This is a genomic window from Microlunatus speluncae (assembly GCF_009299835.1).
Classification (GTDB): Bacteria; Actinomycetota; Actinomycetes; order Propionibacteriales; family Propionibacteriaceae; genus Microlunatus; species Microlunatus speluncae.
This window is the reverse complement of sequence record NZ_VKCZ01000007.1, coordinates 1-114451: the sequence shown is the minus strand read 5'-3', so window position 1 is coordinate 114451 and position 114451 is coordinate 1. Positions and strand designations below refer to the sequence as shown.

Annotated in this window: 101 protein-coding genes, 3 tRNA genes and 1 pseudogene (1 of these 105 cut by a window edge); 62 read left to right on the top strand and 43 right to left on the bottom strand. The window is 69.9% G+C overall.

Features of this window, described 5'->3' with window-relative positions:
* The 7 genes in view from FNH24_RS10190 to groL are tightly spaced (at most 37 nt apart) and all read left to right on the top strand, a layout consistent with a single transcriptional unit that may run on beyond the window.
* Window positions 1-904 carry the 3' portion of an NADH:ubiquinone reductase (Na(+)-transporting) subunit F gene (locus FNH24_RS10190; RefSeq protein WP_152362070.1) on the top strand. It extends 170 nt beyond the left edge of the window, so the window shows 904 of its 1074 coding nt (coding positions 171-1074); its start codon lies off the left edge, out of view; its stop codon occupies window positions 902-904.
* The gene (locus tag FNH24_RS10185; protein ID WP_152362069.1) at window positions 901-2088 is read left to right on the top strand and encodes a ferritin family protein; all 1188 of its coding nucleotides are present in this window, start codon (window positions 901-903) and stop codon (window positions 2086-2088) included. The genes FNH24_RS10190 and FNH24_RS10185 overlap by 4 nt, the downstream gene beginning before the upstream one ends.
* Window positions 2085-2456: a propane 2-monooxygenase effector subunit MimD gene (mimD, locus tag FNH24_RS10180; protein ID WP_152362068.1), complete on the top strand. Its 372-nt coding sequence runs from the start codon at window positions 2085-2087 to the stop codon at window positions 2454-2456. Before FNH24_RS10185 ends, mimD begins: the two co-directional genes overlap by 4 nt.
* 23 nt (window positions 2457-2479) lie before the next feature.
* Window positions 2480-3529: an amidohydrolase family protein gene (locus FNH24_RS10175; RefSeq protein WP_152362067.1), complete on the top strand. Its 1050-nt coding sequence runs from the start codon at window positions 2480-2482 to the stop codon at window positions 3527-3529.
* Window positions 3530-3566: 37 nt separating this feature from the next.
* On the top strand, window positions 3567-4271 hold the full coding sequence (locus FNH24_RS10170; protein WP_152362066.1) for an iron-sulfur cluster assembly protein: 705 nt from the start codon (window positions 3567-3569) through the stop codon (window positions 4269-4271).
* Window positions 4268-5293 carry an NAD(P)-dependent alcohol dehydrogenase gene (locus tag FNH24_RS10165; protein ID WP_152362065.1) on the top strand — a complete coding sequence of 342 codons (1026 nt, stop codon included), beginning with the start codon at window positions 4268-4270 and terminating at the stop codon, window positions 5291-5293. Before FNH24_RS10170 ends, FNH24_RS10165 begins: the two co-directional genes overlap by 4 nt.
* A 21-nt stretch (window positions 5294-5314) precedes the next feature.
* The gene (gene groL / locus FNH24_RS10160; protein ID WP_152362064.1) at window positions 5315-7006 is read left to right on the top strand and encodes a chaperonin GroEL; all 1692 of its coding nucleotides are present in this window, start codon (window positions 5315-5317) and stop codon (window positions 7004-7006) included.
* A gap of 272 nt (window positions 7007-7278) precedes the next feature.
* On the opposite strand, the gene FNH24_RS10155 is transcribed toward groL, so the two are convergent.
* The 3 genes from FNH24_RS10155 to FNH24_RS10145 form a co-directional block, all read right to left on the bottom strand.
* A complete protein-coding gene (locus FNH24_RS10155; protein WP_161606076.1) occupies window positions 7279-8289 on the bottom strand; it encodes a BadF/BadG/BcrA/BcrD ATPase family protein in 1011 nt (336 codons plus the stop codon).
* Window positions 8290-8323: 34 nt separating this feature from the next.
* On the bottom strand, window positions 8324-10045 hold the full coding sequence (locus FNH24_RS10150) for an IlvD/Edd family dehydratase (RefSeq protein ID WP_152362062.1): 1722 nt from the start codon (window positions 10043-10045) through the stop codon (window positions 8324-8326).
* Between the two features lie 62 nt (window positions 10046-10107).
* Window positions 10108-11496, bottom strand: a complete 1389-nt coding sequence (locus FNH24_RS10145; protein ID WP_152362061.1) for a DHA2 family efflux MFS transporter permease subunit — start codon at window positions 11494-11496, stop codon at window positions 10108-10110.
* A 62-nt stretch (window positions 11497-11558) separates the two neighbouring features.
* Between FNH24_RS10145 and FNH24_RS10140 the strand changes: the two genes are divergently transcribed.
* The 9 genes from FNH24_RS10140 to FNH24_RS10100 all read left to right on the top strand — a co-directional run bounded on the left by FNH24_RS10140 (window position 11559) and on the right by FNH24_RS10100 (window position 15457).
* Complete coding sequence (locus FNH24_RS10140; protein WP_152362060.1) at window positions 11559-12182, top strand: TetR/AcrR family transcriptional regulator; 624 nt, start codon at window positions 11559-11561, stop codon at window positions 12180-12182.
* 86 nt (window positions 12183-12268) lie between these two features.
* A tRNA-Thr gene (locus tag FNH24_RS10135) sits at window positions 12269-12341 on the top strand.
* 46 nt (window positions 12342-12387) lie between these two features.
* A tRNA-Met gene (locus tag FNH24_RS10130) sits at window positions 12388-12461 on the top strand.
* A gap of 55 nt (window positions 12462-12516) precedes the next feature.
* Entirely contained in the window at window positions 12517-12684 is a 168-nt protein-coding gene (gene rpmG, locus FNH24_RS10125; protein WP_152362059.1) for a 50S ribosomal protein L33, read from the top strand.
* Window positions 12639-13406, top strand: a complete 768-nt coding sequence (locus FNH24_RS10120) for a sirohydrochlorin chelatase (protein ID WP_281351030.1) — start codon at window positions 12639-12641, stop codon at window positions 13404-13406. Before rpmG ends, FNH24_RS10120 begins: the two co-directional genes overlap by 46 nt.
* 77 nt (window positions 13407-13483) lie before the next feature.
* On the top strand, window positions 13484-14176 hold the full coding sequence (locus FNH24_RS10115; protein WP_152362057.1) for a VOC family protein: 693 nt from the start codon (window positions 13484-13486) through the stop codon (window positions 14174-14176).
* Entirely contained in the window at window positions 14173-14466 is a 294-nt protein-coding gene (locus tag FNH24_RS32635) for a mycothiol transferase (protein ID WP_217428141.1), read from the top strand. Before FNH24_RS10115 ends, FNH24_RS32635 begins: the two co-directional genes overlap by 4 nt.
* Entirely contained in the window at window positions 14463-14945 is a 483-nt protein-coding gene (locus tag FNH24_RS10105; protein ID WP_152362056.1) for a peptidoglycan-binding domain-containing protein, read from the top strand. The genes FNH24_RS32635 and FNH24_RS10105 overlap by 4 nt, the downstream gene beginning before the upstream one ends.
* Before the next feature lie 20 nt (window positions 14946-14965).
* The gene (locus FNH24_RS10100) at window positions 14966-15457 is read left to right on the top strand and encodes a mycothiol transferase (RefSeq protein WP_152362055.1); all 492 of its coding nucleotides are present in this window, start codon (window positions 14966-14968) and stop codon (window positions 15455-15457) included.
* On the opposite strand, the gene FNH24_RS10095 is transcribed toward FNH24_RS10100, so the two are convergent.
* On the bottom strand, window positions 15454-16209 hold the full coding sequence (locus tag FNH24_RS10095) for a VOC family protein (protein ID WP_152362054.1): 756 nt from the start codon (window positions 16207-16209) through the stop codon (window positions 15454-15456). The two genes, FNH24_RS10100 and FNH24_RS10095, sit on opposite strands and share 4 nt — an antisense overlap.
* Before the next feature lie 37 nt (window positions 16210-16246).
* Window positions 16247-17002 (bottom strand): FadR/GntR family transcriptional regulator, encoded by a 756-nt coding sequence (locus FNH24_RS10090; RefSeq protein WP_152362053.1) that lies wholly within the window; start codon window positions 17000-17002, stop codon window positions 16247-16249.
* A 131-nt stretch (window positions 17003-17133) separates the two neighbouring features.
* Here FNH24_RS10090 and FNH24_RS10085 point away from each other — a divergent pair, with 131 nt between their 5' ends.
* From FNH24_RS10085 to treZ, 4 genes are read left to right on the top strand one after another with little or no spacing between them, the layout of a single operon-like run.
* Entirely contained in the window at window positions 17134-17556 is a 423-nt protein-coding gene (locus tag FNH24_RS10085) for an FAS1-like dehydratase domain-containing protein (protein WP_152362052.1), read from the top strand.
* Window positions 17553-17969, top strand: coding sequence for a MaoC/PaaZ C-terminal domain-containing protein (locus tag FNH24_RS10080; protein ID WP_152362051.1), 417 nt, complete (start codon window positions 17553-17555; stop codon window positions 17967-17969). The genes FNH24_RS10085 and FNH24_RS10080 overlap by 4 nt, the downstream gene beginning before the upstream one ends.
* Window positions 17959-19014 carry a UDP-N-acetylmuramate dehydrogenase gene (locus tag FNH24_RS10075; protein ID WP_217428140.1) on the top strand — a complete coding sequence of 352 codons (1056 nt, stop codon included), beginning with the start codon at window positions 17959-17961 and terminating at the stop codon, window positions 19012-19014. Before FNH24_RS10080 ends, FNH24_RS10075 begins: the two co-directional genes overlap by 11 nt.
* A complete protein-coding gene (gene treZ, locus FNH24_RS10070; protein WP_343031742.1) occupies window positions 19002-20828 on the top strand; it encodes a malto-oligosyltrehalose trehalohydrolase in 1827 nt (608 codons plus the stop codon). Before FNH24_RS10075 ends, treZ begins: the two co-directional genes overlap by 13 nt.
* A 56-nt stretch (window positions 20829-20884) precedes the next feature.
* Here the strand turns inward: treZ and FNH24_RS10065 are convergent, their stop codons facing one another.
* Window positions 20885-21649 carry an isocitrate lyase/PEP mutase family protein gene (locus FNH24_RS10065; protein ID WP_152362050.1) on the bottom strand — a complete coding sequence of 255 codons (765 nt, stop codon included), beginning with the start codon at window positions 21647-21649 and terminating at the stop codon, window positions 20885-20887.
* Between the two features lie 180 nt (window positions 21650-21829).
* Here FNH24_RS10065 and FNH24_RS10060 point away from each other — a divergent pair, with 180 nt between their 5' ends.
* The 9 genes from FNH24_RS10060 to rplA all read left to right on the top strand — a co-directional run bounded on the left by FNH24_RS10060 (window position 21830) and on the right by rplA (window position 29263).
* Complete coding sequence (locus FNH24_RS10060) at window positions 21830-22807, top strand: RNA polymerase subunit sigma-70 (RefSeq protein ID WP_152362049.1); 978 nt, start codon at window positions 21830-21832, stop codon at window positions 22805-22807.
* A complete protein-coding gene (locus FNH24_RS10055) occupies window positions 22804-23397 on the top strand; it encodes a TIGR03086 family metal-binding protein (RefSeq protein WP_152362048.1) in 594 nt (197 codons plus the stop codon). The genes FNH24_RS10060 and FNH24_RS10055 overlap by 4 nt, the downstream gene beginning before the upstream one ends.
* A gap of 268 nt (window positions 23398-23665) precedes the next feature.
* Window positions 23666-24559: a phosphotransferase gene (locus FNH24_RS10050; protein ID WP_152362047.1), complete on the top strand. Its 894-nt coding sequence runs from the start codon at window positions 23666-23668 to the stop codon at window positions 24557-24559.
* Between the two features lie 302 nt (window positions 24560-24861).
* Window positions 24862-26133: an aspartate aminotransferase type Ic gene (locus FNH24_RS10045; RefSeq protein ID WP_152362046.1), complete on the top strand. Its 1272-nt coding sequence runs from the start codon at window positions 24862-24864 to the stop codon at window positions 26131-26133.
* A gap of 136 nt (window positions 26134-26269) precedes the next feature.
* Window positions 26270-26342, top strand: a tRNA-Trp gene (locus FNH24_RS10040).
* 30 nt (window positions 26343-26372) lie between these two features.
* Window positions 26373-26948 (top strand): preprotein translocase subunit SecE, encoded by a 576-nt coding sequence (gene secE, locus FNH24_RS32630; protein ID WP_152362045.1) that lies wholly within the window; start codon window positions 26373-26375, stop codon window positions 26946-26948.
* A 115-nt stretch (window positions 26949-27063) separates the two neighbouring features.
* Window positions 27064-27957, top strand: a complete 894-nt coding sequence (gene nusG / locus FNH24_RS10030) for a transcription termination/antitermination protein NusG (protein WP_425486887.1) — start codon at window positions 27064-27066, stop codon at window positions 27955-27957.
* A 63-nt stretch (window positions 27958-28020) separates the two neighbouring features.
* The gene (gene rplK / locus FNH24_RS10025) at window positions 28021-28452 is read left to right on the top strand and encodes a 50S ribosomal protein L11 (protein ID WP_152362043.1); all 432 of its coding nucleotides are present in this window, start codon (window positions 28021-28023) and stop codon (window positions 28450-28452) included.
* Between the two features lie 109 nt (window positions 28453-28561).
* Window positions 28562-29263 carry a 50S ribosomal protein L1 gene (rplA, locus tag FNH24_RS10020; RefSeq protein ID WP_152362042.1) on the top strand — a complete coding sequence of 234 codons (702 nt, stop codon included), beginning with the start codon at window positions 28562-28564 and terminating at the stop codon, window positions 29261-29263.
* 823 nt (window positions 29264-30086) lie between these two features.
* Here rplA and ilvD read toward each other — a convergent pair.
* Window positions 30087-31925, bottom strand: coding sequence for a dihydroxy-acid dehydratase (gene ilvD / locus FNH24_RS10015; protein WP_152362041.1), 1839 nt, complete (start codon window positions 31923-31925; stop codon window positions 30087-30089).
* 106 nt (window positions 31926-32031) lie between these two features.
* On the opposite strand from ilvD, the gene FNH24_RS10010 reads away from it, so the two are divergent.
* The 3 genes from FNH24_RS10010 (at window position 32032) to FNH24_RS10000 (ending at window position 34537) form a co-directional block, all read left to right on the top strand.
* Window positions 32032-32562 (top strand): ribonuclease H family protein, encoded by a 531-nt coding sequence (locus FNH24_RS10010; RefSeq protein ID WP_246186829.1) that lies wholly within the window; start codon window positions 32032-32034, stop codon window positions 32560-32562.
* Window positions 32563-32585: 23 nt separating this feature from the next.
* A complete protein-coding gene (locus FNH24_RS10005; RefSeq protein ID WP_152362039.1) occupies window positions 32586-33437 on the top strand; it encodes a helix-turn-helix transcriptional regulator in 852 nt (283 codons plus the stop codon).
* Window positions 33438-33550: 113 nt separating this feature from the next.
* Window positions 33551-34537: a hypothetical protein gene (locus FNH24_RS10000; RefSeq protein ID WP_152362038.1), complete on the top strand. Its 987-nt coding sequence runs from the start codon at window positions 33551-33553 to the stop codon at window positions 34535-34537.
* 44 nt (window positions 34538-34581) lie between these two features.
* Here FNH24_RS10000 and FNH24_RS09995 read toward each other — a convergent pair whose 3' ends face one another.
* Window positions 34582-36075 carry an FAD-dependent monooxygenase gene (locus tag FNH24_RS09995; protein WP_152362037.1) on the bottom strand — a complete coding sequence of 498 codons (1494 nt, stop codon included), beginning with the start codon at window positions 36073-36075 and terminating at the stop codon, window positions 34582-34584.
* A gap of 137 nt (window positions 36076-36212) precedes the next feature.
* Window positions 36213-37157 carry a C40 family peptidase gene (locus tag FNH24_RS09990; protein ID WP_152362036.1) on the bottom strand — a complete coding sequence of 315 codons (945 nt, stop codon included), beginning with the start codon at window positions 37155-37157 and terminating at the stop codon, window positions 36213-36215.
* Window positions 37158-37459: 302 nt separating this feature from the next.
* On the opposite strand from FNH24_RS09990, the gene FNH24_RS09985 reads away from it, so the two are divergent.
* The 4 genes from FNH24_RS09985 to rplL all read left to right on the top strand — a co-directional run bounded on the left by FNH24_RS09985 (window position 37460) and on the right by rplL (window position 40262).
* A complete protein-coding gene (locus FNH24_RS09985; RefSeq protein WP_152362035.1) occupies window positions 37460-38350 on the top strand; it encodes an alpha/beta fold hydrolase in 891 nt (296 codons plus the stop codon).
* On the top strand, window positions 38347-38901 hold the full coding sequence (locus tag FNH24_RS09980) for a CGNR zinc finger domain-containing protein (protein ID WP_152362034.1): 555 nt from the start codon (window positions 38347-38349) through the stop codon (window positions 38899-38901). The genes FNH24_RS09985 and FNH24_RS09980 overlap by 4 nt, the downstream gene beginning before the upstream one ends.
* Window positions 38902-39209: 308 nt before the next feature.
* Entirely contained in the window at window positions 39210-39857 is a 648-nt protein-coding gene (gene rplJ / locus FNH24_RS09975) for a 50S ribosomal protein L10 (RefSeq protein ID WP_152362033.1), read from the top strand.
* A gap of 12 nt (window positions 39858-39869) precedes the next feature.
* Complete coding sequence (gene rplL / locus FNH24_RS09970; protein ID WP_152362032.1) at window positions 39870-40262, top strand: 50S ribosomal protein L7/L12; 393 nt, start codon at window positions 39870-39872, stop codon at window positions 40260-40262.
* Between the two features lie 80 nt (window positions 40263-40342).
* Here rplL and FNH24_RS09965 read toward each other — a convergent pair.
* From FNH24_RS09965 to FNH24_RS09955, 3 genes and pseudogenes are all read right to left on the bottom strand, one after another.
* A pseudogene (locus FNH24_RS09965) lies at window positions 40343-40726 on the bottom strand (DUF3566 domain-containing protein); the annotation flags it as partial.
* 163 nt (window positions 40727-40889) lie between these two features.
* A complete protein-coding gene (locus tag FNH24_RS09960) occupies window positions 40890-43223 on the bottom strand; it encodes an alpha-L-rhamnosidase-related protein (RefSeq protein WP_152362030.1) in 2334 nt (777 codons plus the stop codon).
* A 127-nt stretch (window positions 43224-43350) separates the two neighbouring features.
* Window positions 43351-44247 (bottom strand): LysR family transcriptional regulator, encoded by an 897-nt coding sequence (locus FNH24_RS09955; RefSeq protein ID WP_152362029.1) that lies wholly within the window; start codon window positions 44245-44247, stop codon window positions 43351-43353.
* 75 nt (window positions 44248-44322) lie between these two features.
* On the opposite strand from FNH24_RS09955, the gene FNH24_RS09950 reads away from it, so the two are divergent.
* Complete coding sequence (locus tag FNH24_RS09950; protein WP_152362028.1) at window positions 44323-44835, top strand: cysteine dioxygenase family protein; 513 nt, start codon at window positions 44323-44325, stop codon at window positions 44833-44835.
* A gap of 33 nt (window positions 44836-44868) precedes the next feature.
* Complete coding sequence (locus FNH24_RS09945; RefSeq protein WP_152362027.1) at window positions 44869-45507, top strand: dihydrofolate reductase family protein; 639 nt, start codon at window positions 44869-44871, stop codon at window positions 45505-45507.
* 2 nt (window positions 45508-45509) lie between these two features.
* Here the strand turns inward: FNH24_RS09945 and FNH24_RS09940 are convergent, their stop codons facing one another.
* Both FNH24_RS09940 and FNH24_RS09935 read right to left on the bottom strand, forming a co-directional pair.
* Window positions 45510-46298 (bottom strand): alpha/beta fold hydrolase, encoded by a 789-nt coding sequence (locus tag FNH24_RS09940; RefSeq protein ID WP_161606074.1) that lies wholly within the window; start codon window positions 46296-46298, stop codon window positions 45510-45512.
* 237 nt (window positions 46299-46535) lie between these two features.
* Complete coding sequence (locus FNH24_RS09935) at window positions 46536-47345, bottom strand: MmyB family transcriptional regulator (RefSeq protein ID WP_152362025.1); 810 nt, start codon at window positions 47343-47345, stop codon at window positions 46536-46538.
* Window positions 47346-47456: 111 nt separating this feature from the next.
* Here FNH24_RS09935 and FNH24_RS09930 point away from each other — a divergent pair, with 111 nt between their 5' ends.
* Entirely contained in the window at window positions 47457-47822 is a 366-nt protein-coding gene (locus tag FNH24_RS09930) for a nuclear transport factor 2 family protein (protein ID WP_152362024.1), read from the top strand.
* Window positions 47823-48306: 484 nt separating this feature from the next.
* On the opposite strand, the gene nagA is transcribed toward FNH24_RS09930, so the two are convergent.
* From nagA to FNH24_RS09895, 7 genes are all read right to left on the bottom strand, one after another.
* The gene (gene nagA, locus FNH24_RS09925) at window positions 48307-49473 is read right to left on the bottom strand and encodes an N-acetylglucosamine-6-phosphate deacetylase (RefSeq protein WP_152362023.1); all 1167 of its coding nucleotides are present in this window, start codon (window positions 49471-49473) and stop codon (window positions 48307-48309) included.
* A 2-nt stretch (window positions 49474-49475) separates the two neighbouring features.
* Window positions 49476-50810, bottom strand: coding sequence for a Gfo/Idh/MocA family protein (locus FNH24_RS09920; protein WP_152362022.1), 1335 nt, complete (start codon window positions 50808-50810; stop codon window positions 49476-49478).
* Between the two features lie 40 nt (window positions 50811-50850).
* Window positions 50851-51723 carry a carbohydrate ABC transporter permease gene (locus FNH24_RS09915; RefSeq protein ID WP_152362021.1) on the bottom strand — a complete coding sequence of 291 codons (873 nt, stop codon included), beginning with the start codon at window positions 51721-51723 and terminating at the stop codon, window positions 50851-50853.
* The gene (locus FNH24_RS09910; RefSeq protein WP_152362020.1) at window positions 51710-52693 is read right to left on the bottom strand and encodes a carbohydrate ABC transporter permease; all 984 of its coding nucleotides are present in this window, start codon (window positions 52691-52693) and stop codon (window positions 51710-51712) included. The genes FNH24_RS09915 and FNH24_RS09910 overlap by 14 nt, the downstream gene beginning before the upstream one ends.
* Window positions 52694-52696: 3 nt before the next feature.
* Window positions 52697-54046: an ABC transporter substrate-binding protein gene (locus tag FNH24_RS09905; RefSeq protein ID WP_152362019.1), complete on the bottom strand. Its 1350-nt coding sequence runs from the start codon at window positions 54044-54046 to the stop codon at window positions 52697-52699.
* Between the two features lie 160 nt (window positions 54047-54206).
* Window positions 54207-55394: an enolase C-terminal domain-like protein gene (locus tag FNH24_RS09900; RefSeq protein WP_217428138.1), complete on the bottom strand. Its 1188-nt coding sequence runs from the start codon at window positions 55392-55394 to the stop codon at window positions 54207-54209.
* Window positions 55395-55485: 91 nt separating this feature from the next.
* Window positions 55486-56787, bottom strand: coding sequence for a DUF1479 domain-containing protein (locus FNH24_RS09895; protein WP_152362018.1), 1302 nt, complete (start codon window positions 56785-56787; stop codon window positions 55486-55488).
* Window positions 56788-56891: 104 nt separating this feature from the next.
* Here FNH24_RS09895 and FNH24_RS09890 point away from each other — a divergent pair, with 104 nt between their 5' ends.
* The gene (locus FNH24_RS09890; RefSeq protein WP_152362017.1) at window positions 56892-58007 is read left to right on the top strand and encodes an ROK family transcriptional regulator; all 1116 of its coding nucleotides are present in this window, start codon (window positions 56892-56894) and stop codon (window positions 58005-58007) included.
* 251 nt (window positions 58008-58258) lie between these two features.
* On the top strand, window positions 58259-59239 hold the full coding sequence (locus FNH24_RS09885; protein WP_152362016.1) for a glycoside hydrolase family protein: 981 nt from the start codon (window positions 58259-58261) through the stop codon (window positions 59237-59239).
* Here FNH24_RS09885 and FNH24_RS09880 read toward each other — a convergent pair.
* The 3 genes from FNH24_RS09880 to FNH24_RS09870 form a co-directional block, all read right to left on the bottom strand.
* Complete coding sequence (locus FNH24_RS09880) at window positions 59179-59913, bottom strand: hypothetical protein (protein WP_152362015.1); 735 nt, start codon at window positions 59911-59913, stop codon at window positions 59179-59181. The two genes, FNH24_RS09885 and FNH24_RS09880, sit on opposite strands and share 61 nt — an antisense overlap.
* A 163-nt stretch (window positions 59914-60076) precedes the next feature.
* On the bottom strand, window positions 60077-60700 hold the full coding sequence (locus FNH24_RS09875) for a 2'-5' RNA ligase family protein (RefSeq protein ID WP_161606073.1): 624 nt from the start codon (window positions 60698-60700) through the stop codon (window positions 60077-60079).
* 10 nt (window positions 60701-60710) lie between these two features.
* Entirely contained in the window at window positions 60711-61469 is a 759-nt protein-coding gene (locus FNH24_RS09870) for a phytanoyl-CoA dioxygenase family protein (RefSeq protein ID WP_152362013.1), read from the bottom strand.
* Window positions 61470-61598: 129 nt separating this feature from the next.
* Between FNH24_RS09870 and FNH24_RS09865 the strand changes: the two genes are divergently transcribed.
* On the top strand, window positions 61599-62474 hold the full coding sequence (locus tag FNH24_RS09865) for a helix-turn-helix transcriptional regulator (RefSeq protein WP_152362012.1): 876 nt from the start codon (window positions 61599-61601) through the stop codon (window positions 62472-62474).
* Window positions 62475-62485: 11 nt separating this feature from the next.
* The gene (locus FNH24_RS09860; protein WP_152362011.1) at window positions 62486-63346 is read left to right on the top strand and encodes an amidohydrolase family protein; all 861 of its coding nucleotides are present in this window, start codon (window positions 62486-62488) and stop codon (window positions 63344-63346) included.
* A 91-nt stretch (window positions 63347-63437) separates the two neighbouring features.
* On the opposite strand, the gene FNH24_RS09855 is transcribed toward FNH24_RS09860, so the two are convergent.
* From FNH24_RS09855 to FNH24_RS09845, 3 genes are read right to left on the bottom strand one after another with little or no spacing between them, the layout of a single operon-like run.
* Window positions 63438-64517 (bottom strand): hypothetical protein, encoded by a 1080-nt coding sequence (locus FNH24_RS09855; RefSeq protein WP_152362010.1) that lies wholly within the window; start codon window positions 64515-64517, stop codon window positions 63438-63440.
* A gap of 53 nt (window positions 64518-64570) precedes the next feature.
* Window positions 64571-65731, bottom strand: coding sequence for a hypothetical protein (locus FNH24_RS09850; RefSeq protein WP_152362009.1), 1161 nt, complete (start codon window positions 65729-65731; stop codon window positions 64571-64573).
* On the bottom strand, window positions 65728-66360 hold the full coding sequence (locus tag FNH24_RS09845) for a SigE family RNA polymerase sigma factor (protein ID WP_152362008.1): 633 nt from the start codon (window positions 66358-66360) through the stop codon (window positions 65728-65730). Before FNH24_RS09845 ends, FNH24_RS09850 begins: the two co-directional genes overlap by 4 nt.
* A 94-nt stretch (window positions 66361-66454) precedes the next feature.
* Between FNH24_RS09845 and FNH24_RS09840 the strand changes: the two genes are divergently transcribed.
* From FNH24_RS09840 to FNH24_RS09825, 4 genes are all read left to right on the top strand, one after another.
* The gene (locus tag FNH24_RS09840; protein ID WP_161606072.1) at window positions 66455-68578 is read left to right on the top strand and encodes a PrsW family intramembrane metalloprotease; all 2124 of its coding nucleotides are present in this window, start codon (window positions 66455-66457) and stop codon (window positions 68576-68578) included.
* A 28-nt stretch (window positions 68579-68606) separates the two neighbouring features.
* The gene (locus FNH24_RS09835; RefSeq protein WP_161606071.1) at window positions 68607-69221 is read left to right on the top strand and encodes a pentapeptide repeat-containing protein; all 615 of its coding nucleotides are present in this window, start codon (window positions 68607-68609) and stop codon (window positions 69219-69221) included.
* Between the two features lie 95 nt (window positions 69222-69316).
* Window positions 69317-70027, top strand: coding sequence for a hypothetical protein (locus FNH24_RS09830; protein ID WP_152362005.1), 711 nt, complete (start codon window positions 69317-69319; stop codon window positions 70025-70027).
* Complete coding sequence (locus FNH24_RS09825; protein ID WP_152362004.1) at window positions 70024-70557, top strand: RNA polymerase sigma factor; 534 nt, start codon at window positions 70024-70026, stop codon at window positions 70555-70557. Before FNH24_RS09830 ends, FNH24_RS09825 begins: the two co-directional genes overlap by 4 nt.
* Before the next feature lie 8 nt (window positions 70558-70565).
* Here the strand turns inward: FNH24_RS09825 and FNH24_RS09820 are convergent, their stop codons facing one another.
* Both FNH24_RS09820 and FNH24_RS09815 read right to left on the bottom strand, forming a co-directional pair.
* On the bottom strand, window positions 70566-70907 hold the full coding sequence (locus FNH24_RS09820) for an MmcQ/YjbR family DNA-binding protein (RefSeq protein ID WP_152362003.1): 342 nt from the start codon (window positions 70905-70907) through the stop codon (window positions 70566-70568).
* On the bottom strand, window positions 70898-71707 hold the full coding sequence (locus FNH24_RS09815; RefSeq protein WP_152362002.1) for a helix-turn-helix domain-containing protein: 810 nt from the start codon (window positions 71705-71707) through the stop codon (window positions 70898-70900). Before FNH24_RS09815 ends, FNH24_RS09820 begins: the two co-directional genes overlap by 10 nt.
* Before the next feature lie 49 nt (window positions 71708-71756).
* Here FNH24_RS09815 and FNH24_RS09810 point away from each other — a divergent pair, with 49 nt between their 5' ends.
* Complete coding sequence (locus FNH24_RS09810) at window positions 71757-72098, top strand: nuclear transport factor 2 family protein (RefSeq protein WP_152362001.1); 342 nt, start codon at window positions 71757-71759, stop codon at window positions 72096-72098.
* Here FNH24_RS09810 and FNH24_RS09805 read toward each other — a convergent pair whose 3' ends face one another.
* The 4 genes from FNH24_RS09805 to FNH24_RS09790 all read right to left on the bottom strand — a co-directional run bounded on the left by FNH24_RS09805 (window position 72099) and on the right by FNH24_RS09790 (window position 79108).
* Complete coding sequence (locus FNH24_RS09805; RefSeq protein WP_152362000.1) at window positions 72099-72758, bottom strand: alpha/beta hydrolase; 660 nt, start codon at window positions 72756-72758, stop codon at window positions 72099-72101.
* Window positions 72759-72771: 13 nt separating this feature from the next.
* Window positions 72772-73827, bottom strand: coding sequence for a prenyltransferase/squalene oxidase repeat-containing protein (locus tag FNH24_RS09800; protein ID WP_152361999.1), 1056 nt, complete (start codon window positions 73825-73827; stop codon window positions 72772-72774).
* Entirely contained in the window at window positions 73824-78527 is a 4704-nt protein-coding gene (locus FNH24_RS32430; RefSeq protein WP_152361998.1) for an ATP-binding cassette domain-containing protein, read from the bottom strand. The genes FNH24_RS09800 and FNH24_RS32430 overlap by 4 nt, the downstream gene beginning before the upstream one ends.
* Before the next feature lie 101 nt (window positions 78528-78628).
* Entirely contained in the window at window positions 78629-79108 is a 480-nt protein-coding gene (locus FNH24_RS09790) for an anthrone oxygenase family protein (protein ID WP_152361997.1), read from the bottom strand.
* A gap of 451 nt (window positions 79109-79559) precedes the next feature.
* On the opposite strand from FNH24_RS09790, the gene rpoB reads away from it, so the two are divergent.
* Both rpoB and FNH24_RS09780 read left to right on the top strand, forming a co-directional pair.
* Window positions 79560-83042, top strand: a complete 3483-nt coding sequence (gene rpoB / locus FNH24_RS09785; protein WP_152361996.1) for a DNA-directed RNA polymerase subunit beta — start codon at window positions 79560-79562, stop codon at window positions 83040-83042.
* Window positions 83043-83145: 103 nt separating this feature from the next.
* Window positions 83146-87003 (top strand): DNA-directed RNA polymerase subunit beta', encoded by a 3858-nt coding sequence (locus tag FNH24_RS09780; protein ID WP_152361995.1) that lies wholly within the window; start codon window positions 83146-83148, stop codon window positions 87001-87003.
* A 171-nt stretch (window positions 87004-87174) separates the two neighbouring features.
* Here the strand turns inward: FNH24_RS09780 and FNH24_RS09775 are convergent, their stop codons facing one another.
* Window positions 87175-88236 (bottom strand): phosphotransferase family protein, encoded by a 1062-nt coding sequence (locus tag FNH24_RS09775; RefSeq protein WP_152361994.1) that lies wholly within the window; start codon window positions 88234-88236, stop codon window positions 87175-87177.
* 40 nt (window positions 88237-88276) lie between these two features.
* Here FNH24_RS09775 and FNH24_RS09770 point away from each other — a divergent pair, with 40 nt between their 5' ends.
* Both FNH24_RS09770 and FNH24_RS09765 read left to right on the top strand, forming a co-directional pair.
* Window positions 88277-88924, top strand: a complete 648-nt coding sequence (locus FNH24_RS09770) for a TetR/AcrR family transcriptional regulator (RefSeq protein WP_161606070.1) — start codon at window positions 88277-88279, stop codon at window positions 88922-88924.
* Window positions 88921-90942 carry a serine hydrolase domain-containing protein gene (locus FNH24_RS09765; protein WP_152361992.1) on the top strand — a complete coding sequence of 674 codons (2022 nt, stop codon included), beginning with the start codon at window positions 88921-88923 and terminating at the stop codon, window positions 90940-90942. The genes FNH24_RS09770 and FNH24_RS09765 overlap by 4 nt, the downstream gene beginning before the upstream one ends.
* Before the next feature lie 696 nt (window positions 90943-91638).
* Here FNH24_RS09765 and FNH24_RS32425 read toward each other — a convergent pair.
* The gene (locus FNH24_RS32425) at window positions 91639-94554 is read right to left on the bottom strand and encodes a helix-turn-helix transcriptional regulator (RefSeq protein ID WP_161606069.1); all 2916 of its coding nucleotides are present in this window, start codon (window positions 94552-94554) and stop codon (window positions 91639-91641) included.
* A 154-nt stretch (window positions 94555-94708) separates the two neighbouring features.
* Here FNH24_RS32425 and FNH24_RS09755 point away from each other — a divergent pair, with 154 nt between their 5' ends.
* On the top strand, window positions 94709-96214 hold the full coding sequence (locus FNH24_RS09755; RefSeq protein WP_152361990.1) for a sulfatase family protein: 1506 nt from the start codon (window positions 94709-94711) through the stop codon (window positions 96212-96214).
* 1 nt (window position 96215) lies between these two features.
* On the opposite strand, the gene FNH24_RS09750 is transcribed toward FNH24_RS09755, so the two are convergent.
* Complete coding sequence (locus tag FNH24_RS09750; protein WP_152361989.1) at window positions 96216-96767, bottom strand: AAA family ATPase; 552 nt, start codon at window positions 96765-96767, stop codon at window positions 96216-96218.
* 128 nt (window positions 96768-96895) lie between these two features.
* Here FNH24_RS09750 and FNH24_RS09745 point away from each other — a divergent pair, with 128 nt between their 5' ends.
* From FNH24_RS09745 to FNH24_RS09725, 5 genes are read left to right on the top strand one after another with little or no spacing between them, the layout of a single operon-like run.
* Window positions 96896-97615 (top strand): MgtC/SapB family protein, encoded by a 720-nt coding sequence (locus FNH24_RS09745; RefSeq protein ID WP_152361988.1) that lies wholly within the window; start codon window positions 96896-96898, stop codon window positions 97613-97615.
* 38 nt (window positions 97616-97653) lie between these two features.
* Window positions 97654-98049 (top strand): TOBE domain-containing protein, encoded by a 396-nt coding sequence (locus FNH24_RS09740; RefSeq protein ID WP_152361987.1) that lies wholly within the window; start codon window positions 97654-97656, stop codon window positions 98047-98049.
* The gene (gene modA / locus FNH24_RS09735) at window positions 98046-98879 is read left to right on the top strand and encodes a molybdate ABC transporter substrate-binding protein (protein WP_152361986.1); all 834 of its coding nucleotides are present in this window, start codon (window positions 98046-98048) and stop codon (window positions 98877-98879) included. Before FNH24_RS09740 ends, modA begins: the two co-directional genes overlap by 4 nt.
* Entirely contained in the window at window positions 98863-99684 is an 822-nt protein-coding gene (locus tag FNH24_RS09730) for an ABC transporter permease (protein ID WP_152361985.1), read from the top strand. The genes modA and FNH24_RS09730 overlap by 17 nt, the downstream gene beginning before the upstream one ends.
* Window positions 99678-100766 carry an ABC transporter ATP-binding protein gene (locus FNH24_RS09725; RefSeq protein WP_246186828.1) on the top strand — a complete coding sequence of 363 codons (1089 nt, stop codon included), beginning with the start codon at window positions 99678-99680 and terminating at the stop codon, window positions 100764-100766. The genes FNH24_RS09730 and FNH24_RS09725 overlap by 7 nt, the downstream gene beginning before the upstream one ends.
* 292 nt (window positions 100767-101058) lie before the next feature.
* On the opposite strand, the gene FNH24_RS09720 is transcribed toward FNH24_RS09725, so the two are convergent.
* Both FNH24_RS09720 and FNH24_RS09715 read right to left on the bottom strand, forming a co-directional pair.
* A complete protein-coding gene (locus FNH24_RS09720) occupies window positions 101059-101640 on the bottom strand; it encodes a hypothetical protein (RefSeq protein WP_152361984.1) in 582 nt (193 codons plus the stop codon).
* 70 nt (window positions 101641-101710) lie between these two features.
* The gene (locus FNH24_RS09715) at window positions 101711-102496 is read right to left on the bottom strand and encodes a helix-turn-helix domain-containing protein (RefSeq protein ID WP_152361983.1); all 786 of its coding nucleotides are present in this window, start codon (window positions 102494-102496) and stop codon (window positions 101711-101713) included.
* 123 nt (window positions 102497-102619) lie between these two features.
* Between FNH24_RS09715 and FNH24_RS09710 the strand changes: the two genes are divergently transcribed.
* Complete coding sequence (locus FNH24_RS09710; protein ID WP_152361982.1) at window positions 102620-103000, top strand: isomerase; 381 nt, start codon at window positions 102620-102622, stop codon at window positions 102998-103000.
* A 95-nt stretch (window positions 103001-103095) separates the two neighbouring features.
* A complete protein-coding gene (locus FNH24_RS09705; protein WP_152361981.1) occupies window positions 103096-103608 on the top strand; it encodes a DinB family protein in 513 nt (170 codons plus the stop codon).
* Window positions 103609-104249: 641 nt separating this feature from the next.
* Here the strand turns inward: FNH24_RS09705 and FNH24_RS09700 are convergent.
* The 5 genes from FNH24_RS09700 to FNH24_RS09680 form a co-directional block, all read right to left on the bottom strand.
* Window positions 104250-105440 carry an MFS transporter gene (locus FNH24_RS09700; RefSeq protein WP_152361980.1) on the bottom strand — a complete coding sequence of 397 codons (1191 nt, stop codon included), beginning with the start codon at window positions 105438-105440 and terminating at the stop codon, window positions 104250-104252.
* Complete coding sequence (locus FNH24_RS09695) at window positions 105433-106188, bottom strand: DeoR/GlpR family DNA-binding transcription regulator (protein ID WP_152361979.1); 756 nt, start codon at window positions 106186-106188, stop codon at window positions 105433-105435. The genes FNH24_RS09700 and FNH24_RS09695 overlap by 8 nt, the downstream gene beginning before the upstream one ends.
* 124 nt (window positions 106189-106312) lie before the next feature.
* On the bottom strand, window positions 106313-107170 hold the full coding sequence (locus tag FNH24_RS09690; RefSeq protein ID WP_152361978.1) for an SMP-30/gluconolactonase/LRE family protein: 858 nt from the start codon (window positions 107168-107170) through the stop codon (window positions 106313-106315).
* A 2-nt stretch (window positions 107171-107172) separates the two neighbouring features.
* A complete protein-coding gene (locus FNH24_RS09685) occupies window positions 107173-108213 on the bottom strand; it encodes a mannonate dehydratase (protein ID WP_152361977.1) in 1041 nt (346 codons plus the stop codon).
* Between the two features lie 5 nt (window positions 108214-108218).
* Entirely contained in the window at window positions 108219-108932 is a 714-nt protein-coding gene (locus tag FNH24_RS09680) for a GntR family transcriptional regulator (RefSeq protein WP_217428137.1), read from the bottom strand.
* A gap of 81 nt (window positions 108933-109013) precedes the next feature.
* Between FNH24_RS09680 and FNH24_RS09675 the strand changes: the two genes are divergently transcribed.
* Complete coding sequence (locus tag FNH24_RS09675; protein WP_161606068.1) at window positions 109014-112061, top strand: discoidin domain-containing protein; 3048 nt, start codon at window positions 109014-109016, stop codon at window positions 112059-112061.
* Window positions 112058-114079 (top strand): hypothetical protein, encoded by a 2022-nt coding sequence (locus tag FNH24_RS09670; RefSeq protein WP_152361975.1) that lies wholly within the window; start codon window positions 112058-112060, stop codon window positions 114077-114079. Before FNH24_RS09675 ends, FNH24_RS09670 begins: the two co-directional genes overlap by 4 nt.
* The last annotated feature ends 372 nt before the right edge of the window (window positions 114080-114451 follow it).

Here is a 114451-nt window from a genome sequence, read left to right as displayed (position 1 = left end):
CGAGCTTGATCGATATTCGACCTTCGCGCTGCCGGACTACGAGCTGGAGGAGGGCTACACGCTGCTCTGCCGGGCGCATCCGTACGAGGACGTCACGATCGAGCTGCTCAACTACGACGAGGACATGATCAAGTCCGGGCTGCCGATCCAGCAGGCGCGGGCCGAGGTGGTGGCGATCAACCCGGTGACGCATGACCTGCGGCACCTGGTGCTCCGGCTGGTCGAGCCGACCGAGCTGAAGTTCTTCCCCGGGCAATACGTCGACATCGCGGTGCCGGATTCGGAGCACGTCCGGTCGTTCTCGATGGCCAACACCAGCAGCCGCGACGGCGGCCGGCTGGAGTTCGTGATCAGGGTCTATCCCGGCGGCTTGTTCTCGGAGTTCCTTGATCAACGGCTGGCGATCGGCGACCCGCTGGACCTGACCGGGCCGTTCGGCGTGTTCACCCTGCGTGACGCCCCGGACCGGGAGTTGATCTTCCTCGGCGGCGGCGCCGGGATGGCGCCGATCCTCGCCCTGTTGCGGTCGATGGCCGAGCGCGGCATCGACCGGCCGACGACCTTCTACTACGGGGCGCGGGGCCAGCGCGACCTCTGTTTCACCGATGAGCTCGAGGAGCTGGCGGCGAAGCTGCCGCGCTTCGACTACGTGCCGGCGTTGTCCGAGCCGGGAGCCGACGAGGACTGGGCCGGCGAGGTCGGGATGATCACCGACGTCGTCGCCCGGTTCGAGCTGGACCTGTCCCGCGCCGACGCCTACGTGTGCGGTCCGCCACCGATGGTGGAGGCCGCGATCCCGCTGCTCGAACGGCTCGGGGTGCCCGAGAAGCGGGTCTTCTACGACAAATTCACCACGACCGGCAACGCCGGCGATTCGAAGGTGCTGGAGGCGGAGATCAGATGACGACCACCCAGGAAGAGACGACGGAACGCAGCGTTCCGAAACCGGTGTTCACCGACGCCGAGGCCGGCGCCAAGGAGTTCCCGGACTCGCTGTCGCGCCGCTACAACTACTACGGTCCGCAGAAACGCAAGCAGACCCACTACGAGGACGTCACGGTCGAGGTGCAGCCCGATCCGCGGCACTACCTGACCCAGGGCTGGCTGTACGGCTTCGCCGACGGCCGCGGCGGTTATCCGCTGGACTGGACCGTGCTCAAGGCCTGGGGCAGTGACAAGCCCGAGCCGGTCCGCGGCCCCGGCACCGGTGGCATCGCCAAGGACTTCTCCTGGCCGGCGCACGGCTGGCACGAGTTCCGCGATCCCAACGAGGAATGGGAACTGACCCTCTATCGCTACAACTCCAACGTCGTCCGGCAGGTCACGCAGAACGTCGAGGCGGCCCGGCAGGCCAAGGCGTTCGAGCAGTGGAATCCCAACTGGGTCAGGTTCGTCGAGCAGCACGTCGGTGCCTGGATGCATGTTGATCATGGTCTCGGCCTCTACCTGTACGCCAACGCGAACCGGCGGGCGCCGACCAACATGCACAACAACGCGATCTCGGTGAACAGCATGCACCGGATCCGGGCGGCGCAGGATCTGGCGCTCTACAACCTGACGCTGAGCGAGGAGATCGAGGGCTTCGACGGCACCGCGCACCTGGAGACCTGGAACTCCGACCCGGCCTGGCAGAAGCTGCGCGAGACCGCCGAGCAGCTGACCGCGATCGACGACTGGTGCGAGGCGATCTTCGCCGCCAACGTGATCTTCGAGCCCTTGGTCGGTGAACTGTTCCGCAGCCAGTTGGTGCAGCAGGCCGCCCCCGGCAACGGCGACTGGGTCACCCCGACCGTGATCGGCGCCGCCGAGTACGACTTCGCCGAGCGCGATCTCCGTTACACCAAAGCGATGTTCGAGCTGCTCACCAACGATCGTGAGTTCGCCGATCACAACAAGTCGATCATCCAGGGCTGGCTGTCCACCTGGGTGCCGCGGGCCATCGCGTCGGCCCGCACGCTGCAGCCGCTGTGGTCGCAGCCCGATGCCAAGCCACCGCGATTCGAGGACGGGCTCGACCGGGTGAAGAGCCGCTTCACCGGCATCCTGACCGGCCTCGGCCTCACCGAACCGAAGGAGTTGTCCCAGTGACCACGTTGAAGAACCCCGTCGAGAGTCCGTACAAGTCAGACAACACCGCGTCGAACCGGTGCGGCGTCACCCTGATGAACAACCAGGTCGGCGTCGTCGTGGCCGAGGTGATGCGGCACAAGGACAACGTCACGGTCACTCCGCTGCCGTCCATGATCAGAGTGGACGCGGTCGGCACGATGATCTTCGACTACGACGAGATCTCGGAGGCCCTGGGTGAGGAGTCCGGCTACTACGACTCCGCCCAGTTCGAGGAGAACATGTCGACCCACTACGGCCGGATGATCCACGAGGACGACCGGACGATCATGTTCGCCAATCCCGAGGACGCGGCCGAGTTCATCGGTTTCGACCTGACATCGCGCTAGCCAGCTAGAGGGAGGGAACCCCCGTGTACGAGAAGAACGGTGAGAAGTATTTCGTCGTCGACAGCCACATGCACTTCTGGAACGCGGCTCCGGACAACTGGGTGCCGGGGCACGAACAGTTCGCCAAGGGCTGGATCGAGTGCTTCCACGCCTATCAGAGCCTGGCGCCGGCCGAGACGCACTGGTCGATCGAGCACTTCCAGAAGTACTCCGAGGACGATTTGATCAAGGACGTGTTCGAGGACGGCTACGTCGACGTGGCGGTCTTCCAGCCGACGTACTTGAAGGAGTGGTACACGGAGGGCTTCAACACCACCGAGCAGAACGCCGACCTGGGCCAGAAGCATCCCGGCCGGTTCGTCCTCAACACCCGGTTCGATCCGCGCGACGGTGACGCCGGCCTGGCCGAGCTGCGCGCCAACGTGGAGCGCTACGGCTCCCGCGGAGTCAAGCTCTACACCGCCGAGTGGAACAACGGGTCGCGCGGCTACAAGCTGACCGACCCGGAGGCGTACCGCTATCTGGCCACGGCCCAGGACCTCGGGATCAAGAACATCCATGTGCACAAGGGCCCGACGATCTGGCCGCTGGACAAGGACGCGTTCGACGTCTCCGATGTCGATCATGCCGCGACCGACTTTCCCGAGCTCAACTTCATCGTCGAGCACGTGGGGCTGCCGCGGATCGAGGACTTCTGCTTCATGGCGACCCAGGAGCCCAACGTCTACGCCGGCCTGTCGGTGGTGATCGGCGGTCTGATGCACGCCCGGCCGCGGTTCTTCGCCAAGGTGATGGGCGAACTGCTGTTCTGGGTCGGCGAGGACAAGATGACCTTCGGCAGCGACTACGCGATCTGGACGCCGAAGTGGCAGGTCGAGGGATTCGTCGACTGGGACTTCCCCGACGATCCGGAGTTCGCGGACTATCCGCGGCTCGGGGTGGAGGGGAAGAAGAAGATCCTCGGGCTCAATGCCGCGAAGCTGTACGACCTCGAGGTCCCGGCCGAGCTGAAGGTCAAGATCGAGCCGGACGCCGCGCTCGCTCCCGAGCCCGACACCGTGCTGGCCCAATGATCACGATAGGTGCCGTGATCATGACGGGCCCGCGATCATGACCACCCAGGTCGCCGAGCGGTCCCGGGTCCTGGCCGCGCTCGACACGGTCCGGGACCCGGAGCTCGACGAGCCGATCACCACGCTCGGCTTCGTCGCCTCCTGTGTGACGTCGGCCGCCGGGGACGTCCAGGTCCGGCTCCGGCTGCCGACGTACTTCTGCGCGCCGAACTTCGCCTATCTGATGGTGGCCGACGCCTACGACGCCGTGTCGGCGCTGCCCGAGGTGCGCACCGCCGACATCGTGTTGGAGGACCACTTCGCGGCGGACGCGATCAACGCCGGCGTGGCCGCTCGGGCCGGGTTCGCGGTGTCGTTCGCGGGCGAGGCGCTGGGTGAGCTGGACGACCTGCGCCGCACCTTCCTGATCAAGGCGGTGCTGGCCGGCACCGATCAGGTGGTGCGGATGCTGGACCTTGATCATGAGGGGCTGGCCGGGGTGAAGCTGGGTGACCTGCCGCCGTCGGCCGAGCGGGACCGGCTCTGCCGGCGGCGGGCCGAGCTCGGGCTGCCGACCGATGACGCCGCTCCGCTGTTGCTGGATCCGGACACCGGGGCGCCGATCAGCGGCGCCGCGGTGCCGCGCCATCTCGGCCGGGCCCGACTGACTCGGGTCGGCATCGAGGCCAACACCGGCATCTGCCGGGGAATGCTGCGGCACCGCTACGACAGCGCCGGTGCCGGTGAGGAGGACGATCAATGAAGGCCGTACGGCTCCACGGATATCATCAGCAGCCGGTCGTCGAGGACGTGCCGGAACCATCGGTCAAGGGACCGCTGGACGTGGTGATCAAGATCGGCGGGGCGGGCGTCTGCCGGACCGATCTGCACATCATCGAGGGCCAGTGGGCCGCGGCGATGGACCCGCCGCTGCCGTACACGATCGGCCACGAGAACGCGGGTTGGGTGCAGGAGGTCGGATCGGCGGTCACCAACGTCGCGGTCGGCGACACCGTGATCCTGCACCCGACCCCGACCTGCGGACTGTGCCGGGCCTGCCGGGCCGGGCAGGACATGCACTGCGTCGAGAGCACCTTTCCCGGCCTGGACAGCGACGGCGGGATGGCCGAATATCTGCTCACCTCGGCCCGGGCGTGCGTGAAGCTCGACCCGGCGACCCAGCCGAAGGATGTCGCCGCCCTCGCCGACGCCGGGATCACGGCCTATCACGCGGTGCGCAAGGCGCTGCCGCTGCTCTATCCGGGGACGACCGCGGTGGTGATCGGCGCGGGCGGGCTCGGCCACATCGGCATCCAGTGCCTGGCCGCGTTGACCGCGGCCAAGATCATCGTGGTCGACCGCAACCCCGACGCGCTCTCGTTGGCCGGCGAGCTCGGCGCGGGCGAGACGGTCGTCGCCGACGGCCGCCAGGTCGACGCCGTCCTTGATCACACCGGCGGTGCCGGGGCCGAGGTGGTGCTCGACTTCGTCGCCGAGCAGGGGGCGGAGCACGACGGGTTCGCGATGACCGCGCGGGCCGGTTCGTATTTCGTGATCGGCTACGGCGGCCAGGTCGAGATCCCGACCCTGGACATCATCTCCACCGAACGCAACCTCGTCGGCAACATCGTCGGCACCTACAACGAGCTGGCCGAACTGATGATCTTGGCCCAGGCCGGCAAGGTCACCCTGCACACCAAGACCTATCCGTTGGAGGCCGCGGCCGACGCGGTCGCCGATCTGGACGCCGGCCGGGTCAGGGGCCGCGCGATCCTCGTCCCGTAACTCACTCTCTGGAGGACTGTCATGGCCAAGGAACTGCGCTTCGGCGAAGAGGCGCGCGATCTCATGCTGGTGGGCGTCGACAAGCTCGCCGAAGCGGTGAAATCCACCCTGGGCCCGAAGGGCCGCAACGTCATCCTGGAGAAGATCACCGGCTCACCGGTGGTCACCAACGACGGGGTGACGATCGCCCGGGAGATCTTCCTCAAGGACCAGTTCGAAAACATGGGCGCTCAGCTGGTCAAGGAAGCGGCGATCAAGACCAACGACATCGTCGGCGACGGCACCACCACCGCCACGGTGATCGCGCACGCGATCGTCCGGGAGGGGATGCGGGCGATCGGCTCCGGCGGCAACCCGGTGCTGGTCAAGCGCGGCATCGACCTCGCCGTCGGCCGGCTGGTCGAGCACCTGCGCTCGGTGGCCCATCCGGTCGCCACCGAGCACGAGCTGGCCCGGGTGGCGGCGATCTCGGCCAACGACGACGACGTGGTCGGCGCGGCCATCGCCAAGGCGCTGCACACGGTCGGCGACGGCGGCATCGTCAGCGTCGAGGAGTCCGCGGTGCACGGCATGAGCGTCGACTTCGTCGAGGGCTTCGAGTTCGACAACGGCTATCTGTCGCCGTACATGGTGACCAATCCGGCCGCCTTGGATGCGGTGCTGGACGACCCGTACATCCTCTTGTGCAGCGAGAAGATCACCAAGGTGCAGCAGCTGATGCCGTTGCTGGACAAGATCATGCGCGACCCGAAGCCGTTGTTGATCATCGCCGAGAGCCTCGAGGGCACGGCGCTGAGCATGCTGGTGCACAACCACGTCAACGGGATCTTCCAGTGCGTCGCGGTGAAGGCGCCGGGCTTCGGCGACCGGCGGTTGCACAAGCTGGAGGACATCGGCGCGATCACCGGCGGCACCGTGTTCAGCAAGCACTCCGGGCTGATGCTCGAGACGATGACCGTCGGCCACCTCGGCCGGGCCGACCAGGTCCGGATCACCGCGGACCGGACCGCGATCGTCGCCGCGCCCGGCCACAACGAGGAGGTCGAGTTCCGGTTGACGCAACTGCGCGCCGAGCTGGACCGGGCCTCCTTCGGGGTGGACGAGGACGTGCTGACCGAGCGGATCGGCGCGCTGTCCGGCCGGGTCGCGGTGATCCGCGTCGGCGCACCGACCAACGCCGAGCTGAAGGAACTGCAGCACCGGGTCGAGGACGCCCTGTCGGCCACCCGGGCCGCGATGGCCGAGGGGATCGTCGCCGGCGGCGGCGTCGCCCTGCTGCACGCGGCGGCGGCACTCGATGATCTTGACGTCAAGGACGACTACAAGATCGGCGTCGAGATCGTCCGCCGCGCCCTCCCCGAGCCGACCTACCTGATCGCCGCCAACGCCGGCTACAACGGCGTCGAGGTGCTGGAACGGGTCGGCGCGCTCGGCGTCGACGAGGGCTTCGACGCCCTCGACGGGCGCTACGGCAACATGCTCGAGCTGGGCATCGTCGATCCCCTGCGCGTCGCCCGGTCGGCGCTGCAGAACGGAGCCTCGGTCGCCGGTCTGCTGCTCACCACCAACACCCTGATCGCGGAAGAGCAGACCCCGTGGGGCGGCAGCCCGGCCCTGATGACCGAATACGGTGCCCTCGATGAGGGCCTGCACCAGCCCTCCCCCGACTCCAGCACCCCCCAATCCCTAGGCCTAGGCCCCTCCGTCGGCTAACCCAACAACCGCCGACCCGCCACTTGTGCACGCGCTCTTGCGGCGTGTCGGTGCACAAGTGACGGGTCGGCAGGAGGTCTGGGCACTTGGCAGCGACGGTCGGCAGGCGGTCAGGACCCTCGGCAGCGACGGTCGGGACGATCTTCCCGTTCGAGCCTTGGCGAGGAATCTAGGCCTGCGGCTTCGACAGAGGTGGCCGGCGCTCGCTCGGACGTTCGTCCCATCCGATCGAGACGTCACTTCTGCTCCGACACGCCGCAAAAACGCGTGCGTTAGTGACGGGTCGGCGGGGTTTGGGTGAGGCGGGTGATTGTGGGTGGGTCTAGGGCGAGGGTGAGGCCGGCGGCTTCGTAGGCGAGGAGGGCGGCGCCGCCGACGGCGTCCAGGGCCGGGGGTACGAGCTCGCTGTGCACCGAGCCGGGCACGCAGAGTGAGACGCCGAGCCGGTCGGCGAAGGCGGGATCGCTGGCCAGGGCGCCGGTGACGGCGACCGGGACCGGTTCGGTGCCGACCAGGGCGGCCAGCAGCAGGACGCCGTGCGCGGTCTTGTCGGTCAGCCCGCGGATCGCCTGGTCGGCCAGCGGTGACGTGTCGGCCGCCGCGGTCACCAGCGGGGCCAGCGCGCCGTAGCGGCGCTTGACGTCGTTGTGATCGACTTCGGCCAGCTCCAAGATCACCCGGCGCAGCCCGGTCAGATCATCGACTCCCCAGTGCTCCAGCACCTGCGCGACCAGGGGCGCGTCGGCCGTCGAGGTCGTACCGATCAAGATCTGGTGCATCAGGTCGAAGACCAGGTGCCGGGCGCCGCCGGCATAGTGCTGGAACTGACCGCTCTCGATCTCCCGGCCGTCCGCGGTGATGGCCAAGATCATCGAGCCGGTGCCGGCGACCACCATCACCCCGGGCTCGCCCAGCAGGGCACCGCGATGAGCGACCACCGCGTCGTTGACGAAGCGTCGCGGGCAGCGGAGCGAGGGGAGGGCGAAGTGCTCCTCGGCCCAGGCGCTGGTCCACCCGCCCTGGTTGGAGCCGGTGCGCCCGATCCCGGCGAGGCCGGCGGCGAAACCGATCGCGTCAGCCGGATCAAGATCACCCTGCGCCAGCGCGCGAGCCACCGTGTCGGCGACGTTGTCGGCCGCATCATCGTTGTGGTTCGGCGATCCGCCGCGACCGGTCGCCGCCGCGAGCAGCGACCCGTCGCTGCCGTGACACCTGACCCGGGTGTGCGTGCCGCCGGCGTCGACGGCGATCACGTATCCGGCGCGCAATGGCAACTCTGTCATGGGCGCAAACTCTAACGTCGAGCACGCCAGGTGATCAGAACTTGGGCTGATCCTCGGTGTCGATCGGGCTGTGGCCGTGCAGGAAGTCGAAGTCGCAGCCGAGGGGTGCTTGATCGACATGGGACAGATAGAGCGAGCCGTAGCCGCGGCGGTAGGCCGGCGCCGGGGGTCGCCAGGCGGCCCGGCGGCGCTCCAACTCGGCGTCGTCGACCAGCAGTCGCAGGCTGCGGCCGGGCACGTCGAGCTCGATCTGATCACCATCGACGACCAGGGCCAGCGGCCCGCCGATCGCGCTCTCCGGCGCCACGTGCAAGATCACCGTGCCGAACGCGGTGCCGCTCATCCGGGCGTCGGAGATCCGCACCATGTCCCGGACTCCCTGCCGGAGCAGCTTGGCCGGCAGCGGCAGGTTGCCGACCTCGGGCATGCCGGGGCCGCCGACCGGCCCGGTGTTCTGCAGCACCAGGATGTCCGTGGCCTCGATGTCCAGCTCCGGATCGTCGATCCGGTCCCGCAGATCGCCGACGCTGGTGAAGACCCGGGCCCGACCGCGGTGCCGGAGCAGCTCCGGGCTCGCCGCCGCGTGCTTGATCACGGCGCCGTCCGGCGCCAGGTTGCCGGTGAGCACGGCCAGCCCGCCGTGCGCGTCGAGCGGCTCGGCCAAGGTCCTGATCACCGAACCGTCCGGGGCCGGGGCGTCGGCGACGCTCTCGGCCAGGGTCTGTCCGGTCACGGTGAGCTGATCACCGTGCAACAGCGGCAACAGTTCCTTGATCACCACCGGCACGCCGCCGGCGTAGAAGAGCTCCTCCATCTGATAGCGGCCGACCGGCTTCAGGTCCACCAGGAGCGGAGTTCGGGCACTGATTTCGTCGAACAGGCGCAACGGCAGGTCAAGATCACGGCGGCCGGCGATCGCCGGCAGATGGACGACCGCGTTGGTGCTGCCGCCGAGCGCGCTGAGCAGGGTGATCGCGTTCTCGAACGCTTGTGGAGTGAGGATCGCGGACGGCCGGAGGTCCTCGGCGACCAGGCCGACGATCCGCCGGCCAGCGGCCTGCGCCAGCCGGAGCCGGCGCGAATCGACCGCCGGGATCGCCGCGTTGCCCGGCAGCGCCATTCCCAGCACCTCGGCCAGGGCGTTCATCGTCGAGGCCGTACCCATCACCATGCAGTGACCGGCGCTGCGCACGATCGCGTCCTCGTAGCCGCGGTAGGCGGCGTCGTCGAGCCGGCCGGCCCGATGCTCGGCGGTGAGCCGGCGGCAGTCCGTGCAGGCGCCGAGCACCTGGTCGCCCTGGCGGCCGTTGAGCATCGGCCCGCCGCTGACCAGGATCGCCGGCAGGTCGGCGCTGGCCGCGCCCATCAATGCCGCCGGCGTGGTCTTGTCGCAGGACGCCAGCAGCACCACTCCGTCCAGCGGTTGGCTGCGGATCATTTCCTCGGTGTCCATCGCGGCCAGGTTGCGATGCAGCATCGAGGTGGGGGAGAGGAAATTCTCGCCGAGTGAGATCGTCGGAAACTCCACCGGCGTCCCACCGGCCTGCAGCACGCCCCGCTTCACCGCCTCACACAGCTCGCGGAAGTGCTGGTGGCAGTTGTTGAGCTCGCTGAACGTGTTGCAGATGCCGATCAGCGGCCGACCAAGATCATCGTCGTCGTGCCCCATCGACTTCATGAACGAGCGGTGGATGAAGCCGGCCACACCCGGCTCGTTGAAGAACCGCTCGGCCCGGCGCTGCGTTGGCTCGCTCATTCCTGCTGCCTCCCTGAAGCTCTGAGGAACAGGGTAGGGATCGGGCTTCCCCTTCGACAGGCTCAGGGACCGTTGTGGACAGGCGGGCCGGGCAGCAGTCGGGTGGCGGCCAGGGCGATCAGCTGGCTCAGGGCCAGCAGGGCGAAGATCAGGCTGAAGCCGAGCTGGCCGAGCCCGGTGAACACGCCGACCACGGTGACCCCGGTCGAGGCCGCCAACTGCACCACGATGAACAGGGTGGCTGTCGCCTGCGCCGTCGAGGCCGCGGGCACCACCCGGAAGACGCTGGAGAACGCCGGGGCGGCGACGAAGCCGAACGACAAGCCGATGATGATCATGACGATGATCAGCACCGGTGCCGGGGCGACGGGATTGATCAAGGCGAAGGTGGCCAGGCCGATCGCGGTCACCGCGGCGCCCGCCCGGACCAGCACCTTCGGCCCGGTCCGGTCGCTGATCCGGCCGCCGTTGGACATCGAGACGATCAGTCCGACCCCGAGGGCGCAGACCAGCAGGCCGCGCGCGAGGCCGTGCCAGCCGAGGAGTTGCTCGGCGAACAGCGGCAACGAGATCACCATCGAGAACATGGTGAATCCCACGGCGGCCATGGCGATCAGGCTGCCGACGAAGCCGCGGTGCCGGAGCAGGCCGAGGTCCAGCACCGGCGCCTTGGTCGTGGTCGCGGCGTGCCGGGCGTACCAGCCGAGCAAGATCACGCCGACCGCCGCGGCCAGCAACGGGATCCAAACGGGGGTGTCCGTGCCGACCCGGTTCAGCGCGATCAGCAGCCCGACGAAGCCGAGCGGTAACAGGATCAGGCCCAGCAGGTCGATCGGTCCGCCGGGCCGGTCGGGGGCCTGATCGCGGGGCAGCAGCCGGATCGCGGCGATCAGCACGAGCAGACCGATCGGCAGATTGATCAAGAAAATGCCGCGCCACGACGGATCGGTGTCCAGCACCGCGCCGAACAGCGGTCCGACGATCGGCGCGACGTTGATGATCATGGACAGGAAGCCCATCACCCGGCCCACCAGCGCGGGCGGAGCGGCCCGGGCGCTGAGGGCGAGGGCGGCCGGCTCCAGCAGCCCGCCGCCGAAGCCCTGGAGCACCCGGAACGCGATCAGGGCGCCGATCGACCAGGCGAAGCCGGCCAGCACCGAGCCGAGCACGAAGCCGGCCAGCCCGATCAGGAAGACCCGGCGGCCGCCGTACCGGTCGGAGGCCCAGCCGGCCAGCGGTTGCGCCAGCCCGGCGCTGATCAGGTAGCCGACGGTGACCCAGACGACAGTGTCGAGACCGGTGCCGAGGGCGGTGCTCAGGGTGGTCAGCGAGGCGGCGACGGCGGTGCCGTTGAGCACGGCCATCAGCGCGGCCACCGCCATCGCGGCCACGACCAGCGTGGTGGTCCGGTCGAGCCGGACCGGCGTCGCCCGTTCGGTGTCTACTGTCATGGCAAGGAAACTAAACTAAACCGAGTAGTAAAGTCAATCAGGCAGTGCGGTATAGTTCGGGCATGACAGCGGCGGCCCCCGGCACGCGTGGCGCGACCAAGCGCCAGGCGATCCTGGACGCGGCCGCCGAGCTGTTCGCCGAGGACGGGTACGAGCGGGCCAGCATCGACGCGATCGCCGGCCGGGCCGGGGTGTCCAAGCCGACCGTCTACAGCCACTTCGGCAACAAGGAGCGGCTGTTCCGGGAGTCGCTGGCCGAGAGTTCGCGGCAGCTGAACGAGCAGTCGTACGCGGCCGCCATCGCGCTCGACGTCGGCGCGAACTGGGAGCAGAGCCTGCGCCAGGTCGCCGTCCAGCTGGTCGAGTGCCAACGCAGTCCCTGCGCCGCGTCGCTGCAGCGCCAGCTCTACGCCGAGATCAATCGCGACCCCGAGGTGTTCAGCATCGTCCGGTCCCGCGGCGCCGATCCGATGATCGAGGCGCTGGCCGGCCGACTGGCCATGCTGGCCAATGCCGGGCACCTGAAGCTCGACGATCCGCTGCGTGCCGCGAAGCAGTTCCTCGCCCTGATCGGAGCCGAGATGGCCGAGCTCACCGTGCTCGGCACCGGCCGTGGTGACGACCGCTCAGTGACCGCGGCGGTGCGGGCCGGAGTCGAGACATTCCTGCGCGCTTACCGCACCTGATTCCGCGGCTCGCAACCGATTCGCGTTGGACGCCGCCCAGTGTGTATCTTTGTGCGTCGGCGCCGGGTGATCGGCGCCGTAGACTTGCCCCTATAGCTCAGTAGGCAGAGCGTCTCCATGGTAAGGAGAAGGTCTGCGGTTCGATTCCGCATGGGGGCTCGGGAGTCACCTTCCTGCTCCGGCAGGGCAAGTGGGTGGGAACCGTGGCGGGGTAGCTCAGTTGGTGAGAGCGTACGACTCATAATCGTGAGGTCGCGGGTTCGAATCCCGCCCCCGCTACCGTAAGTCGAAGTTAGTCCGGCAAGCGCCTGGATCAGGCGAAAGTGAGGAAGTCATGGCCAAGAGCTCTGATGTGCGGCCGAAGATCACACTCGCCTGCACCGAGTGCAAGGAACGCAACTACCTGACGAAGAAGAACAAGCGGAACGATCCGGACCGGCTCGAGCTGAAGAAGTTCTGCCCGCGCTGCCGGACGCACCAGCCGCACCGCGAGACCCGCTGACCTCGTCCGGTCCCGGCGGCGGCACGACGCCGCTGATCCTGGTTGCCCACGGCAGCCGGCATCCCGGCGTGTCCGCGGCGCTGGATCAACTCGCCGCGGCCGTCGCCGACGAATCCGGGCCGGAGCGGCTCGAAGTCAGCACCGCGTTCCTCGATCTGACCGAACCCGATCTCGGGACCGCGGCCGCTTCGCTGCGGGCCGCGGGTCGGCAGCGTGCCGTCGTCCTGCCGTTGCTGTTCACCGAGGCTTTCCATGCCCGGATCGACCTGCCGGCCACCGTGGCGAAGGCCCGGCAGGACACCGGGCTGGAGTTGATCACCGCCGACGTGCTCGGCACCGGCGGCGACATCGAGAGCCTGCTCGACAGCACTCTGGCCGAGGCCGGCGTCGGCCCGGAGTCGGTAGTGATGGTGTACGGGGTCGGTTCCTCCGACGCCGAGGCCAACGCCGCCGTGATGTCCCTCGCCTCCCGCCTCGGCAGCCGTCGCGGCAGCTGGGACTTCGCGGCTTTCGCCACCTGCGATCCCCGGGCCGACGAGCAGCTCGGCCGGGTCGACCGGCTGATCGTCCTGCCCCTCTTCGTCTCGCCGGGCCTGTTGCTGACCCGGCTGGAGACCGCCGCGGCCGAACACGGCGTGACCGTCCTGCCGCCGCTCGGCACCCGGCTGGCCCCGGTGATCTACGCCCGCTATCGCTCGGCACTGACACCGCGGCACCGCTGACCGGCCCGTTTGCTCCTCGTTGCGGGGGATTTCACTTCCGGACTGAAACACCGTATAGCGTACGGTAAAATGGTCGGGTGATTCGAACCATCCCCGCCCTGCCCTGCGCCGAACTCGACCACGTGCTGCCCTTCTACCTCGCCCTCGGCTTCCGGCAGACCTACCGCCAGGACCGGCCGAATCCCTATCTCGCCCTCAGCCGGGCCGACGGCTGCGAGCTGCACTTCTTCGGCCTCCCCGGCTTCGACCCGGAGGCCAACTGGAGCAGTGTGATCATCCAGGTCGACGACACCCTGGTGTTGTTCGAGGAATTTGCCGCCGGGCTGCGTTCGCACTACGGCAAGCTGCCGCTGGCCGGCTTGCCGCGGATCACTCGACCGCGGCTGAAGCAGGGCACCGCTCGCGGCTTCTCGGTCGTCGACCCGGCCGCCAACTGGCTCCGGGTCACCGCCGGCGCCGAGGACGGCGGCGAGGGCTCGCGGCTGGAGCGGGTGCTGCTGAACGCGGCCCGGCAGGGCGACTCGCACGGCGACGTGGGGACCGGGATCTCGATCTTGGAGAACGGGCTGCGCCGCCACGCCGACGCGAGTGATCAGGAACGGCTGCCGCTGCTCAGCTATCTCGCCGAGCTGCTGGTCCGCAGCGGTGCGCCCGACCGGGCCCGATCCGTCCTGGCCGAGATCGACGGGCTGTCGGTGGACACCGCGGAGGTCGCCGCCGAACTCGCCGAACTCCGGGCTCAGCTCTCCCGGTCGACGCACAGCACGTGACCTATGTCGAGGGGGTCTGGTTCGATCAGACGTTCACCGGCCGGACGTATCGGGAGATCGGGATCGCGAGCACGCGGGACCGGTCCTTCACTCTGCGTGCGACTGACACGATCGACTCGGTCCGGGAGGCGCACCGGCTGCGCTGCGAGGCGTCGCGGGCGGCGCTGGCTGAGTTGCGGTTGAGCGATCGGGTCGACGGGCGTGGCGTGGTGATGAGAAGAATGTCAGCGGCGAGTCAGCAACGACACCTAGCGTTCGGTCAAATTGGACCTAGCCGAAGGACGCTATGAAACAAGCAACGAGACTCGCTACCGCTCTCGCCTCGATCCTTTGTCTGACCGGACTCATCAGCACGACCGCGGCGACCTCGGCGGCCGCCACCACGCTGCGATCAGGACCGGTGACCGCTACTGCACCGATCGTCGCCGCGGCCACCCCGCACTGCAACACGCGATTGGCTGTCTACATCACCAGCACCCGTCAGCTCGTCGTTCCCTCGTACAACCAAGTCACCAGGAACTGCATCATGAACACTGGTGCCCGCGGCTCGCACGTGTGGGAACTGCAGACTGCTCTCAGGGACTGCTATCACATCAACCCCGGACCCATTGACGGAAAGTACGGCCCGCTGACCAAGGCCGCCGTCGCCGTATTCCAGCAATCCGTCAAGATCAAAGACGACGGGGTCTACGGCCCTCGAACCGAAGACTTCATGCGCTTCCGCGTCTACGACAACAGAGGCGCCTGGGCGGGCTGGTGCACCCAGTAGGTCAACTAGGGTCTTGAGGCATGGAGCAGCGGGACGAGGAGTGGGTCACGGAGTTGCGGGGGCGGTTGGATGAGCTTCTTGATCATTATCGCGACGCCCTGCAGCACAGCTTGGACGAGCTGACCGAGGAGGAGGCGCGGCGGAGACTGGTGCCGTCGAAGACCACGCTGCTCGGCTTGCTCAAGCACGTGACCTATGTCGAGGGGGTCTGGTTCGATCAGGCGCTCACCGGCCGGACGTATCGGGAGATCGGGATCGCGAGCACGCCGGACCGGTCCTTCACCCTGCGGGCGACCGACACGATCGCCTCGGTCCGGGAGGCTCATCGGCTGCGCTGCGAGGCCTCGCGGGCGGCGCTGGCCGAGCTCCGACTCAGTGATCGCGTCGACGGCCGCGGCGATCGCCCGGTCTGGGCGCTGCAGCTCCAGGTGCTCCGCGAACTGGCGCAGCATGCCGGGCACGCCGACATCCTGCGCGAGCAGTTACTGGCGGCCCGCACTGGACCGTCCTAGGTACGACGCCGGCGGAGCGGGAGCCGGCCGGTGACGGGATTACGCGCGGTCAGGCAATAGCGTCGGCCGGCCGGGTCGGTGCAGGTGATCCAGTGCGCGCCGTCGCTCAGCCGCCGGGCGCCGAGGGCCTCGTGCCGGGTCGCCTCCGTCTCGCGGTCGGCGCAGGCCAGATCCAGATGGGCCCGGACCTCGGTCTCGGGCGGGTCGCCGGTGCGCTGGAACAGGATCCGCAGCGGCATGCCCTCCGGCCGGACCAGATAGCCGAACTCGGATTGCGAGCCGGGCCGGTGTTCCCACCCGGTCAGCTCGGACCAGAAGCTGGTCTCGTCGTCGTACCGCGCGGCCGGCAGGTCGAGGCAGAGCTGATCGACCAGCGACCCCGGCCTGCCGTACGGCAGCGCCCGGAACCGTTCGCCGTGATGGGTGACCAGGCAGAACGGGAAGCCGCCGGGTGAGGTCGCGACGCTCAGCCCGGGCTCGGTGAAGGTGATCGTCGCGCCCAGCCGGGCGGCCCGCTCGGTCGCCGGCGCGACGTCGGCGACGTGCAGATCCAGATGGTGCCCCGGGGTCTCGGAATCGGTCAGTTGCACCCGCAGATAGGAATCGCCGTCCGGCGGCAGCAGGGTGGCGAACTGGCCGGCGTCGCCGCGATAGGCCGACAGCGCCGATCCGGTGACCCGCTGCCAGAACCGGACGGACTCGCCGAACGTGTCGGCCGGACCGTCCAGGAAGGCGGTCAACCAGGCGATCATCGCCGAACCCCCAGCGCCGGTCGGGATCGAGCCGCGGTCAGTCGACCGGGGCGGTCGGATGGCTGTGTACGAAGTCCTCGACGGTGAGCAGGTGGTAGGCCATCTGCAGCCGCGCCCGGTCGGGATCGTGGTGGCTCAGCGCCTGCCAGATCGCCCGGTGTTCCCGGTGGGCGCGGGCGACCTGGCCCTCGCTGTGCAGCCCCATCCAGACCCGGGCCCGGGCGGTCCGGCTGGCCAGCGCCTCGATCAGTGCGGCCAGGGTCGGATTGCCCGAGCTGCGCGCGATCACGCTGTGGAAGTGGATGTCGGCCTCGACGAACGCCTCGTGTTCGCCCGAATCGACCAGCGGCTCGACCTCGTCCAGGATCTCCTGGGCCCGGCCGAGGGTCGCGTCGTCGATCAGGATCGCGGCCCGGCCGGCCGACTCGGTCTCCAGGATCCGGCGTACGGCATGGACATCGGCCCGGTGTTCGGAGGACTGCAGGTCGACCATGAAGCTCATCGGTGCCAGCAGCAGCGAGGAGTCGAGCGACGTGACGTACGTGCCGTCGCCCTGCCGGGTCTCCAGCACCCCCATGATGCAGAGCGCCCGGACGCCCTCGCGCAGCGAGCCGCGGGACACCCCGAGCCGCGCGGCCAGGTCCTTCTCGACCGGCAACCGGGCCCCGGCGGTCAGGTCTCCCGTGGTGATCATCTCTTTGATGCCGTTGAGGACGACGTCGGTCTGGGATTCCCGCGGTTGCTCCGGGGTCGCCGTCGCAACCTCCGACCCTGGAGCCGACTCGATACTCATCCGATCATTATGGCGGATTCGCCGGATCCGGAGCCGGGCGTCGGCCGGCGCCAACGACGCGAAGGCGGCCTCCGGCGTCCCGGCCGCGGGCGGATTCCGTACGGCCGGGTGCCGTCCATTAGCGTGGGTCCGTGCCCATCTCGACCGAACACGTCGGCCGGAACTACCCACCGACGACGCCGTATCAGGTGTCGGCGGCCAAGATCGGCGAGTTCGCCGCGGCCATCGGTGATCCCAACCCGGCCTACGCGGGCGACGAGGCAACGGCGCCGCCGACCTTCGCGGCCGTCGTGGTGACCCAGGCCTGGCAGGGGATGTTCGACGATCCCGAGCTCGGGCTGGCGCTGCACCGGATCGTGCATGCCGAGCAGCGCTTCAGTTATCAGCGTCCGCTCCGGGTCGGCGACCGGGTGGTCTCGACCCTGACGATCGAGAAGGTACGGGCCCGCGACACGGCCGACTTCATCACCACCAGCGCCCGGGTGGAGACCGTCGCCGGCGAGCTGGTCTGCACCGCCACGGCGACCTTCGTGCACAGCAAGGAGGCGGCGTGACGTCCCCGGTGATCGAGGTCGGGGCCGAGCTGCCGCCGCTGACCATTCGGCTGACCAGGGAGCGGCTGGTCCGCTACGCCGGCGCCGCGACCGACTTCAATCCGATCCACTACTCCGAGCGGGCGGCGACGGCGATCGGTCTGCCCGGCGTTGTCGCGCACGGGATGCTGACGATGGGGGCAGCGCTGCGGGCGGTCACCGACTGGGTCGGCGATCCGGCCCGGGTCGTCGGCTACGGCGTACGGTTCACCCGCCCGGTCGTGGTGCCCGACGACGCCGAGGGCGCGACCATGATCGTTTCCGGCCGGGTGACCGCGGTCGACGGTGATCAGGTGACGATCCAACTCGACGTGGTCTGCGGCGAGGTCAAGGTGCTCGGTGGGGCGAAGGTGGAACTCGATCTTGGGCGTTGACGCGACGACCGCCGATGCGGTGAGCACCCTGCTGGCCGATCACACGACCTTCCGGGTCGGTGGCCGGGCCCGCGATTTCGTCGTCGCCGGGAGCGAGGCCGAGCTGGTCGAGACGATCACCCGGCTGGACGCGGCCGGTGAGCCGGTGCTCGTGCTGGGTGGCGGGTCGAACCTGCTGATCGGTGATCATCCGTTCGACGGCACGGTGATCAAGATCGCCAGCCGCGGCATCGAGGTGGACGACAGCGGCTGCGGCGGCGCCGTGGTCCGGGTCGCCGCCGGTGAGAACTGGGACTCCTTCGTGGCCACCGCCGTCGATCATGAATGGTCCGGGATCGAATCCCTGGCAGGGATTCCGGGCCTGGTCGGTGCCACACCGATCCAGAACGTCGGCGCCTACGGGGCCGAGGTCGCCCAGGTGATCGCCAGTGTCGAGACGATCGACCGGAGCACCGGCCGGCGAGCCCGGTTCGCCGCCGCCGACTGCGGCTTCGGCTATCGGCATTCCCGGTTCAAGGCCGAGCCGGGTCGCTATCTGGTGCTCGCGGTCACCTTTCAGCTGCCGCCGGGATCCCTCTCCGCCCCGATCGGGTACGCCGAGCTGGGCCGGGCCCTGGGCGTGGAGCAGGGGGAGCGGGTGCCGGCGAGCGCGGTTCGCGACGCGGTGCTCGGCCTGCGGGCGGGCAAGGGCATGGTGCTCGACGCGGATGATCATGACACCTGGAGCGCCGGGTCGTTCTTCACCAATCCGGTGCTGACCGCTGAGGTGGCTGATCGGCTGCCCACTGATGCACCCCGGTGGCCGGCGGAGGGCGGCATGATCAAGACCAGTGCGGCCTGGCTGATCGATCATGCCGGCTTCGGCAGGGGCTACGGGACCCCGCCGGCGACGCTGTCCGGCAAGCACGTGCTGGCCCTGACCAACCGCGGTGGCGCGACCGCAGCCGACCTGGTCGCCCTGGCTCGGGAGGTGCGGGGCGGCGTCCAAGCCGCGTACGGGGTCGAGTTGGTGCCGGAACCCGTGCTCGTCGGGTGCTCCCTGTGACGCCGGCGGCGGGCGCGGTGTGGGCACCGCGCCCCGACCGGGTCCGACTTTGGAGAGCCGGGGAGGTCGTCGAGCTGGTTCGGGCGGGCGAGGATCATCGGGTCTGCCCTTCGACAGGCTCAGGGAACGGAACAAGCGGCGACGGCTCAGGGAACGGAACGGGCGGGTGGTGGGTGCCGCCGGCCGGAGTGACGGTCGATCATGACGTCGACTACGGGTTCCTGATCGATGACGACGAGACCGTGCTGCCCGATCCGCGGTCCCGGCGGCAGCCGGCGGGCGTCCATCGGGCCTCCCGCGGCTACGATCCCGGCCGCTACTCCTGGCAGGATCACGACTGGACCGGCCGGCAGTTGGCCGGCGCGGTGATCTACGAGCTGCACGTCGGCACCTTCACCCCGGACGGCACGCTGGTCTCGGCGATCGACCGGCTTGATCATCTCGTCGAGCTCGGCATCGACCTGGTCGAGCTGATGCCGGTCAACGCGTTCAACGGCAGCCACAACTGGGGCTATGACGGGGTGCTCTGGTCCGCTGTGCAGGAGGAGTACGGCGGCCCGGAGGCGTACCAGGGCTTCGTCGACGCCTGTCACCAGCGCGGCCTCGGCGTGATCCAGGACGTCGTCTACAACCATCTCGGGCCGAGCGGCAACTACCTGCCCCGGTTCGGACCGTACCTTGATCAAAGTCGGTCCAACACCTGGGGCGAGTCGATCAACCTGGACGGCCCGGACTCCGACGAGGTGCGCCGGTTCATCATCGACAGCGCGCTGATGTGGCTGCGCGACTACCACGTGGACGGGCTCCGGCTGGACGCCGTGCACGCGCTGCGGGACACCCGGGCGACGCACGTCCTGCAGGAGCTGGCGATCGAGGTGGACGCGCTGAGCGCCTACGTCGGCCGGCCGTTGTCGTTGATCGCCGAGTCGGATCTGAACGACCCGCGGTTGATCACCGCCCGGGAGGCCGGCGGCTACGGGCTGGACGGCCAGTGGAGCGACGACTTCCATCACGCGCTCTACGCCAACCTGACCGGCGACAGCACCGGCTACTACGCCGACTTCGACTCGGTCAGCGCGTTGGCCAAGGTGCTCACCCGAGGCTTCTTCCACGACGGCACCCCTTCGACCTTCCGCGGCCGGGCCCACGGCCGCCCGTTCGACACCCACCGCACGCCCGCCTGGCGGCTGGTGGTCTGCTCCGACAATCATGATCAGATCGGCAACCGGGCCGACGGATCGCGGCTGTCCGGCCGGCTGGATCAGCGCCAGCTGGAGCTGATGGCGATGATCACCGTGCTGGCCCCGTTCACGCCGATGATCTTCATGGGCGAGGAGTGGGGTGCCCGGACGCCGTGGCAGTTCTTCACCAGCCACCCGGAGCCGGAGCTGGCCGAGGCGGTCGCCAAGGGCCGGGTCGCCGAGTTCGCGGCCATGGGCTGGGACCTCAGCGTCGTGCCAGACCCGCAGGACCCCGAGACCTTTCGCCGGTCCAAGCTGGACTGGGCTGAGCCCGACCAGCCGGACCGGGCCGCGCTGCTTCGCCGCTACCGGGAGTTGATCATGCTCCGGCGCAGCCGGCCGGAGTTCACCGACCCGCGGCTGGACCGGGTGCAGGCCGAGGCCGACGACGAGCGCGGCCTGCTCCAGCTCCGCCGGGACCGGCTGCTGCTGGTGATCAACTTCTCCGAGCACGAGGCCGAGGTCGCGACCGGCCCGACCGGAGCCCCGCTGATCACCGTCGGTGCCGCCACCCCGGCCGACGGCACCGTGCGGCTGGGCGGGCACAGCGCCACGATCATGGAGCTCACCTGACCGCCATCCGACTTGTCAGAACTGAGTAGCCCCCGGGCACAACTCAGTTCTGACAACTAGGCAGAGGTGAGGGATGTGAGCCGGTTGCGGAAGTTGGTCAGGGCGGCGCGGTAGAAGCGGGGGCCGTACGAGACGCGGCGGACGCCGAGGTCGGCGAGATCACGCAAACCGAGGGCCTCGCCGGTGTTGCCGTTGATCGGGGCCGCGACCTGCTCGACCAGGGCCTTGATCATTTCCGGGTCGGCGAGCCCGATCGGGTAGACGCAGTCGGCACCGGCCGCGCGATAGAGCTCGGCCCGGCTCAGACACTCCGCCAGCCGGTCCGGCTCGGCCAGGCCGCTGGTCGGCAGGAAGGTGTCGACCCGGGCGTTGATCACGATCGGCACCCCGGCCTCCGTCGCGGCGGCGCGGACTCCGGCCAGATAGTCGGCCTGGGCTGCCGCGTCTCGCAATCCGCCGGCGCGGTGGTCGGTGTCCTCGAGGTTGCAGCCGACCGCTCCGGTGTCGAGCAGCCGCTCGACGAATTCGGCCGGGCCGAGGCCGTAGCCGGCCTCCGCGTCGACCGTCACCGGCACCGGCACGGTCCGCGCGATGCGCCGGGCGACCTCGAACAGGGCCGCCCAGGGCGCACCCTCGCCGTCCGGATAGCCGAGCATGGCGGCGACGGCGTTGCTCGACGTGGCCACGACCGGGAAGCCGGACTCGACGACGACCTCGGCGCTGGCCGCGTCCCAGGCGTTCGGCAGCACCAGCAGCGGGCCGTCGTGCAGCTCTCGCAGGACCTTCGCCTTGACGGCCGGATCCGTTGTTTCGTTGGACATTGCTACTCCTTGATCATCAGTTCGGTTGAGGAAGACATGGCGATCCGTCCTGGGCGGTGAGAAGGTTCGGGGCAGCGACGCGTTCGAGGCTCTGACATCGCTGCCGAGGGAAAGGAATCGGTGTGGCCCGATTCCTTTCGCCGCCGGCAGCGGTCTGAACCGGTGACCGTCGGAGAAGAAATGGAGACCGGGATGACCGCACAGCCAGTGCCCGCGCAGGCGCTCGACCAGGAGTTCGACCAGCTCCGCGGGCCGCTGCTGGCCCACTGCTATCGGATGACCGGCTCCTTCCAGGACGCCGAGGACGTCGTCCAGGAGACCTATCTGCGGGCCCGCCGGGGGATCGACCGCTTCGAGGAGCGGTCGTCGTTGAAGACCTGGCTCTATCAGATCGCCACCAACACCTGCCTCAGCGCGCTCGGCCACCGCGAGCGCCGGGTGCTGCCGTCCGGGCTGGGCGCGCCGGCCACCGATCCGTACGCGCCGATCGTGTCCGACACCGGCGTCTCCTGGCTGCAGCCGCTGCCCGACTCGGCGGTCGGTGACCCGGCGGAGATCGTCGTCACCCGGGAGTCGGTACGGCTGGCGCTCACCGTCGCCCTGCAATACCTGCCGCCGCGGCAGCGGGCCGCCTTCCTGCTGCGCGAGGTGCTGTCCTGGTCGGCCGAGGACATCGCCACCACGCTCGGGATCAGCGCGCCGGCGGTGAAGAGCCTGCTGCAGCGGGCCCGGGCCCGGTTGGGCACCGCGGCCGTCGCCGAACCGGCTCCCGGTGAGGTCGAGCACGACCTGCTGGCCCGCTACATCGCCGCCTTCGAGCAGGCCGACGTCCGCGCCCTGGAGGAGATCATCCACGCGGACTTCACCCTCGAGTCGACCACGCATCGCACCTGGTTCAAGGGGATTGCTGTCTGCCTGCCGTTCCTGGCGCGCACCATGGCGCCGGTGGGATCGGCCCGGTTGATTCCGGCCGGCTTCAACGGCCAGCCCGGCTACATCTCGTACCGCGATCGGGGTGACGGGGTGTTCGCGGCCATCGGGATCGGCATCCTCACCGTTGATCATGATCGCGTCCGGGCCCTGACCAACTTCAAGGACGACGACCTGTTGCGGGCGCTGCGGCTGCCGATGATCTTGTCGGGTGGGGCGGCGTCATGATCACCGGGATCGAGGCCCGGCCGGTCGCCCCGATCCTGTCCGGCTCCGTGCGGTACGCCCTCACGGCCGTCGCCGGGCTGTCGGCGGATGATCTTGGTCGGTCCTCGCCGTGCGCGGGTTGGACGGTCGGCGACGTCCTGCGGCACCTGCACGAATCCTTCGACGCGCTGAGCGCCGCCCTGAACTTCGGCCGGGTCGTGCTCGACGAACCCTCCGGCGCCTCGCCGCGGGAAGGCGTGATCTCGGCGCTGACCGAATCGGCCGACTGCCTCGACCGCGCCGCCCGGCGCCGCGGCCCGGCGAGCCCGATCGCGGTCGGCGGGCTGCCCCTGGCCCGCGACAAGGTGATCATCGTCGCGTCCGTCGAGGCCGCCGTGCACGGCTGGGACGTCAGCGCCGGCGCCGGCCGACCACTGCCCATCCCGGACCCGCTGGCGATCGCGTTGCACGGCCGGCTCCCCGAGCTCGGCAGCCCCGGCCCCGGTATCTTCGGCCCGGCCCTCACCATCTCGGATGCGAGCACCCCGAGCCGGCGACTGCTTGCCGACCTCGGCCGGGACTGGCGCTTCGACGCGGGTCTCGCTCCCTGAGCCCTGAAAAGTAGAGACGCACCAAAGGCGGAAGGGACGAGCAGGGCTCAAGCCTGCGCTGCCGGCCGGCCGGTTTCGCCGGCGGTTCGCTTGCCGAGTGGACGCTTTGGCCAGGCCCGAAAACTCGCGACCAAAGTGTCCACTCGCGGGCGCCCGGCGGTGCCCTCGGCCCGGTGAGGGTGGTCTTGCCGATCACCGGAGGCGCGTGACAAGCTGTGAGAGGCGCCTCCAGGGCCCCCCTTTCCACATCGAGGAAAGGGAGATTCTCATGTCACACCCGATCGAGTTCCGACTCTCGGAGAATCCGTGGGCACCGACCGCCGTGGTCGAGGAGATCAACGCGCGCACCGGCAGCGGGCTGGTGATCACCGGGCTGGCCGACCAGATCGGCGGCGTCAGCAGCGCGGCCTTCGTGGCCTGGCCGGACGGTCGCCAGTCGGCGCTGACCCGGCCGCGGACCCCACTGGCGCTGATGCGGCTGACCGCGACGGTGCTGGGCGAGGCCCGGGCGCAGGGGCTGCCGGTGCCGACGTACCAACTGGTGCTCCAGTTGGACCACGGCTATCTCGCGGTGGTGCAGGAACGGCTGCCCGGCCGTCACGTCGAGACGCTGGACCGGACCACCGTGGCGGCGTTCGTCGCGATGAACGAGCGGTTCGCCGGCCTGTTGCGTCGGCATCCGGAGGTTCCGCCACCGCCGGCCTTCCCGGCCGACGGTCCGGGCTACGGCGCGTTCGAGGACACCATCGGCGGGCACAGCCGGCGTGGCCGGCGACTACTGACCCGGCTGCTCGCGGTGGACGGCGGCCGGCCGCTGCGGCTGGCCGGCGACGACCTGGTGCACGTCGACTATTCACCGGGCAACGTGCTGTTCGACGAGTCCGGCCGGGTCAGCGGCGTGGTGGATTGGAACTTCGGCGCGGCCCGCGGCGACCGGCGCTACGCCCTGATCGGCCTGGCCTGGGGCAGCGTCGGCCGGAGAACGATCAAGGCGGGTGAGCAGGCGTGCATCGACGCGGCGCTGGCCGAGCTCCAACCGGCCACGAGGCGCAGTTACGAGGCGCACTGGGCCGCGTACAACGTGCACCGATCGATCGTCGAGGGCTTCTCGGCCGACCGGATCCTTTCCGACCTGGCCTTCGCCGAGGCCCTGATGAGTTGATCACCGGCATCGGCCGAGGCCGGTGCTTGACCGCCCGGCGGGAAGCAGGTTAGCCTTCCCTTACTCGCTCAGCGAGGGTCGACCGAGTGGTGAGTTTCGGCTCGGTGCTTCGGTGGCACATCCTCCTTCGGGAGGGGCGCGTCGGTCGGACGGCGCGGCCTGGTGCGGGGGGTCGCGCCAGGCCGCGCCAGGGCCGGATTCGCTGGAATTCGTACGGCAGAATGCGGTGTCGGAACGGGGCGGCCGAGGACTAGACTCAGCGCCGAAAACCCCCACTTCTCAAGAGACGGATGCCCGCGGCAATGACCCTTACCGAGCTCGAACCCGACGCCCTCACCCAGTTGCTTGCGGATCAGCAGGCGGCCTATGCCGAACTGAAGGCGCGCGGGCTCAAGCTCGACCTCACTCGCGGCAAGCCGTCGGCCGAACAGCTCGACCTGTCCAACGCGCTGCTCACCCTGCCCGGCGACGGCGAGTTCCGGGACTCGTCGGGCACCGACTGCCGCAACTACGGCGGCATCGAAGGGGTCGCCGACCTGCGCGCGATCTTCGGTGAGCTGTTGGGCGTGCCGGTGGACCAACTGATCGCCGGCGACAACGCGAGCCTGGCGATCATGCACGACGTGATCGTTTTCGCACTGCTCAAGGGAGTGCCCGGCGCGGCCGGTCCGTGGGCCGGCGAGAAGATCAAGTTCATCTGCCCGGTGCCCGGCTACGACCGGCACTTCTCGATCTGCCAGCAGTACGGGATCGAGATGATCAACGTCGACCTCGGCGACGAGGGTCCTGATCTTGATCAGATCCGTGAGCTGGTCAAGGATCCGGCGGTCAAGGGGATCTGGACCGTGCCGACGTACGCCAACCCGAGCGGCTCGATCTACACCGAGGAGATCACCCGGCAGCTGGTCTCGCTGGAGACCGCGGCCCCGGACTTCCGGATCTTCTGGGACAACGCGTACGCGCTGCACCACCTGACCGAGACCGAGACTCCGGTGCTCGACGTGCTCGGCCTGGCCGAGGCGGCCGGCCACCCCGACCGGGTGTTGATCTTCGCCTCCACCTCCAAGATCACCTTCGCCGGCGCCGGCGTCTCCTTCTTCGCCTCGTCGCCGGCCAACGTCGCCTGGTATCTCGGCCTGCTGGGCAAGCGCACCATCGGCCCGAACAAGATCAACCAACTGGCCCACGCCCGTTACCTGGGGTCGGCCGCGGGCGTCCGGGCGCTGATGGCCCAGCACCGGGCGATCATCGCGCCGAAGTTCGACCGGGTGGAGCAGATCCTGGCCGACCGGCTGGGCGCGTACGGTGTCGCGAGCTGGACCGAGCCGCAGGGCGGCTACTTCGTCAGCCTGGACGTCACCGACGGCACGGCGAGCCGGGTGGTGCAGCTGGCCAAGGAGGCTGGGATCGTGATGACCGGGGCCGGATCGGCGTTCCCGTACGGCAAGGATCCGCGGGATCGCAACATCCGGATCGCGCCGACCTTCCCGACGCCGGAGGACGTGGAGCTGGCGATCGACGGCCTGGCCACCTGCGTCCTGCTCGCCGCGGCCGAGCAGCGGCTGGCCGGCTGAGGGTCAGGAGTAGGCCGCCGGTTCGACTCCACTCGCTGCGCGCGGCTATACTCCTGCACTTGGTGGCAGTCGCCATTGTCTCGGCGCGCCCGTCGTTTTGTTCGGCGGACGGACCGGGCCGGTGGAGCGGCCACGAAGGGCAATAGCTCAATTGGCAGAGCATCGGTCTCCAAAACCGAAGGTTGTGGGTTCGAGTCCCTCTTGCCCTGCGGATCGAAAGAACCTGACGGAGGAAAAGCGTGGCGGACGACAAGGACAAGGGACCGGCGGACGAGCCGGACCTTTCCGCCGGCGACCCCGACGATCAGCGTCCTGAGTCCGACGCGGGATCGGAGCCCGTCAAGGGTTCCGACGCCGACGGCGAGGACGTCACGGAGCCCAGCAACGAGGAACTGGCTGCTGCGGCCGACGCGGAGTCGCCCAAGGGCGACTCCGGTGATCCCGACGGCGACCCGGAAGCCGATGACGACAGTGACGACTCCGACAAGGAACTCGTCGCCGTCGGTGCCACGGCCAAGACCCGAAGTGAGGGCGCCGCGGACCGTACGTCATCGAGCGGATCCAAGGGCCGGGAGAAGAAGTCCGAGGCAACGCCCAAGCAGCGCAAGGGCACCGACCGGCCGCGCCGCACCGGCCCGATCACCTTCATCAAGGAATCGGTCGCCGAGCTGCGGAAGGTGGTGTATCCCACCGGTCAGCAGTTGCTGAACTATTTCCTCGTCGTGTTGGTGTTCGTGCTGTTCATCATCGCCGTCGTCAGCCTGCTCGACCTCGGATTCGGTGCGCTGGTCTTCCGGATCTTCAGCACCAGCTGACCAGCTCGACGAGTGAACACCAACGGATAGACGGAGAATCGACGTGTCAGAGAACTTTTCAGCGCCTCGTTCCGCCGAGGACGAGCCGAACGGCTCGGATCCCGGCGTGGACCAGCTGGAGAGCGACGCGTCGACCCCGGCCGCCGATTCCAGCGAGGACTACGGTCTGGCGCTGGAGACCGATCAGCCGGCCAACAGCGGTGACGACATCGCCATCGACCTCGGTAGCTCGGCGGTCGAGGAGACCGAGGACGATGACGACATCAACCTCGACTTCGGCGGCGGCTCGGTCCCCGCTCCGGAGGAAGAAGAATCGGATCTCAACCTCGACTTCGGCACGGCCGAGGAAGAGGACGACGCCGAGGACGAGGACGACGATTCCGACGACGACGGACCCGATGTCGAGGGTGTCGCGCTGGAGACGTTCCGCACCGAGCTGCGGGGCAAGATCGGCGACTGGTACGTGGTGCACACCTACTCCGGGATGGAGAACCGGGTGCTGCAGAACCTCGAGAACCGGGTGTCCTCGCTCAACATGGAGGACTTCATCTTCGAGGTCGTCGTGCCGACCGAGGAGGTCACCGAGATCCGCAACGGCCAGCGCAAGCAGGTCAAGCGGACCGTGCTCCCCGGCTACGTGCTGGTCCGGATGGACCTGACCGACGAGTCCTGGTCGACCGTCCGGCACACGCCGTCGGTGACCGGCTTCGTCGGGCACTCCAACCAGCCGGTGCCGCTGAGCCTGGACGAGGTCGAGAAGATGCTCGCCCCGTCGGTGGTCGCGGCGGCCGCGGCGACGAAGGAAGGCCCGGCCCGCAAGAAGAAGAAGATCGAGGTGGCCGACTTCGAGGTCGGCGACTCCGTGATGGTGGTGGACGGCCCGTTCGCCGGTGTCCACGCCACGATCACCGAGATCAACGCCAACAGCCAGCGGCTCAAGGCCCTGGTCGAGATCCTCGGCCGGGAGACCCCGGTCGACCTGACCTTCGCCCAGATCCAGAAGGTCTGATCATGAACTTCCGGGCAAGCCTGCCCGGAGCAACAGGAAGAACAACGAAGGACCCGAGAAGTCATGCCTCCTAAGAAGAAAGTTGCGGCGCTGGTCAAGGTCGCACTGCAGGCCGGCTCCGCCACTCCGGCGCCGCCGGTCGGCACCGCGCTCGGCCCGCACGGCATCAACATCATGGAATTCTGCAAGGCGTACAACGCCGCGACGGAGTCCATGCGTGGAAACGTGATCCCGGCCGAGATCACCATCTATGAGGACCGCACCTTCAGCTTCATCACGAAGACGCCCCCGGCGGCTGAGCTGATCAAGAAGGCCGCGGGAATCCCGAAGGGCTCCGGCGTCCCGCACAAGGAGAAGGTCGGCAAGATCACGGCCGCTCAGGTGCGCGAGATCGCGACCACGAAGCTGCCGGATCTCAATGCCAACGATGTCGAGGCCGCGGCCAAGATCATCGCCGGCACCGCCCGCTCGATGGGTGTCACCGTCGAGAAGTGAGACCACCTCGGCTGGAGGAGGCTCACCCCGAAAGTCTGGGAGGACCGAGCGCGGTCCGGACCAGAACTGGTCGATCAATCATGATCACGAAACGAAGGAAACCAGCAGCATGAAGCGCAGCAAGGCTTACGCCGGCGCGGCGAAGGCCATCGATGCAGAAAAGCTCTACGCCCCGGACGATGCGATCAAGCTCGCCAAGGCGACCACGACGGTCAAGTTCGACGAGACCGTCGACGTCGCGATGCGGCTCGGCGTCGACCCGCGGAAGGCGGACCAGATGGTCCGCGGCACGGTCAACCTCCCCAACGGTACGGGCAAGACGGCACGGGTCCTCGTCTTCGCCACCGGGGACAAGGCCGAGGCCGCACTGGCCGCCGGCGCCGACGAGGTCGGCTCCGACGATCTGGTCGAGAAGGTCCAGGGCGGCTACCTGGACTTCGACTCCGTCGTCGCCACGCCGGACATGATGGGCAAGATCGGCCGCCTCGGCCGGGTCCTCGGCCCGCGCGGCCTGATGCCGAACCCGAAGACCGGCACCGTGACCGTCGATGTGGCCAAGGCCGTCACCGACATCAAGGGTGGCAAGATCGAGTTCCGGGTCGACCGGCACTCCAATCTCCACTTCATCATCGGCAAGGCCTCCTTCTCGCCGGAGATGCTGAGCCAGAACTACTTCGCCGCCCTGGACGAGGTGCTCCGCCTCAAGCCGAGCAGCGCCAAGGGCCGCTACATCCGCAAGATCACCCTCTCCACCACCATGGGCCCGGGCGTGCCCATCGATCCGAACCGGGTCAAGCCCGAAGCGGTCTGATCTCGCGCTTTAGCTGTACGGACGCCGTCCAGTGATCGTCTTTCGTGGTCACTGGGCGGCGTTTCTTCTTTGCTTCTTGAGGGATTAGGTGGCATGCCGCGGCGAGGGCTGGGGGTCTGTGCGCGGGCAACCATCCGCCCGCGGGCCAGTGTGGGTGCCGCTGCCGCGGTCTGAGCGTCCGCGTGCTCCCGCCAGGCCCGTCCACGCCCGCGCACAGACCCCCATCCCTCGCCGCTCCCTTTGGCATGGCCCCGGGTGGGGTTTCCGCCTCAGCCGAGCGGAACCCTGGTAGCTACGACTGCCAAACCGAGCGCGAAGCTGATCACGAGGTCGAAGCGGCCCACCTTTCCGAGTTGTCAGAACTGAGTTGTGCCATGACACAACTGAGTTCTGACAACTCGGGAGGGGCGGGGGTCGTGGGGTGTGGATGGCGATCACTGTTCCGAGTTGTCAGAAGTGAGGTGCGCTATGGCACAACTCAGTTCTGACAAGTCGGCAGGGGAGACCCTCCGTGGTGGAGCGGCGTGAGGTACGGGGCCTGCCCTTCGACAAGCTCAGGGAACGAAACAAGCCCTTGTGGTCGGTTTGGCGGTGCGGCCGCGAGGGCTTGGTCCGTTCCCTGAGCCTGTCGAAGGGCGAGCCAGATGTCATGATCAGAATCTGCCTTTCGACAGGCCCAGGGGAACGAAGACCTTCGTAGTCACTCCAAGCGCTCGGTTTGGCAGTCGTAGCGACCAGGGTTCCGCTCGGCTGTGGCGGTAAGAAATTTGTGCGGCATGACACTCAGACCGGTCCGAAGGCCATCCCAAAGAACAAAAGATGATCAAGGAACAAGGCGGACGGCTCCACGATCAGCCGAGGTGGTCAGGGCGGCGTAGGCACGGAGAGCCGGAGAGACCTGGCGATCGCGGTCCAGGGTCGGACGGAAGCCCTGGGATTCCAGGATGGCTCGGCGGTCCCGTAACAAGGAGTGGTCGACGTGAAGGGTCAGGGTGCGGGCGGGGATGTCGATGGTGATCAGGTCTCCGTCCTGGACCAGGGCGATCGGACCACCGGCGGCGGCCTCGGGCGAAACATGGCCGACGGAGAGGCCGGAGGTGCCGCCGGAGAAGCGGCCGTCGGTGATCAGGGCGCAGGTCTGGCCGAGGCCGCGGCCCTTGAGGAAGGCGGTCGGGTGCAGCATCTCCTGCATGCCGGGGCCACCGCGCGGGCCCTCGTAGCGGATCACGACCACGTCACCGGGACGCACCCGGCGGCCCAGGATGGCGGCGACGGCGTCCTCCTGCGATTCGGCGACCACGGCCGGGCCGGTGAAGGTCAGGATCGAGGGGTCGACTCCGGCGGTCTTGATGATGCAGCCGTCGGGGGCGAGGTCACCGGTGAGGACGGCGAGGCCCCCGTCGGCGGAATAGGCGTGGCCGACGTCGCGGATGCAGCCGCTGGCGGCGTCGAGGTCGAGGTCGTGCCAGCGGCGGGATTGGGAGCCCGCGCGGGCCGAGCGCTCGCCACCCGGAGCGGCGTGGAACAGGTCGACGGCTTCGGCGGCGGGTGACGGCCCGCGGACGTCCCAGGCGGCGAGCCAGGTCGCCAGATCGGGGGAGTGCACAGAAGCCACGTCGCGCCGCAGCAGCCCGGCCCGGTCCAGCTCGCCGAGCAGGGCCGGGACACCGCCGGCCCGGTGCACGTCCTCGACCAGATAGTCGCCGTTCGGGGCGACCTTGCACAGGCACGGCACGGTCCGGGACAGGGCATCGATGTCGGCCAGGGTGAAGTCCAGTTCGGCCTCGTGCGCCGCGGCCAGCAGATGCAGCACGGTGTTGGTCGAGCCGCCCATCGCGATGTCCAGGCTCATCGCGTTCTCGAAGGCCGCCCGACCGGCGATCCGACGCGGCAGCACCGAGTCGTCGTCCTCGTCGTAGTGGCGTCGCGCCAGGGTGACCACGGTCCGACCGGCGTCCTCGTACAACCGCCGACGGGCGGTGTGGGTGGCCAGGGTCGTGCCGTTGCCGGGGAGGGCGAGGCCTAGGGCCTCGGTCAGACAGTTCATCGAGTTGGCGGTGAACATGCCCGAGCAGGAGCCGCAGGTCGGGCAGGACTGTTCCTCCAGCCGGGTCAGGTCGGCGTCGGAGACCGAATCGGCGGCAGAGTCGGCGATCACCGAGACCAGGTTCAGGCCGGTGCGTACGGTGCCGTCGACCAGCCGGGCCCGGCCGCCCTCCATCGGCCCGCCGGACACGAACACGGTCGGCAGGTTCAGCCGGAGCGCGGCCATCAGCATTCCGGGCGTGATCTTGTCGCAGTTGGAGATGCAGACCAGGGCGTCGGCGCGGTGGGCCTGCACCATGTATTCGATCGAGTCGGCGATCAGGTCGCGGGACGGCAGCGAATAGAGCATCCCGTCGTGGCCCATCGCGATCCCGTCGTCGACGGCGATCGTGTTGAACTCCCGCGGGATCCCGCCGGCGGCGCTGACCGCCTCGCCGACGATCCGGCCGACCGGCTGCAGGTGGGTGTGGCCGGGGACGAACTCGGCGAAGCTGTTGGCGACGGCCACGATCGGCTTGCCGAAGTCGGCGGCGGCGACACCGGCGGCCCGGAGCAGGGCGCGGGCGCCGGCCGCGTTGCGGCCATGGGTGACGGTACGCGAGCGAAGCGGGGGCATGCCTCCATCTCCGCACGGGGCACGCACGACCGGGAAGACGCCGCTGCTCCTAGTAGTGACAGCACCACCGGGCCGGTCGGTCGGTGGTTTGTGCCAGGGTGGTGTCGTGCCCGTTTCGAAGCGACCGCGACGCCCGGACCTGCCCGTCCCGACCGATGCCCGGGAGGTCTACACCGACGGCGCCTGCTCCGGCAATCCCGGCCCGGGCGGCTGGGCCTGGGCCGTGGACGAGAACCAGTTCGCGTCCGGCGCCGAGCCGGTGACGACGAATCAGCGGATGGAGATCCGGGCCGCGCTCGAGGCCGTGACGTTCCTCGACGGCCCGCTGCTCGTGGTCAGCGACTCGACCTACGTCGTGAACTGCTTCCGGGACGCCTGGTGGCGCGGCTGGCTCGCCCGCGGCTGGGTCAACTCGGCCAAGAAGCCGGTCGCCAACCGCGATCTGTGGGAGCCGCTGATCGAGGCCGTACGCAGTCGCGCCGACATCGGCTTCCGCTGGGTCAAGGGTCACTCCGGCGACCGGATGAACGACTTCGTCGACCAGCTCGCGGTCGTCGCCGGCAAGGAGCAGCGCAACCTGGCTCCGGCCCCGACGGCCGCCACGTCGGCGGTCCCGGCCGACGACACCCTCTTCTAGCCGGCCGAGCCGGATCAGGGCCGATGACGACCGGTGCGGAGCGGCGGCGAGAGCTCGGCGCCTTCCTGCGCAAGCGCCGGGAGCAGATCGTCCGCGCCGACTACGCCCTGCCGCCGGTCGGCCGCGGCCGGGAGCTGGGGCTGCGGCGCGAGGAGGTCGCGTACCTCTCCGGGGTGAGCGTGACCTGGTACACCTGGCTGGAGCAGGGCCGCGACATCAACCCGTCCCGGCAGGTGCTCGACGCGGTCGCCGTCCAGTTGCGGCTCACCGGGCCCGAACACGAGTACGTACTCACCCTGGCCGGGCTGGCACCGCTGCCGGCCGCCGAGGCGGCGGCGCCCACGCCGGCCCCGCCACACCTGCACCGGCTGATCGACGCGCAGCTCCCGTCCCCGGCGTTCGCGATCACCCCGGACTGGGGCATCGCGGCCTGGAACCGGGCTTACGAGATCCTCTATCCCGCCATCGGCCGGGTCGATCCGGCCGACCGCAACCTGCTGTTGTTGATCTTCACCGATCCGTACGTGCGCCGGATGCTGCCGGACTGGGAGATCACCAGCCGGCGCTTCCTGGCCGAATACCGGGCCGAGGCCGGGCCGCTGCTCGGCCAGCCGTCGCAGCTCGCCCTGATCGACCGGCTGACGTCGCAGAGCCCCGACTTCGCCCGCGCGTGGGAGGAGCACCAGGTCGACCGATTCTCTTCTCGGGAAAGGCGTTTCGAGCATCCGGAGGCCGGCGAGTTGATCTTCGAGCAGCACCGGCTGATCCCTTCTGATCTTCCCGGCCTGCACCTCGTGATCTATCTTCCGCACCCGACTGCCGTCGCGCGCCTGGTCTCGCTCCTCGAGCGCGCTGGACGCGGAGATCTTCCATGATCGACACGGACCTTCGTGGGCCGCCGTGGACCTCGGGCCTCGCCCGTGACTGTTGACGGCCGGGCCTGACGCACCGCTAAACTCACAGCCTGCCAATACAGAGGAGTGTTGACATGTCCCGACTGCGGCGGGTCGCCTGCTGGGCCTCCCCCTTGCTGGTGGTGGCCGCTCTCTGCGCGGCCCTCGTGTCGCCGGCCAACGCGCAACCGATCGCCGACCACAACGGGCTGACCTCGGCCCAGCAGGTCAAGCTCGACCACGCCCGGGTCGAGGCTCATGCCGATCTTCGATTCGGCACCGAACCGCTGGCCGCGGTCCGCGCCGCCGCCGAAGCCGCGGTGCCCGAGGCAGCCTGCGAGATCAGCGTCGATGCCGCGGTGGCCTTGTCCATCGCCATGACCTGGCCCGAGACGTCACCCTCCGGGCAGGCGCCCTCGCCCATGACCTTGTCCCGCTACGACACCCAGCCCACCCTCGCCGATCCGGAGGGCCGCGCCGAGGGTCTGTGGTTCCACCCCGGGATCGGCATGTGGCAGATGGACTCGGCCGGCCTGGGCTCCGACTACACGGCGGCTGAGGCGATGAACGTCGAGTACACCGCGGGACGCGTCGTCCCCGGCATCGTCGCGTCCTACTGCAACTCACTGGGCGGCGGGGCGTCCGAGCCCGCGGCTCGCCGCGCCGCCTGGCAGCCGTGGGTCGCCTGCTGGCAGGGCGCCTGCGAGGACACCTATCAGCGCGCCCTGGCGGGCGTCCTCACCGATGACACCGTCACCAACCTGGGCGGCGCCGAATCCCGTGAGTGCGAGATCGGCGGCGCGACCGTCGATTGTGTCTTCGTCGACCCGGCCGCGGCGCAAGGCGCGAACTGGTGGGCGGCTCCCGGCGGCGGTCGGTCTCCCATCGCAGCTCCGTTCTACGTGTGGCGGGTGACCGACGGTGACTCGGTCACCGAGATCCGCTACTGGCTCGGCGCCGATTCCGGCGCGGCCACCGACGTACAGGCCGCGCGGCCGTTCGGCGGCAACGCCCGGGACAGCCTCACCTGGACGGCCGGCCCCGGCCTGTGCGACCAGACCGCCGGCCGCGGCGACTGCTGAACGCCGGACCCGGGCCGAGTTGCTCAGCCGGCCGACCGGTTGGGTCAGACGTGGGCGCCCCGCCGGATCGGTGCGGGGAGCTTGGCCGGGCCGCACCAGCGGGCCAGGGCGGCCCGGACCTCGCCCGCGTCGGGACGGTCGCCCGCCCAGGCGATGTAGCCGTCGGGACGGATCAGCTTGGCGGTTGTCCCCGGCTCGGTCGAAGTGCCGAGGCTGACCCGGTCCCGCCACGCCTCCATCGGCGCGTGGCTGGACTGCGGCGGCAGGATCAGCAGGAAGCGGCCGGTCCGCAGCTCGGCATAGACCCGGGTCGGCGCGGCGTGGGCGATGAGCGACACATCCGGCACCCGGGTGCCGCAGAGCCGGTGCGAGGCGAACGGCCGGGGATAGCGCAGGCCGATGCCGGAGATCTGCCGGATGATCCGATCCGGTACGTGAGCGAGCCGGCTGGCGGTCTCGATCACCCAGTTGGCCCGCTGCCAGAACGGGGTCTCGGCGACGGCCAGCCGGAGCAGCGAACCGCTGGACCGGAGCACGGCCTTGCCGACCGGATGTCGTTCGGCGTGATAGCCGTCCAGTTGGCGGGCCGGCCCGTGGCCGTGGATCGCCGCGGCCAGCCGCCAGCTGAGATTGGCCGCGTCCTGCAGGCCGACGTTCATGCCCTGCCCGCCGGCCGGGGAGTGGGTGTGGGCGGCGTCGCCGACCAGGAAGACCCGGCCGTTGCGATAGCGCGGCACCTGCCGCTCGTCGCTGTGGAACCGGGACAGCCAGCGCGCCTCGGCCAGGCCGAAGTCGGTGCCGGCGATCCGGAACAGCACGTCGCGGATCTCCTCCAGATCCACCGGGGCGTCGTCGGGCAGCGGCCGGTCCCGGTTCCAGGCGATCACCCGATACCAGCCGTCGCCGAACGGGACCACGAAGAAGAAGCCGGCCGAGCCGCGGTCGAAGGTCAGCTCGGTCTCCGGCGGCTCGGTCAGCTGGACGTCGGCCAGCATCACCGAAGAGACGACGGTCTTGCCCGGGAACGGCATCCGCAGCGCCCGTCGCACCGTGCTGTTGACCCCGTCGGCGCCGACCAGCCAGTCGGCCCGGTGATTGGTGGTCACGCCGTTGCGGTCGAGCAGGTTGACGTCGACGCTGTTCGCATCCTGCCGGACGGCGGTGACGGTGAGGCCGCGGCGGATCGTCGCCCCGAGCCGGGTGGCCCGGCGGGCGAGCAGCCGCTCGGTCTCGGACTGCGGGGTGATCAGCAGGAACGGGAACCGGCTGGGCAGGATCGACAGGTCGATCACCAGCGACTCGAACAGCACCGCCAACTCGTCGACCTCGACGCCGGTGGCGACCAGCGGATCGGCGAGCTCGCGGGCGTCGAGTAACTCCAGGGTCCGGGCCTGGACGGCGAACGCCCGGGACAGTTTCGATTCTTCGGGGCGCTGCTCGACCACCATCACATCGATGCCCTGCGCGGCGAGATCGCCGGCCAGCATCAATCCGGTTGGTCCCGCGCCGACGACGAGCACCTGATTCTGGGCCATCATCGATCCCTCCTCGCAGTTTGTTCGACATTACCTGCGATTGAATCGATATTGAGGCGCGCTACGCCGGGATATCAAAGACCGACCCGAGGAGTTGTCTCCTCGGGCCGGTCGGTGATCGATCTGGTGGGGTCGCTCGCTCAGTAGCGGCGGGCGCCCTCGTACGGCATGTACTTCATCTTGATGTAGCCGACCGGCTTGCCCGGGCGGGACGCGTGCAGCACCTTGCCGTTGCCGGCGTAGATGCCGACGTGGCTGATGCCGGAGTAGAAGAAGACCAGGTCGCCCTTCTGCAGGTTCGACTTCGACACCTTCTTGCCCTTGCGGAACTGGCCACCGGCCGAGTGCGGCAGCTTGATCCCGGCCTTGCGCCAGGCAGCCTGGGTCAGCCCGGAGCAATCCCAGCTGCTGGGGCCGTCGCCACCGTAGGAATAACGGTCACCGATCTGCTTCTTCGCGAATTCCAGCGCCTTCGCGCCCTTGCTCGAGCTCTTGCTGGACGACGACTTCTTTTTCTTCTTCGGCTTGCTGGCCTTCACCTTGACCGCGGCGCCGGCCTGCAGCGCCCGCCACACTCCGGCGGTCGCCTTGCCGGTGGCCTTCCAGCCCTGGGACCGCTGGACCGACTTCACCGCGTCGCGGGTGATCGGGCCGAAATAGCCGGTGGTCGGGACCTTGCGGCCGGACGCGGTGAGCGCCGACTGCAGTCGCTTCACCGCGGAGCCCTTCTTGCCGACCTTCAGCGTCGGCTTGGAGCCGCGGGACAGCAGGGCCACCCAGGTGCTCTTGTTGACGTGGCCGGTCTTGGACAGCTTGACCTTGCCCTGGAACTTCTTGACGGCCTTGACCTCGGTGGCCGAGAACTTGCCGTTGGTCTTGATGCCCTTGTAGCCCGCCGCCTTCAGCAGGCACTCGGCGGCCTTCGCGCTCTTGCCCTTGCTGCCCTTCTGGACGTGTCCGTACGACTTCAGGGCGGTGGTGCACTTGCTCGCGGCCTCGGCCGGCGCGGTGGCGCCGATGCCGACGGTCAGGGCGAGCGCGACGCTCGCGATCCCGGACAACAGGATCTTCGGAATTCGGTGCATGTACTGGCTCCCCTTGTACGCCTGACAGAAGTCGGCGTTTCGGGAACCAGGACAGTCCTACGTCGTCGCCCCCGAGCGACCGATTTGCCGGCCCTCCCAAGCCGGCATCCCGGACGTTATCAAAAGGAAATAAAAGAAATCAATCCGTGATCTGAAATCGGAAACCGGATTGGGCGCGATCCCGTTGGATTTCGGCTGCTGCGAGGGGCGGAAATTCATGCTGGCTCGAATCGTGCCTCGTAACCGTTAGATTGCTCTGTTACGGTTACTCGTGAGGACATCGCCGTTCGAGAGGGCATCTCATGAGACGCACAGCGAAGACGCGACACCTCACCCGCGAGGTGGACGGGCTGCAGGTGCACTACCGCGAATCGGGCGTGCCGGCATCGACGGCCGTGCTGCTGCTGCACGGATCGCCCAGCTCCTCGTACTCGTTCCGGGAGGTGCTGCCGAGCCTGGGCGAGCACGCGTACGCCATCGCACCCGACCTGCCCGGCTTCGGCTTCTCGGACGCGCCACCGCCGGCGGAGTACACGTTCGAGCGGCTGGCGGCGGCGGTCGACGCCCTGGTGGTGAGTCTCGGCGTCGAGCGGTACGTGCTCTACCTGACCGACTTCAGCACCCCGGTCGGCTATCTGCTGGCGCTGCGGCACCCGGAGCGGGTGCTGGGCCTGGTGGTGCAGAACGGCAACGCCCACGAGGCGGGGCTGGGGCAGTCGTGGGACGCGGTACGCCGCTTCTGGGCCGACCCGAGCGCGGAGAACCGGGCGGCGATGGGGGACTGGCTGGACTTCGACGGCACCCGGGCCACCTATCTCAGCGGCCTCCGGCCGGAGCTGCGGGACCTGCATCCGGCCGAGTCGTGGCACCTGGACTGGGAGCGGCTGTCCCGCCCCGGCTTCGTCGACCTGCACTTCCGGCTGTTCTGCGACTACCGCGGGCATGTCGAACGGTTCGACCGGATCGCCGACTTCCACGCGACCCACCAGCCGCCCGCGCTGCTGCTCTGGGGTCGGCACGACCCGTACTTCGACATCGCCGAGGTGTTCGCGTTCCACCGGACCCTGACCGCGGTCGAGGCGCACCTGTACGACGCGGGCCACTTCCTGTTGGAGACCCACGCCGCCGAGGTCACCCCGCTGCTCACCGCCTTCGTCGACGAGGTGCTCGACCGCGAGCCCAGCCGGCGATGAGCACGCCGACCCGCTGGACCGATGATCATTTCGTCGCCGGCGACATCGCGCTTGACTTCGCCAACACCGTCTTCCGGCGCACCCCGGAACTCGGTGCCGACCTGCTCGACAGCGGGCGGAGCCTGACCGGTTGGTTCGGGCACGCCGGGCTGCTGCCGCCGACCGACGACCCGCCGGCGGCGACCGAGGGCGCGTTGCCGGCGGCCCGGCGGCTGCGGGACCGGCTCTGGGTCGTGGTCGATTCGCAACGGGAGGGCGGCGAGGTGCCGGCCGACGCGCTGACCGGGCTGCTGGAGCAGGCCCGGTCCGGGGTGGTGACCGTGACGGCCGACGGCACGGTCAGGCCCCGCAGCCTGGCCGGCGCACTGGCCGCCGTCGCCCTGGCCGGGATCCGGCTGGTGCTGACCCCGCCGCCCCGGCCGGTCCGCAGTTGCGATCGGTGCGGCTGGTATTTCCTCGACACCTCCCGCGGTCGCCGCCGCCGCTGGTGCAGCATGAAGACCTGCGGCAATCAGGCCAAGGCCGCTCGCTTCCGGGACAGTCATTCCTGACGCCGATCCGCGGATTTGGAGCGGGCCGCCGGGCTCACGTACTCTGAACGCTGCCGAAGACCGCTGGTTCGATCCCCGGATCGATAACGAGCCCGTAGCTACGGGCGGCCCGCGCAGGTGAGACGAGATCTTCTCCGTCGGGTCGTGTGTGACCGGCGGTCGAGCCCCGGGTCGCCTGAGTGCGCCGGGGCCTTTTCATGTTCGGGCCCGCATCGTACGGGGACCGGGCCAGTCGCCTTCGGAAGTGCCGCAGGACGCGGCGCGACGATCTGCGCACCTGAGGGTGCGACGACGAAGTGGAGGAGACGATGGCGAGGCCGGACAAGGCAGCCGCGGTCGCGGAGTTGAAGGACAAGTTCACCAACTCCGTGGGTGCCGTGCTGACCGAGTACCGCGGGCTCACCGTGGCGGAGCTCAAGGAGCTGCGTCGCAATCTGGGTGAGGACGCTACCTACGCCGTGTCGAAGAACACGCTGACCAAGATCGCGGCCCGGGAAGCCGGTGTCGAGGGCGTCGAGGAACACCTCGTCGGCCCGACCGCGATCGCCTTCGTCGACGGTGACCCGGTCGCCGTCGCCAAGGGTCTGCGCAACTTCGCCAAGGCGAACCCGCTTCTGGTGATCAAGGGTGGCGTGCTGGAGGGCAAGTTCCTCAGCGTCGACGAGGTCAACAAGCTGGCTGACCTCGAGTCGCGCGAGGTTCTCCTCGCCAAGCTCGCCGGCGCGATGCAGGGAACCCTGCAGCAGGCCGTGTCCCTCTTCGCCGCACCGCTCTCGCAGGCGGCGCGCGCCGTCGCCGCGCTGGAGAAGGCAGCGACCGAGGACCCGTCCCTCATCGGTGGAGCCGGCACGCCGGCCGCCGCGCCCGAGGGAAACCAGGAGCCCAGCAACGAAGAACTGGCGGCAGCATCCGCTGCAACTGAAGATGACGCAGCGCCCGCTGCCGAAGAGAAGTAAGGAGACGCCACCATGGCGAAGCTCAGCACCGAAGAGCTCCTGGATGCGTTCAAGGAGCTGACCCTGATCGAGCTCAGCGAGTTCGTGAAGCAGTTCGAGGACACCTTCAACGTGACCGCCGCCGCGCCGGTCGCCGTGGCCCCCGCGGCCACGTCCCCCGCCGGCACCGGCGGTGGTGAGGAAGAGGCCGCGAGCGACGAGGTCGACGTGATCCTCGAGTCCGCCGGCGACAAGAAGATCCAGGTCATCAAGGAGGTGCGGACCCTCACCAGCCTCGGCCTGAAGGAGGCCAAGGATCTGGTCGAGGCCGCTCCGAAGCCCGTCCTGGAGAAGGTCAACAAGGAGACCGCGGACAAGGCCAAGGAGGCCCTCGAGGCCGCCGGCGCCACCGTGTCCTACAAGTGATCTTCAGCTGATCCGCGAACAGCGGGCGGCGGGCCTCCGGGTCCGACCGCCCGCTTTTTGCTTGTTCGCAAGGAGTCGGCTCAGGGCCGCCGAGAGTCTTCGGCGAGGCTGACTTCCAGGCCGCCGAGCACGGCGGCTGCGAGGTTGTAGACAAACGAACCGAGGGTCGCCGTCGCGGTCAGGATGATCACGTTGACGCAGGAGACCAGCGCGGCGACGCCCATCACCTTCGCGGTGTCGAGGTAGGCCTCGACCCGAAACGGGGTGGTGTCGTTCGGAGACTCGGTGATCGTGCGGACCCTTTCCTCGATCGCCGCGAACAGGCCGGAGCCCTGCAGCACGGTCCAGACCGCGTAGGCGGCGACGACGAGGACGATTCCGGCGGCGATCGAGAACAGGAACGAGGTCTTCATCACCGACCACGGATCCAGTCGGGCCAACCGCAGTCGGGCCCGTCGTGTTCGCGGACCGGTGTCCGAGAGCATGGGCAACTCCTTGCATACTCGGTATGTTCAAACCGGACCATACCGAGTATGTTGCGGTCTGTCGACTTCGGGACCCGAGGTGTCACGTGGAGCCTGACGTGACCGGTCCGCAGGGCCGTTGATCATCGGCTCTTCGACAGGCCTAAGGTACGGGAGCCGCGTCCAGGCTGATCCCGGCCGGCAGCTCGGTGTTGATCTTGGATCCGTCGACGCTGACCCGCAGCGGCCCGTGCGGGGTCTGCAGCGTCCCGTCGGCCCGGGTCAGCCGGCCGAGCCGGGGCGTGATCGACACCGTGCTCATCCCCGGCGAGGTCGGCCGGACGCCGAGCAGGGTCGCATACAGGTGGAAGATCGGGTGCGCACCCCAGGCGTGGCAGTCGCTGCGGGTCGGCTCCGGTTGCTCGATCACCGTCCGCAGACCCTGATCGAGCAGCCCGAACCAGAGGCCGAGTCGATCATGGATGACGTCGGTGCGACCGATCCGGCCGAGCGCCTCGAACAGATAGTGATCGAAATAGACGGTGGTCCGGTCCAGTCCGTCGGTGATCAAGGTCCGCTCCAGGGCGGCCGGGCCGTGCTCCGCGCCGGCCAGGACGGCCAGGCTCTGGGCGTGTTCACTCCAGTGCTGGTGCTCGGGGTCGTCGGCGTACAGGCCGCGTTCGGCCGACCAGAACGTACGCTCAGCGGCGGCACGGACCAGGTCGGCGAGGTCGGAGTGCCGGCCGGCCAGCTCCGGCTCGCCGATCCAGGACTCGAGGTCGGCGGCCAGGTCGGCGACGTGCACCAGCTGCAGGTTGGCGACGCCGGACACGCCCCACTGCGCGCCGGGCGGCGTGCCGGAGTTCCAACCGTCGACCCAGTCCATGAAGTTCCAGCCGTCGAGGGTGCTGAACACGCCGTCCGGCCCGACCTGGGTCCGGTGCGCGTCCAGCACCGCCCGCACGCCGGGCATCAGGGTCCGGACGAATTCAAGATCACCACGCCACAGCGCGAAGTCGTGCACCATCGCGATCCACCACAACGAGAACGGCGGAATGGTCTGCCGGATCCGTGACGGATAGCGACTGGTGGTCAGCCCCCGCGGTGACCGACTGCGATCGAAGGCCAGCAGCGCCTGCCGGGCCAGCCGGTCGTCGCCGGTCGCCAGATAGCCGACCAGGCACTGGATCCGGGTGTCGCCGGCATACTGCAACTGCTCGTAGAACGGGCAGTCCATGGTCGTCTCGTGCGAGCACATCTGCAGCGTCCGGAAGCCGAGTCGCTTGACCCGCTCCAGCCGGTCGTCGTCGCTGTCGAAGTGGCTCAGGTCCTGATACGGATAGAGCGTCTCGGTGAAGCCCAGCTCGGTCAGGGTCAGCTCGGTGTCGCCGGTCTGCACCAGCACCTCGACGTAGCGTCCCGCCTCCCACCACAACGTCGAGAAGCTCTCCCGCTCGCCGCCGCCGGCGATGAAGCGATCACCCACCGGATCCTGCTCCGCCGCGCGGCCCGGCGACCGGAAGAACTTGCCCTCGATCTCGTCGCGATGGCCCTTGCGGCCGTCGGGCTCGAGCAGGGCCTCCTGCCAGTTCAGGTCGACCGTGGCGTCGCGGCCGCCGCGCAGGGTCAGTCGGGGATAGGCGCAGACGTAGTTCTCCAGGTCGAGCAGCACCCGGCGGCTGGTCCGCGCCGGCACGGTGAGCGGCTCACCGGCCAACAGCCGCTGCCAGCCGTCGACCTCGTCGGCCAGGCCGTCGGCGGTCCGGACCGCGATCCCGGTGGTCGGGCCGCCGGCGTACTCGGTCACCAGTCGGACCCGGGCGCCGCCGACCTCGCTCTCGGCCTGGGCCGGCAGGATCGCCGGCACCAGCAGTCGGGTCGGTGGCACGTCGTTGGCGTAGTCGGCCGAATAGGCCCGGCCGACCTCCACCGCCGCCGCCCAGTCGAGCTGGTCCTCGCCGCGTTCCCAACCCCACGGGAAGATCCGGCCGTCGAGTTCGCACTTCAGCCCGCACCCCCAGGCCGGTCCCTTGGGCCGGGTGCCGTGACCGGGCAGCACGGCGGCCTGCCAGGCGCCGGTCCCGGTGGTCAGCTCCGGCCGCCCCTCGGCCGCGACCAGGAAGCCGTGCGCCAGTGAGAACTGGGCGTACGGTGCCTCGGCGCCGATCGACCAGACCCGGGCGGCGAGCAGATGATCACCGGCGGGCAGGTCGAGCCGATAGCTCTCGAAGTTCCAGTGATCAAGATCGCCGCGGTCCGGTCCGCGGCCGATCAACTGCCCGTCCAGATACAATTCGTAGCGCTCGTCGGCGGAGACGTGGATCAGCGCCTCGGTGGCCGCGTCGACCGCGAACGCCAGCCGGTAGCCGGCCACCACCGGGGTCGCCGGGGCGTCCGCGACGCTGATCCAGTGGGCCGGCCAGTGGCACCGATCGACCCAGGAGGTGTGATCTTCGATGAAGGGGTCTTGATCAATCAGGATCCGCGCGGCTGCCATGTGCACTCCTCGATCAAGGTTCGACGGCGACCTCGGTCCATCCCAACACACCGGACCAGTCGGCCAGAACCCCTCGCCCAGTCGGCAAGATCGAAAGGGCGGAAGCGTCAGCGACGCGGGACCATGATCACGAACCGCTGCGGGCCGGCTGCAGCTCGGGCATCGCCGCCGCCGCGTCGGTCAGCGCGGCCAGCATCGCGGCCGTCGCCGGCGGGTCGGGCGGCTCACCGTACGTCGCCGCGTAGATGTGCTGGCGCGAGGGCAGTTCCGTCGCCACGATGCCCTCGGCGCGGTGGGCGCGGATCGCCAACCCGGGGCTGGTCGTCACGCCCAGACCGGCGGCGACCAGCGCCTGCATCACGACCATGTCATCGGAGGTGTAGCCGATCTTGGGCTCGTAGCCCTCCTCGGCGCACATCGCCAGCAGATGGCCGCGGCACCGCTCGCAGCCGGCGATCCAGGTCGCGTCGCGCAGGGTGGCCAGCGGACCCTCGGGGCGGACGGACAGCAGATAGAGCGGATCGTCGAGCAGGTGGTGCAGCCGGACGTCGTCCGGATCGGGTTCGGTGTCGTCGTAGCGGAAGATCACCGCGACGTCGATCTTGCCGGCCCGCAGCAGTTGCAGCGACTGCGGCGGCTGGGTGTCGGTCAGGTCGATCTGCAGGCCGGGATGCTGCTCGGTCAACGTCGCCACCGCGCGCGGGATCAGCGAGCCGATCACCGAGGAGAAGCTGGCCACGCGGACCCGGCCGGCGGTCAGCCCGACGTGCGAGGACAACTCGAGGTCGGCGGCGTCCAGCCGGCCGAGGATCTCCGCGGCCCGCGCGGCCAGCAGCTGGCCGGCGGGGGTGAGCCGGATGCCGCGGCCGACCCGTTGCAGCAGTTGGGCGCCGGTCTCGGCCTCGAGTCGGGCGAGGTGATGGCTGACCGTCGGCTGGGTGTAGTGCAGATCCTTGGCCGCCGCGGTGACCGAGCCCAGCCGGGCGAGTGCGTCGAGGACCCGAAGGCGGGTGACGTCCAGCATGTATTGATGCTATCGATGACGCAGCATGAGCATTGGCATTAGACGTATGAGTTCATCCGTCGCATGCTCGATGACATGACCACGGCACCTCCTTCCCAGGTTGATCAACTGATCGAACTGGTCGACGGCGTCCGGGCCGCGGTCACCGTCCATGCCGACTGGGCCGACACCGCTCGGCTCGTCGCCGAGGAGTTGCGCGCCAACCTGCCCGACCCGGGGGTGCTGACCGAGCGACAGCGTCTCGGCTCACCCGACGATCACCCCGGCCACACCTTGTACGTCGAGCCGGACGGCTCGTTCTCGATCATCGGACGGGTCTGGCGGCCCGGGCAGATCACCCGGATCCATGATCACGTCGCCTGGTCCGTCTTCGGCGTCGTCCAGGGCGTCGAACGCCAGGAGCTGTTCGACGCCGAGCTCAAGCTGATCAGCGTCGAAGATCATCCGGTCGGCCACGTCAGCGGGGTCGCCCCGCCCGGCGACCTGCACCGGATGCAGAACGTCAGCAAGACGACCGCCATCTCGATCCATGTCTACGGCGCCGACCTCACCCGCCTCGGCACCGGGGTCCGTCGCTACTACGACTGACCCATTCCATCCGCACACCGAAGGAGCACAACCATGTCACTCACTCGCGTCCACAGCTTCTCCATCTCGCTCGACGGCTTCGGCACCGGCGCGGGGCAGAGCAAGGATCTCCATTTCGGCCACGCCGGGGATCGGCTGCACCAGTGGATGTTCGCCACCCAGTCGTGGCAGCAGACCAGCGGCAGCCGCGGCGTCGACAACGTCTTCGCGCAGGAGTGGGGCCCGGGGGTCGGCGCCGAGATCATGGGGGCCGGAAAGTTCGGTCACCCCGGCTGGGAGGACGACCCGGACTGGAAGGGCGCGTGGGGTCCGAACCCGCCGTTCCACACGCCGACCTTCATCCTCACCCATCACACCCGGCCGTCGATCGAGATGGAGGGCGGCACGACGTTCCACTTCCTCGACACCTCACCGGCCGAGGCGCTGGAAATCGCCCGCAAGGCCGCGGACGGCAAGGACGTCCGGATCGGTGGCGGTCCGACCGTGATCCGTGACTTCCTGGCCGCCGGGCTGATCGATCACATGAACATCGTCGTGGTGCCGATCATGCTCGGCCGTGGGGTACGGCTCTGGGACGGGCTGGAGGGCATCGAGAACACGTACGACATCGAGTCGGTCTCCTCGCCCACCGGCGTCACCCACCTCACGTTCACCAAGCGCACGAGTTCGTAGGGTCAGGCGGGCTCAGGGTCGACCGGCTGCAGGGATTCGGGCAGTTCGCCGCCGAGGACCCGGGCCTTGATCATCGCGCTGAACACGTCCGGACGCTCGCCGTTCCAGGCATGGCCGACGCCGGTGATCAGTCGGCCCTCGCCGTGCGGGAAGCCGGCGGCGATCACCGGCACCGAGCGGCGGACCAGCTCGTGCTCGTCGCCGCCGGCGACTGCCAGCACCGGGCAGTCCGAGGTCCCGGCGCCGGCCGGCAGCCGGAAGGAGGTCGCCTCGGCGGTGACCCGGCGCACGGTGCGGCCGTTCGTGGCCAGCGCCGCGGCCCGGTAGTCGGCGAAGTCCTCGGCGGGCACCCGCAGCACCTTGGCGTTGGCCCGGAGCAGGGCGCTCGACCGGAGGAACGGCGTCATGGCCGCGGTGATCAACCGGATCAAGCGCCGGTTCGGAAACGGCAGCACGCTGGAGCCACTGACGATCAGCCCGGTCGGCCAGGATGTGCCGGCGGCCAGGTGCAGGCCGACGTAGCCGCCGAGGGAGAGCCCGACGACGTGGGCCCGGCCGTCGGCGGTGCGTTCGGCGACCAGGTCCGTGACCGCCGTTGCCGTGTCGGCGATCGAAGTCCAGGGAATGCCGTTGCTGCGGCCGTGGCCGGGCAGGTCGGGGATCAGCAGGTGCAGCTCGCCGGCCAGGACCGCGGCCTGCCGGGCCCACATCCAGCCGCTCGTCCCGGCGCCGTGCAACAGCACCACCGCGGGCGCCCCGCGATCACCGGCCTCGGCCACGAAGAGGGTCACGGGATGATCCTGACACGGTGATCTTGATCGGTGAGCAAGGAGGTTCCTCCCTGGAATTCGACCGCCAGTCACGGACACCATCGGGACACGCCGCGAAAATCGAGGACTCCGGTCGCCTGGCGGTCGGATTCCAGGGCATGATCAACCGGACCCCGTGGCCGGACCGACCGACCGAGCCGTCACCTCCGCTTCGACACGCCGCAGAAATGGCCGCGGAGGTGACGGGTCGCGGGGCTGTTAGGTGGGCTCGGCCAGGCGTTGCAGGGTCGCGCGGGTCGCGGCGTCGGCCGGGAAGAAGGATTCGACGCCGAGCTCGGACAGGGTGACGTCGTGCGGGGCGCCGAAGTTGGTGATCGTGCTGATCAGCCGCAGTTCGCCGGCCGGATGATCAAGGTGCAGGGTGATCAACACGTCCCGCAGCGGGTCGGAGTCGTCGGCCGGGGTCTGCCCGGCCGGGTAGCCGCGGACCTCGTCCAGCAGGGCGGCCAGTCGCGGATCGCCGGTCTGCCGGCTCTGCCGGGCCAGCCGGTCGACCAGATGCCCGGCCCAGTCGGTCAGGTTGCGGATCCGCGGGGCCAGGCCGTGCGGGTGCAGGCTCAGCCGGTAGACGTTGATCGGCGTGCTCAGCAGCTCCTCGGCGACGCCGACCAGCAGCGGCGCGATCGCCGCGTTGGTCAGCTGGACGTCACCCCAGCGGTCGACCACCAGCGCCGGATAGGGCAGCTGGCCGGTCAGCAGGTGCTGCAGCGCGTCCCGGACCGGGCGGAGTTGATCATCGGCCAGGTCCGCCGTCGGGAAGGTCGGCGCGAACCCGGCCGCCAGCAGCATGGCGTTGCGTTCCCGCAGCGGCACCTCCAGCGACTCGGCCAGGGCCAGCAGCAGTGGCCGACTCGGCGCTGCCCGCCCGGTCTCGACGAAGCTCAGGTGCCGGGCCGACACCCCGGCGTCCAGCGACAGGTCGAGCTGGCTGCGTCGCCGCCGGGCCCGCCAGTCACGCAGCAGCGGGCCGGCGCCGGGTCGTCGGGTCGGTCCGGGCGCGGTGTTCATGGGCGCGAGCCTAGCTCCGGCGCGGAAGCCGTACGACTACCTAAGAGGTAATTGTGGCGATTACCTGGGTGATTCAGGCTGGTGCTCATCGACAACAACGAAGGAGCAACAATGACTGACCTCACCACCCTCGCCGACCGCTACCTCGCCTGCTGGAACGACACCGACCCGGTCAGCCGGCGGGCCGCGGTCGACGAACTGTGGGCGGCCGACGCCCGCTACACCGACCCGATGGTCGACGCCGAGGGCCGGGACGCGATCGACGCGACCATCGGCGCCGTGCAGCAGCAGTTCCCCGGCTTCGTGTTCCGGCTCGCCGGCCCGGTGGACGCCCACCACCAGCAGCTGCGGTTCACCTGGGAGCTCGGGCCCGAGGGCGCCGATCCGGCCCCGATCGTAGGCTTCGACGTCGCCACGGTCGATGCCGACGGCCGGCTGCACACCGTCCTCGGCTTCCTGGACCGCGTGCCCGGCTGATCCGCTCGTTCCTGCGCCCTGTCGAAGGGCAAGGATGATCCCCACCTTCGACAGGCTCGGGGAACGAACGTTCTGCACCGGGCTTGTTCCGTTCCCTGAGCCTGTCGAAGGGCAGACCAGACCGCGCCGTTCTCCCGGGAGCTTCGGCCTGACGGCCGGGAAAGACGCAGCAAAGGGCGGGCGGATTGTTGCGGTCGGTCCGTCTCGCGGCCGGGCGCCGGTTCCTGCGATGGCCGGTGCCGCCGGTAGTCCTTCTCGACCGATCCTGCACCTCGCCGAGGCGTCGAGGAGTTATGTCGATCATCGACAGTGAAGTTTCCCACCTGAAAACCGACGATCGAGGTGGAAAAGGTCACACTCGATGATCCCGAAGCACCCCCGGCGGCCGAAACCGCGGCAGAACGGTCTGGCCTGCCCTTCGACAGGCTCAGGGAACGGAACAAGCAGGGCTCCCTTCGCCAGGCCCAGGGAGAACCAGTCCCAGTCAGTCGGCGACCCAGGAGCCGGCGATCATGGTGCGCCAGGCGGTGAAATCGGGGTCGAAGACGGCGAGGTCGGCGGCCAGGCCGACCGCGATCCGGCCCTGATGATCATCGATTCCGGCGATCCGGGCCGGCACGGTCGAGGCCATGGCGACGGCCTCCGGGAGTGGGAGGCCGACGACGTCGCGGAGCACCGGGATCATCTGGTTGATCAAGGTCGTGCTGCCGGCGAAGGAGGTGCCGTCGGTCAGCATGGCGACTCCGTCGGAGACGACCCGACGGCGGTCCGGGCCGAAGACCGTGCCATCGGGCAGTCCGGCTCCGCTGGTCGCGTCCGAGACGGCACAGAGCCGGGGGCCGAGGCACTGGTGGGCGAGCCGCATCAGGGTCGGCGGCAGGTGCCGGTTGTCGGCGATGATCTCCGCGGTGATCTCGGTCGCGGCCAGCGACGCCTCGACCATCCCGGGCCGGCGCCAGGGGCCTTCCCGGATGGTCATCGACTGACCGCTCCACAGATGGATGACGTGACTGAGCCCGGCATCGATCGCCGCTCGCAGGTCGGTGTCGCGGCCGTCGCTGTGGCCGGCGGCGGCGATGATGCCGGCGTCGATGATCCGGCCGACCAGGTCGATCGCGCCGGGCAGCTCGGGCGCGATGCTGATCATGGAGACCACGTCGGCGTAGGCCAACAGCCGGTCGGCACTGCCGTCGTCCGGCGAGCGCAGGTGATCGGGATGATGGGCCCCGCGTTGCCGCTCACTGAAGTACGGGCCCTCCAGGTGCGCCCCGATCACCCGGCAGCCCGGCCGGTCGGAACCGACCCAGGACCGCAGCCGGTCCAGGCCGCGGGTCAACTGGTCCAGCGGCGCCGAACCGAAGGTCGGCTGGACCGCGGTGATGCCGCACCGGGCATAGTGGGCGAGCAGTTCGGTGAAGGCCTGCTCGGTGCCGTCGCCGAAGCTGTGCCCGAGCCCGCCGTGGACGTGCAGATCGATCAGGCCGGGGGTGACGAACCGGCCTCCCACGTCCACCGTCGGCAATGCCGGATCGAGCTCGTCGGGCGGCAGCAGGGCGGTGATCGTCGGCCCGGTGCAGACGACCGCGAGTCGATCATCGACCCGGTCGGGCAGCACCACCCGGCCGTTGATCAGCGCGATCGATCCGCTCATGATCACGCGTCGAGCAGGGCCGCGATGTCCACCGGTGCGCCACTGCGCACCGACCGCCACATCGCCTCGCCGACCGCGACCGCCAGCGCGCCCTCCCGGCTGCTGGCCCGGAGCCCGAGCGGATCGGGGGCGGCCGCGCCCTGGCGGGTGAACAGGTCCTGCCGGAGCTGCAGATCGGAGCCGTTGTGGCTGCCGGGCAGCCGCCGGGTCTCGTGCACCTGACGCTCGCCGAACAACGGCAGATAGGTGATCGGCTGCCGGTCGGTCGCCGGGAACGGGCAGCGGTCCGGCGCCGTGTAGTGGGTGGTCTCGATCCGCCCCTCGGTCCCGTTGATCGCCAGCACGTAGCCCTCCCAGGCCGCCGACAGGTTCAGCGAGTACGACATCGAGGCACCGCTGCGATACCGGACCACTGCCGAGTAGGTGTCCTCGATCTCGATGTCGTCGTCGTAGATGTACAGCGATGATCCCGGCGGATACTGCACGTCGTACGGCAGCGCGTCCCGGCCGGACAGGTGATCATCGCGGACCTCGCCGCCCGGCACGTGCCAGCGCTGGTAGTACGGATCCCGCCGCCGCTGCTCGTCGTGGTCGTAGTCGACCCCGTCCTTGATCGACGGGTTGTGGGCGCCGTTCTTGCCGTAGTAGTTCAGCGCGCCGTAGGCGAAGACCTGGTCCGGCACGTCGCCGAGCAGCCAGTTGATCAGGTCGAAGTGATGCACCGCCTTGGTGATCGTCAGCCCGCCGGACTGGTCCCGGTAGCGGTTCCAGCGGTAGAAGTAGCTGGTCCCGTGATAGGTGTCGAGGTTGTGCACGAACTCGACGTTGGTGATCCGGCCCAGCCAGCCGTCCTTGATCATTCTCCGCATCACCTGGTGCGGCTCGCGGTAGCGCGAGTTGTGGGTGACCCGCACCGTTCCCCGACTGGTCCGCTCGGCCGCCAGCACCGCCTTGGCCTGCTCGCAGTCGATCACCATCGGCTTCTCGCAGATCACGTCGAGGTCGTGTTCCAACGCCCGGACCAGATAGTCGGCATGACTGCCGTCCGGCCCGGTGACGATCACCGCATCCGGCCGGGTCTCGCTGATCATCGTGTCGAACTGGTCCGGCCCGAAGCCGGGGAGGTCCACCCGCTCCCGGTCGTTGAAGGCGGCGAGCCGGGCCTGATCGACGTCCAGCAGGGCCACGATCTCGCCGCCATCGGCGAAGTCACCCCGGCCGGCGGTGCCGTCCGGCTTCAGCAGCGGGCGGACGAACATGCCGATCGCGCGGCGACTCAGGCCGCACACCGCGTAGCGGGTCTTGCCCTCGGCTGGATTCGTCCTGCTCGGTTCCATGGTGCTCCTCAGCTCGGCGTTCGGGGTCGGGGCTCCCGGGTCAACGGATGCCGGTCGTCGCGATGCCCTTGATCAGGAACCGCTGACCGAACAGGAAGATCGCGAAGATCGGGATCAGGGACAGGATGGACATCGCGAACAGCGGTCCCCAGGACGACTGCGAGGTCGCGTCCAGGAAGCTGCGCAGCGCGACCGGGATGGTGAACATCCGCTGGTCGGTCAGATAGACCAGCGGGGAGAAGAAGTCGTTCCAGGTCCAGATGAAGGTGAAGATCGCCGTCGTGGCCAGGGCCGGCATCATCAGCGGCAGGATGATCATGGCGTAGATCCGGCCCGGGCCGGCGCCGTCGATCTTGGCCGCCTCGTCCAGGTCCCGCGGGATGCCGCGGATGAACTGCACCATCAGGAAGATGAAGAACGAGTCGGTGGCCAGGAACTTGGGCACGATCAGCGGGTTGAAGGTGTTGATCCAGTCCAGCTCGGAGAACATCACATACTGCGGGATGATCACCACGTGATACGGGATCATGATCGTCAGCAACATGATCGAGAACCAGACCGCCTTGGCCCGGTAGCGGAGCCGGGCGAAGGAGTAGGCGACCAGCGAGCAGGAGACCACGTTGCCGACCACACAGGCGACGGAGATGAGCAGCGAGTTGAGGAAATACCGGCCGAACGGCACCTGGAAGGACGACCAGCCGTCGGTGTAGTTCTCCAGCGTCACCGCCGACGGGATCAGCGACGGCTGGCTGAAGATCAGCGAGGTCGGCTTGAACGAGCTGGACAGCATCCACAACAGCGGATAGAGCATGGTGGCGCCGGCCAGCGCGATCAGCACATACAGCACGGCCTTCTTGCCGGGGGACAGCCCGTGGCCGCGCCGGATCGGCCGGCGGAGGCTACTGATCGCCATAGAACACCCACTTCCGGCCGACCAGGAAGTTGAGCCCCGTCATCGCGGCGATGATCAGCAACAAGACCCAGGCCATGGCTGAGGCGTAACCCATGTCGAAGTTGGTGAACGCCCGTTCGTACAGGTAGAGCGAGTAGAACAAGGTCGAGTCGGCCGGCCCGCCGCTGCCGCCGCTGACGATGAACGCCCCGGTGAACGACTGGAAGGCGCCGATCATCTGCAGCACCAGGTTGAAGAAGATCACCGGCGTGAGCAGCGGGATGGTGATCCGGAACAGCCGCGACCAGGTCCCGGCGCCGTCCACCCGGGCCGCCTCATACAGCTCGGTCGGGATCTGCCGCAGCCCGGCCAGGAAGATGATCATCGGCGAGCCGAAGCTCCAGATGTGCAGCACGATCAGGGTGGACAGCGAATAGTCCGGATCGGTGATCCAGGCCGGACCCTGGATGCCGACCACCCCGAGCAGGCCGTTCAGCAGTCCGTCGGCGCCGAAGACCTGGCGCCACAGGATCGCGATCGCGACGCTGCTGCCGAGCAGCGACGGCAGGTAGTAGACGGCCCGGTAGAAGGTGAGCCCGCGCAGTCCGCTGTCCAGCACCAGGGCCAGCACCAGGGCGAAGATCAGCGACAACGGCACCGAGACGACGACGTAGATCACGGTGACGGCGAGCGACTTCAGCAGCCGGGGATCGTCGAAGAACATCCGCCGGTAGTTCTCCAGCCCGATCCAGCCCGGCGGCTGGAGGATGCTGTAGTCGGTGAACGACAGGTAGAGCGAGGCGCCGAGCGGGATCAGGGTGATCAACAACAGGCCGGCGAACCACGGCAGCAGGAACAGATAACCGGCGGCGTTCTCCTGCTGCCCGCGGCTGGGCCGCGACGGGTTCGGCCGCGGGGTCAGTCGCCCCGCCAGCCGGGCGACCGGCCCGGCCGGGCCGCGGCCCGCCCATTCGGTGTCGTCGATGATCATGGATCACTTGCCGCCGCGAGCCAGCACCTGCTCGGCCTGCTCGAAGAAGCTCGCCGCGGCCTGGTCGATCGAGCTCCGGCCGTACATCAGCTCCTCGTACACCCGGAGGAAGATGCCGTCGGTGATCTCGCCGCCGCCGACCGGATAGGGCGCCGGTGCCGGGGCGAACGTGTCGGACTGGGCGGCGATGAAGTCGATCTCCTGGGTCTCGACCGGCTCCACCGTCCCCTTGATCGACTCCGCCACCTTCTCGTTCAGCGGGGTGCCGCGGTTCGAGCCGAGGATCGCGCCGGCCTCCGGATCGTTCAGCAGGAAGTCGATCAAGGTCGCGCAGGCCTCGGGATTCTTGGTCTTGGCCGAGGCGCTCAGCAGTTGGCTGGCGTGCACGTTCTGGCTCGGCGTCGGCGACTCGCCGGGCACCCGGATCAGTTGCAGCGGGACCTGCTCCGGGCCGCCGCCGACCTCGGTCAGGCCGACGATCTGGTTGGACCAATAGAAGATCAACCCGGTCTGGTTCTTGGCCATCGGATTCTGTTCCAGGGTGTCGCCGGCGGCCGAGGTGACGTCTGGCGGCGTCGAGGCGCCCGACCGGCGCATCCGGTCGGCCAGGCCCCAGAACGCGGCCAGGTCGGCCTGCTCGAAGCCGAGCCTGCGGTCCTCGGTGAACAGCGCCTTGCCCTGCTGGCGTACCCAGACCTCGAAGGTGGTCGACTGGCCGCCGAAGTCGAGGATGCCGTGCACGTCGTCCGGCGTCGCGTCGCCGAGCTGCTGCGCCAGCGCCTCGAACGACTCCCAGGTCCAGGCCTGAAGATCATCGCCGGGCGGGTCGATGCCGGCGTCCTGGAGCACCTTCTCGTTGTAGATCAAGGTCCAGACGTTGCCGACCCAGGGGATGCCGAAGACTCCGCTCCCGGTGCGGTACGGATCGAGCGAGCCCTTGGCCAGGTCCGTCGTCGGGATCGCCTGATCCAGGTGTGGCGCCAGGTCGAGCAGGGCGCCGCGATCCCCGTACTCGACGATGTAGCTGGTCGACATCTGGATCACGTCGGGGGAGTTGCCGCCGGCCGTCTGGGTCGCGATCCGGTCCCAGTAATCGTCGAAGGAACCGGTGTATTCGCGCTCGACGGTGATGTCGGAATGCTTGGTCTGAAACAGGTCGAGGGCCTGCTGGGTGATCTTCGCCCGATCCTCGTTGCCCCACCAGGTCATCCGGATGGCGCCGGGCGAACCGCCGCCCTGATCATTGCCGCAGCCGGCCGCGGCCACGGGGAGCATCGCTGCTCCCGCGACGAAGGCCCGACGAGTGATTCCGTGGCCGGCACTCCGAATGCCGCCGTCGTGAGGTCCGGGCATGTCTGCTCGCTTTCGTGCAGCGTTGCGGTGCAGGAGATAGCGTGAGCTTGCAGCAATTTTCAGCAAACGTCAACGGTTTGCAGGACCCTGGAATCCAGATGGCTGCAAACTGCAACGCCGCCGGAACCTGAGCCGGCGGCGTCGTCTCCTGCGCCGCCGGCTACTCGACGACGGTCTGCGCGGTCGCGTTCTGCCGGATGTAGTCCCAGTCGTACGTCACACCGAGGCCCGGCCCGGTCGGCACCGGGAAGGTCCCGTCGGGGCTCACGTCGTCCAGATGATCGGAATAGCCGCAGGTGTAGACCGGGGCGCTGAAGTGGGCGCCGGACGGGCCGACCATGGACAACTCGTAGAAGTTGGTGTTGCGGATCGCCGCCATGCAGTGCCGGTGCGCCGGGCCCGGCGCGTGCAGTTCGACGTCCAGGCCGAGCGCCTCGGCGAAGTGCGCGATCTTCATCGTGCCGGTGATGCCCATGTCGAAGTCGGGATCGGCCCGGACGAAGTCGGTGCCGTCGGCCAGCACCAGATTGGCCAGGGATTCCAGGCCGCGGACGTGCTCGCCGAGCAGCAGCGGGGTCTTGATCAACTCGCGCAGCCGGCGATGCGAGTGCGCCGCCAGCCCGCCGTCGCTGTACGGATCCTCGTACCAGAAGAAGCCGGCCTCGTCGCAGGCCCGGCCGACCGCGACCGCGTCGCCGAAGGTGCGGAAGCTGCAGGCCGAGTCGTGCATCAGCGCCATCCGGCCACCGACCCGGCGGCCCAGCTCGAGCACCGCCGCGATGTCGCGGTCGATGCCGCCGTCGCTCCAGCCGTGCATCTTGAACGCGCGATAGCCCTTGGCGTAGCAGGCCTCGGCGAAGTCGGCGTACGCCTCGGGGCTGGCCAGGCCGCCGGTGTCGCCGCCGAACCAGGTGCTGGCGTAGGCCTTGACCCGGTCCTGGCCGCCGCCGAGCAGGCTGGCCACTGAGGCGCCGAGCCGCTTCCCGGCCAGGTCCCAGAGGGCGATGTCGATCACCCCGGCGCCCATCCGGTCCTCCTTGCGCAGCTGCCGCCGGATCTTCTCGTACGCCAGCTCGCGGGCGAAGCCGTCCATCCCGAGGATGGTGCGGGCGCAGGCCGTGGCCTGGGCCAGCGAGTTGGCCTGGCCGCCGACGTAGCTGCCGGTCGCGCCGTCCGCGGTCTCGACGGTGATCGCCATCCGGGTCCGGTGGGTGGTCACGCCGGGCATGTCGATGCCGCCCTGGACCCCGACCATCGGATAACGGAACAAGATCAACTCGACCCGGCTGATCTTGGTCGCGGCCGATTCCGCGACGTCGCGCGGGCCGGTCTGCTCGGTCATCACCATCGGGCTCTCCTCCATCGTGTCGGCAGCCCGAGACTAGCCAGGACGGCGGTGATGATCTTGACGTCGTCCTTCCTGTCGGGACATCAGGGCGTCACCCGAGCCCCATCCCGCGGCGGCCGGTCCGGTTGAGCTCGGCGGCGGAGAACCGGTCGGCCCAGTCGCGTTCGTAATGCTCGGCCGGGAAGTCGCTCGGGCTGGAGCCGCTCTCGAACGCCGCACGCACCTCGCTCGCGTACGCCTCGTTGCGGGGGCACCAGGGTGCGGCCGGGATGTACATGACGTTGCCCCAGCCCTGTTGGCCGGTGACCGGCGCGACGCTGTGGATCAGGTCGCAGTGCCACCACACCGAGTCGCCGGCGCGGACGTCGGGGATGCCGCTGATCGCCCGCAGCAGCAGGGAATGCCAACGCTCCAGGGCGGGGAAGACCTGACCGGTGGTGACGCCGCACAGGTCGTCGGCCGGCACGTCGGACAGCAGCGGCCGCAGCATCAGGTACGCCATCGCCTCCGGGATCGGCACCGTGTGCAGGACGCCCTGATCATGGTCCATGTCGGAGAGGGCGGTCCAGCCTTGGAAGGTGCGGAATGCCGAGCACATGGTGCTGCCCGGATACTGCGGACCGGAGGTGCGGTGGGCGGCGTCCCACGGGTCGTACTCCTCGACCGTGCCGTCGAACAGATGCCGGAACGCACGCTGGTTTCCCTCGGTCATCCAGAGATCGAGCGTCCCCGGATCGAGGTGGGTGCCGAGCCCGCCGGAGTCGGTGCCGGGCGGCCGACGGCGGATCCGGTCGGGGTAGAGCGAGTCGCGGCCGGGATCGAACCATCGGACGCCGTCGGATTCGCTGCGCCACTGCCGGTTGAGGAAGGCCTGGACGGTGGCCATCCGGTCGCTCTGCCGGGCCTGCATCTGGGCCGGTGACCAGTAGATCGGATAGATCTCGGGCTTCGACCCGACGCTGCCGAAGAAGTCGTCGCCGGGCCCGCGATAGTTCTCGAAGAACCGGTTGGACTCGACGTAGTCGACGGTGGCGGCATCCCAGGCCAGGGCCTGCTCGCGCGGGAAGTGGCCGCGGACCACCAGGCACCCGCGGCGGTGCAGCCGGGCCAGCGCCTCGGCGGACACGGTGCCGGCCTCGATCTCGGCGTAGTCGATCACCGGCCAGACCGTGTCGCCGCGCCGCCGGGCCGCCTCGATCTCCTCGACCCGCTCGGTGATCAGCTGCTCGACGACGGCGAACACCTCCTCGACGCTGCGGCCGGAGGCTCCGATTCTGGCCCGCAGGGCCGGCTTGAGTTCGGTGATCGCGGCCTTCAGGTCGGCCGGCGGCGATTCCCAGTGCGGTAGCCCGGGCCGGGTGTCGCTCGCAACGTTTCGGGTGGGGGCTGACATGGTCACGCTCCTCAAGGTTTGGGAAGGACTCCTTATTTAAGTCACCGTACGGCGCGCGTCGCGGTTTAGGCAAGAGTCCTTCCCAAATCGGTTAGGGTCGGTCCGTGTCCCTGGCCAAACCGTCGCTGGGCCTGCTCCGGTCGCTGACCGACGAGCACGTGCTGAACGCCCTGGTGGCCGCGGGCCGGCTGACCCGCGCCGAGCTGGCCGCGCGGACCGGCATCTCCAAGCCGACGATCGCCGAGAGCGTGCGCCGGTTGACCGACGAGGGTCTGCTGCAGGACACCGGCGAGCGCTCAACCGGCCGAGGCCGAGCCGGATCGTATTTCGCGCTGGCCGACGATCTCGGCACCGCGCTCGTCGTCGAGGTCACCGCGTCCGGGATCGTGGTCGAACGGATCGAGCTGTCCGGAGCGACGCTGGCCCGGGCCGACGAGAACGTTCCCGATGATCTTGAACCGGCCGGGGTCGCCGCGGCCCTGGCGCGGGCCGCCGAACGCGCGATCGGCGACTCCGGCCCGGCCCGGCTCGCGGTGGTCAGCGCGGCCGATCCGGTGGACCGCGCCACCGGCCGGCTGGTCGAGCTGCCCGACTCACCGTTCCTGGTCGGCGAACTCGACCCGCCGGCCGTCCTCGCTCCGTACGTCAGCGGCTCAGTGACGGTCGACAACGACGTGCACTGGGCTGCCCGGGCCGAGCTCGAGCACGGCGGCCCGGCCGACTTCGGCTATCTCTATCTCGGCGCCGGCCTGGGCGGTGCGATCGTCAGCGACGGCGCCGTCCGGCCGGGCCGCAGCGGCATCGCCGGCGAGGTGTCACACGTGATCACCGTCGGGCCGGATGGCCGGGCCATGCCCTTCACCGAGGTCTTCGAACACCTCGGCCTGCACCGGCCCGGCTCGTCCGCGATCGATGTCGATCAACTGCTGCGCCGGCTGACCGGGGACGACCCGGACTCGGCTCGGACGACCGCCGCAGTGGCCACCGCGATCAGCGGAGTCCTGGTCACGATGATCTCCCTGCTGGACCCGGAGTTGATCATCATCGGCGGCTCCTGGGGCACCGAGGCACGACTGCTCACCGCCGTCGCCGACCGCCTGCAGACCCAACCGCGCCGGGCCCCGATCCGAGCCGCCGCCACCTCCATCGATGCTCCCCTCACTGCCGTCCGTGCCCACGCCCGCAGCGCCCTGTCCCGCGAAGTCCTGGCCCGACCCTGACGCACTCCCGTCATATCCGCGGCCATTCTTGCGGCGTGGCGCCGCACTTGTGACGGGTCGTCCCATGCAGGTCGGTGGTGTTCGGTGCTCGGTGGTGTTCAGTCTGAGGTCGGCACCCAGCGGCGGACCAGGCTGAGCTTGTCGAGAGCGGCCGGGACAGGTCCGCTCGGCCCATGAGCATTCGGGCTCAGGGAGCGGAACGTTGGGCGGAAGGGGGGGATGCGGCTCGATTGATCGACAAGGATCGTGGGGTGAGCACGTACTCCGACGGGCGGCCGGGTTGTCGGCGACGGATGCCCGTCCATGATCACGGAGTCGTGCTCCGGCACGGCGACGGCTGGGACGGGCTCGGTGCCCGGGAGGCGTCGGTGGCGGTCGAGGACGGGGTCTTCCATCTCTTCTACGACGGGGCCGGGCCGACCGGCTGGTTGGCCTGTCTGGCGACCGGCACCGACCTGATGCAATGGACCAAGCACGGTCCGGTTCTTGATCTTGGTCCGCCTGGCGCCGATGATTCGGCCACCGCGTCGTCGCCGTGGGTGGTCCGCGGAGACGAGGGCTGGCACATGTTCTATGTCGGGTCGCCGAACGCGACACCGCCACCGGGCCGGATCCCGGCGTTTCCGTACCTGACCTGCACGGCCACGGCAGATCGGCTGGCGGGGCCGTGGCGCAAGGATCCTGAGCGGAAACCGTTCCGGCCGGAGCCGGGCACCTACTACGCCGACACCGCGAGCCCCGGCGCGGTGATCAAGGACGACGGGGAGTTCCTGCAGTTCTTCTCCGCCTCGGCCGGTGCCGAGCGACCGCTGCGGACGCTCGGCCTCGCCCGGACCCGTGAGCTGTCGGCGCCCTGGCAAATCGACCCGGAGCCGATCCTGCCGCCGGCCGAGCAGATCGAGAACTCTTCGCTCTACTACGAGCCGGCGAACCGGACCTGGTTCCTGTTCACCAACCATGTCGGCATCGACGACCGCGGTGCGGAGTTCACCGACGCGATCTGGGTCTACTGGAGCCGCGACCCGCGATCATGGAATCCCGACGACAAGGCCGTGGTGCTGGACGGCTCGTCGTGTTCCTGGTCCAGTCGCTGCGTCGGGATGCCGTCGGTGATCGCGTACGGCGGCCGGCTGGCGCTGCTCTACGACGCGCCGGGCGGCGACAGCATTGATCATCTGCGCCGGGACCTCGGGCTGGCCTGGCTCGACCTTCCCCTGGCCGTCCCGGACTGATCGGCCGTGTTGATCTTCGCCGGGGTGATCCTGGCCCGGATCGCCGCGGCCAGGGCGGCCGGATCGTCGGCGTAGCAGCGCACCTCGATCGCCTCGACCGGGCCCTGCGGCAGTTCGAAGATCACCGGCCGGTCGAGTCGCAACTCGACGTTGGTCTGGCTGGTGACGCAGACGATCACGGCGGTGCCGCCCCGGGTCTCCTCCAGTTGCAGGGTCTTACCGGAGTCGAGCGAGCGCAGCCGTTGACCGACCGAGGCCACCGCCTCCCAGGGGATCGCGAGGTCGGCCCGGTTCGCGTTCCGGATCCGAATCCCAGTGCCGTCGGCGAGGTGCGGGTGCAACTGCACCGTGGCCAACAGTCCGACCATCCATCCCAGACCCCAGATCCCGATGATCAACACGATGATCTGCAGCCAGGTCCAGGGGATCAGCAGGTGGGCGACCGGGATCTCGATCGCGGAGACGGCGATGAACGCGATCAGCACCGGATTCATCGCCGCCGCGTAGGGGAACCCCTCCGCCCCGTCCGGCACCGCGGGCCGGCGGGTGATCCACCGGGCCAGATTGACCCAGGTCGCCCGCTCCATCGCCGCGGCCCGCCGGAGCAGGCTCGGCCGGCCACCTCGGGTCCCGCGCTCGGTGGTGCCTCCTCGGATGACACTTCCGGTACTCATGTAGTGAATATAATTCACTATGTCGATAACTCACAAATATGAAACCGCCACGCACCCCAGGCACAAACGCGTCAGTTGCAGTCATCCGCGGCCGTTCCAACGGCCGCGTCTGGTCCCAACTGCCGCGTTTGCGTACGGGGAGAGTGGTGGGCCAGGTGGATGATCAGAGGAGCGGGAGGGTGGTGATGGTGCGCCACTCGTACCTGGTGTTGTCGCGGTGCTGCTCGAGCAGCGTGACCGCGCCGATGGTCTCTTCGGCCGGCTCGGGGCTGATGCTCTCGACTGCGGCGACGGTCGCGGCGGCCGGCTGATCGGTGTTGACGTAGGCGATGCTGACGTGCGGCGTGAAGCCGTCCCGGCCAGGGGCTTCGCCGATCACCTCGGCAGTCACCTCGCGCAGGGTCTGCCGCAGCGCGGTGATCGACTCGGCGGGCTCCGGCTCCAGCGCCAAGGCCTCGGAATAGATCCGGAGCCGATCGAACCGGGCCGGGATCGACCGCAGGCCGGACAGCGCCGAGCGGGCCCGCTCGATCAGCTCCGCGAGTTGATCATCGGGCACCTCGTTGCTGAACCCGATGCCCTGCAGGGTCATGTGCAGCCAGGGCCGGGGGATCGGGTCCAGCCCGGCAACCGGAGCCAGCACCGCCTGGTAGTCGTCCACCAGACGGTGCAGCTCGGACTTGCCGTCCCAGGTCAGATGCCAGTAGTAGAACCGGGTGCCGATGCCCCAGCCGGGCCGCCAATACCAGTGGTTGCGCAGCTGGTCGGCATGATTCGGTGCTCCCACCGGACCGACGTTAACCGACCGGCGGAAAATGATCATCCGGCAGGGTCTGGCCGACCGTAAGGTTCAGCGGATCGGTGCAGACGTGTGGCTTGCCGTCGTACGTCAGTTCACGATCGGCATAGATGTTGACGTGCGCGTAGCGGAACTCGTCGGTGTTGTTGGAGTTCGCGGTGTGCGGGGTGTAGCCACTGTGGAACGTGATGTCGCCGGCCCGCAACGGATGCGTCACCCGCCGGTGGAAGACCAGATCGGGTGCCGCTTCGAACAGGTCGTGGGCGTCGGTCAGGTCGATCGGCCGGATGTCGCGTCGTTCGTGCTGCTCCGGGATGAACGTCATGCAGCCCCGCTCCACCGGGACGTCGATCAACGCGATCCAGGCCGACAGGCTGTGCCGGCAGTTGGCATGCGGCCAGTAGGGCGCGTCCTGGTGGTACTCGGTCGGTGCCTGGTTGTGCGGCTTCTTGATCAGCAGATGGTCGTGCCAGATCCGCACCGGGATGCCGGCCAGCTCGGTCGCCAGCCGGGCCAGCTTCGGGTGCAGGGTGAGGTCGCGCAGGGTCTCGTTGTAGGTCCAGACGTTGACCACCTGCTTGAAGATCTGGTCGTCGCGGTTGAGGGCGGTGCCGGTGTCGTACTCGTGCTGGGCGGCGGCGCGGAATCGCTCCACCTCGGCGGCGTCCAGCACACCGGGGATGTGGACGAAACCGTCCCGGCGATAGCTTGCGACGGTCTCCGGATCCAGCAGGGTCTCGGTGGCGGTGGTCGTCATGTCCGTCCAGCTCCTTTGCGTGCGTGGATTGCGTACGGTCTCCATCCTGCGCTTGTCCCGGCGGACCGGACAGGACAGACTCGGCAGTTACTAGCACGATCCTGCACAACCGGGTGAGGAGGCGGACCGATGACGCTGCGCCGCGAGCCGAACGTGTTCACCGCCGCCGACTATCCGATCCTGGCGGCCCGGGTCGAGGTCGCCGATCCGGTGCCGCCGCACATCCACGACTTCTACGAGTTGGCCCTGGTCGTCGACGGCCGGGCCGAGCACCGGACCGCCGGCGGTGCCCAGTCGCTCAACCGGGGCCAGGCGGTGGCGGTCCGGCCCGGCAACTGGCACGCCTTCGACCGGGTGCGGGACTGCACGGTGATCAACATCTATCTCGGCCCGCAGCTGCTGTTGACCGATCTCGCCTGGTGCCTGCAGCATCCGGCGCTGGTCCGGCTGCTGTTGCACGGCGGCGCGTCCACCGACGCGCTCCCGCCGGGCCGGCTGGCTGAGGTCTGTGGCTGGCTGGATCAGCTGAGCGGGCAGCGGCCGTCGGGGTCGGCGCAGGCGATCGTGCAGCGCAGCCTGCTCGGCTGCGTGCTGGGCCGGCTGGCCGAGCTGACCATCGCCGCGGCCGGGTCGGCCATGATCACCCGCCCGGTGCAGGTGGCGCTGACCGAGATGTCGGCCGACCTGGCCCGGCCGTGGACGGTCGAGGATCTGGCCGCTCGTGCCGCGGTGTCTCCGTCCCAGCTGCACCGGCTGTTTCGGGCCGAGGTCGGCAGCACGCCGCTCGGCTGGCTGACCCGGAGCCGGGCGGAACGGTTCGCGGTGCTGCTGCTCGGCCGCGACGACACCGTGGCCGGCATCGGTCGCCGGGTCGGCTGGCCGGACCCGAACTACGCCAGCCGCCGGTTCCGTCAGGTCTACGGCATCTCGCCGACGGAGTACCGGCGCCGGCTCGACTTCGACCGGATCGCAGCCAATCCGGGCACTCCCGGCGCAGGACACTAGGATCTGTGGTCATGATCATCGATGCTCACCAGCACATCTGGGACCTGGATCGCGTCCGGTACGACTGGCTCGGGCCGGAGCTGCCGTTGATCAACAAGACCTTCACCCAGGACGACGCGGCGGCGGAGCTGCGGGCGGCCGGGGTGGACGGGGTGGTGCTGGTGCAGGCGGCCGACAACGCCGAGGACACGGACTACCTGCTGGAGACGGCTCGTGATCATGCCCAGGTGCTGGCGGTCGTCGGCTACCTGCCGCTGGAGGATCCGGACCGGACCGCGGCCGGGATCGAGCGGTTCGCCGCGGACCCGATGGTCGTCGGCATTCGCAACCTGATCCATGATCGGCCGGATCCGGACTTCCTGATCCGCCCCGAGGTGATCGAGAGTCTCGGCCTGCTGGCCGACGCCGGCCTGGCCTTCGACGTCGTGTCGGTGCTGCCCCGTCATCTGGAACACGTGCCGGTGCTGGCCGAGCGGCATCCGTCGTTGCGGCTGGTGATCGACCATCTGTCCAAGCCGCCGATCGGTTCGGTTGATCATGAACCCTGGCGGAGTCTGATCGGCCGGGCGGCCGAGCATCCGCACGTGTACGCCAAGCTGTCCGGGCTCTATCCCGGCGCCGATCCGGAGAACTGGACCACCGACTCGATCCGGCCCTTCACCGATCACGCCATCGAGGCCTTCGGCCCGGCCCGGCTGATGTACGGCGGCGACTGGCCGGTGTCGATCACCGCCGGCGGCTACCAGCGGGTCTGGCAGGGCCTGCAGCCGATCTTCGCCGCGCTGGGGGACAACGACCGGACCCGGTTGCTCTCCGACACGGCGATCGACGTCTACCGGATCGACCCGGTCCGGCTCGCCGCCCTCGGCTGATCCGAGCGGTTGGCGATGCGCTGCAGGGTGATCTGACCTGCCCTTCGACAGGCTCAGGGAACGAACCGCGACGGGCTCGGGGAACGGAACCCTAGGCGCGGCAGCGTTGGACGACCGACCCGCTGCCGGCTTGGATCTGCAGGGGTTCGACGAGGACGGCGCGGCAGGTGTCGGCGGTGGACTGGCGGACGGTGGTGCCGTCGTCGAAGCCGCCGAGCACGGTGTCGCCACCCTCCGGGCAGCCCTGCTGGCGCAGGATGATCTCCCGGATGGTGCCGGAGCTCTGCACCCGGAGCACCGCGGTCACGTCGAGCGGGTTCATGCTCGGATCGTTCTTGCACTCGGTCGGGTCGGCGACCGGCGCGGCGGCGATCCCGTCGACCAGCCGCTGGGCCTTGTCCCCGGACAGTTCCGCGGCGGCCTGGAGACCCTTCGAGCCCTCGCCGATCTCGTACTGGCACAGGGCGACCCGGTCGACCGCGCCGAACGACGTCACGTCCGCGGCCGGCTTCGGCCGGGCGGCCGGGTCCTTGATCAACGCATGCTCCGGGGTGCAGAGCGCGTCCTTGCCGGCCTCGGCGCCGGTGTCGACGATCTGCTGGGCCAGGTCGGCATCCTTGCTCACCGCCCGGAGCTTGACCGCGCCGACGGTGTTGGTGACCTCCCAGAACCCGTTGCCGAGCTCGAACCGGCCGTCGGCGCGCTTGTCCGCCGGCTGGATCGCGGCGACGTGCTCGGTGATCATCGAGGCCGGCATCTCCGGGCAGGCGATCGCCGGGATCACCTGCGGCGCGCCGAGGGCCACATACGGCTTGCGGTGCTGCGGTTGCGGGTTCTTGCCGTCGGAGCCGGCGCACCAGGCCGCCCCGGGCTCGTACGCGTAACCCCAGTCGGCCGGCACCTGGAACACGACATCGCGATACTGCTCGGTACGCCAGCCGTCCGGCGCCGATTCGCCCGGCAGCGTGGTCGGCGGGCCGGCCGGTTGGGCGACCTGGCCGCCGTTCGGCCGCAGCAGGGCCGGGATCCCGATCGCGCCGGCCGTGATCAACAGCAGCACGACGACGCCGCCGATGATCAACAGCGCGTTCCGGCGGGAGGCGCCGCGTGGCTGATCTTCGGGCTCGCCGGGCAGCTCCGGGCCGGGCGTTGAATCGTGGTTCGTTGTCATGATCAACTCCTCACTCATCGGGGTGGGTGGTTCAGCATGGTCATGGTTGTCGATCACCGTCCACAGGCGACATAGACCGCGTCGCTGGCGGAGTCGAGCCGCAGCGGCGGCCGCAGCACGAGGTCACAGGCGTCCTCGTTCAGCTCGATCACCTTGTTGCCCAGATCGAAGCCGCCGATCACCTGGTCACCGCCGTCGGGGCAGCCGCGGGCCCGGAGATAGACCTCGGTGATCTTGTCGTCGATCTCGACCCGGATCACGACGGCCAGATCGAGGGTGATCTCCTTCGCTTCGGGCTGACAGCCCTTGGTCTTGTTCTCGACCAGGTTTCCGGTGATCTCGCGGACCAGGGTCTGCGCCTCCCAGCCGGTCAGCCCGACGGCGGCGCGCAGGCCGTACGGCTCGGCGCCGAAGTCGTACTGGCACAGGGCGACCCGGCCGTGGCGCTGGAAGTCGGACCGGTCCTCCAGCGGCTTCGGCCGCGCCGCGGGATCGTTCTGCAACGGGCTGCTCGGCGCACAGAGGGCGTTCGGGCCGGTCGGCGCGCCGGTGTCGACGATCCGCTGCGCCAGGTCGACGTCCTTGCTCACGGCGCGGAGTTGGACCGTGCCGATCGTCCGGGTGACCTCCCAGAAGCCGGCGGCGATCTGATAGCGCCCGTCGGCTCTCTTGTCCGACGGTGACACCGCGGCGACGTGGTCGATGATCATGTCGTCCGGCACCGGGCCGTTGCACTGCACGTCCATCACCGCCGCCGGCTGGCCGAGCGCGACGTAGGGCCGCGGCGGCGGCACCACGGTGGATCCCTCGTTCTTCACGCACCAGTCGGTGCCGGGCTCGAAGTCGTACACCCAGTCCACCGGGGCCTGGAAGGTGACGTCGCGATACTGCTCGGTCCGCCAGCCGCTCGGCGCGGCCTCGGTCGGCAGCTTGTTCGGCGCGACGGCGATGGTGGGCTGACCGCTGGCGGGTCCGACCGGTTGGGCGATCTTGTCCGGGCGGAGGAAGGTCGGGATGCCGATGGCACCGGCGGCCACGATCAGCACCAGGGCCAGGCCGCCGGCCAGTCCGGCCGCGGTGCGGCGCCGGTTCGCGGTCCGGCGGGCGGCGTCCGGATCGAGCCGGCCCTCGGTCTGCAGGCCGGACATCGCGGAGCGGAACGCGGCGGCGGCGCGGTCGTCGGACTCGTCGTGATCATGCCTGGTGTCGTTCATCGGTTCACCTCGTCGGAATCGGAGGCGGATGCGGGGTCGTCCAGCCGGTCCCGGAGGGCGGCGAGGGCGCGATGCACGTACGAGCGCGCGGTGCTCTCGGTGCAGCGCAGGATGTCGGCGATCTCGGCGAACGGCAGGTCGTCGTAGAACCGGAGCACCACCGCGGCGCGTTGCTTGGTCGGCAGCGTGCCGAGGAGTTGCCGGGCCAGGATCGAGTCGCTGACCTGGCCGGCCGGGTCGCTCTCGATCACTCCCGGCGCCCGGACCGGTGGCAGTTCGGCGGCGTCGACCAGATACTCCCGGCGGGTGAACTTGCGCCACCAGGAGACCGTCCGGTTGACGATCACCCGGCGGGCGTACGCGTCGGCACCGAACGATCGACCCTCGGAGTCGTCGGCCTGCAGCCGGCGCCAACGCGGGTAAACGGCGACCAGCGCGTCCTGGACCGCGTCGGCGGCGTCGTGCCCGCTGCCGGTCACCATGTGGGCGAAGCCGAGCAGGGCGGGCCCGCTCCGATCCACCCAGTCGGCGAACTCGGGCGTGCGGTCGGCCGAGTCCGACACCCCGTCGAGGCTGGTGTCTCGCGGTCCACGGACCACCCTCGGCACCTCCGCATTGATCGCCTGCATGACCTGTCCACGCGACAGCCTGGCAGTTCGTTGCACTTCGAGACGAGGAAACTCGCCGCAGTCCGAAGCCGTGGTCTCGGCATACGCTCCTCTGGTGCTGTCCCTGCTGATGCTGCTGGCGACGGGGTACGGCGTGCTGCAACTGGCCGTGCTCGGTTGGGCGACGCGGTCGGTGCGGTTCGTGACCCTGCTGCGGGCGGTCGCCGTCGGGTTCTTCGCCTGCGGCTTCGTGGCGCTGCTGCTGCAGTTGGCCGCGGTCGGCGTGCTCCGCGGGGTGACCGGGCTGGGCTGGATCGAGGCCGTACGGCTCGCCGGCTACACCATCGACCCGTGGATCGAAGAGATCGTCAAGGTCGCGCCGATCGTGCTGATCGCGCTGGCCGTCCGCCGGCTGCGGCAGCAGTGGGGCCTGACCGACTACTTCCTGCTCGGCGCGGCGATCGGGGCCGGGTTCACCCTGGCCGAGGCGATGCTCCGGTTCGGGCACCGGGCCGGTGCGGTGGTCGGCACCGCCGACGGTTACACACTGCCGATGGGCCTGTATCCGCCGGCCGTGCCCGGGCTCGGCAAGCTCCTGACCAGCTGGCTGCCGGCTCCGGTCGGCGGCTACGAGCTGCTCGGTCTCGGCCCGGGGGAGTGGCTCAATCTGCACCTGCCGTGGACCGCGCTGGCGGCCGCCGGGATCGGCTACTGCCTCCGCGGACGAGCGGGTCGGGGCGGCGGCTGGTTCCGGCTGCTCGGAATCATCCCGCTGGTGTACGTCAGTGTCGACCACGCGGCCCACAACTATCTGGCCGCGCATCCGAATCCGGCCGGCCCGATCGGCTGGTTCGCCCGGCTGTTCGGGTTGGGCCACGAGTTGCTCGGCGGGCTGGTCCTGGTCGGCCTGATCGTCGTCGTCACGGTCGACCTGATCGACCTGCGCCGGGTCCGCGGTGACCATCCCGAGCTGTTGACCGAGCGGGAGCGGACCGGTTCCCGGGTGCTCGCGCTGCTCCGGCCGGCCGTGCTGGCGTTGCCGCTGTCGACCTGGGTGCTGGGCCGGCTGCTGCTGGTCCGGCGCTCCCTCTGGTACGCCATCGCCGCCGGCGCGCCGCCGCCGGCCGACCTCACCGCCGAAGTGGTCCGCTCCGTCCGGGAGCTCGATCAGGCCGGCGACCGGCGGCGCTGGTGGGCCGCGGCTCGTGGGCTCGGCCGGCAGCTGATCGGCGACCCGCGCCGGCTCGATGCCAGGACGTTGCTCCGGCGGGGCTGGCCGCTGCTGCTTTGGCTGCTCCTACTGCTCCCGGTGCTGCTCTATCTCGGCCTGGGGACGATCCCGCCGCTGGCCGGGCTGCAGGAGCTGCTCGCGTCGCCGTACGTCTTCCCGGTGCTCGGCGTCCTCGCCGTGCTGGGCGTCGCGTTCCTCGGCTGGCAGCTGATCCGGACGGTGACCGGGCTGCTGGCCGCGCGCGACCAACCGTGGATCGATCCGGCCGGCCGGAGCTGGTGCCAGGTCCTGGTCGGCGCGGCCGCGATCGGCACCGGCGTCGGGGCGCTGATCCGGTGGCTGACCGGCGCCGGCGGCGCGGACCGGCTGCTCGCCTCCGGCCACATCCTCGATGCCTTGGGCGACGCCCTGCTGGCGGCTGGGCTGGTGCTCGCCCTCTCGGCCCTGTTCCTCTATCCGCCCGTCGCCGTCGTGGCGGTCGCCGGTGGCGGCTTCCGGCTGCTGGTGACTGGCCTGACCATGGCGGCGGTCAACCGGCTCGCCCTGGCCGGCGTGCTCGCCGGGGCTGGCATCCTGCTCTCCGAGGCCTCCGGTTCGACCGGCGGCGGCGGTGCCAGCGCGGCCCGGCTGCGCCGGCTCGAGGAGTTGGCGAAGGACCCGGCCATCGGCGGCAAGGTCAAGGACCAGACCTGGCGAGAGGCCGAAGCCGCGCTGGGGCTGGAAGACGCGGGCCGATTGCGCGGGATCCGTCGTGACCCGGACGGATTCGCCGATTTCATCGATCGCAACGGGCAGCGGTGGGACGTCAAGGAGTTCCATTCCAGCGTCCCGGGCCGCCGCGGCCGCTACGACCTGAAGGACGCGCTGGACAGCATCACCAGCTCGATCCGCGATCGTGAGAACGTCATCCTGCGGCGGGACTTCCTGACCGACGATGCGGCGGAGGAATTGGCCGAGGCGATCGCGAAGGTGCCGGATTGGAAGGGAAGGATCCTGTGGTGGCCATGAGTCCGCACGATCCGGGAGAGGTGATGGCATGACCGAGCCGGCGGACCTGCGGGAGCGTATTGCGGAGCATCAGGTCTGGATGGACACCCGCGGGCAGGAAGGCCGTCGGCTGACCCTCCTGGACGTGGACCTGACCGGGTCGGACCTCTCCGGCCTCGATCTCGCCGAGGCGGTGCTGACCGGAGCCGTCCTGGCGGACTGTCGCTTGACCGGGTCACTGCTCGCCATGGCGGATCTGTACGGCGCGGTGCTCGACGGTGCAGACCTGGGATCGGCCGGCCTGGCCAAGGCCGACCTGCGCACGGCGTCGGCCGTGGGAGCCTCCTTCGAGGGAGCCAACTTGATCCGCGCCGACCTGACCGGAGCGACTCTCCGGGCCGCCTCGCTGGCGGGTGGCCGCCTCGTCCGGACGTCGCTGGTCCGCTCCGACCTGCGCGAGGTCACGCTGCGAGCTGTCGAACTGAACCGGACCGACCTGACCGGAGCCCTGCTGTCCACCACCGACGCGACCGGGGCCACCGGCACGATCATCGACGCGCCGGCCCGGCTGGAGGACGCGAACGGGATCCGTGAGCTGACCGGGGCCGAGGTGCTGGACTGGCTGCGCCGGAGCGGCGCCGGCGAGGTCGGTCTGTTCCGCTGATCCGCCGCCGAACACCTCGCGGTGAAACAGTTGCGGCGGCCCACGCCATGTACCGGGTGTCCGACGAGTTCGTACCCGAGGAGGAACACCCGATCATGAGCGACGACATCGAGCGGACGCTGCGCCGGGCGACGGCGTGGCGGGACGAGGATCTCGACGCACCGCAGGTCCGGTCGGCGCTCGCCGGGATGCGGGAATCGGTCAAGGCGGGCCGGTTCGCCGAACTCCCGGTGCGGCGCCGCCGGCGGCGGCTGCGGCAGCGGTTGACCGCCATCATCGCCGGCGTGATCGCGGTGCCGACCATCGCCTTGGCGACTCCGGCCGCGGCGGACTGGATCAGCCTGCGCACCGGTCGCTTCGACGTCGCGCCCGGCGAGCCCGAGACCGCCGCGGACGAATACTGGCGGATCAACTCCCCCGAGGCCGCCGCGGAACTCCGCGCCTACGCCCGGGAGTACGGAATGGCCCCCGGCTACACCATCGAGCCGCTGGTCGAGATCGCGGCCGGTCAGGAGGCCCAGATGGCCGCCCGCGGCTTCCGCGGCTGGGTCATCTTCTGGTCGGAATGCAGCTGGACCCTGACCGCAGCCGAGGCCCGGGAACGCGATGATCGGGCGACCCAACGGGCCGCCGGGCAGGCGCTCCGGGTGTTGGCCGACCGGCAGGACGAACTGTTCTCACCGGAGGAGAGCAACGCCGCCGAGTACGGGCGGATGCTGGCGTCGGACATCGAATCGGGACGCTTCGAGCACATCGGCGACTGGAACCGGAACAGCTGCGCCGGCATCGAGAAGACCGACCGATGACCGAGACCGAGTTCGACGACCTGTACGCCCGGCTCGCCCAGCCGCTGCTCGGCTATCTGCTCCGGCGCGCGGCTTCGCCCGAGGATGCCGCCGACCTGCTGGCCGAGGTGATGACGATCGTCTGGACCCAGCGGCGCGCGCTGCCGCCGGAGGAGGAACGGCGGCCGTGGCTGTTCGGCATCGCCCGTAACCTGCTCGCCCAACACCGGCGCCGGCGCACCCGCCGCAACGAGCTGATCGGCCACCTCGCCGAGGCGCTGTTGTCGGTCGAGCGGTCCCGGCCGGAGTCGGTGGCCGAGCTCCGGCTGGACCTCGTCCGCGCGCTTCGCCGGCTCGACCGGACCGACGCCGAGATCATCACGCTCAGCGCCTGGGAGGGGCTGACCTCCCGTGAGATCGGACTGCTGCTGGGGATGCCCGCCGCGACCGTACGAGTCCGCCTCAAACGCACCCGCGAGCGACTCCAACCGCACCTGGAGCCGCCGCCCGGCCTGACGACACCCAACCGGGTCGTGCCGTCCGCCACCTGACCGGCGGTTCATCCCTCGTAGGCCGCGGCCACCTTCTTCGGCACGACCATCCGCCAGGCCTCGATCAGCAGCTCGCGCAGCTCGTCGGGGTCGATCGCGGCCAGCCGGACGTAGACCCAGCGGAAGCGCAGCTCGGAAGCCTTGGGCATGATGAATTTGTCCGGCTCGGCGGCGACCAGGGCGTCCCGTTCCTCCTTGGGGAAGGCGAAGCCCATGATCGTTTCGTCCCGGTTGAACGAGGCCCAGACGATCTGGCCGACCCGGAACCGCACCGCGTCGCGGACCAGCGCCTCGTACGAACGGGGCAGCTCCCGCTCGATCGCGCGCGCGTCGTCGATGGTCACCCCCATCGCCGGACCAGCACTTCCGCGGTGTGGTCGTCGGCCGGCAGGAAGGCCTCCAGATGCAGCTCGGCGAGGGTGACGTCGGCGGCGGTGGCGAACGAGGTCAGGGTGGTGATCAACCGGAGATCGCCGTCGGCCGAGCCCAGCTCGAGCGGCATGGCGAAGCCGAGCACCTCGGCCTGCGGCTGCAGCGGCGGCAGATAGCCCTCCAGTTCGTCCAGCAGCGCCCGCAACCCCGGGCTCGGGCTGCGGCCGAGCTGGGCCCGCAGATTCTCGGTGATGTGCCGGCCCCACTCCGGCAGATTGCGCACCCGCGGCGCGAGGCCGTCCGGGTGCAGGGCGAGCCGGAACACGTTGACCGGCGGCGCCAGCAGCGCCGGGTCGACGTCCTCGTGGAACACCTCGAAGGCCCGGTTGGCGGTGACCAGGATGCCGTGCGGCCGGACCACCATCGCCGGATACGGCAGGTGGCCGTCGAGGATGGTGTCGAGCGCCTGGCGGACCGACCGGAGGGTCTCGTCGTCCAGCGCCGATTCCGGATAGGCCGGCGCGAAGCCGGCGGCGACCAGCAGTTCGTTGCGCTCGCGCAGCGTGAGGTCGATCGCCTCGGACAGTCGCATCACCACGTCACGGCCGGGCTGGGACCGGCCCTGCTCGATGAAGCTCAGATAGCGCTGGGTGGTGCCGGCCCGCTCCGCCAGCTCGAGTTGGCTCAGCCGGCGCGCGGTACGCCAGCGCCGCAGCTCGCCCGGAAACCTGGTGGTCTTCACGAAATGATCATCGCCGACCGGGGCAGCCGATGCCATTCCCTGGAGGGCATTGCCGCCATCCCCGCCGGGGCATGACGATTCGATCATGACCGATACAGCAGCCATCATCGACCAGTACAACGCCGCCTTCCTCGAGCGCGCCCCGGAGAAGCTCGTCGACCTCATCGCCGCCGACTGCGTGATGGAGGGCACCGGCCCGGAGCCCGACGGCAACGTCTGGACCGGCTACGACGAATGCCTCGCCGGCTGGCAGGGCCTGGCCACCGAGCCATCGATCCGGTTCGAGGTCGAACACGTCGACATCGACGGTGACCGCGCCGTCATCCGGTGGCGGATCACGGGTGCCGAGAACTACCGGGGCGTGAACCTGATGAAGGTCCGCGACGGCAAGATCATCGAGGCGCTCGGGTACGGCAAGCGTCCTTGATCAACTCCCGGTCCCGAACGCCCAGGCCACCATCAGCGGCAGCTCCTCGCGCCAGAACGGATCACCGTGATCACCGGCCCGCTCGGTCATGATCACGTCCGCCCCGGCATCGCGCAGCGCGTCGGCCCAGCGGGCCGCGTTCTCCTGGAAGAAGGGCTCCTCGGTGCCGGCCACCAGATAGGTGCGCGGCACCGAGCCCTGCAGGTCGCCGGGCGGCCGGTAGCCGCCGCCGGGCGACGCGCTGAAGATCGCGCCGTAGCGGTCCGGATGCCGGTGCCCGATGGCCAGCGCCAGCTCGGCGCTGGCCGAGACCCCGAACACGGCCGTCCGTTCGGCCGGCAGCGCGACGTCGAACCGCGACCTGGTCCACTGGCCGAGGCTCTCGACGAAGAACTTCTCGTGCGCGCCGAACCGGTCCGCGTCGAAACCCGGGGAGTACTCGTGCAGCCGGGCCAGCTCGTCGTCCAGCCGGTGCGCGGCGATGATCATGGTCGGCGGCACGTCGGCCTCGTTCAGGAAGGTGCCCCAGGGCCCGATCAGCTGACCGTCGCCGGCGTAGATGATCACCTCCGCCGGCTCGGCCGGCAGATAGGCCGTCACCTTCCGGCCGCCGTCGTAGTCGAGCGTCTCGGTGACGAGCTCTCCCGTGCTGGATGTCATCGGCTCTCCATGATCAGTAGCGGCGCCGGCCGCGCCGGTAGGGGGTGAAGGTGCTCGGTTCCTCGTTGCCGATCCAGTCGCCGTCGGCCAGCCGGCGGAGGCTGGCGGCCAGGTCGAAGCTGAGCCACCGGGACAGCTGGGGGTGGGCGTGGTGTTCCCAGAGACCGTACGGCCCGCGGCGGGTCTCCAGCCAGCCGACCAGCTCGCGGATCCGGCGATCCTCGGGCGAGACGCCACAGCGCGACGCCAGGTCGAGCAGGAAGGCGAGATCGAAGGTGACATAGAAGGTGACCTGGCCCTGGGCCCGCTCCAGGCCGATCAGCCGGGACAGCTCCCAGCCGAGCGTCGTCTCCTCCCGCGTCTCCCGGGCGAGCAGATGATCGACGCCGATCCGGGCGGCCTCGGACCGGCGGCGCTCGGGGTGCAGCGCCAGGCAGGCGACCGCGCCGGTGGTGGCCGAGCGGCAGCCCTCGCCGCGGGTCAGCCGCCGGTATTCACGTTCCGGCTCCGTCGGCCGGCCGGGCCCGCCGAGGTCGCCCTTGGGTCCGGCCGGCCACGATCCGTCGGGCAGGCGCGCCCCGACGAGCCAGTCGTAGCCGCGCTCGGCCCGCGGATCGGTGCCGAAGCCGGCTGCCGCGATGCCCCGCAGCGGCACCGCCGTCCGAACGGTGATGAACCGGGCCCCTTCCGGCTGCGCCGACCGGGGCGCGACCTTCCGGCGGCCGGCGCGACCGGGCCGATCAGCGGGATCATCGGCCGTCGGCCACGAACCGTCCGGCAGTTGCCGCTCGAACAGGCCCTCGACGGCGGCGCCGAGCTCCGGCCCGGCATAGCCGAGCTGGGCCAGCCGGCAGAGCAGATAGCCGACGGTGCGCGGGCTGTCCTCGGCCGCCAGCCGGCCCAGCAGGGCGCGGACCGGCCCGGACGCGCCGACCTCCGCCCGCCAGGCCACCACATCCTCATCGTCGGGCGGCAGGCCGTCGAGCTCGACCGCGGCCCGCAGCCGCAGCGACGGCGACGGGTCGCCGAGCACCAGCGCGGTCATGATCGTTTCCTCGTTCATGATCATCCGAGGGCCTCGGCCAGGAACGGCGCGGTGGCGGTCGAGGCCGCGGCGAGCGCCTCCGGCGGCCCCTCGAAGACGATCGTGCCGCCGTCGGGTCCGGCGCCGGGCCCGAGCTCGATCAGCCAGTCGCAGCCGGCCAGCAGCAGCGGATCGTGCTCGACCACCAGGACGGTGTTGCCGGCGTCGACGACCGCGTCCAGGGCGCCGGCCAGCACGGCGACGTCGGTGACCTGCAGGCCGACGGTCGGCTCGTCGAGCACGTACAGGCTGCCGGCCGAGCCGGGCCGGGCGAGCTCCTTGGCCAGCTTGAGCCGTTGCGCCTCGCCGCCGGACAGGCTCCAGCCCGGCTGCCGGACGATCAGATAGCCGAGCCCGAGCCGGAGCGCGACGTCGCCCGCCCGGCGCACCGCGGGGAGGTCGCCCCACTCGTCCACCAGTTCGGCGACGGACAGCCCCTCCAGCTCGGCCAGGGTCCGGTCGCGCTCGACCAGGGCAGCGACCTCGTGCCGGTAGCCGGACCCGCCGCACGCCTCGCAGGCCTGGGTCACCGCCGGCAGGAACGCCATGTCCTGCTGCCAGGCGCCCTTGCCGCGGCAGGCATCGCAGCCGTAGCCGAGGTCCTTGATCGTGAGGCCCTGCTCGCGGGCCGCCTCGCTCGCGGCGAACGATCGGCGGACCGCGTTGATCAACCCGAGGAACAGGCCGGGCGAGGTGATCTCGGCCCGGGTCTGGTCGGCGACGACGGTCCGCTCGGGCGCGCCCACCAGGGTGTCGTGGCTGCCGGGGTCGACCCGGATCACCCCGCTGCCGGTGTAGTCGGTCCTGGGCCGGGTCAGCGCCAGCGCGATCGTGTCGACGACGAGCGACGATTTCCCCGACCCGGACACGCCACACACCCCGACCTGGACCCCGAGCGGCAGTCGTACGTCGACGCCGCGCAGGTTGTGCTCGCGGGCGCCGGTGAGCTGCAGCCAGCCGGTCGGCTCGCGGCGGCGATCGCGGCGCGGGATCGAGGCCCGACCCTCGAGCACGGCCCGGGTCACCGACCGCGGGTCGTCGAGCTCGATCAGCCGGCCGCCGGACCGGCCGGGACCGGGGCCGATCTCGATCACGTCGTCGGCGGCCCGGATGAGAGTCGGGTCGTGCTCGACGGCGATCACCGTGTTCCCGGCGTCCCGCAGCTCGGTCAGCGTCCGGGCCAGCGCCTCGACCTCGGTCGGATGCAGACCCCGGCTCGGCTCGTCGAGCAGCACGGTCATCCCGACCAGACCGCCGCCGAGCACCGAGGCGAGCTTGATCCGCTGCGCCTCGCCGGCGGACAACGACCAGGTCTGCCGGTTCAGGTCGAGGTAGCCGAGCCCGACACTGCGCAGGAAGCCGAGCCGCTGCAGCGCGGCGGTGCGGGCCTGCGCCGCCTGCTCGTCGGCCGGCTCGGCCAGCGCCCTGAGCACGTCCTCGAGCTCCGCGAACGGTGCCGCGAACAGGTCGGCGCGGTCGCGGCCTTCGATCTTGATCGTCAGGAACGGCGCGCGCAGCCGGGCCCCGTCGCACTCCCGGCAGCTGAACACCCGGGTCACCTCGCCGCCGAGATCGTGCTGGGCCCAATGGTTCAGCCCGACGAACAGCGGCGATTCCACCCGATCATGATCAGCCCGGGCCGGGATGCCGTTCATGATCAACTGCCGGATCTCGTCGCTCAACTCGGCCCACGGCGTGCTGGCCGGGTCGAACTCGTACCTCTCGCCGAACGCCTGCAGGACCCGGTTGCTGGTGACCACCTCGGGCCGGAACCAGGACAGGGGGCCGACGAAGCAGTGGGTGAGCGGTGCGTCGGGCCGCACCACAGCGTCGAGGTGATACTCCCGTTCGACGCCGAGCCCCAGGCACTGTGGACAGATCGCCAGCGGCGACCCGAGCACGTGCCGCGGCTCGATCGGGACGGCGCTGGTGCCGCAGTCCGCGCAGGCCCAGGCCGCCTCCGGTGCGGCCGACGTCCGGCGGACCTCGGCGCCGCCGCAGGCGAGACAGGTGCGCACTCCGGCGCGGGCCAGCACCACGGCGATCAGCCGGTCCAGGTCGCTGGACCGACCGACGGTCGCCCGGGCGGCCTGCCAGCGCCCGGGTCCACCCGGCGCGGCGATGGTGCCGGTCGCGTCGATGGTCATCGTCGGGCCCAGCCCGGCGAGCGTGTCGACCGGAGCTTCCGGGCCTTCGCGGACCGACTGCCGCTCGTACACCGAAAGACATTCGAGCAACCGTCGTTCGGCCTCCGCGGCGACGACATCGCGGACCAGGGACGACTTGCCCGAGCCCGAGACGCCGGTCACCACGGTGAATCGACCCTTCGCGAAGCTGACGTCGAGGTTGCGCAGGTTGTGGGCGCGGGCGCCCCGCACCTCGATCGAGGCACTGGACCGGCGGCCGGGTCGCGCCCTGGCCCGGGGCCGCGGCGGCACGGCCCGGTCAGGGACGGGGCGGCCGCAATGCTGCAGCCGTCCGCCCATCGGGCCACCGCCCGGGCCAAGGTCGATCCGCCAGTCGGCGGCGGCGATCACGTCGGCCTGGTGTTCCACCACGACCACGGTGCAGCCGGCTGCCGTCAGCCGGTCGAGCACGGTCAACAGCCGGTCCAGGTCGCCCGGATGCAGGCCCGTCGTCGGCTCGTCGAGCAGGATCAGGTCTCCGGCCTTGGCCCTGGCCACCTCCCGGGTGAGCCGGATCCGTTGCGCCTCACCGCCGGACAGGCTGGGCGAGGGCTGCCCGAGCGTGACGTAACCGAGCCCGACCTCACGCAGGGTGTCGAGGATCCGCGTCACCGGTGGCTGCTCGGCGAACAGCGCGTGGGCCTCGTCGACGCTCAGCTCCAGCACGTCGGCGATCGATCGCCCGGCCCAGGTCGCGGCCAGCACCTCCGGCCGGTAACGGCGGCCCGCGCAGGACTCGCAGGGCACCCAGATCGGTGCCAGGTCGCTGAGGCTGATCGCGATCGATCCCATCCCTTCGCACTCCGGGCACGCCCCTTCGGGCCGGTTGAAGGTGAACTCCGACGCCGGCCGGCCGGTCTGCTCGGCGAACACGTCCCGGATCCGGTCGAACACCTTCGTGTACGTCGCGGGGTTGGATCGCGGGTTGTTGCCCAGCGGCTTCTGGTCGACGGCGATCGCTCGTACCTTCGGCGCCTCGAACGCCGCGCAACCCACCGGGCCCTTGCTCCGCAGGGACTCCAGCAGCACGTCCCGCGCCAGCGTCGTCTTGCCCGCCCCCGACGGTCCGGTGATCACGGTCAGCGCGCCCAAGGGCAGCTCGCAGTCGATGCCGCGCAGGTTGCGCAGGCCGGCGCCGGTGATCATGATCCGTTGATCACCGACCGACCGGGACGTGCGCGGGCGCCGGGTCGACGCCGAGAAACCGCGGCCGGAGGCAGTGTCGGCCCGCCACAGCGCGGCCGGCGGGCCCTGGAAGACCAACTCGCCGCCGCCCCGGCCGCCGGCCGGGCCGATCTCGACCACGTCGTCGGCCAGGGCGATCGCGGTGCGGTCGTGTTCGACCATCAGCACCGGGCCCGGCAACGACGCCAGCGCCTCGAGCAGGGCGGCGAGATCGCTGTGGTGCAGCCCGATGGTCGGCTCGTCGAGGACGTGCAGCAGATCCTCCAGCCGGCCGCCGAGCACGACCGCGAGCCGGGTCCGCTGCGCCTCGCCGCGGGACAGCGTCGGCATCGACCGGTCCAGCGCGAGATGGCCCAGGCCCAGCGTGACCAGCGGCCGCAGCCGCCGCAACAACTCGTCCCGGACCCGCGCCGCGGGGCGGCCGAGCCCCAGTCCCTCGACGAACTCGAGCACTTCACCGACCGAGCGGGCCAGCAACTCGGTCAGGGTGAGACCGGCGATCCGATGCGAGGCGGTGGCCGGGTCGTCGCCGTCCCGGAAGGCCGACGGCTGCAGCGGCCGTACCCACGCGGAGCAGCTCGGACAGATCGGCTCCCGCAGCACCGGCGTCCCGCCCAACCGGACCTCCGGCGAGCCGAGCGCGTCGGCCCGCTCCAGGGTGGCCCGGATCTCTGCCGCCGACGCGCCCGGCGGCAGGGTGGCGACCCGGACCACGATGTCGTGCGGCACCTCCGGATCCAGCTTCGGCACCCGGCCGGACGCGGTCGCCGACCATGGCCGGCCGTCGATCGTGACTCCGTCGAACCGGCCGCGCAGGCTCGCCAGCAGCCGAGCGTGGCTTCGGGTCAGACCGCGCACCACGGCCACGTCGACTGTCAGCCCGTCCGTGCCGGCGAGCAGCTCGACGGCGATCGCCAGCCGCTCCTCCCGCGACACGGCCCGCACCGGCACCCCGCAATCGGGGCAGCCGACCGCGGCGAAGCGGGCGTACAGGATGCGCAGGAACGGGTGCAGGCCGACCGACGTGGCGACCGTCGACGCCGGATTGACGTTGAGCACGTTCTGTTCGATCGCGACCGCCGGCCCCAGCCCCTCGATCCCGCGCACCCGAGCGGCCGGCATCCGCGCCACGGCCCGGCCGAGGCCGAGCGACTCGACGAACCGCCGCCGCGCCTCGGCATAGACGACATCGAACGCGAGCGACGACTTGCCCGACCCCGAGACGCCGACGACGGCGGTCAGCCCCGGCCCGAGCGTCACGTCGAGGTCCCGCAGGTTGTGCTCGGCAGCGCCGAGAACCCTCAGTTCGCTCATCGTTGATCCCGGCCCAACCTCGTGTCGCCCTGCCCAGCTTGCCGTTTCCCGGCGCCCTGGCCCGCCGGGAAACTCAACCTATCTAGGCGTTCCGACACTGCCTACCGGGCACCGAAGGCGATCAGCGCCCAGCAGAGGCAACCGAAGCCGAGCGTGTGCAGCCAACTGCGCAGCGCGTTGTACCGGTTCCAGGGCTTCTCGAACCGCGCCCGCGTCCGGCCGGCCTGATCGAGATCGGACCGGTCCAGCATCCGGTTGAGGGGCATGTTGCCGGCACCGGTGACGATGATCGCCGCCAGGTTGAACCCGAACCCGAGTGCGGTCGGCAACAGCACCGAGCCCTGACCGCCGAGCAGGACTGCCGCGGCCACCCCGCTGAGCGCCACACATCCCAGGTAGGGAAGGAGGAAGCCGCCGTTCAGGATGTTGATGTTGACCTGCTGCGTGAAGTGCACATAGGTCCGGTCGTCGACCTGGCGCAGCGCGGTCACCACCGCGACGTGATAGCCGTAGAACAGCCCGGCGATGAGGCCGGTGGTGATCGTGGCCGAAACGAGTGCGATGAGTTGGACCGTGTCCATGACCCCTCCTGAGGCGGTGGTTTCCGTGCTTCTGGGGACAATTCCATCGCGAAGTCGTGAGACGAACCATGTGCCCGGCGCCCGATTCCATGTCTGAGCGTCTCGCTCGCCCGTGGCGGAGAGGGGCACGGTCGTCGTGGGCCGTACGCGACTGTGGTTCGTAAGCGTTTACCGGCGGTTCGAGGCCTCTGCGGGCCGAACCGAGGTATGCTGTGGGAACGCGCTCGATTTGACCGCGCTGGTCAGTGCTGCCCACAGGTCTTTACATTTCGCGTCCGAGCGGTTACGCTGTTTTCTTGCCCTCCGCATACTCGACGACCCGTTGGTTTGACACGGGCCCTTTTGCGTGCGCGGAGGTCACAGTTGTCCCCAGTTTGAACTTGTTCGACCCGTTCGATCTCAACTGAATAGCACTGATACACCCCGCGAGCCCTTCGGAAGGACCCCTCTCTTGGCCGCCTCGCGCACTGCCCAGAAGAACCACGTCGTATCCAACACCGGTCGTATTTCTTTCGCCAAGATCGCCGAACCCATGGAGGTTCCGAATCTGCTCGACGTGCAGATCGAGTCCTTCGACTGGTTGATCGGCAACGAGGTCTGGCGGGCGCGGGTCGAGGCCGCACTCGCGGAGGGCCGCACCGACGTCAACACCAAGTCGGGGCTGGAGGAGATCTTCGAGGAGATCTCCCCGATCGAAGACTTCTCCCAGACCATGTCGCTGTCGTTCCGCGACCATCGGTTCGAGCCGCCGAAGAACACGGTGGAGGAGTGCAAGGATCGCGACGTCACCTACGCCGCGCCGCTGTTCGTGACCGCGGAGTTCATGAACAACGAGACCGGCGAGATCAAGAGCCAGACGGTCTTCATCGGCGACTTCCCGCTGATGACCGACAAGGGCACCTTCATCATCAACGGCACCGAGCGGGTCGTCGTGTCCCAGCTGGTCCGGTCCCCGGGCGTCTACTTCGAGACGACCGCCGACAAGACGTCGGACAAGGACATCTACACCTGCAAGATGATCCCGTCCCGCGGCGCCTGGCTCGAGTTCGAGATCGACAAGCGGGACCTGGTCGGCGTCCGGTTGGACCGCAAGCGCAAGCAGAACGTCACCGTGCTGCTCAAGGCGCTCGGCTGGACCGACGCACAGATCCTCGAGGAGTTCGGCGAGTACGAGTCGATGCGGCTCACCCTGGAGAAGGATCACACTTCCACCCAGGACGAGGCCCTGCTCGACATCTACCGCAAGCTGCGTCCGGGCGAACCGCCGACGCGCGAGGCCGCCCAGGCCCTGTTGGAGAACTACTACTTCAACCCGAAGCGGTACGACCTGGCCAAGGTCGGTCGTTACAAGATCAACAAGAAGCTCGGGCTGGAAGAGCCGTTCGACGCCCAGGTGCTGAAGGTCGACGACATCGTCGCCGCGATCCGCTTCATCGTCGCGCTGCACGAGGGCAAGGAGACCCTGGACAGCCCGCGCGGTGATCTTGTGGTCGAGGCCGACGACATCGACCACTTCGGCAACCGGCGGCTGCGTACCGTCGGCGAGCTGATCCAGAACCAGCTGCGCACCGGCCTCGGCCGGATGGAGCGCGTGGTCCGGGACCGGATGACGACCCAGGACGTCGAGGCGATCACGCCGCAGACCTTGATCAACATCCGGCCGGTGACCGCGGCGCTGAAGGAGTTCTTCGGCACCTCGCAGCTGTCCCAGTTCATGGACCAGATCAACCCGATCGCCGGTCTGACCCACAAGCGGCGCCTGAACGCGCTCGGCCCGGGTGGTATCTCCCGCGACCGCGCCCAGATGGACGTCCGCGACGTGCACACCTCGCACTACGGCCGGATGTGCCCGATCGAGACGCCGGAAGGCCCGAACATCGGCCTGATCGGCTCGCTGGCGAGCTTCGCCCGGGTGAACTCGTTCGGCTTCGTCGAGACGCCGTACCGCAAGATCGTCAAGGGCAAGGTCACCGACCAGATCGACTACCTGACCGCGGACGAAGAGGACCGGTTCGTGGTCGCGCAGGCCAACGCCAAGCTGACGGCGGACGGCAAGTTCGCCGAGCAGCGGGTGCTGGTGCGCAAGCGGCACGGCGACACCGACGAGGTGAACGCCGACGAGGTCGACTACATGGACGTCTCGCCGCGCCAGATGGTGTCGGTGGCGACCGCCATGATCCCGTTCCTCGAGCACGACGACGCGTCCCGCGCGCTGATGGGCTCGAACATGCAGCGGCAGGCCGTTCCGTTGGTCCGTTCCGAGGCGCCGGTGGTCGGCACCGGCATGGAATACCGGGCCGCGGTCGACGCCGGGGACGTCACCACCGCCGTCCAGGCCGGCGCCGTCACCTCGGTGACCGCCGACCTGATCGACATCGCGCACGACGACGGCACCTACAAGACGTACCGGCTGTCGAAGTTCCGCCGCTCCAACCAGGGCAGCAGCATCAACCAGCGGCCGCTGGTCAGGGCCGGCGACCGGGTCGAGAAGGGCGATCCGCTCGCCGACGGCCCGTGCACCGACGCCGGTGAGATGGCGCTCGGCAAGAACCTGCTGGTCGCGTTCATGCCGTGGGAGGGCCACAACTACGAGGACGCGATCATCCTCAGCCAGCGGCTGGTCCAGGACGACGTCCTCACCTCGATCCACATCGAGGAGCACGAGGTCGACGCCCGGGACACCAAGCTGGGTGCGGAGGAGATCACCCGCGACATCCCGAACGTCAGCGAAGATCAGCTGGCCGACCTGGACGAGCGGGGCATCATCCGGATCGGTGCCGAGGTCGGCGCCGGCGATGTGCTGGTCGGCAAGGTCACCCCGAAGGGCGAGACCGAGCTGACCCCGGAGGAGCGGCTGCTCCGTGCGATCTTCGGTGAGAAGGCGCGCGAGGTCCGCGACACCTCGATGCGGGTGCCGCACGGCGAGTCCGGCACCGTGATCGGCGTCCGGGTCTTCGACCGGGATTCCGACGACGAGCTGTCGCCGGGCGTCAACCAGCTGGTCCGGGTCTACGTGGCCCAGAAGCGCAAGATCTCCGACGGTGACAAGCTCTGTGGCCGGCACGGCAACAAGGGCGTCATCTCCAAGATCCTGCCGGTCGAGGACATGCCGTTCATGGAGGACGGCACCCCCGTCGACATTGTGCTCAACCCGCTCGGCGTGCCGAGCCGGATGAACATCGGCCAGGTGCTGGAGACCCATCTCGGCTGGATCGCCAAGAGCGGCTGGGACATCTCCGAGGCCAAGGGCGAGTGGGCCGACCGGCTGCGCGAGGTCGGGCTGGAGCGGGTCGAGCCGAATTCGCGGCTGGCCACGCCGGTCTTCGACGGCGCGACCGAGGAGGAGATCACCGGGCTGCTCAGCAACACGCTGCCCAACCGGGACGGGATCCGGGTCGTGAACGGCGACGGCAAGGCCAACCTGTTCGACGGCCGCACCGGCGAGCCGTACCCGGCCCCGGTCGGGGTCGGCTACATGTACATCCTGAAGCTGACCCACATGGTCGACGACAAGCTGCACGCCCGCTCGACCGGCCCGTACTCGATGATCACCCAGCAGCCGCTCGGTGGTAAGGCGCAGTTCGGTGGCCAGCGGTTCGGCGAGATGGAGGTCTGGGCACTCGAGGCGTACGGCGCCGCCTGGGCTCTGCAGGAGCTGTTGACGATCAAGTCCGACGACGTGCCGGGCCGGGTCAAGGTGTACGAAGCCATCGTCAAGGGCGAGAACATCCCCGAGCCGGGCATCCCCGAGTCGTTCAAGGTGCTGGTCAAGGAGATGAAGTCGCTCTGCCTGAACGTCGAGGTGCTGTCGAGCGACGGCAGCACGGTCGAGCTGAGGGATTCGGACGAGGACAACTACCGCGCCAGCGACGAGTTCGGCATCGATCTTTCGCGGCGCCCGAACGAGTCCCTCGGCGGAGTCGAAGAGGTCTGACGGTCCGTGCCGGGCCCACCGAGTGGGCCCGGCATCGACCCGTCGGTCATCACACCTGAACCAACGCGAAGCAATACGAGCTAAAGAAGAGAAGAGATAAAACGTGCTCGACGTGAACTTCTTCGATGAGATCCGGATCGGCCTGGCCACCGCCGACGACATTCGCACCTGGTCCCATGGCGAGGTCAAGAAGCCGGAGACCATCAACTACCGCACGCTCAAGCCCGAGCGTGACGGTCTGTTCTGCGAGAAGATCTTCGGTCCCACCCGGGACTGGGAGTGCTACTGCGGCAAGTACAAGCGGGTCCGGTTCAAGGGCATCATCTGTGAGCGCTGCGGCGTCGAGGTGACCCGGTCCAACGTCCGGCGGGATCGGATGGGCCACATCGAACTGGCCGCCCCGGTCACCCACATCTGGTACTTCAAGGGCGTCCCGTCCCGGCTGGGGTACCTGCTCGACATCGCGCCGAAGGACCTGGAGAAGGTCATCTACTTCGCCGCGTACATGATCACCGAGGTCGACGTCGACGGCCGCCATCGCGATCTGTCCTCGCTCGAGGCCAAGATCGACGTCGAGCGCAAGCAGCTCGAAGGCCGGCGCGACTCCGACATCGAGAACCGGATGCGCAAGCTCGAAGAGGACATGGGCGCGCTCGAGGCCGAGGGTGCCAAGGCCGACGCGAAGCGCAAGGTCCGCGAGGGCGCCGAGCGCGAGGTCAAGCAGCTGCGTGACCGGGCTCAGCGTGAGCTGGACCGGCTGGACGCGGTCTGGGACCGGTTCAAGAACCTCAAGGTGCAGGATCTCGAGGGCGACGAGGTGCTCTACCGGGAGATGAAGACCCGGTTCGGCAAGTACTTCGCCGGCTCGATGGGCGCGGACGCGATCAAGAAGCGGCTCGAGACCTTCGACCTGCACCAGGAAGCGCTGAACCTGAAGGACACGATCCAGAACGGCCGCGGCCAGCGCAAGACCCGCGCGCTGAAGCGGCTGAAGGTCGTCTCGGCGTTCCTGAGCACGAAGAACAGCCCGGTCGGCATGGTGCTCGACTGCGTCCCGGTGATCCCGCCTGAACTGCGGCCGATGGTCCAGCTCGACGGTGGCCGGTTCGCCACGTCGGATCTGAACGACCTGTACCGCCGGGTGATCAACCGGAACAACCGGCTGAAGCGCCTTCTTGATCTTGGTGCGCCGGAGATCATCGTCAACAACGAGAAGCGGATGCTGCAGGAGGCCGTCGACTCGCTGTTCGACAACGGCCGTCGCGGTCGTCCGGTCACCGGCCCGGGCAACCGGCCGCTGAAGTCGATCTCCGACATGCTCAAGGGCAAGCAGGGCCGGTTCCGTCAGAACCTGCTCGGCAAGCGCGTCGACTACTCCGGTCGTTCCGTGATCGTGGTCGGCCCGCAGCTCAAGCTGCACCAGTGCGGTCTGCCGAAGGCGATGGCGCTGGAGCTGTTCAAGCCGTTCGTGATGAAGCGGCTGGACGATCTCAACCACGCCCAGAACATCAAGTCCGCGAAGCGGATGGTGGAGCGGCAGCGGCCGGTCGTCTGGGACGTCCTGGAAGAGGTCATCGCCGAGCACCCGGTGTTGCTGAACCGCGCACCGACCCTGCACCGGCTGGGCATCCAGGCGTTCGAGCCGCAGCTGATCGAGGGCAAGGCCATCCAGATCCACCCGTTGGTCTGTACGGCGTTCAACGCCGACTTCGACGGTGACCAGATGGCGGTGCACCTGCCGCTGGGCGCCGAGGCGCAGGCCGAGGCCCGGATCCTGATGCTGTCGACGAACAACATCCTGAAGCCGGCCGACGGTCGCCCCGTCACCATGCCGACCCAGGACATGATCATCGGCATGTACTTCCTGACCACGGAGCGGGAAGAGACCGCCGGTGCGGGCCGCATCTTCTCCTCGATCCCGGAGGGCCTGATGGCCTACGACCGGGGCGAGCTGAACGTGCAGGCCCCGATCAAGCTCCGGCTGTCCGGGATCGCCGCGCCGGAAGGGCAGGAGCTGCGCGAGGACGGCACGATCCTGCTGCAGACCACCCTCGGACGCGCCCTGTTCAACGAGGCGCTGCCGGCGGACTACCCCTTCTGCAACTACGAGGTGGGCAAGAAGCAGCTGGGCCACATCGTCAACGATCTGGCCGAGCGCTACCCGAAGGTCGAGGTGGCCGGCTGTCTGGACGCGTTGAAGGATCTCGGTTTCCACTGGGCCACCCGGTCCGGTGTCACCGTGTCCATCGGCGACGTGGAGACCCCGCCGGACAAGCCGCAGATCCTGGCCGGCTATGAGGAGCGCGCCTCCAAGATCGACAAGCAGTACGACCGCGGCCTGATCACCGAGGACGAGCGGCGTCAGGAACTGATCGAGATCTGGACCGACGCGCTGAGCAAGGTCGGCGTCGCGATGGAGAAGAACTTCACCAAGACGAACCCGATCTTCATGATGGTCGACTCGGGTGCCCGCGGAAACATGGTGCAGATGCGCCAGATCGCGGCCATGCGAGGCCTGGTGGTGAACCCGAAGGGCGAGATCATCCCGCGCCCGATCAAGGCGAACTTCCGCGAAGGCCTGTCCGTGCTGGAGTACTTCATCTCCACCCACGGTGGCCGGAAGGGCCAGGCCGATACCGCTCTGCGTACCGCCGACTCGGGCTACCTGACCCGTCGTCTGGTGGACGTCAGCCAGGATGTGATCATCCGCGAGGAGGATTGCGGCACCGAGCGCGGCCTGACCAAGATCATCGCCCGAGAGGTCGACGGCAAGCTGGTCCTCGACGAGCATGTCGAGTCGGCGGCCTACGCCCGGACCCTGGCCACCGATGTCACCAACGACAAGGGTGACGTGTTGCTGGCGGCCGGAGCCGATCTGGGCGACATCAACATCGCCAAGCTGGTCGAGGACGGCGCGACCACCGTACGGGTGCGCAGCGTGCTCACCTGTGAGGCGGTCAGCGGCACCTGCGCCATGTGCTACGGCCGTTCGCTCGCCGCCGGCAAGCTGGTCGATGTCGGCGAGGCCGTCGGTATCGTCGCCGCGCAGTCGATCGGTGAGCCCGGCACCCAGCTGACGATGCGTACCTTCCACACCGGTGGTGTGGCCGGTGACGACATCACGCAGGGTCTGCCGCGAGTCCAGGAGCTGTTCGAGGCCCGGGTCCCGAAGGGCAAGGCGCCGATCGCCGAGGCCGCCGGCCGGGTCGAGGTCGTGGACAGCGATCGGTCCAAGAAGCTCGTGGTCACGCCGGACGACGGCTCCGAGCCGACCGAGTACACGGTGATCCGCCGCGCTCGGCTGCTGGTCGAGGACGGCGACCGGGTCACGGTCGGGCAGCAACTCACCGCCGGTACGGCCGATCCGCAGGACGTGCTCCGCATCCTCGGTGTCCGCAAGGTGCAGGAGCACCTGGTGGACGAGGTGCAGTCGGTCTACCGGACCCAGGGCGCGCCGATCCACGACAAGCACATCGAGGTCATCATCCGGCAGATGCTGCGCCGGGTGACGGTGATCGAGTCCGGCGACTCGAAGCTGCTCACCGGTGACCTGGTGGACCGGCTGCGCTACGAGGCGGAGAACCGCAAGGTCGTCGCCGAGGGCGGCACCCCGGCCTCCGGTCGTCCGGTGCTGATGGGCATCACCAAGGCGTCGCTGGCGACCGAGTCGTGGCTGTCGGCGGCCTCCTTCCAGGAGACCACCAAGGTGCTCACCGACGCGGCGATCCACGGCAAGTCGGATTCGCTGGTCGGCCTGAAGGAGAACGTGATCCTGGGCAAGCTGATCCCGGCCGGCACCGGCCTGGACCGGTACCGCAACATCCGGGTCGAGCCGACCGAGGAGGCGAAGGCACAGGCGTACTCGATGGTCGGGTACGACCCCTTCGACTACGACTTCGGCTCCGGTTCCGGTGCCGCGGTCCCGCTCGAGGACTACGACCTGGGCAGCGACTACCGCTGACCACCTGAACACCGGCTCGACCGAACACCGAAGCACCGAACACCCCTCCCGGCCCCGTTCCCGGGAGGGGTGTTCGTCATCTCCGCCACCCACCCCAACAACCCCGACTTGTCAGAACTAGGGCATGCTCTGGCGTCCCCTAGTTCTGACAAGTCGGGGTTGGGAGGTGGGTCAGCAGAAGGGGGAGTAGAGGCGGTCGGCCAGTTCGGGGAGGGTCCGGATCCGGGACAGGTCGACCAGGCCGGCGATCGTCGAGATCGCGTCGAACTGGAACTCGAGCACGCCCTGCAGCGCGCGGGTCGGGAAGTTCGGGGGTCGCGGCCAGCCGTAGCTGTCGAGCAGGGTCGTGAACAGTTCGGGGTCGCCGCGGAGCGCATCGAAGCGGAGCGCGACCAGCTCGTACCAGGGGTCGGCCGTGATCGCGTCGGCCCAGTCGATGATCCCGACCAGGCCGGCGTCGTCGACGAAGACGTGGTCGGCGGTCACGTCGGCGTGCACCAGCACCCGGTCCGCCGGGGCGTCGGCGAGGAAGTCCGGCACCTGGTCGACCAGCTGGTGCGGCAGGCCGAAACGGCGGAGCCGGTCGGGCGCCGCTGCGCGGAGCGCGGGCAGCGGATCCCGGGCCGCGATCGTCGCCGGCGCCGGCCAGGTGTGCAGCCGGGCCAGGGCCGGGCCGAGTTGTTCGGCCGCCCGCCGCAACGAGCGGCCGGTCGGCACCTCCCGTACGGCCCGGGCGTCGGTGAGCCGTTCCATGATCAGGTACGGCCAGCTCCAGCCGTCCGCGTCGCCGAACAGCCGACCGCTCGCCAGCACTGCCGGCACCGGCACCTCGGGCACCCCGGCCAACAGCTCGCCCATCGCCAGCTCGGCGGCGAAGGCGTCACCGCCGTCGAAGGTGTCGCCGAAGAGTTTCACCACCAGGTCACCGACCAGGAAGGTCGGGAAGGTGCCGACGAAGGGCGATTCGATCTTGGCCCGGGACAGGCCCGCGCGGTCCAGGATCTCGAGCACGTAGCGGCCCCAATAGCCGACGTCGCCCAGATGCCGGCCGTAGTGCGGCTGCTCGGTGCGGGGCCGGCGCAGGATCATCGCACCCGCCCCGCGACAACGATCATCTCCCCATTCCATCGCACCCACCGACTCGGCGCGACGGAGTTTCGCACCCACGCCCACCGACTTGTCAGAACTGAGTTGCCCCAGGGCACAACTCAGTTCTGACAACTCCGCGGTCATGATATGAATGAACCCTCATTCACATCATCGGGAGGATGCCGTGGGGCCCCAGCCGAGCAAGGATTCACCGGCCGTACGCCGGCGCCGGGAGGAGCAGCGGACGCGGATCGTGATCGCCGCGATCACGCTGTTCGCCCGGCACGGGATCCACCACACCTCGATGCAGCAGATCGCCGACGAGGTCGGGATGAGCGTCGGCTCGCTCTACCAATATCTGGACAACAAGGAAGCGATCATCATCGAGGCCACCCTGGCCCGGGAACGCGTCAACGCCGAGGTCTTCGCCGAGCCCCGCGACCGCGCCGCGATGGCCATGGTGCTCGGCGACGCGATCCGGCAACAGGCCGAGGGGCCGATCGAACGGGCCGGGCTGAACTCCGAGATCGTGGCCGAGGGCTCCCGCAATCCGCTGGTGGCGGAACGGCTGGCGGAGCAGTTCGACGTCCTGCGCGGCCTGCTCGGCGACGCCCTCCGGGCCACCGATCCGGGCTTGTCCGAGGCCGAGGCCCGGGCCAGGGCCGAGCTGTTCATGGCCGTCCAGGCCGGGATCGGCGCGCTGCGCGCCAGTCACGCGCCGGTCGACGACCTGGCCGCCATCGGCCTGCGGGTGCTGCCCTTGATCCTGGCCCCGGCCCCGGGCCCCGACTCTCCGACCCCAGCCGACGAGTCCGAGGAGGACCCCCGATGATCGACTTCCGACCAGCACCGACCAGGCCCGGCCGGCGTGCCGGTCTGCCGGCCGTGCTGTTGGCGGTGCTGATTCCGCTGCTGGCGCTCGCCGGCTGCTCGCTGCCCGCCATGGGGCCGCGGATCACCCCACCGACCGCTCCGAACGTCAAGGGCGACCTGACCCGGGCCGACGTCGACGACTGGCTCGACGGACTGGTGCCGACCGCGCTGCAGCGGGAGGCGCTGCCCGGCGCCGTGGTCACCGTGGTCGCGGACGGGAAGATCGTCACCGAGCGCGGCTTCGGCGCCGCCGACCTGGGCGAGGGCGACCGGCCGCCGGTGTTGGTCGACCCGGCCCGCACCCTGTTCCGGGTCGGCTCGGTGTCCAAGCTCGTCACCGCGACGGCCGTGATGCAGCAGGTGCAGGCCGGGAAGCTCGACCTGGACGCCGACATCCAGGGCTATCTCGACTTCGAGCTCCGGAAGACCTTCGACGAGCCGGTGACGCTGCGCCACCTGCTCAGCCACTCCGCCGGGTACGAGGACCGCAACCGCGGCGTGATCCTGCCGGAAGGCACTCCGGAGCCCGACCTGCGGACCGAGGTCTCGGTCGACCAGCCCGAGCAGATCTACCGCCCGGGCACCGTTCCGGCCTACTCCAACTGGTCCAACTCGCTGGCCGCCTACATCGTTCAGCGGGTCGCCGGGATGCCGTACGCGGACTACGCCCGGGCCCAGGTGCTGGACCGGGCCGGGATGACCGAGTCGACCTTCGCCCAGCCGCTGCCGGCGGCGGACGCGAGCCGGCTGGCCCGCGGCTACCGGTCGATCGGCACACCCCCGATCGGCTTCGAGGTGCTCGGTCCGGCCCCGGCCGGCGCGCTGTCGGCCACCGGCCACGACCTCGGGCTGTTCATGCTCAGCCTGCTCGGTCGTCCGGCCGGTGACGCCCCGGCCCTGCTGCGGCCGGAGAGCCTGCAGACGATGCAGCAGCCGGCCCTCGGGCCGGAGAGCCTGGGCGGGCTGGCCGGCGCGGATCAGATGGGCGTCGGCTTCTTCCTGCTGGAGCATCGTGGCCAGCAGATCGCCGCGCACGGCGGCGACACCGGCGTCTTCCACAGTCAGCTCGCCCTGCTGCCCGAGCACGGCACCGGGATCTTCGTCTCGGTCAACGGCAACGGCCGGGCTCCCGACGGTACGGCGACCCTACGGACCACTCTGGTCGAGCAGTTCGTCGAGCGCTATCACCCCTCGGCGGCGCAGCCGACGCCGCCGGCCACCGCCAGCTCGGCCGAGCACGCGGCCCGCGCCGCCGGCGCGTACCTGATCTCCCGGCGATCGGACAGCTCCTTCCTGCGCCTCTCGACAGCGATCCAGCAGCTTCGGGTGACCGACAACGGTGACGGCACGATCAGTCTGCCCGCCCTCGCCACCTCCGGCGGCCATCCGTTGCGACTGCAGGAGATCGAGGCCACCGACGAACTCTGGTTGTGGCAGGAGATCGGTGGCGACCGCAGGCTGGCGATGGACATCGACAACGGCCAGGTCGCGGCGATCGGGATGGATCCGGCGCACGTCCTGCTGCCGGCCGCTCCGGCCTGGCGGGCCGTCCTGCCGGTCGTGATCTTCGCCGTCGGCTGGGCCGCGTTGATCTTGATCGCCTGGCCGATCGGCGCGATAGTCCGCCGCCGGCACGGGGTCGACCTGGGTTCCTGGTCGGCTGCGCGGCGTCGGCTGCGCACCCTGACCCACCTCGGCCTGTTGACCATCCCGCTCGCACTGCTCGGCTGGTTCACCGTGACCACGCTGATCGGGCTGACCCTTCCGGTGGCCGATGGGGTGATCCGTGCGGTTCAGGTGATCACCGTGCTGCCGGTGCTCGCCCTGGTGCCCGCCGTCGGCCAGGTGATCGGCACGATCCGGCACCGAGGCGGGGTGTTCGGCACGATCGCCAACCTGCTGATCGTGCTGGCCCTGCTGGCCTTCGGCTGGGCCGCCTGGCAAGCCGGCCTCTACTCGCTCGACCTGACCTACTGACCCGGCCGACGCCTCAAGGTGGTCGTCCGCCCGCCGGGCTACCGGTCTGGCGGCGTCGAGTGTGACGGTAGCGACGCCGGTCTGGCGCTCTTGCGTCGTTTTCGTCCCACTCGAAGATTCACGGTCGGGTATGTCGGCGAGGGCCGAGTTGGCCGCGCGAGATCGCCGAGCTCAGGTCGCAACTCGACGTTCGTCGCCCGCAGGGCTGCACGCGGGCGGATCCAACGCACGCAGCGCTCAACCTGGCCCACTTTGCTGCCGAGAAAGTCTCCGAAGTCTCAGCCCGGCGCGCGAGACCTAGGTGGGCGTTCGCCGAGTTCGCGTAGTCGTTTCGTCAGCGTGGAGGGAGGGATTACGGACGCAGCAAGGGAGGGTAGGTTCCGCGGTGGGCGGTCTTGGCGGCCGACTGCCGGTCCGGCGGCGTCGAGTGTGACGGTAGCGACGCCGGTCAGACACTTCTGCGTCGCTATCGTCCCACTCGGCGATCCGGGGCAGTTGACGGCCGACTTGGCCACTCGAGATCGTCGGATTAGCCGGAATCGTCACCCTCGGCGAGCGCCGGAGGGCGTACGGACGCGGCGAGGGAGTGACTGGCGGGCCTCGACGCGCGCCGCGCAGTCCACGTCACTGGCGGCCCGGATCCCGACGCCCACCCAAACCTGACAGGTAGAGGATCGGCGCGAGCTGGAACCGGGGTCAGCCGAGCAGGCCGAGGCGGCGGCCCAGGGCGGCCGCTTCGGTCCGGGTGCCGGCACCGAGCTTGGTCAGGATGTTGGAGACGTGGACGCTGGCGGTTTTGGTGCTGATGAAGAGCTTCAGGCCGACCTCGCGGTTGCTCAGACCCTCGGCGACCAGGGCCAGCACCTCGAGCTCCCGCGGGGTCAGCGGGCTCGCGCCGGGGTGATCGGCGACCGGCGGCTCCAGCGCGGCCAGCTCGGCCAGCATCGGGCGGGCGCCGAGCTGCTCGGCGACCTCCTGGGCCTGGGCGGCGACCTGACGGCTCTCCTCGATCGCGCCGGCCTGGCGCAGGGCGGCGGCCAGTCGGATCCGGCTCCGGGTCAGCTCGGGCACGTTGGGGAATCGTTCGAAGCCCTCGACGGACTCCCGCCAGGCTTCGACCGTGGCGGCCTGGTCGACCGACAGGCCGAGCCGGGCGTCGAGGCGAAACCGCTCGGCCCGGGCCCGCAACTGCCAGGCCCGGCTCTCCGCGCCGAGCGGGCGGCGCCGTTCGGCGTCCGCGACGATCAGCTCGATCTGCCCCATCAGCCAGTCGGCCCGGTCGGTCCACCGCTTCCGGTCCGCCTCGTCGCAGCCGGTCAGGTCGGCGGCGATGCCGATCATGATCGCGCCGAGCCGGATCTTCGCCTGGACATCGGTCCAGATCGCGTCCAACTCGTCGGCCAGCCGCTGATGCTGGTGCCAGACCTGATCGAGATCGCCGAGCTGGCCGTAGAGGTCCATCGACGCGCCGCCGGCATAGAGCGACACCACCGCGTCGGTGCCCCAGGCCCGGTTGGCCCGGGCCTGCAGCCGGAGCCCGGACGACTCACCGCGCCCCGCGGCGACATACATGGCGATCGCCGCCATGGCCGCGTCGGCCACCATCGGCGGCCGCTCCCCGGTGGTGTCGACGATCTGCAGCACCTGATCCCACCGGCCGAGTGTGTAGGCGGAGAGGGCGGCGACGATCCTCGCGTCCATGCCGTACGGCGCGTACCGCCGCCCCGTCTCGACGGCCCGCTCGGCCCCACGCAGATAGAACTCCAGCGCCTCGGCCACCTCGCCGCGCTCGTAGTGGATCCCGCCCAGGTGATAGAGCGCCCGCAGCTCGGTCGCGTCGCCCCGGGCCCGCGCGTCAGTGACGATCTGCCGCAGCGCAGCCTCGGACGCCTCCGTGTTGCCGAGGCGATCCTGGAGCTTGGCCAGCAGGGCGGCTACGTCGCTGGCGATCTCGGCCAGGCCGAGCCGCTCGGCCATGGCCAAGGCCTCCTCGGCCCAACCGGTGGACTCGCCATGCCGGGACCGGTCGGCCAGCGCCTGCGCGTGGGCGCGGAGCACCCGGCAGCGCAACTCGCTGTCCGGCTCGGCCGGGACCAGTGTCAGGGCCTCGGTGGTCACCGCCAGCACGTCGACGTTCAGGTCGGTCAGTGCGGCCGCGGCGGCCAGGGACTGCAGCAGCCGGGCCCGGACCAGCGGGCCGTGGTCGGCCGGCAGGTGCGCCAGTTGATCTTGGACCAGGGTCACGGCCCGCTCCGGCATCCCGGCCGACACCGCGGCGGTCGCCGCCCGGACGGTGATGTCGACCGCGTCGACCGCCGACTCGACGCGGGGATCGGCGATCAGCTCGAGCACGGCGAGATAGTGGTGCAGCGCCTCGTCCGGCCCGCCCATCGTCACCGCCTCGTCGGCCGCCCGCAGCCCGGCCGACAGCGCGGTTTCATGATCATGAGCCGCGCGGGCATGCCGGGCCAGATCGGCCGCGGTCGCCCGCGGATGATCACGCAGGGCGCGGACGTACGCGGTGTGCAGCCGGACCCGCTCGCCGGGCAGCAGATCCTGATAGACCGCCTCGGCCAACAGTGCATGGCGGAAGGCGTAGGTGTCGGACCGGTCGCTGACCAGGACGAACCGCTCGACCGCGTTGCGCAGCGCCTGGTCGAGCTCGGCCGGCTCCAGGTCGGTGACCTCCTGCAACACCTCGTGACTGACCCGACGGCCGGCTACCGCCGCCGACCGGACCACCTGCCGGGCATCCGGCTCCAGCTGATCGAGCCGCAGGATCAGCAGATCGGCAAGATCATCGGGCACCCCGCCGGGGACCGTGCCGGCCGCGATCAACTCCTCGGTGAAGAACGCGTTGCCTTCGGCCCGGTCGATCACTCGGGCCAGCTCCGCGTCCGACAGCCCGGCCCGCAGCCCGGTGGCCAGCTCCCGGATCGCCTCGTCGGGCAGCGGGCCGAGCTCGAGCCGCTCGACCGCGGGGAGTTGGATCCAGCCCGACGCCACCGGGCGCAGCGGATGCCGCCGGTGCAGATCGTCGGACCGGTAGGTGACGATGATCGACACCGGAGTCGGGAACGGCCGGGTCAGCAGGAAACTGATCAGCTCCAGGCTGGACCAGTCGGCCCAGTGCACATCCTCGATCACCAGCAGCAACGGCCGCTCGGCGGCCAGGTCGGTCATGATGGCGTGCACCGCTTCGAACAGGGCGCCGCGGTCGGGTTGCGGAGCCGTACCGTCGGAAGATCGGGGAACCAACGGCCGCACCCCCGGATGCCGCTCGATCAGCCGCTGCCCCTCCTCGGTCGCGGCCAGCCGGCCGATGGCCTCCACGAACGGCAGGTACGGCAGCGGGCTGCGGCCGAGATCCATGCACTGGCCCAGCGCCACCCGCCAGCCGCGGTCGGCCGCGACGCCGATCGCCGCCGAGACGATCCGCGACTTGCCGATCCCCGCATCACCGGACAGCACCACCAGCCCGCCCGGCCGCCCGTTCGGCAGGCCGATCAGTTGGAGCAGGCGCTGCAACTCGCCCGTCCGCCCGACCAGCGGACGCGCGTCCAGCCGGCCACGGTCGGCAGCCGACGGCGAAGCCGGCGAGGTCACGGTCACCGACCCATCATGGCTCACCGCACCGACATCCCACTCGCGATTTTGAGACGCACCGGTCCGTACCACGGACCGGAATCCGGCGCCCCCGGCCGCCGGGATCGCCGCTACGGTGCCGGAAGGGCCGGACGCGGCCGATCGGACGACGAGGGGAAGCATGAGCGGCGACCGCCCGAACATCCTGCTGATCACCACCGACCAGCACCATTTCGAGTGCCTCGGCGTGACGAATCCGGTGCTGCAGACGCCGAATCTGGATCGGCTGGCCGCCGCCGGCACCCGATTCGACCGGGCCTACTGTCCCAATCCGCTGTGCTCGCCGTCGCGGTCGTCGATCATCACCGGGCAATACCCGTCCAGCCATGGTTGCTGGACCATCGGCACGAAGCTGGACGAGGAGCTGCCGACCGTGTCGGGGCTGCTGTCCGGGGCCGGCTATGCGAGCTCGCTGATCGGCAAGGCGCATTTCCAGCCGTTGGCCTCGAATCCGGAGCAGACCTCGCTGGAGGCGCCGCCGCGGCTTCGTGATCTTGACTTCTGGCGTGAGTTCCATGGCCCCTATTACGGCTTCGATCACATCGAGCTGGCGCGCAACCATGCCGACGAGGCGTGGGCCGGGCAGCACTACGCGCTGTGGATGGAGAGCCGCGGGCTGACCGACTGGCGCGACTACTTCCGCAGCGACAACGGCCGGCCCGGCCCGAAGCACCGCTGGCGGCTGCCGGAGGAGCACCACTACACGACCTTCGTCGCCGAGCGGTCGGTGGCCGCGATCGAGCGGGCCGCGGCGGCCGGCGAGAACTTCTTCACCTGGGCCAGCTTCCAGGATCCGCATCCGCCCTATCTGGTGCCGGAGCCGTGGGCGTCGCTGTACGACCCGGCCGACGTGCCGATCGGTCGACTGGTGCCGGGGGAGCTGGACGCGATGCCGCCCTGGTTCGGACTGACCCAGCAGCAGCGGCCCGATTTCTCACCCTGGCAGGAAACACCGTATGAGAATCACGGCTTTCATTCGCACCTGATCGACGAGGCCGAGCTGCGGCGCAACGTCGCCACCTACTACGGCATGATCAGCTTCATCGACGCCGGGGTCGGAACGATCTTGGCCGCGCTGGACCGGTTGGGCCTGACCGAGTCGACGATCATCGTCTTCACCACCGATCATGGTCACTTCCTCGGGCAACACGGGCTGACCGCCAAGGGCGCCTTCCACTACGAGGATCTGATCCGGATCCCGATGATCGTCCGTGCCGCCGGAGTCCCGGCCGGCCGGCAGACGAGTGCGTTGCAGAGCCTGGTCGACTACGCGCCGACCTTCCTCGCCGCGGCCGGGCTGCAGGTGCCGGAGCGGATGCAGGGTCTTGATCAGTGGCCGGCCTGGACCGGAGCGGTGGACGCCGTTCGTGATCATGCTCTGGTGGAGAACCGGCACCAGCCGACCCGGGTGCACGTGCGCACGTACGTCGAGGACCGTTACAAGATCACGGTCCATCGTGATCAACCGTACGGCGAGCTGTTCGATCTGGCCGACGACCCCGGCGAGCACCGTAATCGCTTCGACGACCCCGGCTATGCAACGATCCGTGCCGAGCTGACCGAGCGCTTCCTGAACGCCGAACTGGCCCGCGAACGCAGCCGCTATCCCCGCATCGCCGTCGCCTGACTCAGACGGCGGCCCTGTCAAGGTTGGCCAGGATGTCGTCGACGGTTTCGTCGGGGGACTGGGCGCTGGAGTCGAGCCAGTAGCCGATCCGGGCGGTCTCGCGGCGCAGCAGGTCGTCCAGTTGCAGCGGCGAGAAGCTGTGATAGCCGGCCTTGGTCCGCTGGGCCTCCCGCAGCTCCAGCGCCGACACGGTCGGTGACAGCACCACCAGATAGCGACGCGGCGTCTTGATCAGCTCGATGAAGCCGGCCAGGTCAGGCCCGATGATCACGTCCTGCACGATCGCGTCGAAACCTTGATCGGCGAAGCGATCGGCGGTGTGACCGGCCAGCTCGTAGCGCAGCTGCAGCTGATCCAGCGCCTCCCGGGTCGCCTGCGGCGTCATCTCCGCCCGCCCGTTGACCACCATCTTGCGGAACACGTCGCCGCGCACGTGCACCGAAGCGGGCAGTCGGCTGGCCAGCAGCTCGGCTACCGTCGATTTGCCCGCGGCCATTGCTCCGGTGATCACGATCACCCGGCCGCCTGTTCCTTCCTGACTCTGCTCCCCCACGGGCGACCATTCTTCACCACACCTGGACGCTTTGGCAGCCGGTTACGCGGCGTGGGGCGAGATTGTTTCGTGCCGTATGAAACGGCGTGCCGGAACCGATCTCCCGGTTGGTGAGTAATCTGACCCGAATGCCGACCGACCTCTCCTCCTCCCTCTGGCTGGCCCAGGTGCAGCTGCTGCCCCATCTGGGCGTCGCGTTGATCTTGTCGATGGTGATCGGGCTGGAGCGACAGTTCCGCGGCAAGCAAGCGGGAGTGCGTACGCATGCGTTGGTCGGGATCGGGTCCGCGTTGTTCATGCTGGTGTCGAAGTACGGCTTCAGCGACTTGCTCGGCGACCCGGGCATCGGGCTCGATCCGAGCCGGGTGGCCGCGCAGATCGTGTCCGGGATCGGCTTCCTCGGCGCCGGCATCATCGTCTTCCGCTCCGACGCGGTACGCGGCCTGACCACGGCCGCGTCGATCTGGCTGACCGCCGCGGTCGGCATGGCCTGCGGTGGGGGATTGTTCATCCTGGCCCTCGCGGTCACCGCCTCGCACTTCCTGGTCGTCTTCGTCGGGCCGCGGCTGAGCCGGCTGCGCCGCCGGACCCAGCGATCCGAGCTGTGGGTGGAGTATCGAGACGGCGCGGGGCTGCTGCGCGACATCGTCGCGGTGATCACCGACCACCAGTGGCGGATCGCCCAGTTGCGGACCGCCGGCCACCGCACGGATCCGGGCTATGTCGGGGTCTACCTGACCGCCGAGGGCCGTCACGACGGCGCCGCGCTCCTCGACGCCGTCTCCCGGGTGTCCGGGGTGCGAGCCGTGGAGTGGCGTGACGACGACGAAAACGAGGAATCCGCCTGAGGGCAACACTCCGCAATCGCGGAGTTATGCTGCCTGATGTGCGGCATTATCGGATTTCTCAGGCGGCAGCCCTGCTCGGTGTCAGCGACGACACGGTACGGCGCTGGATCGACACCGGCCGGCTGACCACGGTGCCGGGGCCCGGGCCGGCCATGATCGACGGCGCCGAGCTGGCGGCACTGGCCCAGCAGCTCGCGACCACGGTCGAGCTCGGCGCATCGGTCGCCGAGAGCGCCCGGAACCGTTTCACCGGCCTGGTGACGAAGGTGATCAAGGACGGGGTGATGGCCCAGGTCGACCTCCAGTGCGGCCCGTTCCGGGTGGTGTCGCTGATGTCGGCCGAGGCGGCCGGGGAACTCGAACTCGAGCCCGGCGTGCTGGCGACCGCGTCGATCAAGGCCACCAACGTCGTCGTGGAGGTGCCGAAGCCATGATCGGATCCATTCGTCCCACCCTGGTCTCGCTGCTGCTGATCTTGTTCGTCGCCGGCTGCTCCGGCGCGCCTACCGGCCCGGGCAACGCGGTCGGCCCGGACAGCTCCGGCGCGCCAGGCAGCTCGGGCGCACCGAGCGGGCCGGGCGTGGTGCCAACGGGGGAGATCACCGTGCTCGCGGCGGCATCGCTGACCGAGTCCTTCACCGCGATCGGTCACGACTTCGAGGCCGCCAACCCGGGCACCAAGATCACGTTCAGCTTCGGCTCCAGCGCCACCCTCGCCGCCCAGGTCACCGCCGGGGCACCGGTCGACGTGTTCGCCGCCGCCAACGAATCGACGATGAAGATCGTCTCCGATGCCGGCCAGGCCGTCGCCCCGCAGCCGTTCGTCACCAACACCCTGGAGATCGCCGTGCCGCCGGGTAACTCGGCCAAGATCACCGGTCTGGCCGACTTCGCCGACGAGGCATTGCGGATTGCGCTGTGCGCGCCGGAGGTGCCGTGCGGATCGGCCGCCGAGAAGGTGTTCCAGACGGCCGGGATCGACGCGAAGCCGGACACCCTCGAAGCCGACGTCAAGACCGCCCTGCAGAAGGTCCGGCTCGGTGAGGTCGATGCCGCGCTGGTCTATCGGACCGACGTGATCGCCGCCGGCGACGCCGTCCAGGGCATCCAGTTTCCGGAGGCCGGCTCGGCCGTCAACGTCTACCCGATCACGGCCCTGACCGAGGCGAAGAACCCCGACCTCGCCGCGGCCTTCGTCGACTACGTCCACGGCCCGGCCGGCCAGACCGTGCTGACCAAGGCCGGGTTTGCCTCGCCGTCGTGATCCCGGGCGGACCGACACCGGTGCCCGGGCGCGCATCCCCGTCCTGATCGGGCTGCCGGCGGTCGTCGCGCTACTGGTGTTGATCTTGCCGCTGGTCGGTCTGGTGATCAAGGCGCCGTGGGCCCGTGCGCCCGAGTTGCTGGCCGCCCCGGACGCCTTGGCCGCCCTGCGGTTGTCCATGATCACCGCCACGGCAGCGACGGTGATCGTGGTCCTGCTGGGGGTGCCGGCCGCCTGGCTGCTGGCCCGACCCGGGCTGCCCGGCGCCGGGGTGATCAGGGCGTTGATCACGGTGCCGTTGGTGCTGCCGCCGGTGGTCGGCGGGGTGGCCCTGTTCACCGTGCTGGGCCGGTCCGGGCTGCTCGGTCAGCCGCTCTATCAGCTGACCGGATTCGCCTTCCCGTTCACGCCGTACGCGGTGGTGCTGGCCCAGGTGTTCGTCGCGCTGCCGTACCTGATCTTGTCGGTGGAGGGCTCGTTGCGGGCGGCCGACCGCCGCTACGAGGAGGCGGCCGCGACCCTGGGGGCGACGCCGCTGACCGTGTTCCGCCGGGTCACCCTGCCGCTGATCGGGCCGGGCATCGCGGCCGGCGCGGTGCTGGCCTGGGCCCGGGCGCTGGGCGAGTTCGGCGCGACCATCACCTTCGCCGGCAACCTGCCCGGCGTCACCCAGACCATGCCGATCGCCGTCTATCTGGCGCTGACCACCGACCCGGACGCCGCGCTGCTGCTGTCGGTGCTGTTGCTGGCCGTCTCGGTCGCGGTGCTGGTGCTGCTCCGCGGCCGCTGGGTGGCCCGGTGGTGAGCCCGGCCGGCCTGACCGCCGAGCTGCGGGTCAGTCGCGGCACCTTCCGGCTGGACCTCGAGCTCGCCGCCGAGCCGGGCGAGGTGGTCGCGCTGCTCGGCCCGAACGGGGCCGGGAAGTCCACCGCCCTGCGGGCCCTCGCCGGGCTGGTGCTGCTGGACGACGGCCGGATCGAGCTCGGCGGTCGGCTGCTGGCCGGTGAGCCGCCCGGCGGCGGGCGGCTGCACCTGCCCGCTCATCGCCGGCCGATCGGGGTGGTCTTTCAGGACTACCTGCTGTTCCCGCACCTGTCCGCGCTGGACAACGTCGCGTTCGGGCCGCGCTGCCGGGGGCGCTCGAAGCCGGACGCCCGTGCTGCCGCCGCCGCTCTACTGGAGTCGGTCGGGCTCGCCGACCAGGCGCAGGCCCGGCCGCGCCGCCTCTCCGGCGGTCAGGCACAACGGGTCGCGCTGGCCCGGGCGCTCGCGGTCGAGCCGGAGCTGTTGTTGCTGGACGAGCCGCTGGCCGCGCTCGACGCGCGGACCCGCCTCGAGGTGCGCGGGCTGCTCCGCCGCCGGCTGGCCGACTTCGCCGGGGTGACGGTTCTGGTCACCCACGATCCGGTCGACGCCGCCGTACTCTCGGACCGGGTCGTGGTGATCGAGGCCGGCGCCGTGGTGCAGACCGGAACGCCCGCGGAGATCGCCCGGCATCCGGCGACCGACTACGTGGCGCGGCTGGTCGGGCTCAATCTGCTGACCGGCACCGCCGACGGGACCGTGGTGTCGCTTGATCCGGCGGGGGAGGTCCGGCTCGCCCATCCCGGCCAGGGCCCGGTGCAGCTGGCCTTCCCGCCGTCGGCGGTGTCGCTGTTCCTGGACCGGCCGACCGGGACTCCGCGCAATCTCTGGTACGGCACCGTCGCGGGCCTCGAGCCGCACGGCGACCAGGTCCGGGTCGAGATCGCCGACGTACCCGGCCCCGGCAGCGTCGTCCTGGCCGAGATCACCCCCGCCGCCGTCGCCGAGTTGGCTCTGGAACCCGGCTCCGGAGTCTGGGCCGGCGTCAAGGCGTCGGCCATCACCGCCTACCCGCGCGGCTGAGCTCTGGCGAGGGATCGTGCCGGCGTCGGGTCCGGTGCGGAAGTCGACACAGGTGGAGAAATGGCCCACGTGGCTGGGGCGGGCCGGGGCGGAAGTCGACACAGGTAGAGAAACGGACCAGGTGGTCGGGCCGGGTCGGGGTGCGGCGGAAGTCGACACAGGTAGAGAAATGGCCCACGTGGCTGCGGCGGGCCGGGTCGGAAGTCGACACAGGTAGAGAAATGGCCCACGTGGCCGGGGCGGGCCGGTGCGGAAGTCGACACAGGTAGAGAAACGGACCAGGTGGCTGGGGTCAGAGTTCGCGCCAGGTCTCGGCGAACGCGAGGATCGCGGAGCTGCCGAACCAGCCGATCGGGTGCCGGACCTCGCCGCGGGCCAGGGCTCCGTCGACGCGGATCTCGGCCGTGCCGCAGGGGCGGGCGACCACCGAGCACTCGAAGCCGGTGGGGTGGGTCGTGACCTGGATCGGGTCCATCAGGTCGCGCCACTCCAGCTCGATCACCCGCCCGCCGGCGACGCAGGTGATCCGGTGGAACTGGTCGCCGCCGGAGACCTCGGTGAAGTGCGCCGGCACCGGCGGACCGGTCTCGATCCCCTTGCCGCGGATCGGGTCGTAGTCGCGATAGAAGTGCTCCCAGACATAGTCGGCCAGTTCGGCGTTGTCGGTGTAGATCCCGACCGGCGCCGCGTCGCCGAGCCCGGACTGCTCCGGATCCAGCCAGATCAGCAGTGCGCGGCCGGTGCCGACCGGGGAGTACGTCGCGGTCCACACACTGACCAGCGCCACCATCTCCTCGCCCTCGGGCGGATAGAGCACGATCATCGGATTCTCGCCGGCGATCTTGATGCCGTGCTGGACGACGGGTTCGGACATGCCGCCATTCTCGCCGATCACCCTGATCGTCCACCGGCGGATCGATCATGATCATCGCGACCGCCGGTGATCAGCCGGCGGTGGCGAGTCGGCGGAGCAGCTCGGCGGTCGCCGGATCGGCCGGAAAGAAGGTCTCGATGGCGATCTCGTCCAGCGTGACGTCGCGCGGCGAGCCGAACACGGTGGTCGCGTAGAGCAGGGCCAGCTCGCCGTGGTCGGTGGTCAGCCGCATCGGCAGCACCAGGTCGTTGTCCGGCTCGGTCGGTGTGGCCTCGGCCGGGACCGGATAGCCGGCCAGCTCCTCGTACAGCTCGACCAGGGCGGGAGCGGCGGTCCGCTCGAGCTGCCGGCGGACCCGGCGCAGCACCTGCCGATGCCACTGCGGCAGGTTGCGGATCCGCGGCGCCAGCCCGTCGGGATGCAGCGTCGCCCGGAGTACGTTCAGCGGCGGCCCGGTCAGGTGATCGGGAAGATCACCGAGGAACGCGCGCATCGCCCGGTTGGCGTCCAGCAGTTCCCAGCGGACGTTGATCGCCAACGCCGGATTCGGCTCGTGGCCGGCGAGCACCGCCCGCACCGCGGCCCGGGCCTGGCCCAGGTCCTCGAACGCTCGCTCGGCATGCGGCGGCGCAAAGCCGGCGGCCAGATGGAACACGTTGCGGTCGCGCAACGGCACCTCCAGCTCCTCGCACAGGCGCTCGATCATCGCCCGGCTGGGCGTCGACCGTCCGGTCTCGATGTAGCTCAGATGCCGGGTGGACAGGTCGGCGGCGATCGACACGTCCAGCTGTGATCGACGTCGGCGTTCCCGCCAGCGGCGCACCAGGGTGCCGACCGAGTCCGTACTCACCGTCATGCCGACAGGTTGCCCGGCCCGCTGCCGCTGCGCAATGACGTCGCGGGTCATCGATTCGGTGCCGAGTCCCGCGCAAGATCGATTCCGAGCGGCACCCGCCGCCGGAACCCGAAGGAGTCGATCATGACCGAAACCCTCACCGCCGATGCCGTCCGCGAGGCCACCGGCCGCTACCTGCGCTTCTGGAACGCCGCACAGCCGGCCGAGCAGACCTTCACCGACGACATCGAATACGCGGCGCCGGTCGGCGTGCTGCGCGGCCCGGCCGCCCTGATCGACTTCCGGGATCAGTTCACCAGCCACGTCGGCGGCGCCGAGCTGCGACCGGTCGCCGAGCCCGAGGCCCACCATGATCGGGCCCGATTCAGCTGGGAGATCGTGGTCAAGGGCGAACGGTTCGCCGCCGGCACCGACGTGATCAAGATCGGCGCCGATGGCCGGATCGAGGCCGTCACCAGCTTCCTGGACCAGGCGCCCGCGGGCTTCCCGCTCGACCATCACTGATCACCGACCCGAAGGGACAAGATCATGATCTTGATCTGCCGGGACGCCTACGCCCGGCGGCACGCGGTCGCCGGCTGATCCCTACGCTGGTTCGCATGGCCGAGCAACTGACCGAACCGCCGCAGGACGTCGCCGATCCGGGCGAACTGGTGATCCAGTATCTCGATCACTACCGGGACACGGTGTGGCACAAGGTCGAGGGCCTCACCGAGGCCGACCTGCGCCGCGCGGTGCTGCCCAGCGGCTGGTCCATGCTGGAACTGCTGCACCATCTGCTGTACGTCGAGCGCCGCTGGCTGCAGTGGTGCTTCCTCGGCGTCGGTGAGGAACTGCCGCGCGGCGACTGGGATCTGGCGGCCGGTCGCTGGGCCGTCCCGGACGATCTGGCCGCCGAGACCGTACGCGCGGAGTTCTGGCAGGAGGCGGAACGCTCCCGGCGGCTGGTCGCGGAGCATCCGCTGGCCACCGTCGCGCAACGGACCCGGGACGAGGGCCTGCCGCCCCCGACCCTCGCCTGGATCCTGTTCCACCTGCTCCAGGAGTACGCCCGCCACGCCGGCCACCTCGACGCCACCCGCGAACTGATCGACGACTCCAACGCTCGTTGACCCCCGCATCGGGCCCGGTGCAGCGCCCGCGCAGCCGGGGCCCCTTCCGCGTCGCGAGGTGGGGCGGGCCAAGGTCCCACGCAACAGCGCTTCGCCCCTCTTCCTCGCGCTTCGCGCCCTCTGCAGGTGGCGCGGAGTCGGTGCAGGTGGCGGGAGGGCGGTCCGCTGGAATGTCGGAGCCTTGACGGGTGAGGGTTGCCACTTCGGGCCTCGGGGTGGGGAGTTGGTCCGCCGGCGCCACCGCGGGGCAGTGCCTCTGGTCCGTGGCAGCCAGTCGGCCGGTGAACGCTTGCATCAGGTCCCACCCCTTGCGCTTCGCCCCACCTTCTTGCCCTTCGCCCCTCTGCGGCCGCCGCGAAGGCCGAGTAGGTGGGGCGAAGCCCCAATTCGTGGGGGAGGCGACCTGCCCACGTGGGGCTTGTCCCTGCTGCGCCGCCGAGCGGGTTGGAGCCGGTTCGGCGGCAATCGCCCCGGGCGGAGCACCGCATAGGCGATCCCACGGGGCGCTTCGCACCACGTGCTCGTCCTTCGCGCCCTTTGCAGCTGGAGCGAAGGCTGAGTAGGTGGGGCGAAGTCCGGACTTCGTCTGCCAACTGGCCGGGGTCGGGGGCGGTGCTGCTGCGGCGTACGTCAAGCGGAGGTCAGGGCTTGGGCGGGCGGAGGGCGCGGGAGGCGAGGACGATGCCGATGCAGAAGATCGGCAGGACGCCGAGGGCGAGGGGGAGTGCGGTGACGTGGGCCAGCCCGCCGATCAGGGTCGGGCCGAGCAGGAAGCCGGTCCGGCCGGTGCCGTCGGCCAGAGCCAGGGCCGGTCCCGCGGGGGCCCCGGTGCGGCCGGCCTCGGCGGCCGCGGAGCTCAGGCAGACCGGGACGATGCAGGCGATGCCGAGCCCGTAGAGGGCGAGGCCGGCCAGCACGACGGCGGTCTGCCCGGCTAGCAGCCCGATCCCGAGGCCGGCGCCGCCGATCGCGGCCAGGACGGCCACCACCCGGGCGCCGCCGAAGCGGGCCACCCAGCGGTCGCCGAAGGCGCGGCCGACGAACATGGCCAGCGCGAAGGCGGTGTAGGCCAGACCGGCGATCTCCTCCGGCGCCCGGACATGATCACGCAGATAGAGCGGCGCCCAGTCCGCCGCCGCCCCTTCACACAGCAGGGCCGCGAACATGATCGCGGCGATCATGATCAACCTCGGGCTGATCCAGCTCAGCCGGCTGCCCCCGCCGCGGCCCGGCTCGGCCTCCGGCACGTGATCATCGGGGTAGAGCCAGCGGCCCAGGATGATCATGCCGATGATCACGATCACGCCCAGACCGGCCTGCTGCAGAGCCAGCGATACGTCGAGGACCAGTGCGAGCGAGCCGAGGCTGGCGCCGACCGCCGCCCCGATCGCCCAGATCGCATGGAAACTGGACATGATCGGGCGACCGTAGCGGTGCTCGATGGTGACCGCCTGGGTGTTCATGGACACGTCCATCGACGCCTGCAGGGCGCCGAAGATCACCAGGGCGCCGAACAGGGTCGGCAGCGAATCGGCCAGTCCCAGCAGCGGCGCGGCGGCGGCGAAGCCGGCCGTGGTGACGCGGATGACCCGGACGCTGCCCCAACGATTCAGCGCCTGGCCGGTGATGAAGACGGCGATCAGCGCGCCGACCGGCGCTCCCAACAGGGCCAGCCCCAGCGTCCCCTCGTGCAGGCCGAGCCGGTCCTTGATCGCCGGGATGTGCGGCGTCCAGGCGGCGAAGATCAGGGCGTTCAGGGCGAAGATCATCGAGTCCGCCCGCCGGGCGTGCCGGGCGGCGAGCGGTGCCACGAGCTTGACGACGCTAGACACGCTGCACCTCGATCCCGCGCCCGGCCAGCGCGTCGGTCTGCTCGGTCGGGGCACCGTCGTCGGTGATCACCGTGGTCACCCGGGACAGGTCCTCGAACCGGGTGAAGGCCCCAGCACCCCACTTGGCTGCGTCGGCGACGACGATGGTCCGCCGGGCGGCGGCGATGGCCGCGGTCTTGACCGCGGACTCGTCCAGGTCGTGGCCGGTCAGCCCGTCGGTGGCGTCGATGCCGCAGCAGCCGATCACGGCGGTGTCGAACCGGAGCAGGCCGAGCGCGTACACGGTCAGTGGACCGACGAACGCGTGCTCGACCGGGCGGACGTCGCCGCCGGGCACGATCAATCGGATCCCGGCCGTGTCCCGCAGTTCGGTGGCCGCGTGCAGGCCGAGCGGGATGACGGTCAGTCGTCGGTCGCGGAGCCGGCGGGCGACCTCGAGGGCGGTGGTGCCGCCGTCGATCAGTACGGTCTCGCCGTCGCTGATCAACTTCGCCGCGGCCTCCCCGATCCGCTGCTTGGCCTCGACCGCGGTGCTGGAGCGCACCGGATACGGCGTCTCCTCCGCGGTCGCCCCACTGACCGCACCGCCGTGCACCCGGCGCAGCAGCCCCAGTCCCGCCAGTCGGTCGAGGTCGCGCCGGATCGTCATGGTCGAACAGGCCAGTTCCCGTGCCAGGTCGTCGACGGTGACCCGCCCTTGCTCCCGTACCCCCCGCAGGATCACTTCCTGCCTGTTCGAACTCTCCATGTGTTCATTCAAACAAACTGCATGTGAGATGTCGAACGGGAAGTGGCTGCCCGGCCTCGAGCTTCAGGAACCTTGCTGACGCTCTATGAAGGTTGCAACGTTCACAGAGCGTCAGTTCCTCACGTCAACGTGAAAAACCGACGGCCCCGGGCGAAGGGAGGAGGAGGTTCGAGCCGTCCAGGTCGGTGGGGTCCGGGAGGCCTTCGCGGGCGGAGGTGATCCAGAGCCGGTCGAGGCGCGGGCCGACGAAGGCACAGCTGGTGGGGCGACGCACCGGCAGCGGTACGGAGAGCAGGCGGGCGCCGTCCGGGGCGAAGCGGTCCAGCCGGGCGGCGTCGTAGAGGGCGACCCACAGGCAGCCGGCGGCGTCGACGCACAGTCCGTCCGGCAGTCCCTCGTCCGGGTCGTCGGGCAGTTCGATCAGTCGCCGCGGCCGGCTCAGCGTCCCGGTTGCCGGGTCGTGGTCGTAGCCGAGGATCACCCGCTCGATCGAGTCGACCAGATAGAAGGTGCGCTCGTCGGGGCTCCAGTCCAGCCCGTTCGGCAGGGTCAGTCCGTCCAGCACCGTCTCGGCCCGCCAGGCCCCTGTCGCCGGATCGGGGTCCAGCCGCCACAGGGCCCCGTCGCCGGGGGTGAACGACCACTCGGTGCTGCCGGCCCAGAACCGGCCGGCCCGGTCGAGCTTGGCGTCGTTCATCCGGTGCGCGTCGTCGAGGATGATCAGTTCCTGATCGATCTCACCGGTCGCGGTGCAGCCGGCGAAGCCCTGCTGGGTGGCCAGCAGGAAGCCGCCGGATGCCCGCGGGGCGGCGGCGCCGATCAGTCCGTCGAAGCCGATGGTCCGGGTCGGGCCGTTGCGCCAACCGGTGCTGTGCACCTGACCGGCCAGGATGTCGACCCAGTGCACCGTCCCGGTCTTCGCGTCCCACACCGGGCCCTCGCCGCACCGGGCCGGCCAGCGCAGCACGACCTCCGGTTCCATGATCAACTCCGTTCCGAGTCGAGGGCGTCCAGCACTCCGCTGAGGTAACCGATGGCGTGCGCCCGGCCCCGGCTGCAATATGCCTCCGGCGAGGTGTCGCCCCAGGTGTCCAGGTCGCCGTCCAGCGCCGGCACATGATCATCGATGATGAAACCGGAGAAGCCGGCCCGGTGCAGCCGGCGCAGCGTCCGGGCAGGATCGAGATTTCCCTCACCCAGAAAGCATTCACTGAAGGTCGGTACGGTCCCGGCGACGTCGCGGAAATGCACATAGCCGAGCTGACCGCGCGGCCCGAGGTGATCGATCACCGCGTCCACGGCCGCCTGACCGCCCATCTCGGAGACGGTGCCGAGGCACAGTGTGAGACACCAGGCCGGGCTGTCGGCGTAGCGGTCGGCGATGTCGATCAAGGACTCGGGCGAGGTGAAGATCCGGGCGGTGCCGCCGAGCGGGGTGTCGACCGGCGGGTCGTCCGGATGCAGCGACAGTCGTACCCCGTGCTCCTCGGCCACCGGCAGGACGGCGTCGAGGAAGATCTCGTGGTTGGCCCGCAGCTCGGCCGCGCTGAGTTCCGGGTACGCGCCCGCCGGCGACAGTCCGGCGTAGTCGAGCGCGTTTCCGTGTCGCAGGGCCTGGTCGAGATCGAAGCCGGTGACCCGGGCGCCGCCCCGGCCCTCGGCCCGCATCTCGGTCCGCCAGACGTAGCCGGCCAGGAAGTTGTAGCCGAGCAGCCGGACCCCGGCGGCACCGAGCGCGGCGATCGTCGCGCGATAGTGCTCCAGCGCCCGGTCGCGGCCCGGCGTGCCGTGGATGATCGGCAGGAACTGATCACCGGGCACGTTCTCCAGCCCATCCAGGGTGAGGCCGTCGTCCTCGATCCGGCGCCGCAGCGCGATCACGTCGGCGGCGGTCCAGTGGCCGGCCGCGGCGTCCAGGTTGACCGGGTTGTGCAGCTGCACGCCGGTCAGGCCGAGCTGCCGGGCGAAGCGGGCGATCCGCTCGTCGTAATGATCGACATGGCCCATCGAGAGGGTGATCGGCATCGGCGTCAGTCCTCGAACAGATCGGGGTGGGCGGCCCGCAGGTCCGGCGCGTAGCGCAGCGCCCGCCGGGCATGTCGCCGGAGCAGTGCGGCACCGGACCGGCCGTCGCCGGCCTCGATCGCGTCGATGATCGCCCGGTGCTCGCCGATCAGCTCGGCAATGGTTCCCGGCCCGGGGAGGCTGAGCCGGCGGATCCGGTCCAGGTGCAGCTTCTTCTGGCTGGCTGCCTGCCACGCCCCGGGATAGCCGCTGAGCGCGAAGACGGTCCGGTGCATCTCCTCGTCCGCCTCGAAGAAGCCGTCCAGGTCTCCGGCCCGGTGCGCCCGCTGCTGCCGGGCCACGCTGGCCCGCAACTCGCCGACGTCGCGGCCGGGCAGCTTGCAGACCTCACGCAGGCAGGCGATCTCGAGGTGCTCCCGGACGAACCGCGCCTCCTCGGCCTCGGCCATCCGGATCCGCGCCACCCGGGTGCCGACCTGGGGCACCACCTCCAGCAGCCCTTGATCGACCAGCCGTCCGATCGCCTCCCGGATCGGGGTCCGGCTGACCCCGAGCCGACGGGCCAGCTCCGTTTCGGACAAGGCGGATCCGGGGGCGAGGTCGAGGCGGCGGATCGCACTGATCAAGGTCGCGTAGACCCGGTCGGAGGCCCGGGTCTCGGCCGATCCGCGCGCGACCGGACGCAGCGCGAGGTCGAGTCTGCCGGTGTCCGTCGTCACCTGATCATGGTTGCAGGTCGGATACTTGTATGCAAGTATGCGAACGCTCCCGAAGCCTCTCACTCACTCGAGGAAACGATCATGGTGCGACCCCGTCGTCGTCGGCTGCCCCTGATATTGGTCCTCGGCCTGGCGTTGCTCGCCACAGCCGTGCCCGGCCCGAATGCCGCGGCCGATCCACCCGCTGAGCCGGCCGTCGGCCCCGGCCCACTGACCGGCGACGTGCACGCCTCATCGGCTGCCGCCGGTGCGGCTGCCGAACTGGCCCTCGACGGCGACCCGGGCACGGCCTGGGCGCCGGCCGCCGACGACGAGGAGCCGGTGCTCCGGCTCGATCTCGGCCGCCCGGCCTGGCTGACCTCGGTCCGGGTCGACTTCACCCGGGTCGCGGAGCGGTCCGTGATCATCGAGGCCTCGGTCGACGGCGACGACTGGGTCCGGGTCGTCGACCGGGCCGGCCTGGTCGGCCGCAGTCTCGGCGAGCCGCTCTCCGGGATGTTCGGTCAGTTGCGGGTCCGGATCCAGGGCGAACGGGACGCGCGGGCGGTCGCCGAACTGGTCGTCGCCGGCTCGACCCAGGGCCTGGACCTGGCACAGGGCCGACCGGCCGAGGCGACCAGCGCGGCCGACGGTCACGAGGCCCGGCTGGCGACCGACGGCAGCACCGGCACCCAGTGGCGGGCCGCGACCGGGGGCACCCAGACCCTGACCGTCGATCTTGGCAGCCCGGCGCTGGTCACCGGGGTCCGGCAGCGCTTCGCCGAGCGCGGCGACTGGTCCTTCCGGATCGACGGATCGCCGGACGGCGCGCAGTGGACCAAGATCACCGAGACCGCGGCGACCGGTCACCTGTTCGCGGCCGCGGTCCCCGGTGATGACGGCCAGGCGCGGTTCCGGCTGATCCGGCTCACGATCACCGGCGCACCCGAGGGCGTGCCGGCACAGAGCGCGGGGCTCGAGGTGTACGGCTATCCCGATCTTGCTCTCGGCTCCATCGCCACGTCGGTGTCGGCGCCGGCCTACCCGGCCGAGTTCGCCGTCGACGGCGACGATGCCACCACCTGGATCGGCTCCGACAGCCGCTTCCCGAAGACGCTCGAGATCGACCTGCGCGGCCGGGTGCAGCTGCGCCAGCTCCGCCAGGTCTTCCACGACGAGGACCTGTACACGTACCGGATCGAGGCGTCGGTCGACCGCAAGTCCTGGACGAAGCTGGTCGATCAGGCCGAGCCGAAGCGCGGCAAGGCGTTCGTGCACGACGTCGAGGGCCACTACCGCTACCTGCGGCTGGTCGTGCTGTCCGGCAACGGGCGTTGGGCCTCCAGCATCGCGTTCGAGGCGCTGGGGCTGCCGATCGACCGTGATCTTGCTGCCGGGGTGCCGCTCACCTCGAGCAGCAACGTCCGCGGCCACGAGCCGGCCCGGGCGGTCGACGCCGACCCCGACTCGTACTGGCAGGCCACCACCTCGCGCCGATCCAGCCTGACCGTCGATCTCGGCTACCCGGCCGCGCTGAGCCGGATCGAGCAGACCTTCGCCGCCCGGGACGCCTGGAACGTGATCATGGAAGGCTCGGCCGACGGCCGCGGCTGGACCCGGCTGGCCCGGTCCACCGGCGGCGAGCCGCGCCGCGACTACGCGGCCGACGTCTCGGGGACGTACCGCTGGATCCGGCTGACCGTCGCCGGCAGCGCGAACGGCAACCTGCCCAGCTCCACCTCGCTCCGGGTGCTCGGCGTCGGCTCGCCGGTCGCGACCGACTGGTGGGAGCGGACCGGCCCGGTGAAGCGCTACTTCCCGAAGCAGTACGGGCTGCGCTGGACCGAGATCGAGAAGCAGTTGCCGGAGTTGCGGCGCCAGGGCTTCGAGGCGCTGGAGCTGGCCGGCTTCAAGGAGGGCCCGAGCGAGGAGTTCGCCGGACTAGGCGCCACCGACAACTTCGCGGTCGCCTCCGAGCTCGGCACGATGGCCGAGTTCCGCAGCCTGATCGACGCCGCGCACGAGCAGGGGCTGAAGGTGATCTTGTTCGAGAACCTCGGCTACGCCCACGTCACCGCGCCCGACTTCCAGCAGGCGATCAAGGATTTCGCCGCCGGCAAGGACACCCCGATCACCCGGAATTTCGTGTTCAGCAAGGAAGAACAGGGTGATCGCTGGTATCGGGATCCGGGCACCGGCGTCTGGTACTACGCGTTCTGGGGCGAGCGGCTGCCGAGCTTCAACTGGGAGACCGCGGAGTGGCGCAACGAGGCGGCGAAGATCCTCCGGTTCTGGATGGATCGCGGCGCCGACGGCGTCGGCCTGGACGCGCCGGTCGTCTACTGGGGATTCACCCGCGAGCTCAACAACACGTTCATCACCGACGTGCTACGCGACTACAACCCGTCGATGATGGCCGAGGGGATCAACACCAACTACGAGGGAAAGGTGCAGCAGACCTACCTGGAGATGATCAACGACTGGGGCTACACCACGGTGCAGGACCTGTCGATCAACTTCTGGGGCGACGCGAACCGGAACAAGATCGTTCCGGCCATGATCAAGGAGGATCCGAGCGGGCTCGACGCGGCGTTCCGGACCAGCCGGGACGCGGTCGTCGGGGCCGGTGGTGTGCAGGTCGAGGCCCCGGGCTGGGAGGCCGACCTGACCGACGGCAAGCCGGATCCGGCCAAGGTGGTGCCGGCCCAGCAGCGGTTGCTGGAGTTCGCCACCCTGACCAGCGCCGGTTCGCTGTTCTACATCAGCAACGGCTATCACCTGTATCGGCCGGAGGAGCAGACCATCGCCGGCTGGACCGATGATCAACGCGAGCAGCTGGCGGCAATCCAGCGGGCGCAGACCGCCGATCGGTCACTCGAGCCGGCCGGCGGCCGGGTGCAGTTGAGCACCGACGACGCAGCAGTGTGGGCCTTCCTGCGCACCGACCGCAGTGGCGGGCTGACCAGCCTGGTGATCTTGAACTACGGCGCCGATGCCCGGTCGGTGACGGTCGACCTGGCCGGCACCGGGATCGGCACCGGCGCCCGGCCGTCCGATCTCGTCGGCGGGCGGGAGCTGCCGGCGGTGACCGGGGATGCCTACACCGTGGAGATCGACGGTCACGGGTACCTCGAGCTGGCTGTCCGGTGAGGGCCCGGCCGGCCGCTCCGCCGCCGGTCGACAGCTTGCGCAGCGACTGGCAGACCCCGGCCGCCGAGAAGTGGTTCTCGCTGCCGGTGCTGCAGAACTTCGTCGGCACCGTGCAAGCCGCCTGGGGTCCGACCGGCGTGCAGAACTGGCACGCCCCGCCGACCGCGCTGCCGACCCCGGTCGGCCTGCTCTACCGGCTCGACCCGGCCGACGGGTCGAGCCGGTCCGTGCGGCGGGTGGATCCGGCCGGCACCTCGTACCAGATCGCGGCCGCCGAACTGCTCCGCCGGCACCCGGTGGTCAGCACCACGACCCGGCTGGCGCCGCCGGCCGCGGATCCTGATCCGATCACCGGCGCCGACCTGGTCGAGCGGCTGACCTTCCATCAGGCCGGCACGTACGCGATCGTCTTCGGCGGCCTGTGCCGGGTCTGGGGGTACGGCAGCTACTGGAACCTGCCGCCGGAGGACGTGCCACAACTCAACGTCACCGCCGCCGGCGACAGCATCGTGATCACCGACAACAAGACCTTCGGCCGGGCCGTGGTCCGCGGCGGCGCCGGCGCCCGGATCGAGACCTACCAGCGGCTGGACGATCTGTACGCCGGCCGCCCGTGCTCCGGGCCCGGTCGGCTCGCCGCTTTCGTGATCACCGTCGAGCCGGGGGACACCTTCTCCTGGTCCGCGCGGCAGGGAGTCGATTCGGTGATCACCGCACCCGAACCGGACGCGGTCGGAGGCACCGCGATCGACGCCTGGGAAGGGGTCTGGCAGTCCGCGTTCACCGACGACGATGATCATTTCTCCGGTCGGCTGCCGGCGATCACCTTCGACGATGCCGAGCTTGATCGGCTCTACTACGCCGGGATCCTGGCCCTGATCCACGGCCGGCGGACCTTCCGTGATCTTGGTCCGCGGGCTCGGTTCGCGACCGGTGGCCAGGCGATCTGGACCGAGGACCGGGAGCCGCTGCGGGTCGGCTACACCACCGGCGCGACCGACGGTGCGGCAACCACCAGCTTCCTCTGGGAGCTGCACCAGGCCGCGCCGCTGCTCAGCCGGCTCGACCCGGTGGTGCTGCGGGAGCAGCTGGAGCTGTTCCTGCGGGTCGGCGTGGATCGCAACTGGGGCGTCGATCTGCTCACCGGCCAGGGCGTCGGGATGTGGTACGGCGTCAACGACGGAGCCATCCTCGCCGCGGCCGCCGATTATCTCGCCGGCACCGGCGACCTGGCCTGGCTTGACCGGTCGTTGGGCGACGTCACCGTTCGGGAGCGACTGCTGAGCCATGTCGACCGGCACCGCGAACTGGCGGCCGGTGCTGAGCTTGCCGACTACGGCGGCTCCCACAACGTGCTGGAATGCGTCAGTTCCTACGAGCACGGCGTCGCGTCGTTCAACGCGCTCGCCGCCTGGTGCCACCGCTTCGCCGCCGGGATGCTCGATCCCGAGCGGTCCGCCGAGCATGAGGCGGCCGCGGCCCGGATCGAGCGGGCGGTGCTCGGCCTGTTCGCCGGCGGTCCGTTCCGCTGCCGTACTCCCTCGGGTGATCGCGAAGTCCGCACCTGCCTCGACTTCATCTACGTCGGCCGCTACCTCACCGATGCGCTGGATCAGCCGACCCGGGCGGCGATGCTTGAGTTCTTCACCGCCGAGCTGGCCACCGAGGACTGGATGCGGGCCCTGTCGCCGAAGGACACCGACAGCCTGACCACCGAACTGCCGGAGTTCCAGACCTTCCGGGCCGATCACCAGTCCACCGGCGCCTACGGCGGCTGGCCCGGCCTGTGCGCGGACGTCCGGCTCCGCTTCGGTGATCATGAAGCGACCCTCGACTGGCTCCGCCGGATCAGCCGGGTCACCCGCGAGGGCCCCTTCGGCCAGGCCTACTGGGTCGGCCTTCCGGATGCCCCGGCCGAGCCCGCCCGCAAGGCGAGCTTCTTCAACGGCAACTGCTCAACGCTGGTCTCCGGCTGCACCCTGACCACCACCCTGCTTGATCATTTCCACACACCTTGACGCCGACCGGCCCAGCCGCCCTGGGCCCCGGGGAGCCCCGTTCGCCGTGCGTTTCTCGACCGGGGTGGACTGTCGCACGTGCTCGGGGCGCGTTGGCGTGTGTTTCTCGACCGGGGTCGACTTTCGCACCTGCCCGGGGTCTGCTGGCGTGTGTTTCTCGACCGGGGTGGACTTTCGCACGTGCTCGGGGCGCGTTGGCGTGCGTTTCCCGACCGGGGTGGACTTTTCGCAAGTGCCCGGGGCCCGTTCGCCGTGCGTTTCTCGACCAGGGTCGACTTGAACCGCCCCGGGTTTTCCGGGTACCTCGGTTTGTGTCTCTACCCGGTCGGGATGAGACGGTTTCTTGCAGCGTAGTGGGTGGTCTCGACTTCG

Bases quoted from the DNA above. Each gene is read 5' to 3' on its own strand.
- FNH24_RS10090 (WP_152362053.1), bottom strand. From the start codon at position 17,002: ATGAGTATCGAGTCGGCTCCAGGGTCGGAGGTTGCGACGGCGACCCCG.
- FNH24_RS10055 (WP_152362048.1), top strand. From the start codon at position 22,804: ATGATCACCGGGATCGAGGCCCGGCCGGTCGCCCCGATCCTGTCCGGC.
- FNH24_RS09950 (WP_152362028.1), top strand. From the start codon at position 44,323: ATGACCACGGCACCTCCTTCCCAGGTTGATCAACTGATCGAACTGGTC.
- FNH24_RS09830 (WP_152362005.1), top strand. From the start codon at position 69,317: ATGAGCGACGACATCGAGCGGACGCTGCGCCGGGCGACGGCGTGGCGG.
- FNH24_RS09880 (WP_152362015.1), bottom strand. From the start codon at position 59,913: ATGAGTACCGGAAGTGTCATCCGAGGAGGCACCACCGAGCGCGGGACC.
- FNH24_RS09870 (WP_152362013.1), bottom strand. From the start codon at position 61,469: ATGACGACCACCGCCACCGAGACCCTGCTGGATCCGGAGACCGTCGCA.
- FNH24_RS09910 (WP_152362020.1), bottom strand. From the start codon at position 52,693: ATGATCATCGACGACACCGAATGGGCGGGCCGCGGCCCGGCCGGGCCG.
- modA (WP_152361986.1), top strand. From the start codon at position 98,046: ATGATCGGATCCATTCGTCCCACCCTGGTCTCGCTGCTGCTGATCTTG.
- FNH24_RS09905 (WP_152362019.1), bottom strand. From the start codon at position 54,046: ATGCCCGGACCTCACGACGGCGGCATTCGGAGTGCCGGCCACGGAATC.
- FNH24_RS09690 (WP_152361978.1), bottom strand. From the start codon at position 107,170: ATGGAACCGGAGGTCGTGCTGCGCTGGCCGGCCCGGTGCGGCGAGGGC.
- FNH24_RS09850 (WP_152362009.1), bottom strand. From the start codon at position 65,731: ATGAACGACACCAGGCATGATCACGACGAGTCCGACGACCGCGCCGCC.
- FNH24_RS09815 (WP_152362002.1), bottom strand. From the start codon at position 71,707: ATGGCATCGGCTGCCCCGGTCGGCGATGATCATTTCGTGAAGACCACC.
- FNH24_RS10140 (WP_152362060.1), top strand. From the start codon at position 11,559: ATGACAGCGGCGGCCCCCGGCACGCGTGGCGCGACCAAGCGCCAGGCG.
- FNH24_RS09675 (WP_161606068.1), top strand. From the start codon at position 109,014: ATGGTGCGACCCCGTCGTCGTCGGCTGCCCCTGATATTGGTCCTCGGC.
- FNH24_RS09865 (WP_152362012.1), top strand. From the start codon at position 61,599: ATGACGCTGCGCCGCGAGCCGAACGTGTTCACCGCCGCCGACTATCCG.
- FNH24_RS10050 (WP_152362047.1), top strand. From the start codon at position 23,666: ATGTCACACCCGATCGAGTTCCGACTCTCGGAGAATCCGTGGGCACCG.
- FNH24_RS10105 (WP_152362056.1), top strand. From the start codon at position 14,463: ATGAAACAAGCAACGAGACTCGCTACCGCTCTCGCCTCGATCCTTTGT.
- FNH24_RS10005 (WP_152362039.1), top strand. From the start codon at position 32,586: ATGACGACCGGTGCGGAGCGGCGGCGAGAGCTCGGCGCCTTCCTGCGC.
- FNH24_RS09825 (WP_152362004.1), top strand. From the start codon at position 70,024: ATGACCGAGACCGAGTTCGACGACCTGTACGCCCGGCTCGCCCAGCCG.
- FNH24_RS09745 (WP_152361988.1), top strand. From the start codon at position 96,896: ATGCCGACCGACCTCTCCTCCTCCCTCTGGCTGGCCCAGGTGCAGCTG.
- FNH24_RS09790 (WP_152361997.1), bottom strand. From the start codon at position 79,108: ATGGACACGGTCCAACTCATCGCACTCGTTTCGGCCACGATCACCACC.
- groL (WP_152362064.1), top strand. From the start codon at position 5,315: ATGGCCAAGGAACTGCGCTTCGGCGAAGAGGCGCGCGATCTCATGCTG.
- FNH24_RS10145 (WP_152362061.1), bottom strand. From the start codon at position 11,496: ATGACAGTAGACACCGAACGGGCGACGCCGGTCCGGCTCGACCGGACC.
- FNH24_RS09800 (WP_152361999.1), bottom strand. From the start codon at position 73,827: ATGATCATGAACGAGGAAACGATCATGACCGCGCTGGTGCTCGGCGAC.
- FNH24_RS10045 (WP_152362046.1), top strand. From the start codon at position 24,862: ATGACCCTTACCGAGCTCGAACCCGACGCCCTCACCCAGTTGCTTGCG.
- FNH24_RS10185 (WP_152362069.1), top strand. From the start codon at position 901: ATGACGACCACCCAGGAAGAGACGACGGAACGCAGCGTTCCGAAACCG.
- FNH24_RS09980 (WP_152362034.1), top strand. From the start codon at position 38,347: ATGAGCACGCCGACCCGCTGGACCGATGATCATTTCGTCGCCGGCGAC.
- FNH24_RS09985 (WP_152362035.1), top strand. From the start codon at position 37,460: ATGAGACGCACAGCGAAGACGCGACACCTCACCCGCGAGGTGGACGGG.
- rplA (WP_152362042.1), top strand. From the start codon at position 28,562: ATGAAGCGCAGCAAGGCTTACGCCGGCGCGGCGAAGGCCATCGATGCA.
- nagA (WP_152362023.1), bottom strand. From the start codon at position 49,473: ATGAGCGGATCGATCGCGCTGATCAACGGCCGGGTGGTGCTGCCCGAC.
- FNH24_RS32430 (WP_152361998.1), bottom strand. From the start codon at position 78,527: ATGAGCGAACTGAGGGTTCTCGGCGCTGCCGAGCACAACCTGCGGGAC.
- FNH24_RS09945 (WP_152362027.1), top strand. From the start codon at position 44,869: ATGTCACTCACTCGCGTCCACAGCTTCTCCATCTCGCTCGACGGCTTC.
- FNH24_RS09955 (WP_152362029.1), bottom strand. From the start codon at position 44,247: ATGCTGGACGTCACCCGCCTTCGGGTCCTCGACGCACTCGCCCGGCTG.
- FNH24_RS09820 (WP_152362003.1), bottom strand. From the start codon at position 70,907: ATGGGGGTGACCATCGACGACGCGCGCGCGATCGAGCGGGAGCTGCCC.
- FNH24_RS09695 (WP_152361979.1), bottom strand. From the start codon at position 106,188: ATGGAGAGTTCGAACAGGCAGGAAGTGATCCTGCGGGGGGTACGGGAG.
- FNH24_RS09920 (WP_152362022.1), bottom strand. From the start codon at position 50,810: ATGGAACCGAGCAGGACGAATCCAGCCGAGGGCAAGACCCGCTACGCG.
- ilvD (WP_152362041.1), bottom strand. From the start codon at position 31,925: ATGCCCCCGCTTCGCTCGCGTACCGTCACCCATGGCCGCAACGCGGCC.
- FNH24_RS10155 (WP_161606076.1), bottom strand. From the start codon at position 8,289: ATGACAGAGTTGCCATTGCGCGCCGGATACGTGATCGCCGTCGACGCC.
- FNH24_RS09805 (WP_152362000.1), bottom strand. From the start codon at position 72,758: ATGACATCCAGCACGGGAGAGCTCGTCACCGAGACGCTCGACTACGAC.
- FNH24_RS09685 (WP_152361977.1), bottom strand. From the start codon at position 108,213: ATGCCGATCACCCTCTCGATGGGCCATGTCGATCATTACGACGAGCGG.
- FNH24_RS09715 (WP_152361983.1), bottom strand. From the start codon at position 102,496: ATGACGGTGAGTACGGACTCGGTCGGCACCCTGGTGCGCCGCTGGCGG.
- FNH24_RS09835 (WP_161606071.1), top strand. From the start codon at position 68,607: ATGACCGAGCCGGCGGACCTGCGGGAGCGTATTGCGGAGCATCAGGTC.
- FNH24_RS09915 (WP_152362021.1), bottom strand. From the start codon at position 51,723: ATGGCGATCAGTAGCCTCCGCCGGCCGATCCGGCGCGGCCACGGGCTG.
- FNH24_RS09960 (WP_152362030.1), bottom strand. From the start codon at position 43,223: ATGGCAGCCGCGCGGATCCTGATTGATCAAGACCCCTTCATCGAAGAT.
- FNH24_RS09935 (WP_152362025.1), bottom strand. From the start codon at position 47,345: ATGAACACCGCGCCCGGACCGACCCGACGACCCGGCGCCGGCCCGCTG.
- FNH24_RS10065 (WP_152362050.1), bottom strand. From the start codon at position 21,649: ATGTCCAACGAAACAACGGATCCGGCCGTCAAGGCGAAGGTCCTGCGA.
- FNH24_RS10060 (WP_152362049.1), top strand. From the start codon at position 21,830: ATGGAGACCGGGATGACCGCACAGCCAGTGCCCGCGCAGGCGCTCGAC.
- FNH24_RS09860 (WP_152362011.1), top strand. From the start codon at position 62,486: ATGATCATCGATGCTCACCAGCACATCTGGGACCTGGATCGCGTCCGG.
- FNH24_RS09990 (WP_152362036.1), bottom strand. From the start codon at position 37,157: ATGCACCGAATTCCGAAGATCCTGTTGTCCGGGATCGCGAGCGTCGCG.
- FNH24_RS09930 (WP_152362024.1), top strand. From the start codon at position 47,457: ATGACTGACCTCACCACCCTCGCCGACCGCTACCTCGCCTGCTGGAAC.
- rplJ (WP_152362033.1), top strand. From the start codon at position 39,210: ATGGCGAGGCCGGACAAGGCAGCCGCGGTCGCGGAGTTGAAGGACAAG.
- FNH24_RS09855 (WP_152362010.1), bottom strand. From the start codon at position 64,517: ATGACAACGAACCACGATTCAACGCCCGGCCCGGAGCTGCCCGGCGAG.
- FNH24_RS09895 (WP_152362018.1), bottom strand. From the start codon at position 56,787: ATGTCAGCCCCCACCCGAAACGTTGCGAGCGACACCCGGCCCGGGCTA.
- FNH24_RS10170 (WP_152362066.1), top strand. From the start codon at position 3,567: ATGACCACCCAGGTCGCCGAGCGGTCCCGGGTCCTGGCCGCGCTCGAC.
- FNH24_RS09705 (WP_152361981.1), top strand. From the start codon at position 103,096: ATGGCCGAGCAACTGACCGAACCGCCGCAGGACGTCGCCGATCCGGGC.
- FNH24_RS09775 (WP_152361994.1), bottom strand. From the start codon at position 88,236: ATGACCGCGGAGTTGTCAGAACTGAGTTGTGCCCTGGGGCAACTCAGT.
- rplK (WP_152362043.1), top strand. From the start codon at position 28,021: ATGCCTCCTAAGAAGAAAGTTGCGGCGCTGGTCAAGGTCGCACTGCAG.
- FNH24_RS09755 (WP_152361990.1), top strand. From the start codon at position 94,709: ATGAGCGGCGACCGCCCGAACATCCTGCTGATCACCACCGACCAGCAC.
- FNH24_RS09720 (WP_152361984.1), bottom strand. From the start codon at position 101,640: ATGTCCGAACCCGTCGTCCAGCACGGCATCAAGATCGCCGGCGAGAAT.
- FNH24_RS10095 (WP_152362054.1), bottom strand. From the start codon at position 16,209: ATGATCGCCTGGTTGACCGCCTTCCTGGACGGTCCGGCCGACACGTTC.
- FNH24_RS10000 (WP_152362038.1), top strand. From the start codon at position 33,551: ATGTCCCGACTGCGGCGGGTCGCCTGCTGGGCCTCCCCCTTGCTGGTG.
- rplL (WP_152362032.1), top strand. From the start codon at position 39,870: ATGGCGAAGCTCAGCACCGAAGAGCTCCTGGATGCGTTCAAGGAGCTG.
- FNH24_RS09710 (WP_152361982.1), top strand. From the start codon at position 102,620: ATGACCGAAACCCTCACCGCCGATGCCGTCCGCGAGGCCACCGGCCGC.
- FNH24_RS09900 (WP_217428138.1), bottom strand. From the start codon at position 55,394: ATGGTGATGACCGAGCAGACCGGCCCGCGCGACGTCGCGGAATCGGCC.
- FNH24_RS09810 (WP_152362001.1), top strand. From the start codon at position 71,757: ATGACCGATACAGCAGCCATCATCGACCAGTACAACGCCGCCTTCCTC.
- rpmG (WP_152362059.1), top strand. From the start codon at position 12,517: ATGGCCAAGAGCTCTGATGTGCGGCCGAAGATCACACTCGCCTGCACC.
- FNH24_RS09995 (WP_152362037.1), bottom strand. From the start codon at position 36,075: ATGATGGCCCAGAATCAGGTGCTCGTCGTCGGCGCGGGACCAACCGGA.
- FNH24_RS10165 (WP_152362065.1), top strand. From the start codon at position 4,268: ATGAAGGCCGTACGGCTCCACGGATATCATCAGCAGCCGGTCGTCGAG.
- FNH24_RS10100 (WP_152362055.1), top strand. From the start codon at position 14,966: ATGGAGCAGCGGGACGAGGAGTGGGTCACGGAGTTGCGGGGGCGGTTG.
- FNH24_RS09845 (WP_152362008.1), bottom strand. From the start codon at position 66,360: ATGCAGGCGATCAATGCGGAGGTGCCGAGGGTGGTCCGTGGACCGCGA.
- FNH24_RS10150 (WP_152362062.1), bottom strand. From the start codon at position 10,045: ATGAGCGAGCCAACGCAGCGCCGGGCCGAGCGGTTCTTCAACGAGCCG.
- FNH24_RS09765 (WP_152361992.1), top strand. From the start codon at position 88,921: ATGATCGACTTCCGACCAGCACCGACCAGGCCCGGCCGGCGTGCCGGT.